The sequence below is a fragment of the Halovibrio salipaludis genome, from assembly GCF_002286965.1.
GTDB classification, from domain to species: Bacteria; Pseudomonadota; Gammaproteobacteria; order Pseudomonadales; family Oleiphilaceae; genus Halospina; species Halospina salipaludis.
Genome location: NZ_NSKD01000008.1, coordinates 1 through 114,120, shown reverse-complemented (window position 1 = coordinate 114,120; position 114,120 = coordinate 1). Strand labels below are relative to the sequence as shown.

Below are 114,120 nucleotides of genomic sequence, written 5' to 3'. Positions count from 1 at the left end.
CATTGCTGTTCCGCTGAAAGCCAGCTGGTGGTGGCGTCGGCGCCGAAAAGCCAGGATTTTCGGGCCGGGAACGCGCCAGCTTCATCCTCGCCCATCATCTGGGTATAGATGCCAACGGTGGTCGGTCCAAGGTCGGTACCGTATCGGATATCAACAGCGCCCAGCTGGTCCCCGGGATCGTTTTCCTCCAGCTGGCCGTTATCCCGGCCAATGAAGGCGTTCCAGTAAGTGGAGCTGCTCTCTGAATAGCCCTCGCCACCGAGCATGATCAGTCGTGACAATCCGATATCAAGACCCTGAAGGGGGCGCATGGTCAGGCGCATGCCGAGTATCTTGGGCTCCGCAACCGCGCGCTTGCTTTCCAGTTCACCCAGAAAGGCGGTGAAATCCCAGGGACCGATCCACTCAAGCCATTCGGACTCGGGCGCGGCTGCGTTGCGGCGGTTGATCCAGACTGAGGGGATAGGGCGTGCGTTATTGGAAAGGATCAGGCTGGATTGCCAGCCGGGGCCCCACCAGCGCTCAATGCTGCCGACACCGAAGATCCAGTTGCCGGCAGAGAAGGCCAGGTAAGAGCCGTCCGCGCGCACCTGGTCGTCGTCATCCGGGGACTGGGTGAATGACGGGGACAGCCCCAGCGCCCAGTGATTGCCGATCCATTCCATGGTGAGCCCCGCCTGGCCACTGTCCTGGGGGCCTGCGTTGAATCCCTGGATCAGTGCTGCTTCACTGGCGCCGGATAGCGTGGCCTCGGCACGGAACCCGCGTGAGGACTGGCGGGCTCTTTCGAACTTGAGGTAGTCCAGGGTTGTGTCCGGCGTTGCGGAAGAGGCTGTGGCGCCTTCGTAGCCCTGTTCGAGGTTGCCCCACATCATTGGCCATGTGGAGGTGGTGCGCTCCATGGCGCCTCTGTCGGAGAGTTTCTGGGCAGAGTAACGGGCGCGTGGGTCGCCAGGGTCGAGCCAGGGAGCTGCTGTAGCGGGTAATACGATACTGGCAAGAAGGCCCAGGGAGACAAGCCTGACTGGTGTCCGTGCGAGTTTAACTGCACCATCCATACGTGGATTCAGTCCTTTTGGAGGCCGTCTGAGGGCGGTAAAAGTACCATAAGTGATGATAATCACCAAGGTATCCAAAAGAGAAGCTGATGAGGAATGAATGCCGCAGGGTGCTGTGCCAGAATGCGCCCACATTCGTAGGAGAACCACGCCGCCATGGGACGATGGCTTTATTCACTCTGCCTGTATCTGGCCTTGCCGGGCGTTCTGGCGTTTCTGGCGTATCGCGGCCTGCGTGAGCCGGGTTACCGCGCCAGTGTGCCCCAGCGCTTTGGTCATGTTGTGCCGGAAGGTGACAGCCCCATCTGGGTGCATGCGGTGTCGGTGGGTGAGGTGTTGGCGGCCGTCCCGCTGGTCCGGCGGTTGATGGCACGGTTCCCGCAACATCCTGTATTGATTACGACCATGACCCCCACCGGCGCGGACCGGGTGCGGGATGTGTTTGGTGATGAGGTGGCCCACCGGTATGTCCCCTACGATCTGCCGCACATGGTGAGCCGGTTCCTCTCACGCGTGGAGCCGGCGATTCTGGTGATCATGGAGACGGAGGTCTGGCCTAATCTCGTCCATGGCTGTTTCCGCAGGGGCATTCCGATCATTCTCGCCAATGCGCGTCTCTCACAGAAATCCGCAGCTGGCTATGCCCGCCTTGCGCCTCTGGCACTCCCGGCTTTTGAGAAACTGGACTGGATTGCGGCTCAGTCCGCCACGGATGCCGAACGGTTCCGGAGCCTGGGCGCCGATTCAGGGTGTGTGTCTGTTACCGGGTCGATCAAATACGACGTCCGGGTGGATGAGCATACCCGCGTGCTGGCGGAGCAGCTGCGGGAGCGAATGGGACCGCAAAGGCCGGTGTGGATCGCAGCCAGTACTCATGAGGGAGAGGACGAGCCACTTCTGGCGGCTCATGAGCAGTTGCTCGACCACCACCCTGACGCCCTGCTGGTGTTGGTGCCGCGCCATCCGGAGCGCTTTGAGACCGTGGCGCGGCTTATTGAGGGCAGGGGACTGGTGTTGGCGCGCCGCTCGGTTGGTGACGAGCCTGCCGGGGCTCAGGTGTATCTGGCGGATACCATGGGCGAGTTGCTGATGCTGTTCGGCGGCGCCGATGCGGCGTTTATGGGTGGTTCGCTGATCGCACGCGGTGGCCATAACCCATTGGAGGCGGCAGCCTGGGCGTTGCCGGTGCTGACCGGGCCACAAGTGTTCAACTTCACCAGTGTGTATGAACAGCTGGAGCGCGAGGGCGGCGTCACCTTTGTTTCTGATGGTCAATTGCTGGCCGACGAGCTTTGCCGACTGAGCGAGGACCCACAGAAGCGCGGGACCATGGGGGGCTGTAACCTGGGGGTTCTGGAGGCTAACCAGGGGGCTTTGGAGCGTCTCTATGAGGGGGTTTGTCGCTACCTGACAGATGCGACATAAGAAATCCGGGTTAGCGTGGCTGGCGGGCTTGAGTCGCAGTGGCGATGAAGCCAATGCAAACAGAGGCAATCCTTCCTATAATGCCAGATTAATGTCGCTGTATTGAAACATTTTTCTGGTAGGGGGTTGTCATTTCAAACGAAGCTGATGTTCGGCCTGATGATGAGATCGATCTGGTCGATCTGGCCCGGGCGCTGATCCGGCGCCGGTGGGTGATCATCGGGACCTTTCTGGTGTGCACCCTGGGTGCTGCCTTCTATGCCTTCTCCCAGGAGCGGGTCTATGCGTTCACCACCAGCATCGAGCTGGGTGAGTTCGGGCCCCAGGAGTATGTGGCCAGTGCCTCCGGCACGAAGAACACCATTGAGGCGCGCATTCTGCTCAGCGCCAAGCGGGCCTACCTGAAAGAGCGGAACCTCGAATCGATGCCCTTCGATGTCTCCGTTTCGAGCGCGCAGGAAAGCAGCTTCGTGAACCTGGTAACGGAGGCGCCGCTGGATCAACAGGAGACGGTGGCTGAATTCCATGACCGCGTTTACAAGCGGCTGCGCGATGAGCACCAGTCGCGTCTGACCATTCTTGAAGACGAGAGCGACGCCAAGCTCAAGAACCTGCGTGAGTCGCTGAAAGCCGAGCAGCGCCGTATGAAGGTGCTGGAAGGGTTGAGCGTGAACTCGACGGAGCAGGCCGGCAATGGCGAGACCGAGGCGCAGGCCCTGGCCGGAGAGGATGTGCGCGCGACCCTGAGCAGCTCGGACGCGGCGCTGACCCTGCTGCTGAGCCAGCTGCAGCTCAACGAGCGGATCTCCGAGCGCGAGGAGCGCATCAACGAGATCCAGAGTAATCTGCGCGAGGAGCAGACGCGGCGTTCCTGGATCAAGCCCACCCGTGCGGAGGATCTTGCCATTGCCTCTCTCAGCCCCGTGGGCACCAGCCGCGCCCTGATCCTGGTGCTGGGAGCACTGCTTGGCGGCATGCTGGGTGTGTTCATGGCGTTCTTCGTGGAGTTCGCCGCTCGCGTCCGCGAGGCGGGAACCGCCTCGTAGGCGCCAGCCCTGCCTGCGATGGATCCGGGGATCACTCCTGGTCAGCCTTCCATTTCTTTCAGGATCATCAGCGCCTCTTCCCGGCTGTTTCCGCACACGCTGTGTTCGGCTTGGAAAGCTGCACACACGGCGGGACGGCTGGGGTCACCGAAAAGTTTGCAGTGATGGTTCTCATCGAGTTGTACACAGGGCGTGCCGGCGGGCTTGCCGTTGGGCATGCCGGGGATTGGCGACGAGATGGAGGGCGCGATGCAGCAGGCGCCGCAGCCGGCGCGGCATTCGAAGGTGTTGGTATTCATCAGGGTATGATACCAGCCACCGCCCAGCGCCTGTAGGAGCAGCTATAGCTGCGATCAGTGAATCGCGGCCATGGCCGCTCCTACTAGGGGGGTGGTCAGAAGGACATGCCGAGCTCCACGGCGCCGCCGACTTCCTCGCTGCTGAACAGCGCGCCGGCCTCGATGCGCAGGGCCCAGGGGGACAGGGCGAAACCGGCGGTGTACTGGGTTTCTTCCTCGATGCCGTTGTCACCGGTATCGCTCGCTAGGTTCTGGCGGGCGCCGGCGCGGACGTTGATCCAGTCGTAGACGTTGAACTCACCACCCACGGCCAGCCACTGCTGGTCGGCGGCCGGGCCGATACCTTCGTTCTTGGTCAGGTCCAGGTCCGCAGTCAGGGTGTGCCAGCCGCTGGTGTGGGCCACGCCGACGGTGACCAGCGGGTCCAGTTTCATTTCTTCGCGATCGTATCGACCCTGGACAGTGCTGCCGTTGTCCTCAACCGCTTTCAGGGTCTGTGGGATCAGGTTGCGGACCGACGCCCCAACGCGCCACTGGTCGTTGCTGCCAAGATCGGTGCTGGCGCCGATGTCCACGTTGATGTGGGTGTCCTTGGTCTCGTATTCGGAGGCGTCGAATTCGTCCTCGTCAAAATCATCCACGCCCTGGGCGTAGTCGAAGGTGCGCATCTGGACGAGTTTGGGGGTGACGCCGAAATTGACCGCCTGGCCCTGGAGCTCGAAAGAGCGGGCCAGGGTAAGGCCAATCTCGCCGACTGCGCTTGCCAGAACGCGTCCGTCAGATTTGGGATTCAGCTCGCCTGAGCTCTGATCGTAGATGGGGTCGAGAGCGTCTCTGACCTCCTGTTCAGAGGCGTTATCGTCAAGGCTGGCCACGTTATCCAGTGCTGTAAGATCTTCCCCATCGATACGGCTTTCAACCGTTGCGCGAACCTGGGCGTTCACGTGAACGCCGACCGACAGTGTGGGCGATGGAATGGCGAACAGTGTACCGAGGCCGGCATCACCCCGGACGAATTCATTGTTGATGTCGCGCAGCTGGCCGCCCAGTTTGTCCGCGCCACTTTTCACTTCCTGCACACTCCCGGGTGTGGGGTTGTTGGTGGCTGCGGTGATGGCAACTTCCAGTTCCTCGATGGTGTCCTGAATCCGATCTACACCGTCGACCACATCTTCATTTTCCGCATACCGTGCGTTAACGGAGGGCAGCGTCGTTGAGAACCCGTCGTTCCAGCCGCTGTGATCCGCCGCCAGCAGCGAGGGGTTGAACAGCGCCGCACCGCTCGGGCGTGCTGCCGCGACGCCGGTGCCGCCCATGCCAAAGGCTCGGGCGTCGTTGAACTGGGGTGGGGCGGCCTGGGTGCTCGCCGCGGCCGTGGTGAGTGCAACCGCCATGGCAAGGCGGGTCCGGGCGCGGGAGGTGTGTGTGCTCATGGGGTGCTTCCCTCTTGATGACATGGATTTAATCCGGTGAATACTGGCAGCGTAGTCCAAACGCTGGAAAAGGTCATGCCTTATAACGTGCGGAAACGACTTTTTACAGGCGCTTGCACAGTGATCGGATACTGTACCGTCAGAGTGGAGGACTTCGTTCTGGTCTGGTATTTGCAGGCATCTGCTAACGGCAAACCAGAGGGGAGCTCCGGCAAAGCGTGAAAACTGTGCGACTGACCCTTGCCATGGTGGCGGCATTGCTGGCGGCAGGCTGTTCCAGTCTGCCCTGGACGGAGGCACCTTTCGGTGCACCGGAAGAGGCCTGGTTGCTGCTGGCCCGGGGGGAATTGGCCGAGCCCACGGCTGAGTTCGGTGAGGTTGAGGATTACTGGCGCCAGCGTCTGTGCGAGACCGAGCAGCAGGCGAAAAGCGGGCTGGAACACCGGGTGAGGGCGGAACTGGAAACGGCATGGGCCGAGGCAAGACTGGCCGGGGGAGGCAATGCCTTGCCGGCCCTGACCGAGGGGAAACGGGAGCACATGGTCAAGCAGGTGATGGCCGAGGCACGTCTGCTCGGTCGGGTCCGGCCTGAGTCGGGGCGTTTTGAATCGTTCTATGGGGTCCGGTTGAGCGGCCGACTGGCGCAGTGCCTGACCGAGAGTGGAGGGGCGAAGGAGTGCGCCCGTCCGCCGGTAATGGAGCCGGTATCGGCCTGCAGGGATCTGACCCCCGCGCCCGAGCCACTGTATTTCCTGGAGGGGGCATGAGAATCACATTGATGGGAGCGCTGCTCGTGGCGCTCATGGCCCTGCCGTTGGGCACCAATGGCGCCGAGCAACAGAGTGCTGGCGCGGATGGGCAGCCCGTACAGATTCACTTTCCACAGCGGCTGCGCCCTCAGCCCGCAATCTCAAGGCTGGGCGGGCCGGGCAATGGCGGGCAGGGTGAGGCAGCGAAAGAGGCTCGCCCGGTGGCGCTGGTACCCCGGGATACGGACAACCGTAAGCGCTCGACAGCCAACCTCCGGCGGCTGCAGCAGGCCCCCTCACTGCAGGAAGGGTCCTCCTGCCCGGGGCGTGATACCAGCCGGTTCCGCAAGAGTGTGGCCATTACCCGTTTCCCGCTGCTGGATTCCGATGGGGCGGTGCTGGGGCGGCTGGACAACGTTGTCCGGGCGCTGCCGCGGATGCTCAACGAGGAGCTGAGTTCCCGTGAAACCATCCTGATGCATCAGGCCTTTGATCGCCGGCTCTATGATCGGGCGATCAACGCCCCGACTGTCCAGGCCGTCGATCGGCATCTGACCCGTGCCTCGGAACTGACCCGGGCCATGGGCGTGCAGTTCGTGATTTCCGGGGTGGTGCGCGACATCGGGGTGGAGGATCCGGGCGCGTGGGGAACCTCAGCCGCCTCCTGGCTGGGTCGCGGACTGGGCGTCGCGAATCAGCAGCGCCGGCTGGCGGTGGATCTCTTTGTCTATGACGGGCTCAGCGGCGTGATGGTCATGAGCGACCGGCTGGAAGTGCGTGGCGAGTGGGATCACGCGCGGGAAGCTGAAGTGGGCTTCGGCACGCCGGCGTTCGCGGAGACCGAGTTCGGGAAACGGATTGGTGAAAGGGTTTCTGGGCTGGCGGATGAGGTGGCGGTGAATCTGGGCTGCCAGCCGTTCATCGCCTCCGTGGAGCGGGTGGCCAATGAGCGCGTCCGGATCAGCGCCGGTGCGGATTCCGGGCTGCGCCCCGGCCAGACCATGGAACTTCTGCGTGCCGAGCGTTATCTGGATCAGCCCCAGGAATACCCGGCCCTGAGACCCATCGGCCGGACCCTGGAAATCCAGCAGGTCCAACCGCGCTTCAGCAGTGGTCAGCTTCCGCTGGAAGGCGGGCGGATCAATGTCCAGCGCGGGGATCGTGTGGTGATCTGGTAGGTTGTGCGACCCGATGCTATCATTGCTGTCATTGAAAGCAGTTTAAGAGTGTCGTATGGCTACCATCAATATCCGTAATCTGGATGAATCGCTCAAGGCTCAACTGCGTGTACAGGCCGCGAAACACGGGCATTCCATGGAGGAAGAGGTGCGCCTTATTCTGCGGCGCTCACTGGGGGCAGAAAAGCCTGAGAAGGGGCTTGGCAGCCGGATTCGAGCGCGCTTTTCAGGGGAAGGGAAAGGCGAGGATCTGTCACTACCTGATCGGGATGAGCCGCCCAGGGCGCCGGATCTTCAGGCATGATCGTTCTGGATACCAACGTCATTTCGGAGCTCATGCGCCCCGCACCTGACGAGAGAGTGGTTCAATGGCTAGACCTGCAATCGCCTGAGAATGTCGCCGTAACGGCCATCACGGTTGCGGAAATCCTGTTCGGCATTGAGCGACTGCCTGAGGGAAAACGCCGCACCACCTTCGCTGAAGCGGCGGCCAGCCTTTTTGAAACGGAGTTCTCCGGCCGCATCCTGCCGTTCGATAGCCATTCCGCCGGTTTCTACGCGATGGAGGTGGCGACGGCCGAGAGTCAGGGAAAAACGGTTTCCATGGCGGATGCCCAGATTGCGGGCGTCTGCATGAGCAATGATGCGGCACTGGCAACCCGGAATATCCGCGATTTCGAAGCCTTCCCTTTGAATCTGATCAACCCCTGGATGGACGGCTGACCGTAGGAGCAACATAGCTGCGAACTGTTCCGGTTTCGCGGCCATGGCCGTTCCTACAGGGTACTTCGTGGGAGGTTACGTGTACTGCTGGGCGGTGGCGCGGATCTGTTCGACCATGGCGCGCAGGCCGTTGCCCCGAGTGGGCGAGATGTGGCGCATCAGATCCAGTTCCTCGAACAGGCCCTCGATGTCCACCGCCAGCAGATCCTCCGGTGTGCGGCCGTTCAGGGCGATCATGATGATGGCGGCGAGGCCGCGCACGATCATGGCGTCGCTGTCGATCAGCAGGTAGAGCCGGCCACTTTCCGGGTCCTTCCAGTGGATCAGCCAGACCTGGCTCTGGCAGCCGTGGACGTAGTTCTCCTCGCGCCTCTCGTCGTCCGGGAAGGCGGGAAGCTTCTTGCCCAGGTCCATGATGTAGCCGTAGCGTTCTTCCCAGTCGTCCAGCAGCTCAAAGCCGTCCCGCACATCCTCGGTGGTGATGTCGGTGCCGAGTTCGGTGTTGGTGAAGTTGGTATCCGTTGTCATGGGAACCTGTTCATCAGTAGGAGCAGCTATAGCTGCGATCTGTTTTGGGTTTCGCGGCCATGGCCGCTCCTACAGTGGGTGATCAGAGCAGGCCGAGTTCGAGTTTGGCCTCTTCAGTGAGCATCTCACTGCTCCAGGGCGGATTAAAGGTGAGTTCCACCTCGACATCCTCCACGTTCGGAACGGACTCTACCTTACGCTTTACATCATCGGCAATCACGGGGCCCATGCCGCAGCCCGGTGCGGTGAGGGTCATCAGGATGTAGGCGTGGTTGCCTTCACTGTCGCTCCAGACCTTGCAGTCGTAGATCAGGCCCAGATCGACGACGTTCACGGGAATTTCCGGGTCGTAGCAGGTCATCAGCGCTTCCCAGACCTGGTCCTCGTTGATGCTGCCGTCGCTGGGGGTCTCGAATTCGCTCTCGGCCACCTGTTTGCCGATGGCGTCGGCGTCCTTGCCGTCAAGGCGCGCCAGGTTGCCGTTGACGGCCACGGAGAAGCTGCCGCCCAGTGCCTGTGTGAGCGTGACAAAGGTGCCCTCGGGGATGGTGATGGCGGTGCCGGAGGGCACAAGCCGGGCTTCAACATCCCGTTGGGTTACGACAACTTCCCGATCCTGCATAGTCTGTTCCGGTTGCCTCAGTTCACCGCAAAGCTTTCGCCACAGCCGCACTCGGCGGTGGCGTTGGGATTGCGGAATTCGAACATGCTGTTGATGCCCTGGGTAACGAAGTCGATCTCAGTGCCGCCGACCATGGTCAGGTCCTTGGCGCTGACGTAGACCGTTACGTCCGCTGACATCTGAAACGCGGTGTCATCGTCGCCGGGATCGCGCACGAAATCCGTGGTGTACTTGAACCCGGAGCAGCCGGATTTCTTCGTTCCCAGGCGGATGCCGGCCATTTCCGGCCGCTTTTTCAGCTGTTCACGACAGTGTTCGATGGCTGCATCGGTCATGGTGACGCCGGTCTGGGGCGTTACGGTTTCCACTGTCATGTTGCCCTCCTTATTCCGATGGGCATTTTTTTCCGTGGGAATCGCTTGTTAGCAAGCGCCTACGGTAACTCTGTTTACAGGAGGTCGCAGCCATGGCTGCTCCTACAGTACTATTTGCCGGTGAACAGGCGCTGGATCCTCTGCAGGCCCTGGAAGAAAGTGTCCACCTCTTCCACCGTATTATAAAACGCGAACGAGGCCCTGGCAGTACCTGCGATGCCGAAGTGCTCCATCAGCGGCATGCAGCAGTGATGGCCGGTGCGGATGGCGATGCCCTGCTGGTCGAGCAGGGTGCCCAGGTCGCTGGGATGCAGGCCTTCGAGCCAGAACGAGAGGACCGGAACCTTGTTCTGCGCCTGGCCGTAGCGGGTCAGGCCAGGGAAATCGGCGACCCATTCGTCCACGCGCCGGCCCAGTGCGGCCTCGGCCTCGCGCAGGTTGTCGTGGCCCAGATCGTCCAGGTAGCGCATGGCGGTGGCCAGGCCGATGGCCTCGGCGATGGCCGGGGTGCCGGCTTCGAAACGGTAGGGCGCTTTCTGGAAGCTGGTGCCCTCGAAGCTCACCCGGTGGATCATCTCACCGCCGGTCTGGTAGACGGGCCACTCGTTGAGCAGATCCTCCCGCCCATAGAGCACACCGATGCCGGTGGGGCCGAACAGCTTGTGCCCGGAGAAGACGTAGAAGTCGCAGTCCAGCGCCTGTACGTCCGCGCCCAGGTGCGGTATGGCCTGGGCGCCATCAACCAGGGTGTAGGCCCCGACTGCCTTTGCGGTGGCGACCATTTCCTGCGTGGGGTTGATGGTGCCGAGGACGTTGGAGACGGCAGTGATGGCGAACACTTTTGTGCGTTCACTCAGCTGGTCGCGGAAGCTCTGCTGGTCCAGATCGCCATCGGCGGTGACCTCGATCACCTTCAGGGTTGCGCCGGTCGCCTCGGCCAGCATCTGCCAGGGCACGATGTTGGCGTGGTGCTCCATGCGCGAGACCAGGATCTCGTCGCCCTGCTTAAGGGAGCGATAGAACCCGTTGGCCACCAGGTTGATGCCTTCTGTGGTGCCGCGCGTCCAGATGATCTCGTTGGCGCTGGTGGCGTTGATCTGGCTGCGGACCGTCTCGCGGGCACCCTCGAACAGGGCCGTGGCACGATCGCCAAGGCTGTGCGCGCCGCGGTGCACGTTGGAGTGCGTCTCGCGGAAGTACTGGGTCATGGCGTCCATCACCGCCTGCGGCTTCTGCGCCGAGGCGGCGTTGTCCAGGTAAACCAGTGGCTTGCCGTTGACCTCCTGCTCGAGGATCGGGAAATCCGCGCGCACCTGCTCCAGGTTCATTCAGCGGCCCTCCGGAAGCTGGCCTCGATGAAGTCCGTCAGGCGGGTGTTGACCGCCTCGCGGATGTCTTCCAGCGGTACCTGGCCCACAAGCTCGTGCACGAAGGCCATGCTGAGCATGGTTGCCGCCGTATCGCGGTCGATGCCACGTGAGGTCAGGTAGAACAGCGAGCCTTCGTCCAGCTGGCCGACGGTGGCGCCGTGGGCGCAGGTGACGTCGTCCGCGTAGATCTCAAGCTCGGGCTTGGTGTCGATTTCGGCGTTGGTCGACAGCAGCAGGTTCTTGTTGTTCATATCCGCGTGGGACTGCTGGGCGTCCGGGTGGATATGAATGCGGCCGTTGAAGATCGCGTGGGAGCGGTCCGCGGCGAGGCAACGGTAGTTTTCATCGCTGTCGCAGTTCGGCACCACGTGGTCGATGGCCGTGTGGTTGTCGTAGTGCTGGCGATCCTGGGTCAGGGCGATGCCGTTCAGCCGTGCGTAGCCGCCCTGGCCTTCGAGCCTGACCTGGAGGTCGTGCCGGCGCAGGTCGCCGCCGAAGCCGATGCAGTGGCTGTCGAACCTGGCATTGGCGCCGACCTTCACGCCGGTGGCGCCGATGTGGCGCACGTTGGCCGGATCCATGCACAGCCGGATGTAGGTGATGTTGGCGCTGTCGTCGAGCAGCAGTTCGGAGACGCTGTCCACCAGTACCGGCTGGTCGCCGTTACTGATGTACTCTTCCACCAGCGTCATCTTGCTGCCCTGGCCGGCTTCGACCATGACGCGCGGGTAGTTGGAGCCACTGGCGCCGGCATCGGTGACGTACTGGATGTAGACCGGCTGGTCCACGCTGGTGTCCGCTGAGAGCCGGATCAGTACGCCGTCTTCGAGCCGCGCGGTGTTGAGCGCCGCCAGCTGGGTGGTGCCGTGGTCCAGGGTGGTGTCCAGCTTCCGGGCCACGCTCTGGGCGGTTACATCGTCCAGGTCCGCGAAGCGGCGGATATCGATGCCGTCGCCGGTGGGCAGTGCGCTGCTTTCCAGGTCCACCAGGCCATTACGGATGACCAGACGGTAAACGCCTTCAACGCTGCGGTAATCGGCATCACCCGTGGCCTGGGTCTGCGGCGCCAGCTCCGGATCCAGCTTGAGGTAGCGGCTGGAGTATTTCCAGTTCTCGGTCCGGCGATTGGGCAGTGCCATGCCGGTGATGGCCTTGCTGCGGATGTCGCGCAGGCTCTTCAGGGGCGCGGGCAGCTGCTTGCCACCTTCCGGTGTGAAGGCATCGTCCAGCGGTGTCAGGGGCGTCTTGTGCGCAAGTGTCATGGAACCTCCTTCAGCCGGCGGCTTCCGCTTCGTTGATGCCGAGCCAGCCGTAGCCGTGTTCTTCGAGTTCCATCGCCAGCTGCTTGTCGCCGGTCTTGATGATCTGACCGTTGGCGAGCACGTGCACGACGTCCGGCACGATGTGGTTGAGCAGGCGCTGGTAGTGGGTGACGACGAGGAAGGAGCGGTCGTCGGCCCGCAGGGTGTTCACGCCGTTGGCGATGGTTTTGAGCGCGTCGATGTCGAGGCCGGAGTCGGTCTCGTCGAGGATGCCCAGGCGCGGCTCCATCATAAGCATCTGCATGATCTCGTTGCGCTTTTTCTCGCCACCGGAGAAGCCTTCGTTGACGCCACGCTTGAGGAAGTCGGGGCTGAGGTCAACCTGCTTGGCTTTTTCCTTGGCCAGCTTCATGAAGCTGGGGGCGTCGAGTTCGTCCTGGCCGTGGTGCTTGCGCAGGGTGTTGAGGGCGGTGCGCAGGAACTGGAGGTTGCTGACGCCGGGGATTTCGACCGGATACTGGAATGCCAGGAAGAGGCCGGCGAGTGCGCGCTCTTCGACTTCGAGCTCGAGCAGGTTCTGGCCGTCGAACAGGATTTCGCCTTCGGTGACTTCGAAGGCTTCGTGGCCGACGAGGACCTGGGCGAGGGTGGACTTGCCGGAGCCGTTGGGGCCCATGACGGCGTGGACTTCGCCGGGTTTGATCTCGAGGTTGATGCCCTTGAGGATCGGGGTGCCCTCGACGCTGGCGTGGAGGTTTTTGATGGTCAGCATGTGGGTGCTCTCTATACCTGTTTACAGTTGTTCAAGACTGATGAATTCCTGCTCCGGGCGCTGGGGGACGTCGCTCCGGGAATCGCTATGAATCCATCCCTGGACGCTGCGCGGTCGCCATCCCTGGCGACCGAGCTTCCCGGATCGACGTCCCCCACCACCCGGTTTCTGACTCGTTGCGGGACGCCGGGTGGGGCGCTTTAGCCGACGGAGCCTTCCAGGCTCACTTCCAGCAGCTTGCCGGCTTCGACGGCGAACTCCATGGGCAGTTCCTTGAAGACTTCCTTGCAGAAGCCGTTGACGATCATGGACACGGCCTGTTCCGGGTCGATGCCGCGCTGGCGGCAGAACAGCATCTGCTCGTCGCTCACCTTGGAGGTGGTGGCTTCGTGTTCCACCGTGGCGGAGCTGTTCTTGTTCTCGATGTAGGGGAAGGTGTGCGCGCCGCACTTATCCCCGATCAGCAGCGAGTCGCACTGGGTGAAGTTGCGCGCGCCTTCGGCGGTGGGCTGGAACTTCACCAGGCCGCGGTAGCTCTGGTCGCTGTGGCCGGCTGAGATGCCCTTGGCAATGATGGTGCTGCGGGTGTTCTTGCCCAGGTGGATCATCTTGGTGCCGGTGTCGGCCTGCTGGTAGTTGTTGGTCAGCGCCACGGAGTAGAACTCGCCGACGCTGTTGTCGCCCTTGAGCACGCAGCTGGGGTACTTCCAGGTAACGGCGGAGCCGGTTTCGACCTGGGTCCAGGAGATCTTGGAGTTCCTGCCACGCGCCATGCCGCGCTTGGTGACGAAGTTGAAGATACCGCCGTTGCCGTTCTCGTCACCGGGGTACCAGTTCTGGACCGTGGAGTACTTGATCTCGGCGTCGTCCAGCGCCACCAGTTCGACCACGGCGGCGTGGAGCTGGTTTTCGTCGCGCTGGGGCGCGGTGCAGCCTTCGAGGTAGCTCACGGAGGCGCCTTCGTCGGCGATGATCAGCGTGCGCTCAAACTGGCCGGTGTTCTCGGCGTTGATGCGGAAGTAGGTGGACAGCTCCATGGGGCACTTGACGCCCTTGGGCACGTACACGAAGGAGCCATCACTGAACACTGCCGAGTTGAGTGAGGCGAAGTAGTTGTCGCCACGGGGCACGACGGAGCCCAGGTACTTCTTCACCAGTTCCGGATGCTCCTGCAGGGCTTCCGAGATGGAGCAGAAGATGACGCCGGCTTCGGCCAGCTTTTCCTTGAAGGTGGTGACCACGGAGACGGAGTCGAAGACCGCATCCACGGCGACGTTGCTGTAGGCGCCGCCGCCCTCGCTGCTGGCTTCAGCTTCGGCCGGGGTGCCGGCGCCGGCCACACCGGCGAGCGCTTTCTGTTCATGCAGCGGGATGCCGAGCTTTTCATAGGTGCGCAGCAGCTCGGGGTCGACCTCGTCCAGACTCTGCGGCTTATCCGTGTCTTTCTTGGGCGCGGAGTAGTAGGAGATGGACTGCAGGTCCACGGGGTCGAAGTTGACCTTCTGCCAGTTCGGTTCGGTCATTTCCTGGAACTGGCGATAGGCTTCCAGGCGCCATTCGAGCATCCATTCAGGCTCGCCCTTGATCTGGGACAGGCGCTTGATGACGTCCTCGTTCAGGCCGGGTTCGAAGGTGTCCGATTCGATGTCGGTGACAAAGCCGGCTTCGTATTCGTGCTTGACGAAGTCTTCGGGCTTATTGGATTCGGCCATGGCTGCAACTCCACTGGTTCTGGGCCTGGCGCGTTTGGCGCCGGCCTTTCATGAACGGATAAATTCGGGGAAGACTGTGCAGTGCAGTGTCTTGCCGGAATTCATCCAACCCCTTTGAAAAGCGTCTTCTGAAGCGGATTTCCGCGAGTGACGCGATTACTGGCTTCTACGTCCAGCCTTCTTTTGGAGATTGATTGTACAATACCTGAGTAGATATGTCAGGTATTCCACCTGAGTGGTACCCATTATACCGGAAGCGGCATGGGCGGAGTTAATCGTGCTGATAGGGACCGGCTCCGGGTATAATCCGTGGCTCCTGGATTGACTCTGGAGAGAGCTGTAATGGAGACCATTGAGTGGGGTGATTTCGAACGGGTTCAGATCCGGGCCGGCACCATTGTTGAGGTCGAGGACTTTCCGCAGGCCCGGCGCCCGGCTTACAAGTTGCGCGTGGATTTCGGGGCAGAACTCGGGGTTCTCAAATCCAGCGCCCAGATCACGGATCTCTACGCCCGCGAGGAGCTGGAGGGGCGCCAGGTGCTGGCGGTGGTGAACTTCCCGGCCAAGCAGATCGGCCCCATCCGCTCCGAGTGCCTGGTCACCGGCCTACATCGTGAGGACGGCGCGGTGGTACTGGCAGTACCGGACAAGCCGGTGCCGGATGGGGCGCGGCTGGCCTGAGCTCGGCTGGCTGGCGGTATCAGTTGGGCAGTTTCAGGCGCAGTGCCAGAGGTACCGTCAGTGCTGTGCACAGGGTGATGAATCCCACGGCGGCGAGTGCGGCCCCGGTGGTGTCCGCCAGAAGGCCGCCTCCCAGGGGTACGAGGAACGCCACGGTGTAGCCGATGGTGAAGGTTCCTGCTGAAAGCCGGCCGGCCTCGGCGCTTGGGACCAGCTGGGGTGGCAGTGAGACGATCAGGATGAGCAGGATGCCGGCAAAGAAGCTCATGGCCACGGCGAAGGCGACACCGGGCCACCCTTCGACCAGTATGAAGCCGAGCATGGCGGCCACGCTGAGACCGGCGCTGCACAGGATCGGGCCGCGCCGGCCGACCCAGTGCCGGGCCATCCACAGCATCACTGTCGAGGCGGCGACCTGGGCGAAGTTGAAGCTGAACAGCGTGGTGTCCAACCGGGTGAGCTCGCCGCGGTCCTCAAGGACACTGGCCATGTAGGCGTTGGTGCCGAAGAAAAGCGACGCGGTGCCGGCCAGCAGCAGGCCAAGCTTCCACATCAGCGGGTCGCGCAGGCTGGGCAACCACTGGGTGCTGTCGTCGCCACCATTGGAGGCGGTTTTCGGCAGCATCAGAAGGAGTGCGATCAGCAGGGCGGGCAGTGACCAGACTAGAAGCGTCAGCCGCCAGCTGTCGCCGGTCAGCGGCATGATGACCGGCAGGGTCAGGCCGGCGCCGATGAACTCGCCCATCAGCATGCCATTCATGTAGCAGGCTGAGCCCAGCGCGATGCGTGTGGGGGTGAGCCAGCGTGGGAGAAGCGCCGGCAGCGATGGCTGCATGACGGCAATCGCCAGACCCATGACGGCACTGGCGCCCAACAACAGGACGGGCCCCTGGGCGAGCCCCCGGGTTGCTGACATGACGCCGACCACGGCCAGGGCGGCTGCCAGTGCGTTACGCGGGCCCATGCGCATGATCAGAAGCGACCCCGCGAGCGCCCCCAGGGCGAGCATCAGAACGGGCAGGGTGGTTAGTGCCCCGATGTGGGTCTGGCTCAGGGCCAACTCGTCGCCGATGGCCGGCGCCAGTGCGGGAGCCACCAGTATGGGCAGCCGCATGTAAAGACCTGCCAGCCACAGCAGCGCGAACAGGCCAGCACTGTGGAGGCTGTTACGGTCCACAATCATTAAATCTCTCCCGGAACACTGCAGGAGCCTGCCTCGCAGGCGCTCTGTAGGGCATCGCGAGCGACGCTCGCTCCTACAGAGGACACGCTAGGCCCGGAGCCAGGTCCGGGCCATGGGGAGAAACCGAGATGCTGGGATCAGAAATGGTACTGGATGGACCCGCTGATCAGACTGAGATCATCTTCACCACTATAATCAACGTTTGGAATGTAGTCGTAATCCGCGCGTATGTAGATATGCTCGGTTAGGCCCAGCTGGGCCCCAAGACCGGTGCGGAAATCTGAGCCAGTCTCATCGCTTGACCCAACGCCTGCAAGGTCCGCTTCGCCTTCCCAGAAGAAACCACCAACCTTGGCAAAGACATCAAAACGACTATTCAAGGGCAGGTGAATCAAGCCCGTGACATCGAGACCTCTCAGACTGAGATCCAGGTCCGGGACTCCTGGGGCATTGATGAGCTCAAAATCCTGAGTCTGGGTATAACCTACTTCCACGCCGAAGTTCGACAGAAGCCGCGCACCACTGTAGACCCGGAAGAAGCTGGTTTCGTCATCACAGGTTGAGCCGGCGCCATCGCAAGTATCCGCCAGTGATGCCATGCCGCCCCCAATGCCGGAGTAGGGGTACTCATAGTCCCCGCTGGCGTTCGCCTGGAAGGGAACGGCGGTGGCGAGCAGTGCGACGGCGGGAAGAAGTCGATTCATTGGGTGCCTCTTTTTCTGGAATGCGCGGTAAGGGTTTGATTCATCTGAGCAGAGATATAGCCGCTGCGATGCACCCTGTCAACGTGGGGGTCTTGCCTCCGGTCCCGGTCGCAAAGGCAAATGCAATGCAGGGTGTTCTATGGTTTGCTGTTTCTGTGCTGCAGCCAACTCCTGCAGGGACCTGAATAAGGGGTGATTATGACAGACAACGATGCAGGCCCGATCCTTGATCGGCTTCTCGAGGCGCACGTGCAGCATGAAATGGCACGGATGGACTGTGATGCGCTGCGTGAGGACCTGGAAAGGGAATTGGGCCATGCCTTTGAGGCGGTCAACCGCATCCGGCTGAACGAGGTGATCAGTGCGGACACGGTCAATGGCATCATTTATCGCCATACCGTTGAGCGGGAGATGCCGCCCATTATTCCGGAGATGGCGGCGACCTTTACCCAGGATGTGGTCGGCTCGCAGTTCCACCGGGATGCCACACCGGGGGATCTGATGGACCGCCAGCGGCTGGAGGCCTTTGTGGACCAGGTGCTGCTTCTCAGGGAGCAGCGCCAGAAGCTGATTGACCGGATGCTGGAACAGCCCGTGTACAAGGAGCTGGTGGCCAACCTGATGTACGAGGCCATCGTGCGCTACGTGTACGAGGAGAACCTTCTGAGCCGGCGGGTGCCGGGGGTGAGCTCGGCCCTTAAGTTCAGCTCGAAGGTGCTCAACAGGGCCGTCTCCGGGCTGGACGATGTCTGGGAGAAGAGCATCAAGGGCTACATCTCGCGCAACGTTGAGAAACTCGCCCGCCACAGCGCGGACTTCCTCGCGGAGCAGCTTACGGATGAGGAGATCAAGGCCAGCGTGATGGACGCCTGGGATACGTTCAGCGATCGCCCTCTTTCCGAGCTGGAGCAGGGCCTTGGTGAGGTGGAGTGGAGCGAGTTTGTGGTGATGGGCTACGACTACTGGCTGGCCTTCCGCAAGAGCGATTACTACCGTAACGCCTACGAAACGGTGGTGAACCAGCTGTTCGAGCGTTATGGCGACCGCACCCTGGGTGACCTGCTGAACGAGTTCAACATTGACCAGTCAACCATCATGACGGAAGTGGACGCGGTCCTTCCCCAGGCTCTGGAAGCACTGAAGGCCAGTGGCCTGCTGGAGGGGATTGTCCGGCGTCGACTGGAAGGATTCTATCACAGCGAGGCGGCACGCGCGGCGCTGGATGGATGAAAAACGGGCGGCCGAAGCCGCCCGCGGTGTGGCATTGATGCGCCGGTCTGGGTGGTCTCAGAAGGCTACGTTGAGACGTACGTAACCGGGAATGCTGACTTCTGTGGAGGCATCGGTACGATAGCCTTCTGGGTTGGATGTGACCATGGCAATATCCAGCGTAACCCGCTCGTTATAAAGCCAGCGGGTGCCAATCATCAGTGACGGGTCGACGCTGTCGCCATAGTAGTTCTCCCGGGTGGTCAGGTTGAGCTCAATGCCTGGCTCAAAGCGCCCGAACTCTGTCTCCGGGAGTGAGTAGTGCGCGCCCGCGCCAAGGTTCATGAAAACGTCACTGGCGTCATTTTCGGCGCTGTCGTCATAGACGAGTTCCGGATTGAAATTGAGTATGAACCTGTCGACTTCCGCGGTGAAGGCCGCACCGGCACCCATGTTGGTGTAAGTCTCGTTGCCTTCATCGGGATCGTAATGGGAAACAGCGCCATAGCCGGCCCAATCAACCTGAACATCATCACCGACTTGAAGGGGGCGAAGGCCGACTTTGAACAGGGCTTCGTTCTGGTAGATGGGACTGGGGTCCGGTCCTTGGTTGGCAGGTGTGCCAGGGGTTTCATAGGGCGAAATCCGGCTGTGATTCAGAACCAGCTCAGAACCAGGCAGCCCCAGCCTTACTCCGGCGCCAAAGTCCTGATCGCCGCCACTGCTGAGATCTACGGTTGCTTTCTTGTTGGGCGCTGTGGTGCCGCGCTCGAGCATGAACCCACGTGTGGGTTCGTTATAGCTCTGGTTCTGGGCCAGAGCACCGGTGGAAACAGCGGCGGTTGTCAGCGCCAGAGTGGTAACACGGAAAATCCTGTTCATGGTGCTCTCCTTGGTATTGAGATGCATGATGTAGCGAGCTGAATTGCAAAAGCAATGTAAACGCGGGGCTGCGGTTGGTTCAATTAAACCTGTGACAGGAAACACATTTGCGGGGTAGTAGCCTGTTCCCGCCATGACAGAGCGTTATCCTCAAGGCTATGTATTCCGTGGCAGTAAGGGAGAGTGAAGACTATGTCATCCAGGTTTTTTGTGGCGTTGCTGGCCGTTCTGGCAATGCCTGTCTGGGCCCAGGGCCCGTCCTTTTCCTACGCGGAAGCCGGTCTGGCACTGTATCCGAACTTCGAGAGTGAGACTCTGCTGGGGGCCCGGGTGCGGGGCAGCCAGGCGCTGAACACGCAGTGGTTCATGTTTGGCGGGCTCAAGGCGCTGACGGGGGATATCGATGTCACGGCATTGCATGGGGGCGGTGGGTATCGCCATTCGGTGGATCACCGGACGGATGTCTGGGGCGGTCTGACGCTGGAGTATCAGGAGGTTGAGGTCGAGCAGTGTGTTACCAGGCAGCCCCAGGGAACGACGACCTGTTCCGGAGTCAGCTCGGATGACACCGCGCCGGGCCTGCGCGGCGGCATACGGCGCCAGCTGCACCGGGACCTGGAGATCGGCGCCTCGGCGCGCTACGTCACCGGCGATCTGGACTACCTCGGATTCACCGGTACTGCCCGCTACCGCTGGCAGCCCAATGTGCGCGTGCTGGCGGAAGCGGACTATTACGATGGTAACTTCGGGGTGATCGGCGGTCTGTCGTTGCGTTTCTGATGGTGTAAAGGGTCGCGGCCATGACCGCTCCTACGGGTGTTGTCTGTAGGAGCAGCTACAGCTGCGATCCTGATCAGGCGGCGTTGTTGTGGCTGCCGCCCTCGGGCGGCATGCGATAGCGCTCCTTGACCTCGCCGTTGTCCACACTCTCCAGAACCACATCGAAGCCCCAGAGCCGGTGCACATGCCTGAGCACCTCCTGGGTGTCGTCGTCCGCCATGGGGATGCCGTCCACCCGGGTGTGGCGCAGTAGCAGGGAGCGGTCGCCGCGGGTGTTCACGTTCCAGACCTGGATGTTCGGGTCCTTGTAGCTCAGGTTGTACTGGCGCGCGAGCTTCTCGCGCACGCGCCGGTAGCCGCGGTCGTCGTGAATGGCCTTGATCTCGTAGGCATCGTCGCCTTCCTCGTCAGCAATGGCGAACAGTTTGAGATCCCGGATCACCTTAGGGGACAGGTACTGGAGGATGAAGCTCTCGTCCTTGAAGTTGCGCATGGCGAAGTCGAGCGTCTGCTGCCAGTCACTGCCAGCGATGTCCGGGAACCACGCCTGATCCTCCTCGGTCGGGTTCTCGCACATGCGTTTGAGGTCCATGTAGATGTTGAATCCGAGCGTGTAGGGGTTGAGCCCGGAGTAGTAGGGGCTGTCGAATGGCGGTTGGTAGATCACGGCGGTGTGGTTCTGCAGGAATTCCAGCATGAAGCCGTCGTCCACCAGGCCTTCCTCGTACATCCGGTGCACGATGGTGTAGTGCCAGAAGCTGGCCCAGCCCTCATTCATGACCTGGGTCTGGCGCTGCGGGTAGAAGTACTGGGCGATCTTGCGCACGATGCGCACCAGCTCCCGCTGCCAGGTTTCGAGCAGTGGGGCGTTCTTCTCGATGAAGTAGAGCAGGTTCTCCTGGGGTTCGGCCGGAAAGCGCCGCTTCTGGGACTCGGGGTCGTCGTCGCCCCCCATATCGGGGATGGTGCGCCAGAGGTCGTTGACCTGCTCCTGGCGGTATTCCTCGCGTTCCTTCTGGCGGCGGCGCTCCTCTTCGGCGGAGATGGGGGCGGGGCGCTTGTAGCGGTCCACGCCCTGGTTCATCAGTGCGTGGCAGGAGTCGAGGATGGCTTCCACTTCCTCCACGCCGTAGCGCTCCTCGCATTCGGCCACGTAGTTCCGGGCGAACATCAGGTAGTCGATGATGGAGCTGGCGTCCGTCCAGCTGCGGAACAGGTAGTTGTTCTTGAAGAAGGAGTTGTGGCCATAGCTGGCGTGGGCGATCACCAGCGCCTGCATCATCATGGTGTTTTCTTCCATGAGGTAGGCGATGCAGGGGTTGGAGTTGATCACGATCTCGTAGGCCAGCCCCATCTGGCCGCGCCGGTAGCCCTTCTGGGTGGCCATGAACTGCTTGCCGAAGGACCAGTGGTGGTAGCCCACGGGCATGCCCACGGAGCTGTAGGCGTCCATCATCTGTTCGGCGCTGATCACCTCGATCTGGTTGGGGTAGGTGTCCAGGCCGAAGTCGGCGGCAATGCGGGCGATCTCGCGGTCGTATTCCTCGATCAGCTCGAAGGACCAGTCGGAGCCGCTGGATATGGGTTGTGTCATGGCCACCTCCGTCAGGCGGTTTTGGGCTCGAACAGCTTGCGGAACACGGGGTAGATCTCGCTGGCGTCCGACAGCTGCTGCATGGCGAAGCGGTCCGGGAAGTTCGCCTGTACCGTTTCGTACTCCTCCCAAAGGGCCTGGTGCTCGTGGGGGGTGATCTCCACGTACGAGTAGTACTGCACCATCGGCAGGATCTTCTCCTCGAGCAGTCTGCGACAGATGGGCGAGTCGTCGTTCCAGTTGTCGCCGTCCGAGGCCTGGGCCGCGTAGATGTTCCAGTCGTCGCTGGGGTAGCGTTCCTCAATGATCCGGTGCATCAGCTTGAGCGCGCTCGACACGATGGTGCCGCCGGTCTCGCGGGAGTAGAAGAACTCCTCCTCGTCCACCTCCTTGGCGGCCGTATGGTGGCGTATGAACACCACCTCGATGCGCTTGTAGTTCTTCTGAAGGAACAGGTACAGCAGGATGAAGAAGCGCTTGGCAATGTCCTTGTGCACCTGGGTCATGGAGCCGGAGACGTCCATCAGGCAGAACATGACGGCGCTGGTGGAGGGCTTGGGCTCCCTGCGGTGCTGGCGGTAGCGCAGGTCGATCTCGTCGATCCAGGGGATTCGCTTGACCTGACGCCGAAGTTCATCAAGTTCCGCCTGGAAGTCTTCGATCTGGCGCTCCTTGGAGAACGCCGGATCCTCGGAGTCCGGCTGTGCCTCCAGCGCGGCAATCCTGTCTTCCAGTTCGCGGATGCGGCGCTTGCGCTTGCCGGCCAGGCTGATGCGCCGGGCGTAGGCCTTGCGCAGGGAGCGCACCACGTTCAGCTTGGCAGGCGTGCCGTCAGTGGTGAAGCCGGCGTGGACGTACTGGTACGAGTCCGCGCTCTTGAGCTTCTTGCGCACCAGAAAGGGCAGTTCCAGGTCGTCGAACAGGAAGTCCAGGAACTCCTCCTGGGTGATCTGGAAGACGAACTCGTCCATGCCCTCACCCTGGTCGCTGGCCTGGCCTTCGCCGCTTCCGCCACCAGAGCCGCCGTCGGGCTTGGGCAGGCGGTCACCGGTGACGAACTCCTTATTGCCCGGGTGGACCATCTCGCGGTTGCCGCCGGCACCGTGGTGGAACACCGGCTCGTGGATGTCCTCGCTCGGGATACTGACCTGCTCGCCCTGCTCCATGTCCGTGATGGAGCGGTTGTGAACGGCTTCCGATACCGCCTTCTTGATGTGCTTGCGGTAGCGGCGCAGGAACCGGTTCCGGTTCACCGCGCTCTTGTTCTTGCCGTTGAGGCGACGGTCAACAACGTGACTCATGCCCATGCAGACACCTGCTTACCCTACTGGGATTTCCGGACGCGCAGATACCACTCCGCCAGCAGCTTGACCTGCTTCTCGGTGTAGCCGCGCTCGATCATCCGGTCCACGAACTGCTGGTGCTTGCGCTGATCCTCCTCGGAGGCCTTGGGGTTGAACGAGATCACCGGCAGCAGCTCCTCGGTGTTCGAGAACATCTTCTGTTCGATCACGCTGCGCAGCTTCTCGTAGCTGAGCCAGGACGGGTTCTGGCCGTTGTTGCTGGCCCTTGCCCGCAGCACGAAGTTGACCACCTCGTTGCGGAAGTCCTTGGGGTTGCTGATGCCCGCTGGCTTCTCGATCTTCTCCAGTTCCTCGTTGATGGCCGCGCGATCGAACATCTCACCGGTTTCCGGATCGCGGTAGTCCTGGTCCTGGATCCAGAAGTCGGCGTAGGTCACGTAGCGGTCGAACAGGTTCTGGCCGTACTCGGAGTAGGACTCGAGGTAGGCGGTCTGGATCTCCTTGCCGATGAACTCCACGTACTCCGGCGCCAGGAATTCCTTGATGAAGCGCAGGTAGCGTTCGTGGGTCTCCGGCGGGAACTGCTCCTGCTCGATCTGCTTCTCCAGAACGTAGAGCAGGTGCACCGGGTTGGCCGCCACCTCGGTGGTGTCGAAGTTGAACACCTTGGACAGGATCTTGAACGCGAAGCGCGTGGAGAGTCCGTCCATGCCCTCGTTCACCCCGGCTGCATCGCGGTACTCCTGGATGGACTTGGCCTTGGGGTCGGTGTCCTTGATGTTCTGGCCGTCGTAGACCTTCATCTTGGAGTAGATGCTGGAGTTCTCCGGCTCCACCAGCCGTGACAGAACCGTGAACTGGGCCAGCATACTCAGGGTATCCGGCGCGCACGGGGCACCGGCCAGCGAGCTTTCACGCAGCAGCTTCTCGTAGATCTGCTGTTCTTCGGTCACACGCAGGCAGTAGGGCACCTTGACGATGTTAACGCGGTCGAGGAAGGCCTCGTTGTTCTTGTTGTTGCGGAAGGTCTGCCACTCGGACTCGTTGGAGTGGGCGAGGATGATGCCGTCGAACGGGATCGAGGACATGCCTTCGGTGGTGTTGTAGTTGCCTTCCTGGGTGGCGGTCAGCAGCGGGTGCAGCACCTTGATGGGCGCCTTGAACATCTCCACGAATTCCATGATGCCCTGGTTGGCGCGGTTGAGGCCGCCGCTGAAGCTGTAGGCGTCCGGGTCGTCCTGGCTGAAGTCCTCCAGCATGCGGATGTTGACCTTGCCGACCAGTGCCGAGATGTCCTGGTTGTTGTCGTCGCCGGGCTCGGTCTTGGCCACGGCCACCTGGTCCAGGATCGAGGGGTATTTCTTGACCACCCGGAACTGGCTGATGTCGCCGCCGTATTCGTGCAGGCGCTTGACCGCCCAGGGCGACATGATGGGCTTGAGGTAGCGCTGGGGAATCCCGTACTCCTCCTCGAGGATGGGGCCGTCCTCTTCCGGGTCGAACAGCCCGAGGGGGGATTCGTTCACGGGCGAGCCCTTGATCGCGTAGAAGGGAACCTTCTGCATCAGGTGCTTGAGCTTCTCGGCCAGCGAGGACTTGCCGCCGCCGACAGGGCCGAGCAGGTACAGGATCTGCTTCTTCTCCTCCAGGCCCTGGGCGGCGTGGCGGAAGTACGAGACGATGTTCTCCACGGCTTCTTCCATGCCGTAGAACTCGGAGAATTCCGGGTAGCGCTTGATGACCTTGTTCTGGAAGATCCGGGAGAGGCGTGGGTCGCGGGAGGTATCGACAAGTTCCGGCTCGCCGATGGCGAGCAGCATGCGCTCGGCGGCGGTGGCGTAGGCGGAGGAATCCTCTTTGCAGATGCTGAGGTATTCCTCGAGGCTCATTTCCTCTTCCTTGGTTGCCTCGTAACGGTCCTGATAGCGCTGCAGTATGCTCATGCTTGCCCCCTTGCTGTGACCTGGGTAAGGGGTGGGTGCCTGCGCTGGCCGCACTCGCCCCTGATGGTGTCAGTTCATCATGCCTCTGTTCCGGTGGATTCTTTCTTCAATTATGGGTAAGCCAGCGCGGGTTGCGAGTCTGATTGACGTTTCTGTGACCCGTTCGCGGCCGGGGTGCTTTCTACTGAGATTAGTAGACGGTGGTGGTGTTGAACAGGGGCTCTGGCTAGTTGTCCAAAAAATGGTTAAACCTGATTTTTTGGAGGGTAACCCGATGATCAGACACAGCCATTCCCCGCTTTCAATCGGTGCGTTTGCCTCAGCGGTTGGCGTCTCGGTTGTGACTGTCCGGCGCTGGTGTCGTTACGGGAGGATTCGGGAGGCGTTCCGTACGCCCGGCGGTCATCGGCGATTCACTCCCAATCAGGTACGCAAAGTCCTGGGATTGGTTGAGTCACGCTCGCGTGTCGGCTATGTGCCCGGGGCTCATCGCATGACCAGAAGTCGGATCGGGTGTCGCAAGCCAGTCGGCTGGCCGGTGTCTGTGATGGTGTCATTGAAGACCTGGGCTCCGGGCTGAACTGTAAAAAGCCAGGACTGCGGCGGCTGCTGACGGCAATTTTGAATCACGAAGTATCAACACTGTACCTCACGCACAAAGACCGGCTGGTGCGCTTTGGGCACGAACTTATCTTCCAGATCTGTCGTTGGGCGGGGACCGATGTGGTGATTCTGGATGATGACCAGAACGTGAGTTTCGAGCAGGAACTGACTCAGGATGTGCTGACGCTGATGACCGTGTTCTCTGCGCGGCTTTATGGCAAACGTTCCCATAACAACCGAAAACGGGCGGCCTGATACTGGTTGCATATACAGCTCTGTGCGTTATGCTCTGGGTATGGACATTGCCTTCAAGACCCAGCTTCGCCCCAACAACCGGCAAAGAACCTACTTTGCCCGCGCCAGCGGTACCGCCCGGTTCTGCTGGAACTGGGGGCTGGCGGAGTGGAACCGCCAATATGAGTTGTTCAGGGATGGACAAGGCGATCGTCCATCGGGAATGGCGCTCAAGCGTCAATTCAATGCTCTTAAAAAGACCGACTACCCGTGGGTCTACGAGGTCACCAAGTACGCCTCCCAGCAACCGTTCATCGCCCTGCAGCGCGCCTTCTCCGACTGGATGAAGGACCTCAAATCCTCCAAGCCCGCGCACCTGAAAAAGCGCCGGCCGCGGTTCAAGAAAAAGGGCAAGGCCACCGACTCGTTCTATGTCGGCGGCGATCAGGTCAAGGTGGACGGTCACTGGCTCAAGGTTCCCAATCTGGGTTGGGTGCGCATGGCGGAGCCGCTGAAATACGGTGGCCACATCAACGGCATGACCATCTCGCGCCAGGCGGATAAGTGGTTTGTGGCGTTCTCACTCAATGTCGATCTCTGCCCGCTGCCAAGCGAAAGCCAAGCACGCTGCGGTGTGGATCTCGGCATCAAGACCCTGGCCACGATCTCCCGGGGCCCGGTAACCGAGTGGGAGTCGCCGAAACCCCTTCAGAACGCGCTCAGGAAACTGGCGCGTTACCAGCGCCGGCTGGCGAAGAAGGTCAAAGGCAGCAACGGCTACCGCAAGCTCAGGATGCGCATTGCGCGGCTGCACAAGCGCATTGCCGATATCCGGGCCAACACGCTGCACCAGTTGACCAGCTATCTGAGCACCCACTTCAGCGAAGTGGTCATCGAGGACCTCAATGTCAAAGGCATGATGGCCAATGGGCGTCTCGCCCGCCATATCGCTGATGTCGGCGCGTTCGAGTTCCGTCGCCAGATGACCTACAAGATGGACTGGCGTGGTGGCGTGCTGACGGTGGCTAATCGGTGGTATCCGTCGAGTAAGCTCTGCTCACATTGCGGCGCCCACAAAAGTGATCTGACGCTGGCGGATCGGGTTTATCACTGCGGCGAATGCGGCCACTGCCAGTGCCGTGATGCCAACGCCAGCATCAATCTGGAGCACTATACGGCTCGTTCAGCCGGAATACACGCTGCTGGAGATAACGGCTCTGCCCGGGCGGCGTAAGCCACCCGGGCAACCAGTATCGATGAATGCAGAAGTAAGCACTGGGCCTGGTGATCAGGTTTGGATAGGTCTTTCAGAACGGTGGTGTGGATTAAGGTTTGGTCTTTTCGGGGGCGAGGCTGGTGGTCCGCGGTGGTATTGCTGGCTTCTGAACTATGGGTGCGCCGAAGTGGGGTACGCCTTTCCGGGACCGCTATGAATCCATCCCTGGACGCTGGCATCCCTGTCATCGAGCCTCCCGGAAAGGCGTACCCCACTCCGGCGATTCTGGTATTTGTGTAGGCGATCCGCGCGATGTTTCTGCGGCAACGCCGTGGCAGTTAGTCCGGCATATCCGTTACCGCTCCTTCGGAAGCGGAGTTGACGGTCTTGGCGTACTTGGCCAGGGCGCCGCGGCGGTATTTGGGGGCTGGTTTCTGCCACTGGGCGCGGCGTTGCTCCAGTTCGGATTCGCTGATATCAACGTCGATCCGGTTGGTTTCGGCGTCGATCGTGATGGTATCGCCGTCCTGGAGCAGGGCGATGGGGCCACCATCAACGGCTTCCGGGGTGACGTGGCCGACTACGAAGCCGTGGCTGCCGCCGGAGAAGCGGCCGTCGGTGATCAGCGCGACCTCACTGCCCAGGCCGCGGCCCATGATGGCGGAGGTTGGCGTGAGCATCTCGCGCATGCCGGGGCCGCCCTTGGGCCCTTCGTAGCGGATGACGACTACGTCGCCGGCCTGCACGGTGCCGTCATTGATCCGCGCCTGCGCTTCCTCCTCCGACTGGTAACAGCGTGCGGTCCCGGTGAAGTGGGTGCCTTCCTTGCCGGTGATCTTGGCCACGGCGCCGGTGGGGGAGAGGTTGCCGTAGAGGATGCGCAGGTGGCTGTCCGGTTTGATGGGGTTGTCGAAGCTGTGGATGATGTCCTGGCTTTCCGGGTAGGGCTCAACGCCTTCCAGGTTCTGCGCGAGGGTCCTGCCGGTGACGGTGAGGCAGTTGCCGTGCAGCAGGCCCCGGTCCAGCAGCATCTTCATCAGCGGCTGGATGCCGCCGATCGCCACCAGCTCGGACATCATGTACTGCCCGCTTGGACGCAGGTCCGCCAGTACCGGAACGCGCTTACCGATCTCGGTGAAGTCATCCAGCGACAGCTCCACGCCAATGGTGTTGGCCATGGCCAGCAGGTGCAGCACCGCGTTGGTGGAGCCGCCCAGGGCAATAACTACGGTGATGGCGTTCTCGAACGCCTCGCGGGTCATGATGTCCGAGGGCTTGATGTCCTTCGCGATCAGGTCCAGCACCGCCGCGCCCGCCGCCCGGCAGTCCTCTTCCTTGGTCTTCGACACCGCGTTCTGCGCGGAACTGTCCGGCAGGCTCAGCCCCAGCGCCTCGATTGCTGAGGCCATGGTGTTCGCCGTGTACATACCACCACAGGAACCCGGCCCGGGAATCGCCGTCTCCTCGATCTGCTTCACGTCGATCAGCGACTTGTCGCCCTTGGTGTAGGCCCCGACAGCCTCGAACACCGAGACCAGGTCCGTATGGTTATCGCCCGGCTGGATGGTACCGCCGTACACAAACACCGAAGGCCGGTCCAGCCGTGCCATACCCATGACCAGCCCCGGCATGTTCTTGTCGCAACCGCCGAGCGTCACCAGCCCATCAAAGCCCTCACAGCCGGTCACCGCCTCCACCGAATCCGCGATGATCTCGCGCGACACCAGCGAATACTTCATTCCCTCGGTGCCGTTGGCGATGCCGTCCGAGATCGTGATGGTGTTGAAAATCACACTCTTGCCACCGGCCTCATCCGCCCCGGCGCCGGCGTGCTCCGCCAGCTTGTTGATGTGCATGTTGCAGGGCGTGACCATGCTCCAGGTGGACGCGATCCCGATTTGGTTCTTCTGGAAATCCTCATCCTGGAACCCCACCGCCCGGAGCATCGCCCGGCTGGCGGATTTGCCGACTCCGTCGACGACGTTGCTGGAATAGCGGCGGTTATTATCTTCGGCCATGGCGTGACTCTCTTTTATCCTGCTGATTGTTTTCAGGCTTTGGCGTTAACCGGGGCGTTTGAAGTAAGGGAGCGGGGAGTCCTGATCGGGAAGCTCTGGAGCCATGGATGGCGGAAGAGCAGCGTACAGGGATGTATTTACAGCGTTTCCCGAGCAGGACTCCCCGCTCCCTTACCGCAACAAACCGGAACGCTGGTATGGTAAAGCTTAAAGGCGTAATAGTACCGCGACTGAGAACTCAGGGTAAGGGAATCCATCAATGTGGCAGCAACGCATTCTCCAATTATCCCCGAAATCCAAGGGCTTCCACCTCATCACCCGTGAAGTCCTCGACCAGGTCCCCGAGATCGCCGACATCCAGACCGGCCTGCTGCACCTGTTCATCCAGCACACCTCCGCCTCCCTGAGTCTGAACGAAAACGCCGACCCCAGCGTACGCGGCGACATGGAACGCCACTTCCAGCACGCCGTGCCCGAAAATGCGCCATACTACGAACACACAATGGAAGGCCCCGACGACATGCCCGCCCATATCCGGTCCGTGATGCTGGGCGAATCCCTCAGCCTGCCAATCGGGCAGGGCCGGCTGCTTCTGGGCACCTGGCAGGGCATCTATCTGGGCGAACACCGCAATAACGGCGGCGCCCGCAGGGTCGTGGCCACCATCAACGGCGAATGAACGGGAGCAGCACGTGATACCCGAGCAACTGACCGCACGCCTCCAGGAATGGGAACACTGGCTGCTGGAAAAGCCGGACGCCGAGCACCCCCGCTCCGTGGCCTTCATCCGCCGCCAGCTGCGTGTGGGCTATGCCGTGGTCCGGGACCTGATGGCCGGCCAGCTCAACCTCCACGCCATGAGCCTGGTCTACACCACACTCCTCTCAATGGTGCCGCTGCTGGCCCTGAGCTTTTCCGTGCTCAAGGCCATGGGCGTGCACAACCAGCTCACGCCAGTGCTGTACCAGTTCTTCGAACCCCTGGGGCGGCAGGGGACCGAGATTGCCGAGCAGGTCATCACCTTCGTGGACAATATCAAGGTCGGTGTGCTCGGGTCGGTGGGTCTGCTTCTGCTGGTCTACACCGTGATCGCTCTGGTTCAGAAGATCGAGCGTTCCTTCAACATGGTATGGCGCGCCCCCATGGGCCGCTCACTCGGGCAGCGATTCTCCAACTATCTGAGCGTCATCACCATCGGCCCGCTCCTGATGGTGGCCGGCATTGGTCTTTCAGCCACGGTCTTCGGCTCCGACATCGTCCAGCAGCTCAGCGCCATCGAGCCCTTTGGCACCCTTATCGCCGTGGTCAGCCGCTCCACCCCCTTCCTGATCACGGTGATCGCGTTCACCTTTGTCTATGCCTTTGTGCCGAATACCCGGGTCCGCTTCCAGAGTGCCTTCGTGGGCGGGCTTGTCGCGGGTGTGGCCTGGCAGGCTGCGAGTCTCGCCTTCGCCTCCTTTGCGGTGAATGCCAGCCGCTACGAGGCGATCTACTCCAGCTTTGCCATCGGCATCCTCCTGCTGATCTGGCTCTACATCAACTGGATCATCCTGCTCTCCGGCGCCAGCATCAGCTACTACCACCAGCACGAGCAGGCCATCTCATCGCGGCGCGAAGTGCGCTCGTCACCGCAGGTGGAGGAGCGCCTGGCGCTGGCGCTGATGGAGCGCGTGGCGAAAGCCTTTGACCAGGGCGACAAGCCACCCCGCCAGGAGCTGCTGGCGCTGGATTTCGGCATTCCCGGGGACATCACCCAGCGTGTGAGCGACAAGCTGATCCGTGCCGGCATCCTCCATCCCGGCGGGGATGATGGTGAGGAGCTGATCCCTGCCCGGTCCCTGGACCGGATCTGCCTGGTGGACATCCTCAGCGCCGCCCGGGCGGATGAGGACGGGTTGCTCGCGCGTCTGCCGGCTGTGGATGCGCCGCAGATGGAAGAGCTTGCGGATGCCCGGCTTACGCGGACGCTGGCGGACTGGGTGCGATGAACCCGGGTCGTCCAGCGTCTAATGGCTGATCCTTCCCGCAAGCCTGTGCGTACTCCATATCCAAATGGCCCTATCAGAAGCTGACCCCTGCTGAAGTGCTTTTCCTTCGGGGCAGCCATGACGCCTCTTTCGCCCTGTGTTTGGACCGGATCCTGCTGGATCTGCTTTCCTTGACGGCAGGACAACCGGCTCCGGGAGTAGTAACCCATGACGACCCTGAACCAGCAGGCGCATGAACGCCTGCCCAATGACAGACTGATGCTTGGCCTGCTTCTGGCCCATGTGCCCGTGGTAGGGCTGATCATTCCCTGGGGGTATGAAACCACGGCGTTTGCGCTGACGGCTTCCGTGGTCCTGGGGTTGCTCGTGGCCCTCGCCTACGCCGTTCTGAAGGGGCAGCGAGGGTTCTCCATCGTTGTGGCCGCGGCGTTCATGGCGTTTTCGGCGATCATGATCCAGGCCCAGATGGGGCGCATTGAGATGCACTTCCACATCTTTGGTGCCCTCGCCTTTGTGATTCTCTACCGGGACTGGCTGCCGGTGGTCGCTGGTGCCCTCGTGATTGCTGTCCATCACCTGGTGATGACGGCACTGCAGCTGGAGGGCGTGTCCGTCGGTGGTATGCCACTGATGATTTTCAGCCATGACTGCAGCTGGGGGGTGGCTTTCCTGCACGCGGCCTTCGTGGTGTTTGAGGCTTCCGTGCTCGTGTTCCTGGCGCGGCTTCTCGGCGCGGAGAAAGAGCGAACCCACCGTATGCGTGAACTGGTGGAACGCGTTGCCGGGGATGGGGATCTGGGTGTTCGCCTGGATGCTGGCGGGCAGGATGCCAGTGCCACGGCCTTTGACCGGTTGATGGAGCAGTTTGAAGGGCTGGTCCGCGACGCTACCGGGCTCTCCCGGAGGCTCCAGTCCGTTTCCGGCAACGTGGATGAGCTCAGCCAGGGTACCCTTGCGGCGGCGGATAACCTTCAGGGCCAGACCACCCAGGCGGCATCGGCCATGGAGCAGATGAGCTCCTCGGTCAGGGGCGTCGCGGACAATGCGGCCCAGGGATCCGAGGCGGCCACCCGTGCAGCGGCCCGTGTGGGTGCCAGCCGCCAGGATGCCGATCAGGCCCACCAGGTGACCCGGGCCAGTAACGAGGCCATGGAGCAGGCGAGCAGTGTGATCCGCCGGCTGAGCGATCAGGTGGCGGAAATCCATGGGGCCGTGAGTGCGATCAATGAGATCTCCGACCAGACCAACCTGCTGGCTCTGAATGCGGCCATCGAGGCCGCCCGCGCCGGTGAGCACGGGCGGGGGTTCGCGGTGGTGGCCGATGAGGTGCGCAGCCTGTCCCAGCGTACCCAGTCTTTCACGCAGCAGGTGCAATCCATTGTGGCCCAGCTCAACGAGGGCAGTGAGCAGGCGCTGGCGGCGATCGACATGGGAACCACCCGTTCGGGCGAGGCGCTGCAGCAGATGGAGCGGGTCAGTGAGGGCGCCCAGGAACTGGAGACGCTGGTGAACGACCTCAGTGGCCTGAGCCAGCAGATTGCTGCTGCCGCGGAACAGCAGTCCTCCGCTGCGGATGAGATCAGTGGCAGTGTCCAGTCCGCGGCGGATGAGAACCGGACCGTGGCGGAGAAATCGGGGCAGACCCGCGAATCCGCGGCCGAGCTGCGCGCCGTGGCCACGGAAATGGATCAGCTTCTGAGCGGGTTCAGCATCAGGCGCGATTGAGCCCGGTCTACGGGCTCTTGATGTTGTAGGACTCTTTAGAAGGCTGCCGATCGTCCCGCTTGATGTCTCTCAGGTTCTGATCCCATTCATCAGCGAGGGCCTGAGCGTTTTCCAGCATCTTTGAGACGAAGAAATGGACATCCAGTTGAGCGATGACATCGCTCTCCAGGCCGGTGAGTCCATGCTGGGCAATGGTGGTGTCCGCTGGCGTCTGGTAGTTGAGCAGGTAGTCGGCACGTCCGAACTGGATCATCTGGAGCGCCGACTGGTGTGTTCGGGCCTCAGTGATGTGCATGGCATCGCTTTCAGCCTCAAAGAAACGCCCCAGTTCGCCATAGGAGTAGCCTTTCATCAGCACCACGTGATGGCCCTTCAGTTGCTCCACATCGCTGACGGGTTGGGTGTCCTTGAAGCGGTACACGGTCAGGTTGAGGGTGATGGCGGGTTCTTCGGCCTCGACCGCGGTGTTTTTCAGTCGGTGCAGGTCATCTGCTGCCAGTGTGAAAGCGGTCTCGCCGGAGTCAATCTGGCGATAGAGTCGGGTGGCCGGGTGCTGTACGAAGCGCACGGGCTGATCCATGGCACTGAATACCTGGCGTGCCAGCTCCACAAGGTATCCCTTCGACTGGCCCTCACTGTCCGTGTACCCGAAAGGCGGCAGGTGAATATAGCCGAATTCCAGTGGCTCGGGTTCCGTCTGCGCGGGTGCTTCCATGGAGAGGAGCAGGACACTGAACAGCAGGGATGTGAGCAGCGGGGTTCGGGAGCTGCGGCGCAGGGACATCGTTCACCTGTCAGAGGGGGGATAGGGGAAGGTGATTCTATCGGCTGCACTCACTTTATGCGTTGGTCAGGATGTAAACAATTTCAAAACATTGTCGCCCCGAAGATGAAGGTCAGCTGCGCCAGCCCCGCCAGGAAACCCAGGGCAGCGCCGGCGGCGATCAGCTTGATCTCGTCCTCCTGGAAACAGGGCCGCAGCAGCTCCTGGAATTCCGCCGGTGAGAGTTCCTCCATGCGCCGGCGCATGATGTCCTCCACGGCGGCGGCCCGGTCGTTGGCGAACATGGGGTCGTCGAAGGTTTCGCTCGCGATCTCGATGGACAGATCGCCCACGCGCTGCTTGAGGTTGGCGAAGGAGGTGGGGCCGAAAGCCATCTGGGTGAAGGCCTTGCCCATGCCGGCGGTCTCATCCACCAGCTTTTTCATGTGCTTGCGCACCAGGTTGCGGGCGCGGTCGGCTTTCGGGCCGTTGAGAATGGCATCCACCAGGTTGCCCACGGTCAGGATCTCGTGGGTGACGATGTGGCAGAAGGATTGGGCCACCTCGGGCTGACGGCGCAGGAACTGGCCCTGCAGTCGGAAGGGGCCGATCTTCACGGGATAGAGTGGCCGGAAGATGAAATTGAGCGCGATCCAGTTGGTGGCCCAGCCCACCAGAAGCCCGAAGAAGGGCAGGATCCAGCCGGCCTGGAAATAGTACCAGACGATCATCTGGATGATGCCGAAGGCGAAGCCGAAGTAGAGCCCGGAGTTGATGATGAAGCGGAACTCCTTCTCGCCGCACTCGAGGAAGATGCGGTTGAGCAGGGAGCGGTCCTCGCCCAGCTGGGTGACCACCATGTTCTGGATGTCGAGCAGATCCTCGGCGTTGTTGGAGAAGTCATCAACCAGGTTGTCCACCAGTTCGGGGGAACGGTCCCGGACTCGCTGATAGACCATCTCCCGTGCTTTCTGGGGCAGGTTTTCCCAGAAAGTGGGGTGTTCGGCGAGCATGATCTCGTCCACGTATTCGTCGGTGCGTGGCACGGTGTGGTCCACGATGTACTGGGTCAGAACCCGTGGGTCGATGTACTCGAAGATCTCCTGGACAGTGCCAATCTTGGCGATGGTGGAGTCCACGGCAATGCGGGCCATCTTCTCGGCCTTGGAGGGAATGATGCCCTGCCAGCCCAGAAAGGGGCGGATGCCGATGAATTCCTTGGGGTAGAAGGTGAGCTTGATCGCCATCCAGTTGGTGATCCAGCCGATGAGCGCCGCGATCACCGGGATGCTCAGGTATTTCCAGAATTCCGGGTTGGTGAACAGGTCCGTCATTCAGCAGTTTCCTTACCGGAGGATTGGAAGTCGCCCCACAGCCACTGGCACAGGCCAATGGCGGCTACCGGCGCGGTTTCAGTGCGCAGTACCCGCGGGCCCAGGGCCAGGGGCGCGAAGCCCGCCTCGGCGGCGGCATCGAACTCAGAGTCATCCAGCCCGCCTTCCGGGCCAATGAGCAGGGCAACCGAGGTCGGCGTGGTGTCCTGGCCGCGGACGGGCTGGCCTTCGTGGTGGAGGACGAGCCGGACAGCGTCGTCACAGTGCGTGAGCCAGTCCGCCAGTTTCATGGGGGAGTGGATGGTCGGTATCCGGGCGCGGCCACACTGCTCAGCGGCGCTGATCGCCACCTGCTGCCAGTTCTTCAGGCGCTTGCGCTCGCGTTCCGGGTTGAGCCGCACCTCGCAGCGGGCGCTGTCCAGCGGCTGGATGGCGGTCACACCCATCTCGGTGGCCTTCTGGATGGCGTAATCCATGCGATCACCCCGGGACATGACCTGACCCAGGGTGATGGCCAGCGGGGATTCGGTGCCGGGGTCATGGGGCGACTCAACGTGTACGGTGAGCCGCTTGCGGCCGGCCTCGAGGATTTCCGCCGGGTAGTCCAGTCCGTCACCGTTGAACAGCACCACCCGGTCGCCTGCATTCATGCGCAGGACGGTACCGGCGTGATGGGCGGCGTTACCGGCAAGGGTGTGCTCGCCCGGCGCCAGAGCCTCCGGGGTGTGGATCCGGGGTATCCGCATCAGTGCCTCAGTCGCTGGTGGCCTTGTCGATGCCTTCGGTGGCCACGGTGGCCAGGTGCCGGATCTGGTCCTCGCTGATCACGTAGGGCGGCATGAAGTAGGTCACGTTGCCGAGCGGCCGCAGCAGGGCCTCGCGGGTGATGGAGTGCTGGTAGACGCGCAGCCCGCGGCGTTCCTGCCAGGGGAAGGGCTCCATGGTGTTTTTATCCTTCACCAGTTCCATAGCGAGGATCATGCCGTGCTGGCGGATGTCGCCCACGTGCGGGTGCTCGCGCAGGTGTTCCACGCTCTCGCCCATGATTCGGGCTTTCTCCCGGTTGCTCTCGATGACGTTGTCATCCCGGAAGATGTCCAGGGTCGCCCGCGCCACGGCGCAGCCGATGGGGTTGCCGGTGTAGCTGTGCGAGTGCAGGAACGCTTTCATGGTTTCGAAATCGTCGTAGAAGGCCTCGAAGACGTCGTCCGTGGTCATGGTGATCGACAGCGGCAGGTAGCCGGCGGTCAGGCCCTTGGACAGGCACATGAAATCCGGTGAGATCCCGGCCTGTTCGCAGGCGAAGAGGGTGCCGGTGCGGCCGAAGCCCACGGCGATCTCGTCCGCAATCAGGTGGATGTTGTAGCGGTCGCAGGCCTCGCGCAGTTTTTTAAGGTAGATGGGATCGTACATGCGCATATGGCCGGCGCACTGGACCAGGGGTTCGACGATGACGGCGCAGACGTTGTCCGCGTTCTCGGCCATCAGCTTCTCCATGTGCTCGAACTGGCGCAGGGCGTAATCCTCCCAGCTCTCGCCCTTTTCCCGGTAGAAGGCATCCGGTGCCGGGGCGGTGAGCATCTCCATCAGCAGGGGTTCGTAGGTCTCGCGATAGAGGCCCACGTCACTCAGTGCCAGTGCACCCAGGGTCTCGCCATGGTAGCTGTTGGAGATGTTGATGAAGTTCTTTTTCTGCGGCTTACCCGTGTTGCGGAAATAGTGGTAGCTCATCTTGAGCGCCACTTCGATGGCGGAGGAGCCGTTGTCGGCATAGAAGCAGCGGTTGAGCCCCTTGGGTGTGGCCTCGATCAGGCGTTCCGACAGGTCGATGACCGGCTCATGGGTGAAGCCCGCGAGCATCGCGTGCTCAAGCTGCTGGGTCTGCTGGTTGATGGCCTCATTGATGCGCGGGTTGGCGTGGCCGAACAGGTTCACCCACCAGGAACTGACCGCGTCGATGTAGCGGTTGCCGTCGAAGTCGTAGAGCCAGACGCCCTCGCCGCGCTTGAACGGAATCAGCGGCAGGGTCTCGTGATCCTTCATCTGGGTGCAGGGATGCCAGACGGCCTTCAGGTCACGCTCGATCATCTCGCGGTTGGATGTCACGACTGCCTCCCGGTGGATCGTTTACAGAATCATCAGTGGGGGAGTGATGATACGGGCCGGGGGCCGGGCATGGAAGGGCTGTAATGACGGGGAGAGGATGTAGGAGCGGCTACAGCCGCGACCGGGTCGCAGCCATGGCTGCTCCTACATGGAAGGGCGGTGTTCAGAATGCGATCTTTTCCTGTACCTCGTTGTCGAGGCCGAGGTTTTTCCAGATGCGCATGCTGGGGTCCGCCTGGTTCAGCGTGTAGAAGTGCAGGCCTGGTGCGCCAGCGTCGAGCAGCTGCTCGCACATGCGCGTGACCACTTCTTCGCCGAACTGTTTGATGGAGTCGGTGTCGTCACCGTAGGCTTCCATCTGCTTGCGGATCCAGCGGGGCACGTCCGCGCCGCACATCTCGCTGAACTGGACCACCTTCTGGAAGTTCACGATCGGCATGATGCCGGGAACCACCGGAATGTCCACGCCCATCTTCTCCAGCCGGTCGATGAAGTGGAAGTAACTCTCGACGTTGAAGAAGTACTGGGTGATGGCACTGTTGGCGCCGGCCTCGACCTTGCGCTTGAAGTTCATCAGGTCCGCTTCGGCGCTCTGCGCCTGCGGGTGGAACTCCGGATAGGCCGCCACTTCCAGGGAGAAGTGGTCGCCGCTGTGCTCGCGGATGTATTCCACCAGCTCGTTGGCATAACGCATCTCGCCATAGCCGGTGTTGCCCATGCCGGAGGGGATATCACCGCGCAGGGCCACGATCCGTTCCACGCCGCCTTCTTTATAGGCGTCGAGAAGGTCGGAGATGATGGCCTTGTCCGAGCCGACGCACGACAGGTGCGGTGCGGTCGAGATGCCTTTCTGGTTGAGCTCGATCACCGTGTTCTTGGTGCCTTCGCGGGTGGAACCGCCAGCACCGAAGGTGACCGAGAAGAATTCAGGTTTGAGCGTCGCGAGCTTGTCGCGTGTCTGGTGCAGAGTCTCAGCGCCTTTGTCGCTCTTCGGAGGGAAGAACTCAAAGCTGAAACGTCGCTTGAACTGCTTCTGACTTTTCATGGATCTGTTCCTTTCGGGCGCCTGGCCCGGTCAACCACTGATTCAGAACCGGGAAAGCCGGGGCCCGAAGACCCCGGCTGTCGCCTTGATGAATCCGCGTGGGATCAGTACTTGTAGGCTTCCGCCTTGAACGGACCGGTGACCGGAACGCCGACGTACTCGGACTGTTCCTTGGTCATGCGGGTAATGGTGCCGCCAAAGCCTTCGACCATGTACTGGGCAACTTCTTCGTCCAGTTCCTTCGGCAGGACGCGGACGTAGAGGTTGTCCTTCTTCTTGTCTTCCGGCAGATCGGCGAACTTGCGCTCGAACAGGTACATCTGTGCTGCAACCTGGTTGGCGAAGGAGCCGTCCATGATCCGCGACGGATGGCCTGTGGCGTTACCCAGGTTAACCAGGCGGCCTTCAGCCAGCAGGAAGAGGTGATCGTCCTTGGACTTGTCACGGTAGATCTTGTGAACCTGCGGCTTGATCTCGTCCCATTCCCAGTTCTCGCGCATGAACGCAGTATCGATCTCGTTGTCGAAGTGACCGATGTTGCAGACGATGGCGCCGGACTTGACCGCGGCCAGCATGTGCTTGTCGCAGACATCAACGTTACCGGTAGTGGTTACCAGAACGTCAGTGTCCTGCAGCAGCTGCTTGTTGATGGAGTCGGCTGTGCCCTTGTTCTCGCCGTTGATGTAGGGAGAAACCACTTCGTAGCCGTCCATGCACGCCTGCATCGCACAGATCGGGTCGATCTCGGAGATGCGAACGATCATGCCTTCCTGACGCAGCGACTGAGCGGAGCCCTTGCCAACGTCGCCATAGCCGATAACCAGCGCTTTCTTGCCGGACATCAGGTGGTCGAGTGAACGCTTGAGGGCGTCGTTCAGGCTGTGACGGCAGCCGTACTTGTTGTCGTTCTTGGACTTGGTAACCGAGTCGTTCACGTTGATCGCCGGCACCTTGAGGCTGCCTTCTTCGATCATGTGCTCGAGACGGTGAACGCCCGTGGTGGTTTCCTCAGAGATGCCGTGGCAGTTCTTGAGGATTTCCGGATACTTCTCGTGCAGCATCTCGGTCAGGTCACCGCCGTCGTCCAGGATCATGTTCGGTTCCCAGCCGTCAACGTCAGCACCGATGGTGCGCTCGATGCACCACTCGTACTCTTCCTCGGTCTCACCCTTCCAGGCGAATACCGGAACGCCGGTAGCGGCGATGGCGGCAGCGGCCTGATCCTGGGTGGAGAAGATGTTGCAGGAAGACCAGCGGACGTTGGCGCCCAGCGCGGTCAGGGTCTCGATCAGGACGGCCGTCTGTACGGTCATGTGGATGCAGCCCATCACGTTCGCGCCTTTCAGCGGCTGCTGGTTGCGATACTTTTCGCGCAGCTTGATCAGAGCGGGCATTTCGCTCTCGGCGATGGCGATTTCCTTGCGGCCCCAGCCGGCAAGGTCGATGTCGGCGACTTTGTAGTCAGTAAAATTACTGTCCAAAGGCATTGTTAATACTCCTGATTCATATGGGTAATTCGGTTGTGCAACAGGGCCAGCCGGCGGCCGGCCCTGTATGGCAGAGGTTTACTTGGCTGCAGCCTTCAGTTCTTCCGCCTTGTCGGTCTTTTCCCAGGGGAAGGTAGTGAAGGTCTGGCCATTGACGGTCTTCTGTTCCGGCTTGCGGCCGAAGTGACCGTACGCGGCTGTGTCGCGGTACATCGGATGCAGCAGATCCAGTTGCTTGGTCAGTGCATAGGGACGCAGGTCAAAGGTCTTGCGAACCAGCTGCTCGATCTTGCGGTCATCCATCTTGCCGGTGCCGAAGGTGTTGATGGAGATCGAGGTCGGCTCGGCAACGCCGATGGCGTAGGAGATCTGGATCTCGCACTTGTCGGCCAGGCCAGCTGCAACGACGTTCTTCGCGACGTAACGGCCAGCGTAGGCAGCGGAGCGGTCGACCTTGGACGGATCCTTACCGGAGAAAGCGCCGCCACCGTGGCGAGCCATGCCACCGTAGGTGTCAACGATGATCTTACGACCTGTCAGGCCAGCATCGCCTACCGGGCCACCGATTTCGAAGTTGCCGGTCGGGTTGATGTGGAACTTGGTGTCATTGTGGATCAGCTCGGACGGGATCACGTCCTTGACGATCTCTTCCATGACCGCTTCACGCAGCTGCTCCAGGGAAACATCCGGGCTGTGCTGTGTGGAAAGGACAACGGCGTCGATGCCGGTTACCTTGCCGTCTTCATAACGGCAGCTCACCTGGCTCTTCGCGTCCGGACGCAGCCAGCCAAGCTTGTTGCTCTGCAGCAGCTCAGCCTGCTTCTCACACATACGGTGCGCGTAGCAGATCGGAGCCGGCATCAGCACGTCGGTCTCGTTGCAGGCGTAGCCGAACATCAGGCCCTGGTCGCCAGCGCCCTGATCTTCCGGCTTGGAGCGGTCAACGCCCTGGGCGATGTCGACGGACTGCTTGCCGACAACGTTGATGAAGGCACAGGTGTTACCGTCGAAGCCAACGTCGGAGTGGTTGTAGCCGATGTCGGTGATCGCTTTACGCGCCACTTCTTCGAACTCAACGTTGGTGTTGGTGGTGATTTCGCCAGCGATCAGGCACATGCCAGTCTTGACGACAGTCTCACAGGCGACACGCGCATAGGGGTCGTCCTGGAGAATGCGGTCAAGAATGGCATCGGATACGGCGTCGGACAGCTTGTCCGGGTGGCCGGCTGTTACCGACTCGGATGTAAAGAGACTGTAGTCACTCATGCTTGCTTTCCTCCTTTTGAAGGTGGTTAAAGGTCATAGTGGGAAGCCGGTTCGCTAGCCCGTGAATTCCCTGACCTGGATCTGAAAACCATTGCGCAGACCGATGAACAGGGTTTCGCCCTGTTTCAGGCCAGCGTCTTCTGCCCATCCCGTGAGCTCTTCCGGCTCAAAGCCCTGCCAGATATCGCCGCAGTTGTCTCTGACCCAGCTCTGTTCGTGCCGGCAGAGTTCACTGACAATCATTCGGCCGCCGGGTTTCAGCAGCTGGGCGCTGTCGCGGAAGATGTTCGCGGGGCTGGCGACGTGGTGCAGCACCATGTTGGCCACCACAAGATTGAACGTTTCCCCGCGTTCAATCACATCAGGACACTCCCCGTGCACCAGGCGCACATTGGTGAGTTCCTGCTGTTCGCAGAACTGCCCGGCGCGGTCGAGCATGGCCTGGACGTTGTCCACAGCCACCACCTCGCCGAAGCAGTTCGCAAGAACCGGCAGGAAGGGGCCTTCACCCGGCCCGATCTCCAGCGCGTTACCGCTGCCGTCGCAGGCGTAGCGCCGGTGGACGAGTTCCGCCACCGGCTGCGCATAGCGCTGGTGATTGGCGATCAGCTCCTGTTGTTCCCGGAAGTGACGGGCGTAGCGCGCGAAAAAGACCTGGGACTGTTCCGAGCGTTGACGCCGTATCGTGCGGATCCGGTCCAGCAGTTCCTCGGTGAGCTGGATCTGGTCCACGGCCTCGAAGACCGAGCGAACCGCGGTATAGCGGGGTTCGTCTCCGACCCGAAGCAGTGGACGCCGATAGAAGGTGGCGTTGCCTTCCCGCTGGGGTTCGAGCAGTCCGGCCTGGGTCAGCACCTTGAGGTGATGGCTCATGCCGGACTGGCGCATGTTAAAGAGCCGGCACAGTTCCATGACCCCGAAGGTGTCTCGCTGCAGGACCCGGAGGATATCGAGTCTCAGCGGGTCGCCGGCGGCCTTGTAGAGGCTCCCCAGCGTGTGCAGCGCTGTTTCGGTATCTGCGGATTTGACGTGTGCCGTTGAATTCATTGCCCCTACTTTACGGTCGGGTCTGAACCGGGGTCAACAGCTATATCAAAAAAAATTGATATAGCGCTGCGTCAAAGGTCGGCTGACATTTGCCCAACAGGGTGGCGATCGGTGAAAATACGCGCCTCTTGAAACGGCCCCGTTGTGGGGCTGTATCCAATCAGCCAGTGGGAGACAATTCCGATGCCGTCGCGTAAAGACCTTGCCAACGCGGTACGCGCGCTCAGTATGGACGCCGTGCAGAAGGCGCAGTCCGGCCATCCCGGCGCGCCCATGGGGCTTGCCGACGTTGCCGAAGTGCTGTGGAACGATTACTTCAAGCACAACCCGGCCAACCCCTCCTGGCCCGATCGCGATCGCTTCGTGCTCTCCAACGGCCATGGTTCCATGCTCCAGTACAGCCTGCTGCATCTCACCGGCTACGACCTGGGCATCGAGGATCTGAAGCAGTTCCGCCAGCTCCATTCCCGTACCCCGGGGCACCCGGAATACGGCTACACACCGGGGGTTGAGACCACCACCGGGCCACTCGGCCAGGGTCTGGCCAATGCCGTGGGCATGGCACTGGCGGAGAAAAACCTGGCGGCGCAGTTCAATCGCGACGGCCACGAGGTCATCGACCATTACACGTACTGCGTTGTTGGTGACGGCTGCCTGATGGAGGGCATTTCCCACGAGGCGTCATCGCTGGCGGGGACCCTCGGGCTGGGCAAGCTGGTTGTGTTCTATGACGACAACGGCATTTCCATTGATGGCGACGTTAGTGGCTGGTTCACCGATGACACCGCCAAGCGCTTCGAGGCCTACAACTGGCAGGTGATTGCGGGCGTTGACGGGCATGACCCCGAGGCGGTGAAAAACGCGATTGAGAAAGCGCGGGGCAACACCGAGCAGCCCACGCTCATCTGCTGCCGCACCGTGATCGGCTTTGGGTCACCCGGCAAGGCGGGCTCCGAAAGCAGTCACGGCGCGCCGCTGGGCGATGATGAGATTGAGGCGACCCGCCAGAATCTGGGCTGGAATCACGGGGCCTTTGAGGTGCCGGATGACCTGTATCAGGCCTGGGATGCCCGCGAGACCGGCGCGGCGGCCGAGAAGGACTGGAATGAACGCTTCGCCGCCTATGAGAAGGCGTATCCGGAGCTGGCCGCTGAGCTCAGGCGCCGTCTGGCCGGCGAGCTGCCGTCTGATTTCTCTCAGAAGGCCCAGGACTACATCCGCCAGTGCCAGGAGGGGGGCGAGAACATGGCCACCCGTAAGGCCTCCCAGAAGACGCTCAATGCGTACGGCCCGGTTCTGCCGGAGCTGGTGGGTGGCTCGGCGGACCTGGCCGGCTCCAACAATACGCTCTGGAGTGACTGTCAGGCGATTACTGCTGGCGATGCCAGTGGCAACTACGTGTACTACGGCGTGCGCGAGTTCGCCATGACGGCCATTGGCAGTGGCATGGCCCTGCACGGTGGCGTGGTTCCCTATGTGGCCACCTTCCTGATCTTCATGGAATACGCCCGCAATGCCACGCGCATGGCCGCGCTGATGAAACAGCGCAACGTGCTGGTCTATACCCATGACTCCATCGGCCTCGGCGAGGACGGCCCCACCCACCAGCCGGTCGAGCAGCTGGCGACTCTGCGCCAGACCCCGAACATGAGCCTGTGGCGCCCCTGTGACACGGTTGAAACGGCCGTGGCCTGGAAGGCTGCCATTGAGCGCAGCGATGGCCCCACGGCCCTGGTGTTCACCCGTCAGGCCCTGGCACACCAGGATCGGGATGAGCAGCAGCTGGCTGACATCGAGCGCGGCGGTTACATCCTGTCGGATTCCGACGGCTTCCCGGAGCTCATCCTGATCGCGACCGGTTCCGAGGTGGCCCTGGCCCAGGAGGCAGCGACCCAGCTGCGCGATCAGGGCCGCCAGGTGCGGGTGGTCTCCATGCCGAGCACGGACCGGTTCGAGGCCCAGCCCGCCGAGTACCGCCAGAAGGTGCTGCCGGCCGAGGTCACCTGCCGTGTGGCGGTGGAAGCCGGCATTACCGACTACTGGTACAAGTACGTGGGCATGGAAGGGCGCGTGCTTGGTATGACCACCTTTGGTGAGTCGGCGCCGGCCGGTCCGCTGTTCGAGGCGTTCGGCTTCACCGTCGATAACCTGCTCGCCATCAGCGAAACCCTGCTGGACGACATGGCGTGAACGGAGGACGACCGATGCCGGCTCGGGTAGCGATCAATGGTTACGGGCGCATCGGTCAGTGCCTTCTGCGCGCGCTCTATGAGAATGGCTACCGCGACCAGCTTCAGGTCGTCGCCATCAATGAGCTTTCCGACCCGGAGACCATCGCGCACCTGACCCGTTTTGATACCACCCATGGGCGTTTTGCCGGTCAGGTGGATGTCAGCGGGGAGGGGCTGGTGGTGGACGGCGATCCCGTTCGGATCGTGCGTGAGGCTGACGCGGAGAAGCTGCCGTGGTCTGAAATCGGCGTCGATCTGGTGCTCGACTGCACGGGGTTGGGCGCGACCCGGGCGCAGGGGCAGAAACATCTCGATGCGGGAGCCGGCCGGGTGCTGTTTTCCCAGCCGGGGGATCCGGACCTGGACGCCACCCTGGTCTACGGGGTGAACCATACGACCCTGGGTGCCAGTGATCGCATTGTTTCCAATGCGTCCTGCACCACCAACTGCATCGTTCCGGTGATCCAGGCACTGGATGCGGCTTACGGGATCGAGCAGGGGGCGACCACCACCATCCATTCGGCGATGAACGACCAGCCGGTGATTGATGCCTACCATCACCAGGATCTGCGCCGGACCCGCAGTGCGTTCCATAACATGGTGCCTGTCGATACGGGACTTGCCCGGGGTATCGAGCGGTTGTTGCCGTCCATGGCGGGGCGGTTCAGTTCGGTGGCGGTGCGGGTGCCGACGATTAATGTGTCGGCCATTGATATGACGGTGTCGGTTCGGTCAGAGGCGGATACGGATTCGGTGAATGCGGTTTTGAAGGAGACGGCGGCTTCGTCGCTTGATGGGATTATCGGGTATACGGAGGAGCTGCTGGCGAGTACGGATTTTAACCATGATGCGCGTTCCGGGGTTGTGGATGCGGGGCAGACCCGGGTCAGTGGGGGACGGATGGTTAAGGTGTTGTGCTGGTTTGATAATGAGTGGGGGTATGCGAATCGCATGCTGGATGTGGCTCGGTATTGGGCTTCTCTCTAGTTTGCAGCGACCAGTCTGGGATGTGGCTGCAGGTGCCGAAGTGGGGGTGCCCTTTCCGGGACCGCTGTGAACCCATCCCTGGGCGCTGGCGCGGCGGCTTCCTGCCGCCGAGCCTCCCGGAAAGGGCACCCCCACTCCGTCACTCCGGCTTTGTTGGTATCGCTGCGCCGGGGAGCGGTTGTTTTAGGTAGGCTTTTGAAAATTCATCGTTAATCGCGCTTTTGAGGAATCGCACCAATGAGCATTAAACGCATGACCGACATGGATCTGAAGGGCAAGCGGGTTCTGATCCGGGAGGATCTGAACGTGCCCATCAAGGAGGGTGAGGTGACAGGGGATGCCCGGTTGCGGGCGTCGCTGGAGACGATTCGTGCGGCCCGGGATGCCGGTGGGCGTGTGATGCTCATGTCGCACCTGGGGCGTCCGGAGGAGGGCGTCTATTCCGAGGAGGACTCGCTGAAGCCGGTGGCGAAGCGCTTGGGTGAGCTGCTGGGCCAGCAGGTGCGTGTTCTGGATGACTACCTGGATGGCGTTGAGGTTGCCGAGGGTGAGGTTGTCCTGTGCGAGAACGTGCGCTTCAACAAGGGCGAGAAGAAGGACGATGAGGCGCTGGCGAAGAAGTACGCCGCGTTGTGCGATGTGTTCGTGATGGACGCTTTTGGCACCGCGCATCGGGCGCAGGCGTCGACTCATGGTGTGGCGAAGTTTGCGCCTGAGGCGTGTGCCGGGCCGCTGCTGGCGGGGGAGTTGGATGCGCTGACGAAGGCGCTGGAGCATCCGCAGAAACCGGTGGTGGCGATTGTGGGTGGTTCGAAGGTGTCGACCAAGCTGACGGTGCTGGAGCAGCTGTCGAAGGTGGTGGATAAGCTGATCGTGGGCGGTGGCATTACCAATACCTTCCTGGCGGCCAGCGGTAAGCCGGTGGGCAAGTCGCTGTGCGAGCATGACATGCTGGATGAGGCCCGGGCGCTGATGGAGAAGGTCGAGATTGCCCAGCCAACGGACGTGGTCGTGGCCAGTGAGGTGTCCGAGAGTGCGCAGGCCACCACCAAGAAGGTGGAGGATGTGTCCGGCGATGACATGATCCTCGACATTGGCCCGGAAACCTCCGCGGCCCTGGCCGAGGAGCTCAAGGGGGCGAAGACCATCATCTGGAACGGGCCGGTGGGTGTGTTCGAGATTGAGGCGTTCTCCCATGGCACCCGCAAGCTGGGCGATGCCATTGCCAGCAGCGATGCGTTTTCTCTGGCAGGCGGGGGTGATACCGTATCCGCCATCGATGAATTCGGTCTCAGCGACCGGATTTCCTACATTTCGACCGGCGGTGGCGCCTTCCTGGAGTTCGTGGAGGGCAAGACGCTGCCGGCCGTTGCCGTACTCGAGGAGCGCGGCGCCTGAGCGCCGCTACCAGACCTGATATTAAGGAGAGGCCGACATGGCACTGATTTCCATGCGACAGCTGCTCGACCATGCCGCCGAGCACGGCTATGGCGTTCCAGCGTTCAATGTGAACAACCTTGAGCAGATGCGCGCCATCATGATGGCGGCGAACAAGACGGACAGCCCGGTGATCGTCCAGGCCTCCGCCGGCGCTCGCAAGTACGCGGGCGCGCCCTTCCTGCGCCGCCTGATGGAAGGCGCGGCCGAGGAGTGGCCGCACATTCCGATTGCGGTGCACCAGGACCACGGCACCAGCCCGGCCGTGTGCCAGCGTTCGATCCAGCTCGGCTTCACCTCCGTGATGATGGACGGCTCGCTGGGCGAGGACGGCAAGACGCCCATGGATTACGACTACAACATGGGCGTGACCCGCAAGACGGTTGAAATGGCCCATGCCTGCGGCGTGTCCGTGGAAGGTGAGCTGGGCTGCCTGGGGTCGCTGGAATCCGGTGAAGCCGGCGAGGAAGACGGCGTGGGCGCTTCCGGTAAGCTCAGCCATGACCAGATGCTGACGGACCCGGAAGAGGCGGCACAGTTCGTCAAGGATACCCACTGTGATGCCCTGGCTATCGCCATCGGGACCAGCCACGGGGCCTATAAGTTCACCCGTCCGCCGACGGGCGACATCCTGGCCATCGACCGGATCAAGGAGATCCACGCCCGCATTCCGGATACCCATCTGGTGATGCACGGTTCCTCCTCCGTTCCCCAGGAGTGGCTCGATATCATCAACGAGTACGGGGGCGAGATTCCGGAAACCTATGGTGTGCCGGTGGAGGAGATCGCCGAGGGCATCCGCCACGGTGTGCGCAAGGTGAACGTTGATACCGACCTGCGCCTGGCGGCCACCGGTTCCGTACGCCGCTTCCTGGCCGAGAACCCGGCTGAGTTCGATCCGCGCAAGTTCATGAAGGAAGCACTGGCCGGCATGTACGACGTCTGCGTGAAGCGCTATGAAGCCTTCGGCACGGCGGGCAACGCCAGCAAGATTACTCCGATCAAGCTTGAGGACATGGTCAGCCGTTACGACAGTGGTGAGCTTGACCCGAAGGTCAACTGATCGGTGACGTTAATGCCACAAAGCCGGGTGTGAATCGCGCCACAATCTGGTTTAGGCTTTATGCATGCTGACCGTGCATGGAATCCGTCTGACCAACATTGTGGCGCTGCTTGTCCTGGCGGTGTGCGTCCTCATGGCTGCTCCTGCCAGCGGGAGCGTGGATATCCGCGAGCATCACCGGCTGCCGCTCGAGAATGAACTCCAGTTCCTGGAGGATCCGGAGGGCGGTCAGGACCTGGAGGATGTGCGCGGGCGCGATGACTGGCGACAGCTCGACGGCCACACCTTCAATCGCGGCTATTCGGATTCCGCCTGGTGGCTGCGGGTCCGTCTTGCCAATGACGGCAAGACGGACCTGGAGCGGTTTCTCTCCATTGGCTACCCGGTTCTGGGCGATGTGAGGGTGTATGCGCTGGCCGATGGTCAATTGCGCAATTCCTGGCAGCTGGGGCACGATTACCCCTACAGCCAGCGTCCCGTGGATCACCGCTTTTTCGTAGTGCCCCTTGAGTGGGCGCCGCAGGAAACGCTGGATGTCTACGTTCGCGTTCGTACCGACAGTTCCGTTCAGGTGCCCGTGACGCTCTGGGACCGCGTAACCTTCCGCAGTCACGACATCACCGCCAATATTCTGCAGGGCATTTACTTCGGCGCTTTTCTGGTGATCGGCGTCTACAATTTGCTGCTGTTCTTTGCGCTGGGTGAGCGCAATTATCTGTACTACGTCGGTTTCGTGTTCAGCATTGCGTTGTTGATGGCATCACTAACCGGCTATGGGTTCCAGTATCTATGGCCGGGGGCAACGCAGTGGAATGATCAGGCGATCCTGATTTTCATCTGCGGGGTTCTCGGCTTTGCCGGCCTGTTCACGCGGCGTTTTCTGGAGCTGAATCGCCTGTCTAGCTGGCTGAATGGCTTCGCCCTGCTGGTTATCGCAGCCAGCAGTATCTGTGCGGTCCTATCGTTTTTTCTGAGCTATTTCTCGCTGATCTCAGTGTTGATCCCCCTGGTGGTGCTCGGTTGCATGGTGGCTTTCATAGGTGGCATCTACGCTTGGTATCAGGGCCAGGTCACCGCCAAATATTATGTGATGGCCTGGTCTTTCGTGCTGGCCGGAGGCGCTATCCTGGCGCTGTCCAAGGGCGGAGTACTGCCGTCGAACTTCTTCACCGATCATGCCGCCCAGCTGGGCTCCATCATCGAGGTGGTGCTGCTTTCGTTTGCGCTGGCCCAGCGGATCAACGTTGAGCGTCAGCTCCGCTATCAGGCCCAGTCCGAAACCCTGGAGACGGCGCGGCGACTCAACCGGGAATTGGAGGACCGGGTCCGGGAACGCACCCAGGAGCTGGAGGAACTCAACCAGAGGCTGAATGAGCTGAGTGTCACCGATGGGCTGACAGGGCTGCGCAACCGTCGTTTTCTGGATGCGCAGCTGCGCCAGGAGGTGGATCGGGCACGGCGCACCGGGCGGTCCATGGCCGTTGCCATGCTGGATATCGACCACTTCAAGCTGGTTAACGATACCTACGGCCACCAGACGGGGGATGAGTGCCTGAAGATGGTCGGCGAGATCATTCGCGCCAACCTGCGCTCACCCCAGGATACGGCGGCCCGGTATGGCGGCGAAGAGTTCGCCATGATTCTGCCCGAGACGGATGAGGAAGGCGCAATGCGGGTTCTGGAGCGGATCCGTCAGGAGGTGGCCGCAGCGTCGATTTCCTGTGAAGGGGTCACACTGCAGATGACGTTGAGCGGTGGCGTCACCATCCAGCGCGATGCCGAGGCCGTCACGCCTGAACAGCTTCTGGCCGAGGCGGACGGGGCGCTGTATCGCGCCAAGTCCGGAGGGCGGGATCAGGTGTGTGTCTACCGGCCCTCGGCCTCCTGATCCTCTGGGTGCTTGAAGTCGCGGATGAAGATGCCCCAGAAGGCGGTGAACAGGGCCGCGATCAGGGGGCCGATCACGAACCCGTTGATCCCGAAAAGGATCAACCCGCCGAGGGTTGAGAGCAGCACCATATAGTCCGGAAGCTTGGTGTCTCGCCCGACCAGCACGGGCCGCAGCAGGTTGTCGATGAGCCCGATGACCACGGTTCCGAACAGCACCAGCACAATGGACTGGATCCAGTTGCCGATGGCGAACAGGTAGATGGCCGCCGGCACCCAGATCAGGCCCGCCCCCACTGCCGGAATCAGCGACAGAACGCCCATGACGACGCCCCACAGCACCGCTGCCGGCAGTGACAGGGCCCAGAAGATGAAACCGCCGAGCAGGCCCTGGATGGCGGCGATGACCACGTTGCCCTTGATGGTGGCGCGGGTCACCTCCGCGAACTTGCCAAGCAGCAGCTGCTCGCGCTCCCGGCTCAGCGGCACCGCCTGGCCGATGAGCTCGCGCAGGTAACCACCATCGCGCAGCAGGAAAAACGCCAGATAGAGCATCACCCCGAAGTGGATGAAAAAGCGGGCGGTGTTCTGGCCGATGTTCAGTGCCGACTGGGCGAAGAACTGCCCGCCTTCCATGACGGCGTTAACCGCGCGCTCACGCAGAGATTCGATATCCACGCCGAAGGATTCAAGGGCCGTGCCCACAAAGGGGACCGTCTCGCCAATTCGGTCCATGAAGGCCCGCGGGTCGATCTCCCCGGCCTGGATCTGCTGGTACAGGTTGACCCCCTCGAACACAAAGGAAGCGGCTACAAAGAGCGTCGGCAGGATCACGATGGTCAGGCAGAACCCGAGCGTGCCCAGTGCCGTCAGATTCGGCCGCTCGCCCCACAGGCGTGTAAAATACCGCTGCGCCGGGAAGAAGATGATGGCAATGGCGCAGGCCCAGAAGATGGCGCCGAAGAACGGCTGCATCAGGTACAGGAAAAGCGCGGTGACAATGAGCAGCAGGAACAGGAAGCTGCGCTGTTCGAGGCGTGCCTGCATGATGTGGCCCCTTCCCTGATTGATGAAAGGCAGAGGATACTGCGGCCCATGACCGATGCACAAACCAGCGGTGTTACCTGGCCGGTTCCGGCCCGCGAAGCCGAGGCGGAAACGCAGGTCCGCAAGAGCCGCTTCATTGCCAGGGCGGCCCCGGCCGCCAGCCGGGAGGAGGCGCTGGCACTGGTTGAGCGGGCGCGCCTGGACCACCCCGAGGCCCGGCATCACTGCTGGGCCTATGTGATCGGCGCGCCCGGGAGGGCCACCAGTGCCGCCATGAATGACGATGGGGAGCCGTCGGGCACGGCGGGCCGGCCCATTCTCAATGTCATTGAGCACAAGGGGATCGGGGATGTGGCAGTGGTCGTTATCCGCTATTTCGGGGGCGTGAAGCTGGGCGCGGGCGGCCTGGTGCGTGCGTACGCAGGCGCGGCCGAGGCGGTGCTGTCGTCGCTGGAGCTCGAACATCGGGAGCCGCGGGTGAGCCTTCAGCTGGAGATCGGTTTTGCGGATGAGCAGCCTTTGCGGCTGGAACTGGAACGGCTGGGCGGCGAGCTGGCGGCCATTGAATATGGACAGGGCGTTTCGGTGCAGGTGTCGGTGCCGGCGACGGCCCGGGAGGCCATCGACTCATGGGCCGCCGGGCGTGGCCTCGGGGTAACGGAACTCTGACCCCCTAGAAGCGCAGGTGGGCGCCGATACCGTTGGCCGTCAGGTAGACATCTGTTTCCACTTCCACTGCAGCCTGCCCGATACCGATCACACTGGATTCACTCATGGTCCGGGGGAAGGTCCAGAGCTTGATTTCGTTGACCAGCATTCCGGTCAGGGCCACCTGCAGCGCGTCATCATGGCGGCCATCCTCCTCGGCAATGGCGTGATAGGCGCCGCCATTGACGATCAGTGACCCCAGGCGCCCGCGCCAGCCCGTGCGGCTCTGCTCGGCCTGGGCCAGTGCCCTCGCATTACGGCGGGCGTCAGCCAGTGCGCCGGAGGCGTCGCGATCAATGGCATGGTGCTCGCGGTAGGCCGCCAGGTGGGGCGGTGCCTTGATGATGGTATCCAGCAGACCGAGGGTTGAGGTGATCGCGCGGACACGTCCGTCGTACTCATCCGCGTCCGTGTCGGCGCCGGCACTGGAGAGGGCACTGAACACAGCGGAACCGGCAAAGAACAGGCTCCAGCGCTGGCGCCATGTCTGGGCGCTGTCCAGACCCTCCGCCATGACCCGGTCCAGGGCCTGCCAGTCCGGTTCTGGCTGGGCACTGACGGGCGGGGCTGTGGCTGCCGCTGTCAGTACAGTGACGGCCATCAGCAGGCGTTTGGATGTGACCATGGAACCTCCGGGGCAGCTCGGACTTCAGGTGAACGCCGCGCATTGTGGCGCAGTACATTCCACGATGATGTGATGGGCTGCACCGAACCGGCGTTTCTTGCTATCGATCAACGCGCTCCGGTATCCTCCTCCGCAATGTCCAGCCCTTGGAGCACCCCGCACTGATGCTGCTTGCCGTTCTTTCCGGATTCATACTGGCTCTGTTTGCCCCCCTGATCTGCAGGGTAGCCGGTGACCGGTGTGGCTGGGTGTTCGCACTGCTGCCGGCGACGCTTTTCGTGTGGTTTGCCGGGCTGCTTCCGGAGGTCATGGCCAATGGGGCTCAGGTGGTGCGCTATCCGTGGTTCCCGGCCATGGAGATCAACCTGGATTTCCTGATCGATGGCCTGTCGCTGATGTTCGCACTGCTGATCAGCGGCATCGGTACCTTCATCCTCATCTATGCCGGCGGTTACCTGAAAGGCCACCCCTATCTGGGCCGCTTCTACGTGGTCATGCTCAGTTTCATGGCCTCGATGCTCGGGCTGGTGCTTTCGGACAACCTGGTGACGCTTTTCGTGTTCTGGGAGCTGACCAGCATTACCTCCTACCTGCTCATCGGTTTTGAGCACGAGGACGTCAAGGCCAGGGCCAGCGCCCTCCAGGGTCTGTTCGTGACGGTGGCGGGGGGGCTGGCCCTGATGGCCGGTCTCATCATGCTGGGCACCGTGGCCGGGTCGTACTCACTGAGTGGCGTGCTCGCTTCGGATGCGGACCTGATCGGGCACGAATGGGCCGTGCCCATGCTGCTGTGCATCCTGGCAGGGGCGTTCACCAAGTCGGCCCAGGTGCCGTTCCATTTCTGGCTGCCCAACGCCATGGCCGCCCCCACGCCGGTCTCGGCCTTCCTGCATTCGGCCACCATGGTCAAGGCCGGGGTCTATCTGCTGGCACGATTGAACCCGGCGCTGGGCGAAGCGGAGCTGTGGACGCTGCTGCTCAGCCTGTTCGGTGGCCTGACCATGTTCACCGGTGCCTTCATGGCCATCACCCATACCGGGGCGAAGAAGGTACTGGCCTATTCCACCATCATGGCGCTGGGTACCCTGGTGATGCTGATCGGCATCGGGACCCATTACGCGTTGGTGGCGTTCGCGACCTTCCTGGTGGCGCATTCGCTGTACAAGGGCGCGCTTTTCATGATCGCCGGCATTCTCGATCACGAGACCGGAACCAAGGATGTGGCGGAGATGGGTGGCCTGGCGCCGCTGATGCCGGTGACCGCGGTGGCCGCGGCGGTGGCGGCGCTGTCGCTGGCGGGACTGCCGCCACTGCTTGGTTTCGTGGGCAAGGAACTGATGTTCGAGGCGGTGCTGGAGGCGCCGGCCTGGCGGATGCTGCTGCCGGTGCTGGCCTTCGGGGCCGGAATCGGTGTGATGGTGGCGGCAGGCATCATCGCCATCAAACCCTTCTACGGGAAGCGCCTGGAAACCCCGAAGCACCCCCATGAGGCGCCGGTTTCCATGCTGGCGGGGCCGGTAGTCCTGGCGGGACTGTCGCTGCTGTTCGGTGTGGCCCTGTTCATTCCGGAGCAGACCCTGGTGGCGCCGGTGGTTGCCTCCCTGGGCGGGACAGCGGAGAAAGTGCATCTGGCCCTCTGGCACGGTATCAACATGCCGCTGATCCTCTCCTTGGGCTGTCTGGTGGTGGCAGGGGTGATACTGCGCTTCTGGTCCCGTCTTCAGCCACAGCTGGATGTTCTGCGTGAGGGGCTGGGGCGCTTTGGCCCCGAGGCGGGCTACTTCCGGATCATGGAATGGCTGACCCGCATCGCCACCTGGCAGACGCGGGTGCTGCAGAACGGCACCATGGGCAACTACATGATCACGCTGGCGCTGACCACAGTCGGCATCACCGGCTTCACGCTCATCACCCAGTACGGGGTGCCGCTGCGGCTGCCGGTTCCGGATTCCGGCTTTGCCGCGGGCATCGCCCTGCTGATGATTGTGTCCGCCTTTTTTGCCACGGGGACGGTCTCGCGGCTCGGCTCCGTGGCCGCCATGAGCATCGTCGGTTTTGCGGTGGCGCTCATTTTCATCCTTTTCAGTGCGCCGGATCTGGGGATCACCCAGATCCTGGTTGAGACCCTGACGGTGATCCTGCTGGTTCTGGTGCTGTTCCGGCTGCCCGGTTTCACGCGCATGTCCTCACCCCTGGAGCGCTGGCGCGACATCATCGTGGCCGTGCTGGTGGGCTCGCTCATGACGGTACTGATCCTGGCGGCAACCGAGGTCCAGTTCTTTGAACCCATTTCGGCCGAGCATGTGGCCCGCAGTGTCCCGGATGGCCACGGCCGCAACATTGTCAATGTGATCCTGGTGGACTTCCGGGCACTGGATACCCTGGGCGAGATCTTTGTGCTGGCCCTCGCGGCCGTTGGCGTCTACTCCATGATCCGGCTCAAGGCGGAGGATCAGACAGCATGAGGGAAGCCAATACACTGATTCTTCGAACAGCGGCGCTGATTCTGGTCCCCATGCAGCTGCTGTTCTCGGTTTTTCTGCTTCTCCGGGGCCATGATGAGCCCGGTGGTGGCTTCATCGCCGGGCTGGTGGCTTCAGGGGCCGTGGTGCTGTTCCTCTTCTCATATGGCGTCAGCGCCACACGCGAGCTGCTGCGGGTGGATCCGCGTGATTTTCTGGGCGTCGGGCTGCTCATCGGCCTGGTCTCGATACTGCCCTCGCTGATGCTGGGCCAGCCGGCCATGACCGCGCAGTGGTGGGAGATTCCGCTGCCGGGGGGCGGCTACTACAAGTTCTCGACGCCGCTGATTTTCGATGTCGGCGTCTATCTGACCGTAATCGGTTCCATTCTCACCATGGTGGTGGGCCTTTCCGAGTCGGAGGAACCCGATGTCTGAGTGTGGAGTCTGCTGATGGAAACACTGATGGCCTACATCGTGGGCGCGATGTTCGCTGCCGCGGTGTACATGATGCTGCGCCGTTCCATCGTCAAGCTGGTGATTGGCCTTATGCTGCTGAGCAATGCGGCCAACCTGCTGATCTTTACCGTGGCGGGGATGCGCCAGGGGGCACCGCCGCTGGTGCCCGAGGGCGCGCAGATGCCGGCCTCGGCCGTTGCCGACCCGCTGCCACAGGCGCTGGTCCTGACGGCGATCGTTATCGCTTTCGGTGTACTGGCGTTCTCTGTAGTGCTCATCCACCGCGCCTATGAGGTGGTTGGTACGGATGACCTGGACCGGATGAAGGATACCGATACCTGATGTCCCTGGCTGTTGCTCCCATTCTGGTTCCACTTTTCTTCGGCGCCCTGTCGCTGGCGCTGTGGCGCTACCGTATCGCCCAGCGTGTGCTTGGACTGGTGGGGACCCTGGCACTGCTGGCGGTGGCCATACGCCTGTTCCAGGTGGTGCATGCCGAGGGCATGGTGGTGCTGCATATGGGCGGCTGGGCCGCGCCGCTGGGCATCACTCTTGCCGTGGATATGCTGGGGGCCATCATGGTGGTGCTCACCGGCATAACGGGCCTGGCGATCGCGCTGTTCTCCATGGGCGACACCCCCGAGCGCCACGAGCATTTCGGTTACTATCCGCTGATGCACCTGCTGCTGGCGGGGGTGGCGGGCTCCTTTGTCACCGGCGACATATTCAACCTCTACGTCTGGTTCGAGGTGATGCTGATCGCTTCTTTCGCGCTTCTGACCCTTGGGGGAGAGCGGGCGCAGATGGAAGGGGCGATCAAGTATGTGACCCTGAACCTGTTCTCCTCGGCCATCTTCCTCTCGGCAGTGGGCATCCTCTACGGGCTGCTCGGCACCCTGAACATGGCGGACATCGCCCAGAAGATCGATCAGGTGGAGAACACCGCCATGATCAATGTGGTGGCGGTGATGTTCATGGTGGCCTTCGGCATCAAGGCCTCAGCCTTCCCGCTGTTTTTCTGGCTGCCGGCGTCCTATCACACGCCCCTGGTGGGTGTGTCCGCGCTCTTCGCCGGGCTGCTGACCAAGGTCGGGGTCTATGCGCTGTTCCGGATGTTCACCATCGTCTTCGACCATGACGTGGCCTACACCCATGAGATCCTCGTCTGGGTGGCGGGGCTGACCATGCTGTCCGGCGTACTGGGCGCCGCGGCCCAGTACGAGTTCCGGCGGATCCTGTCGTTCCACATCGTCAGCCAGATCGGGTATATGATCCTGGGGCTGGCGCTGTACACGCCGCTGGCGATCATCGGCGGGGTCTTCTACATCATGCACCACATCATTGTTAAGACCACGCTTTTCCTGGTCAGTGGTGTGACCTATCGGATCGCGGGCACCCATGAGCTGAAGGACCTGGGCGGGTTCTTCCGCAGCCGGCCGATGCTGTCCGTGCTGTTCCTTATCCCGGCCTTCTCGCTGGCCGGTATGCCGCCGCTTTCCGGGTTCTTCGCCAAGTTCATCGTTATCCGCGCCGGCGTCGAGGCGGAGGCCTGGGGGGTGACCGCCGTGGCCCTTCTGGTGGGGCTGCTGACACTGTATTCGATGACCAAGATCTGGGCGGAGGTTTTCTGGAAGGCGGCTCCGGATACGGAATCCGGGGAGCCGGCCGGGCAGGGCAGTACCGTCGGACTGGGCTGGATGTATACCGCCATTGCCGGGCTGGCGGCCTGTACCGTGTTCATCGGCCTTAACGGTGAACCCATCTATGCGCTGGCGGAGACAGCGGCGGAGCAGCTTCTGAACCCGGATCGCTATATCCGGGCGGTACTGGAGGCGCGCCCATGATTGCCTTTTTCTGGAATGTGATCCTGGCACTGCTGTGGGTGGCTCTGACCGGCAGTTTTTCCGGGGGCAATCTGCTGGCGGGCTTTGTTTTCGGTTATCTCGCGCTTGCCGTCATGCAGCGCCACATACCGGTGCTCCATGGCTACTCCCAGAGGGTGCCGAGGTTCATGGCCTTTGCCTTGTTCTTCCTGAAGGAGCTGTTTGTGGCCAATGTGCGGGTGGCCTATGACGTCATCACCCCGGTGTGGTACATGAAACCGGGCGTGATCGCCATGCGGCTGGAGGCGGAGAGCGACATCGAAATCACACTTGTGGCGAATCTGATCTCGCTGACACCGGGCACGCTGAGCCTGGACGTCTCGGACGACCGTAAAGTGCTCTACATCCATGCCATGTTCATGGCCGACGAACAGGAACTGCGCGACAGCCTGCACGAGCTGGAGCGCCGGATCCTGCGTGTGCTGCGCTAACGTGATCGGCTGCGGGGACTCGATACGATGAACAGCTTTGTGCTGACACTGGTTTACTCAATGCTGGCGCTGGCCATGCTGATGGCCGCCATCCGGCTGGGCAAGGGGCCCTCCCTGCCGGACCGGGTGGTGGCGATCGAACTGATCAGCTCCATGGTCGTTGGCATCATTGGCGTGCACGCGCTGGATACCGGGGTGCTCAGTTTTCTGGATGTGGCGATCGTGGTGGCGCTGGTGGCTTTTCTGGCGTCCATCGGCTTTGCACGCTTTATTGAGCGGGGGGGACCACGCGAATGATGGACCTGATCATTGCCGTATTCCTGATCAGTGGCGCGGCCTTCATGCTGCTGGCGGCACTGGGTATCCTGCGCCTGCCGGACCTGCCCACGCGCATGCACTCCTCCACCAAGGCTGGTGCCATGGGGGCCATGCTGATCATGGTGGGCGTTGTGATCGGATTCGCCGAGTGGCTGGCGCTTGCGCGTGGGCTGGCGATTGTCCTGTTCATCATGGCGACGACGCCCATTGCCGCCCACGCCATCGGGCGTGCGGGCTATATCATTGGCGTGCCCCTCTGGGACGGCACCATCAAGGATGAGCTGCGCGAGAACTACGACACCCGCACCCATGGCCTGCGCAGTGATGCGGCGGACCAGGACGAGCCACGCCTCTGATCTCCTGCTGACTTCCCGGTACTGAGCCGGTAAGGTGGACTGCATGACGCGTTCAACCTCCTGGTCCCTGCCGTCACTGGGCGCTCTGCGGGAAGCCCTGCTGCGTCCGGGGGTGGATGATGAAAGGCTGACCGCTGCCCTGGCCCAGGCAAGGGAGCAGCAGCCCCCTCCCGTGGTCTGGCTGCTGGGTAAGGCGCAGTCCGGGAAGACCTCTGTCATCCGGGCGCTGACCGGCAGTCCGCGGGCCACCATCGGCAACGGCTTCCAGGCCTGTACCCGCACCGCTTCCTTCTACGATTTCCCGGAGCAGGCGCCTGTGGTGCGCTTTCTGGACACCCGTGGGCTGGGCGAGGTGACCTATGATGCGGGTGAGGATCTGGCCTTCTGCGAATCCCAGTCCCACCTGGTGATGGCGGTGATGAAAATCGCCGATCCGGATCAGGGGGCGGTTCTGGACGCCCTGGAGACCGTGCGCAGGCGCCACCCGGAGTGGCCTGTGGTGCTGGTGCACACGTCCCTCCACGAGCTGTACCCGCCTGGCTCGGACCATGTCATGCCGTGGCCCTTTGAGGCTGAGCCACTGCCGGAGACAGTGCCCTCGGATCTTCGGCGGGCGTTGGCCGAACGCCGGGAGCTGGCTAAAGCGCTTCCCGGGCATGCCCCGGTGGTGTCGGTGGCTGTCGATCTCACCCTGGAGGAAGATGGCTTCGCCATGGCGGATTACGGGCTGGAAGGCCTGTGGCGAGCCATCGAGGAGACCGCCACCTTTGAGCTCCGGGCCCGGTTGCAGCAGGATCCGGGGCTGCGGGATCTGTTCAGCCGTGCTGCCCACCCGCAGATCACCGGCTACAGTCTGGCGGCTGCCGGCGCCGGTGCCCTGCCGCTGATCGATGCGGCACTGCTGCCGGCGTTGCAGGTGCGGATGCTGCACGCCCTTGGCCGGATCTATCAGCAGCCCTGGGACATGCGGCGCAGCTCCGAGTTCTTCGGTCTGCTGGGGGTAGGAGTGCTCGCCGGCTATGGGTTGCGCTGGGCCGGGCGCAGCCTGGTCAAGATGGTGCCGGGCTGGGGCCAGACACTGGGGGCAGCCTGGGGCGCCTCCAGTGCCGCAGCGGTTACCTATGCGCTGGGCAAGGCGGCGGATTTCTATCTGGCCCGCACGGCGGATGGCATGCCGGTCGAGGCGGAGGCCATCCGGCGTCTCTACCGCGAGGCGTTTGAGCAGGGCCTTCATCTCGGCCATGACAGGGGCAGCGAATGAGGGCCCTGCTGCGTGAGTTCGGTTACCTGCGGCTGGTGGCCGTACTGATCGCCTTCCTGCCATTTTTTGTGCTGCCCGCCCTGGGCGTGGTCTGGCTGTGGCATTCCGGCCAGCTTCTGGTCTGGTTCCTGGTTATGGCGGGCTGTGGCCTTCTCGGGTATGGACTGCACTGGCTCTCGAGGCTGTACAGCCGCAGCCAGCTGCCGCCCGCCACGGGCCCTGAAGCCCATTGGCCTCCGGACTCCCATGAGGCCTGGCAGCACGTTGAGGCCCGCGCCAGCGAGGCCACACCGGAACAGTATCCGCTCAGCGACGCCACCGGACTCTTCCGCCTGGGCCGCGATACCGTGGAGGATGTGGCCCGCCATTACCATCCGCACCGCGAACGCCCCCTGCTGGAGCTGACCGTCCCGCACATGCTGCTGATCATTGAGCGGGCCAGCCGGGAGCTGCGGGCGGACATTGTCGATCACGTGCCGCTCAGCCATCGACTGACCCTGGGGAGCATGGCCCGGCTGCGGCGCTGGCGGGATACGGCGGTGCGCCTGGAGGGGCTGTATCGGCTGGGGCATGCGGCGGTGGACCCGACCAGTGTGGTGTTCCGCGAACTGCGCCGGGATCTGGGCAACCGGGTACTGGGTTACGGTTCGGAGCAGGTCCAGACCTGGCTGTTGCGTGAGTACATACGCAAGGTGGGCTATTACGCCATCGAGCTCTACAGCGGCCGTTTGCTGCTGGCGTCGGAAACACCCGTGGAATCGGTGACACGGGCCTCTCAGCTGCAGCAGCGGGAGAGTGAGGGCCGCTCGGAATCGTCGGAGCCGCTCAGGATCCTGCTGCTGGGTCGCGCCAACAGTGGCCGCTCCAGCCTGGTCAACGCGCTGGTGGGCGAACCGGTGGCGGCGGTGGACAGCGCTGCTGGAACCACCGGGGCCATTGAGGCCTACAGCTGGGGCAGCAGTGACGGCGATGAGGTGCTGCTGATTGACACCCCGGGAGTGGAAGGCGAGGCCCTTGATACCGCAACCCTGCGACGCGAGGTACTGGGGACGGATCTGGTGTTGTGGGTGACGCCGGCATTGCGCGCCGACCGCGAGGGTGAGCGGGCGGTACTGGAGCGCATGCGCGACTGGTTCCGTGAGGATCCCTCCCGGCGCCCACCGCCGCTGATCGGCGTGGTGACAGGGGTGGACGCGGTCCGTCCCGCCCGTGAATGGGCGCCGCCCTATACGCTGGCCGAACCGGCGACGCCCAAGGCCCGCAACATTGTCGCCGCCGTGGAAGTGGTAGGGGGCGAGCTTGAGTTCGACGCCCGGCACCGGGTGGGCGTCAGTCTCAGCGGTGACGCGCCGTTCAACGTGACCCCGGGGCTGGTGGAGCTCATGGAGGGCCAGCTGGACGAGGCCCGGCGCATCCGGCTTCTCAGATGCCTGCGCGAGCGCCGGCGCGATGAGACCTGGCGTTACCTATGGCGGCAGGTTCGTAATGCCGGGCAGACGGCGCTTGCAAAGGCCCGTAAACATCACTGAACGAGGCATCAGTGGCCTGCGAGGCATGCACATTGGCCGTGGTTTCGGTAATGTGGTGTGCAATGTTCCGGGAACTCCACGGCGTCCGTATCTTGGCTGAACACACTGCAGCACAACCCATGGGAAAGGGGCACCGATGTGGCCTGGCGGTGGCGTTGGCGGGGCTGCTCATCCCCGTGGCCAGTAGCGCCCAGGAGACCAGCATGGGGGGGCGCCCGTGGAGGTGACCGCCACAGGGCTGGTCCGGGACCGCGCGCAGGCCCCCATGGCGGTAACCGTGGTGGATGAAACAGCCCTTCAGGACGGGCGCGAACGGCTTGGCCTGGATGAAGGGCTCAAGCGTGTGCCCGGCATCTTCTTCCAGAACCGCTACAACTTCGCCCAGAACCTCCGGATCTCCATGCGTGGCTTTGGTGCCCGGGCGCCTTTCGGTATCCGTGGGATCCGGCTGCGCGTGGACGGTATTCCCGAGACGCTGCCGGACGGCCAGTCCCAGATTGACACCATCGACCTGGAAAGCGCCGAACGGGTGGAAGTGCTGCGTGGCCCGTCATCGGCGCTCTACGGCAATGCCGCCGGCGGCATGCTGGCGGTGACGACGCCGGACGGACGGGGCAAGGCGCCACCCCGGGCCTCGCTCACCGGTGGCAGCCATGGCCTGCGCCGGGTGGCGGCCAGCGGAGGTGGCACCTCCGGCGCCTGGAATGGGCATATCAGCGCCTGGCATCTGGATTACGACGGCTACCGCGACCAGAGCCGAACCGAGAAGATGATGGTCAACGGTAAAGCGGGTTACCAGCTGGGCCCGGGGCGGCGGCTGGAGACGGTCTTTACCGCCTATGATCAGCCCACCGGGGAGGATCCCGGAGCGTTGACGCGGGCCCAGGCCAGGGAAGACCGCCGTCAGGCTGATCCGGATGCCGAGACACTGGACGCCGGTCAGAGCGTGGACCAGCAGCGGCTCGGGCTGATCTACAGCGATGAACGCAGCCTGCCGGGCGTGCTGGAGCTGACCACCTTCTACACACGCCGGAACTTTGAGCAGCAGCTGCCGTTCGCGGGGCCCAGCCTGATTGGTTACGAGCGGGATTTCTACGACACATCCGCTGAATACCGCGACCAGGCCGGAGTGGCCGGCCTGCCCGTGGACTGGACGCTGGGGACCTCCTTCAGGAAACAGCGTGATGATCGCGAACGATTCAACGTAAACAGCAATGGCGAGCGGGGAACCAAAGCCCGGGATGCCCTGGAGCGGGCCACAAGTACCGCCCTTTACGGGCAGGCGGATCTGGCGGTGACGGATTCCGTCAGGATGATGTTTGGAGGCCGCTACGATCATGTCCGGTTCCAGGTCGAGGAGCGGGGAGGCGGCGATGGGGCATTTGATGACCGCAGCTATGATGAGTTCAGTGTCAGCCTGGGCCCCACCTGGTCCTTCCATCCCCGGCATCAGCTGTATGCGAACGTCGGGACGGCGTTTGAAACGCCAACGTTCACGGAACTCATTGACGCTACAGCCAACAACAATCAGACCGCCCCGGAGCTGACGCCTCAGAAGGCGGTCAACACGGAGGTTGGTTTCAAGGGGGTCGTGAACGAGCGGCTGCGTTATGAGCTGGCTGCCTATCGTGTCACCACCGAGGATGAGATCGTCGTCAACGAGAATGATGATGGCAGTACCACCTACCGCAATGCGGGCGAAACCCGCCGTGATGGTGTTGAACTGGGGGGTGAGGCCTTCGTCACGGAGAACCTGACCCTGACCGGGGCCTACACGTGGTCGGATTTCCGCTTCCGGGATCACCCGGATGGACTGGCCGGCAACCGGCTGCCGGGGCTGCCGGAACACAACCTGTTCCTGGAGGCCGCCTGGGATCAGGGTCCCTGGATGGTGGCGGTTGAGACAGAGGCGATCAGTGATGTCTACGTCAGTGATGCCAATGGGGTGTCCGCCAGTGGTTATGGCCTTGTGCATCTGCGTGGCCAGTACGAGCTGGCGCTGGGCGGATCACGCCTGACGCTGGGGTGGGGCGTCCAGAACCTGTTTGATCGGGACTATTTCAGCAATATCCGGGTCAATGCCAGCGACAACGAAAGCACTGGCGCTTTCTATGAACCCGCCCCCGGACGTACCATTCACGCCAGTGTCTCGCTTACCTTCCAGGGCCCCTGATGGACGCACAGACCCGCGCCCCGCGCCGTGAGATCTTTGGTTGGGCAATGTTCGATTTCGCCAACCAGGCCTATACGCTGCTGATCATCACGGTGGTGTTCGGGGATCTGTTCACCCGCGTGATCGTTGGCGATGGCCCCGACTACCGGTTGGGCAACTTCCTCTGGAGCCTGGCGCTGGCGGTCAGCTACGCCCTGGTGGTGGTCGCCAATCCGGTGTGCGGGGCCGTCATGGATTACACGCGCTCGCGCAAGCGCTTCCTGTTCGCCAGTTACCTTGTGACCGTGGTGGCGACCGGTCTGCTGTACTTTGTGGAGCCGGGCTGGATCGCCATCGCCATGGTGCTGATCATTGTCTCCAACTTTGCCTACGCCATCGGCGAGGGCTTCATCTCGAGTTTCCTGCCGGATCTGGGCCCGCGCGAGGCGTTGGGTTGGATCTCGGGGCTGGGCTGGAGCCTGGGCTACATCGGCGGGCTGGTGGCCACGGCCTTCACGCTGGCTTTCCTGGGGGAGGTGACGGCGGAAAACTACGACACCATCCGCTGGGTCGGGCCCTTTGCCGCGGTGTTCTTTCTGGTGGCCGCGATTCCCACCTTTGTCTGGGTCCGCGAGCGCGGCGACGCCCGTGTGGTACCGGAAGGCTGGTCGCTGACCCGGTTGGGCGTCAGCCGTCTTCTGGCCACGGGGCGGATGGTGAACGAGTTCCGGGACCTGCGCTGGCTGCTGGTCTCGATCTTCTTCTCCATGGCCGGGATCTACATCATCGTCAGCTTCTCGTTCATCTACGGCTCCCAGGTGATCGGCTGGGATGAGGCCACGCGTACGCTGATGTTCATCACCGTCCAGATCACCGCCGCCATTGGTGCGCTGCTGTTCGGCTGGCTCCAGGGCCACTGGGGCGCGCGCCGGACCTACCTCATCACGCTCTGGCTCTGGGTGGTGGCCATACTGGCCATCTGGCAGACGCCGAATATGACGCTGCTGCTTGAGCGGCTGGCCGGGCTGAGCTTCGAGGCCCAGGAGGTGTTCCTGGTGGCAGGGGTTCTGGCCGGGCTCAGCCTGGGGTCGGCCCAGTCCGCCGGCAGGGCGCTGGTGGGGGTGCTTACGCCCACGGGCAAGGCGGCGGAGTTCTTCGGCTTCTGGGGTACCGCCTCCAAGCTGGCGGCCATTGTCGGCATCCTGGGGCTGGGGCTGATCCAGTGGGCGCTGGGGCTGGCGGATGCCATTCTGTTCTGCCTGGTCCTGTTCGTGCTGGCCATGCTGACAGTGCTGCCGGTGAATGAAGGGCGGGGGCAGGATGTGGCCGAGAACTGGCGGGAGTCGGAATCCGGATGAGTGCTGAGCCTTACATGAGGCGGGGAGCGGGCGTTCCATGGAGATAGCGGCTCTGGTGGTGCTTGCCGTGGTTCTGGTGGTGGGGGCGTCCATCCTGTGGTCGACCCTGCGCACGGGCATGCCGCCGATGCCCAGCCTCGGCCGGGCGCCAAGGGCGATGCTGGAGCTGGTGGAAGCGCCGCCTGAAGGGGGCATCGCGGACATGGGCTCCGGCTGGGGGACCCTTGCCATCCGCTTTGCGCGGCGTTTCCCGCGGACGCAGGTGGTCGGTTACGAGGTATCGTTCTTTCCCTGGCTGGTATCCGTGTTACTGGCGCGGCTGATGCGACTGGAGAACCTGCGCTTCCACAGGCGGGACTTCCGGGAGGCGGACCTGGACGGGGTGGAGGTGTTGCTGTGCTATCTGATGCCAGAGGGGATGCAGGCGGTACAGCAGCGGCTGGAGCGCGATCCGGGGTCGGTGCGCTGGGTGATCAGCCACTGCTTTGCCCTGCGTGGGCGTGAGCCCGAGACGGTCAGCGAGCTCCCGGATCTCTACGCCACGCGGATCTACCGTTATCGTTACCAGTAGCGCCCGCCGGTTGCGATGACCACCACGATCAGGCCGATGACCAGGTTGATGGCCACGAACTTGCGGATCTGGCCGACCCGGCGCTTGCCTTCCTCGATGTCGCCACTGTCCACGGCCTGCTTGAGGCGCTTATAAGGGGCGAAGAAGATGTGCAGGAACAGCAGCATCATCAGCAGGCCGAGCCCGTGCATCATATGGATGTGCCAGTTGACGTTGCCCATGCCGCCATAGGCGTGGATGAGCCCGTAGCCGGTGACCAGCAGGAGGCCCACCGCGGCCCAGACCCAGCGGAAGAACAGCGACAGGGCGTGGCACCACAGCAGCGGACGCTGGGAGGGGTCGACCACCCGCACCACCGCGGGGCGCATGGCCATATAGGCGAAGAACATGCCGCCCACCCAGATCACGGCGGCGAGGGCATGCAGGGAAAGGGACAGTCCGATCATTGCGCGGTCTCCATTGAATCCTTGTGTGTGTTTTCGGCGGTCTGGGTCTCGCGGGCCTTCAGGGCCTGGACCTGTCGGTGCTCATAGCGTTTGGCGGCGCCGGCAACGGCGCCGCTGTTGCCCGTCCGGAGCCAGCGCCGCACACGCCCGGCATCGCCCAGTGGGGTGCGCTTCCCGAAGGAGTTGAGGAACACCATGCCCACCGGGCGGTCGTCCACCTGGGTCACCATCATCAGGCAGCGCCCGGCGTCGTTCAGGTAACCCGTCTTGGTCAGGCGTACCGGCCAGCCCCGCCGATGCACCAGAACGTTGGTGTTGCCATAGCGCAGCTGGTAGCGCGGGCTGCGGAAGTGCACCGTATGGTAACGCGTGGTTGAGAGCTCGCGCAGGGTCTCATTTTCCCAGGCCGCGCGCATCAGCCGTGTCAGGTCCGAGGCGGTCGACTGGTTCTTCGAGGACAGCCCGGCCGGATCCACGAACTGGGAATTGTTCATGCCGAGCAGGGTGGCTTTACGGTTCATCGCCTCGATGAAGGCCTCGTAGCCGCCGGGGTGATGGCGCGCCAGCTGATGGGCCGCCAGGTTCTCGGAGGCCATCAATGCAATGCGCACCAGATCCCGGCGCGTGGCCTCGGAATCGATGCGGATGCGGGAGTAGGCGTTGACCGGAGCCGGGCGGTCCCGCTCCAGGATGGTGAGGTACTCATCCAGTGGCTCGTCGGATTCCAGAACCACCAGGGCGGTCATTATCTTGGTGATCGAGGCGATGGGGACCGGGATCTGGGCGTGCTTGCCATGGATCTGGGAGCCGGTTTCAAGATCAACCACAGCTGAGTGAACGGAGGCAAGCTGCAGGTTCCGGGTATCCAGACCGTCTGTCAGTGGCGATGCACCTGTGCCTGCCGGAAGCAGGATGAGCAGGCAGAACAACCCAGTCAGCCAGAGTCTTGCCATCAGTGCCCCTCCTTATGAAAGACGCCATTGTTCCACACTGGAAGCCGGCGTGGAACCGCGTTCACTGGACCGTAACCACTTTGCTGGCCCGGCGGTAGCGGATCTTCCAGCCCTTCCAGCTGGGCAGTTCCCAGCGCTTGGGCGGTGTTCTGCGCGGGCCGTGGCGGTAGTCCAGGGTGATGCGCCGGGCGGCGGGTTCATAGGTTACATCCATGACCAGATCCCCCAGTGAAATCCGGCGGGGGTAACGCCGGTCGAAGGTTTCGCGTTCCCATTCCGGAATGCCCTCAAAGGCGAGATCCCCGGGCTCAAGCAGGCTTTCATCCCCGGGCTCCTCCACGCCCAGCGCCTGCAGGCGCTGGCAGAGCCACTGCTGGGCGGATTCCGGAACCGCACCTTCACCATGACCCAGCGCCACATACAGCGCCCACTGCTGGATGTCCGCCTGGACCCTGTCGCCAACAGGGGGGAGCAGCTGGCCCTGGAGGATCAGTTCGGCGAGAGCGTTGCGCAGCTCCGAGCCAGCGGGGATCGTATCCTCCGAGCTGACCACCCGGTTGGCGTAAAGGCGTTCGCGGCGAACCCGGGGTTCGCCGTCCTCGAGGCGCATCTCCCCGAAGCGGACCTCGCCCAGCTCCAGCTCGTCCAGAATGGCCAGTGGCACCGGGGCCAGACAGGTGGCGATGGTGATGGTCTGGCGGTGGCCGCGCTTGCCGGGGGTGCTGTGCTCGTCCAGCACCAGTGCGGCTTCGGCCTCTTCCGGCAGCCTGGAGGCCTCATCCGGGAGGACCTCGCGGGCGTCGTTGCCCATGGCCTGGCGGCGCTTCTCGCGGCGGACAAAAACCAGTTCCGGAGCCGCGCGGGCAATGGCCCGGCGCAGGTGGTCCGGGTTGCTGACCGGTTCATTGGGGATGCCCGGAAGGGCCAGGGCGTCCCGGATGCGCCCGGCAAGCTGGTGGGCTTCCTGGCGGGCCTGGTTGTTCACGCTCAACGGCGCCGGTGGGCGGTTCCGCAACAGGGCGATCAGTGTGGTGGCGTCGCAGGGGTCGGGCAGCCAGTCGCCCAGGGCGCGGCGCTGGTCTTCCTTGTCCGGGAAGCGGAAAAGGCGCGGGCGCGTGCTCAGTGCGGCCGTGAGGTCCGCCATGGCGCCCTGGGTGTCGGCATCCGGCATGGCCGAGATCAGGTGGGCAAAGAAGCTGTCGATGGGAAGCTGGAACAGGCGCTGCCCGTACCCGGTCGCGACACCGGCTTCATCCACGGCGCCCACGCGCTGGAGCTGCTCGAGGGCCGCATTGTGGGCTTTTTCCGGCAGCGGGTCGGGGAAACGGAGCGCGCTTGCGGGTGTGCCCGCGCAGCCGGCGGCCAGCACCAGCTCGGTCAGCTCCTCGCGCTGGATTTCCGGCGCGGTGGTGGCCTCCAGCGGTGCGCCGCGGCCCCAGAGCCGGATGGCCGTGCCCGCGTCGGTGCGCCCGGCACGGCCACTGCGCTGGTCCGCCGAGGCCTGGCTGATGGCGGCCAGGCTGAGCACGGTGCGGCCGTTGCGCTGGTGGGTGCGCCGCTCCAGGCCGGAGTCGACCACGGCGGTCACGCCGGGAATGGTCAGGGAGGTCTCGGCCACGTTGGTGGCCAGGATCACGCGCTGGCCGCCGTCCTCGGCCAGTGCCGCTTTCTGGGACTCGGCGTCCACGGTGGCGTGCAGGGTCAGTACCGGGACGCCAGGATCTCCCAGGGCCTGCTCCGTATCACGGATCTCGCCCCGGCCCGGGAGGAACGCCAGCACGGGTCCGTGGGTCTGGCTGAGCGCCCGCTTGATGGCCCGGGCCATGCGTTCCGCCAGATGGCGGCTTTCGGGCATCTGGCGCTCATCCTTTGCCTCATGCTGGAGGGTCACCGGGAACCGCCGCCCCTCCGCCTCGATCAATGGCGCCTGTAGATGGCGGGCCACGGCCTCCGCGGCGAAGGTCGCGGAGGTCACGACCAGGTGATGGTGGTCCTGGTGCTGGAGCAGGGCGAGGAGCAGATCCGTGTCCCAGCGCCGTTCATGGAATTCGTCCAGAATGACGGTCCGGAATCGCTGCAGCCCGCCTTCGCCCAGCCATCGCAGCGCCATGCCGGGGGTGGCGAAAACCAGTGGCGTGTCGCTGTTGCAGCGCATATCAAACCGGACGGCGTAACCAATGCCCTCACCGAGGGCCGTTCCCTGTTGCCGGGCGAGGAAGCCGGCCAGTGCCGTGCAGGCAACCCGGCGGGGCTCGATCACCAGGGTGGCTCCCTGTTCGCTGGCCCAGACGGGCAGACGGGTGGACTTGCCGGAGCCCGTGTCCGCGGTCACAACGGCGTGACCCTGCTGCAGGGCGTCCATGAAGCGTGTACGGTGGGGGTCAATGGGTAGTTGATGCATTCGGTTGCAGTCGAGCGCTGTTTGCAGGTTCAATGGGCTAGGTAGTAATGCGACTCCCATTCTAACAGTGGCTGGCCTAATTTGGCGGCAAGGGGGCGCCTGGAGTGCACGGAGCTGAACATGAACCCAAAACGCAGTATGACGGCGCCCCTGAGGCGCTCGTGACGACACTCGACGCGGCCATCAGCCGCCTTGCTGAAGTCAATTCAGTTGAAGGCGTCTCGCCGGTTTTCGAGGTGATTGAGGCAGCACAGCCCCTGATGTTCAGTCCCGAAGGCCTGGAGGCGCTCTACGAGCGCGTGCCCGCCATTGAGAGCGCCGGGTTTTTTGGCGGCAGTGATTGGGACTACCCCCAGACGCTGGTGCCCTCACTGGCCGTGCGCACGGTGCGTTACGGCGAACCCACCGCGACGCTGGTCGAAAGCCTGAGCCAGATCCGCCTGCTGGCAGTGGCCAAGGGCGATTACATCCATCCGTCGATTTCGGCGGAACACGCTCACCACTTTCTCGCCCAGGTCCTGGCCATGAATCTGGATCTGGTGGTCGGCGATCTGCAGGAAAGCGATCGGCTGCGGCCCAATGAGCTGGGTTACGCGGTTCAGAATCTCTATCACTACCTGCTCCGGCACCTGGGCTACGAGAATCTTCTGGAACATCTGGTGGCCGAAGTCTGGCGGATTCTGGAACAGCGCCCGGTCCAGGTGGAGGGCGTCAAACAGATGGTGACGCAGATCGCGGTCTGCCTGCAGAAACCGGACGCGCTGGGTGGCGAAGTCGGCGACGACGCGCTGCAACTGATCAACGCCGTATTCAGCCCCACCGAGGCGTGCCGTGAAGATCCCGGTTTCGAGGTCTACTCGGAACGACTGGCGGACATGGACGACGCCGCCCTGTTGCAGGAGGCCATCGCCTTTGCCCGGGCCATGCACAGCACTGGGCTGGTGTCGGCCTACATGCCTGTGTTCATACGCTACCTGCGGGGCCGCTGGAACGCCCTGATTCCGACAGCTTTGGGCCTGAGTTACACGGGTGCCGACGCGTTTCACTGCTACCCGGCGTTGATCCACACCCTGATTGATGAGGCTGTGTTTCCCGAGACCAGCCAGTGTGCCTATGGCCTGGCCATGATGCTTGAGCGGGGTATTCTCTATGCGCCTCCGGTGGCCCCCTCCCTGTGGCGCCAGATACGGCTGTCCCTCTGTGACGCGGCCGCCCGGAAAATGGTGGCGGTTTTTGGCAGCGCCCGCTCACCGGAGCGTTTCCTGCTTGCCGACGTGCTCAATGTGCTCGGGCGCCCGCTGGGCATAGGGCAGGGGAACTACCCCACCTGCCAGTCCACCCGCGCCCTGTCCATGTGGGCGTACAGCATGCCGGAGGAACTGCTCCGGATCCTGGCCTGGGCGGCACGCGACGACGAAGTGGTGATGCGCTTTGAAGGCAACAGTGTTTCATCGCGGGAGCTGGGCGCCGGACTGGCTACCGAGCCCCCGGTGGATGTGGACGCCGTCTCACTGCTGACCGTGCCACACCTGGATCGCATCTACTTCGAAATGGGCCGCCGCAGCGCCGGGCGTGGAGAGGACCCGCATAAATGGGTCAACGCCGAATTCCACGGTGATCGTGTGGGTCACGGATTCCGTATAGCCGTGGATGTGTTCACCGGCGGCCTGAAGGACTTTGAGGGGTTTATCCGTGACTTTTACGCGGCTTACCACCCCTTCTACAACGGCAATATTCCGGTCATCAATCCACAGCCTGCCGGTATTGCGGTCACCGACAGTGCCACGCGCTTTCTCGGCTGGCACGCGATCACCATCCAGCGGCTCGCGCTGGATACGGATAAGACCATGCGCGTCTATTTTTTCAACCCAAATAACGACAGCGGGCAGAACTGGGGCCAGGATATTGTGACCTCGACCCAGGGCCACGGCGAGCTCTATGGTGAAGCCTCGCTGCCGGTGGCCGAGTTCGCGTCACGACTGTACGTGTTTCACTACGACCCTCTTGAAAAGGGCGAACCGAGCGATATACCAACCGATGAAGTCAATCGGGCCATGCAATTGGCCCAGACGAGCTGGGCCCAAGGGCGTTAGCTGGCCCCAGAAGCCTGCTTGTCGAACGCTGGCGCTGCCAATCCTGGCGTCAGCTTCTTGCGAAAGGCAAAAGGAGAATAATGTATGCCAAGCGAATCACAGGTTCCAACAACAAGCCGAGACGTTTCCGGCTGGACTGATCCGACACTGGACTCGGTACGCGGAACGGAAACCCCCAAAGACCCGAATAAGGGCTACATCGCGCTGCTGGGCTGGAGCGTCAACGCCATTAAGGCCGCCCAGAAGTTCGATCGGCGCTACATCGTGGTCGCCCCCGAGTGGGCCGCTGATTTCTGCGAAGCCAACAAGATTCCATTCATTCCCTGGGATTTTGAGCGTCTGAACGATCGCTCGCTGGAAATTGCCGAGCGGCTGAAAGAGGAAGGGGTTGATGTCGCCATCCCCCTGTTTGAGGAAACCGTCGAGTGGTCGGGTGCGATCAACTCAGTGCTCATGGACAACCCGCGCATGTACGGGCAGTCCATCCTGTTCCGGGACAAGGCCCTGATGAAGCGCCGTGCCCAGCTGGGTGGTATCCGCGTGGGGATTTTCGAGGAAGCCCACGAAAAGGACGACATCGTCCGCTTCATGAAGCGCGTAAACCAGACGCTGCTCAAGCTTGACGGCGACCCGGATGACCCGATTCACGTCAAGGCTTTCGACAAGGCCGGCTGCCTCGGGCACCGCATGATCCGCACGCTTGAAGAGATTGAGCACATACCGGACGAAGAGTATCCGCTGCTCATGGAAAGCCACCTGGATGGCTGGGAGTTCGCGGTCGAGGCCTGGATCCACGACGGTAAGATCCAGTTCCTCAACATCTCCGAGTACGTGACGCTGGGCTATTCGGTCTTTGTGCCCGCCACCAGGGAGCTGGAGAGCTGGCGCGATCTGATCACCAAGCAGATCGAAAAACTGATCAAGACCTTCGACATCCAGTTCGGTCTGATCCACCCGGAGTATTTCGTGACCGCCGATGGCGAAATGTACTTTGGCGAGATCGCCTATCGCCCACCCGGGTTCAAGGCGTTCGAACTGATTGAGCGGGCTTACGGGTTCAGTGCCTACCAGGCGTCCATGCTGGTGTTTGATCCCAAGAGCACCAAGGAAGAGGTGGAAAACTTCTTCCCGAAAGAAGTGGAAGGTGCCAGGGGCTACGCCGGGTGCTTCGGTGTTTACCCGCGCCATCGTGTCGTCAGCAGGCTGGAGATGCCGAAAGAAACCACGGAGCATCCGTACTTCGAGTCCCACGAGCTGGTCGAACCGAGAGAGGAAACGGTGCCGGACCGCTCAGCCTTCGGCACACACTGGGGGCTGGTCTTCTTCTTCGGGGATGACCCCATCAAGATGCGGGATCTGCTCAAGGCGCAGGAAGACCTGCACTTTTACGTCTAGAACAGCCCCATCTGCTCACCGCCTGGGCGCCGGAACAATCCGGTGTCCAGCGGTTCCTCCTCTTGTACATTCAATCCCACCGCACGGCACTGACGCTCGAACCGCTGCCGATACAGTCCTGCCAGAACGCCCGTCCCCGTCATCCGTTGTCCCCACTCACTGCTGTTGGTATTGCCGCCCCTGAGATCGCGGACACGGTTCATAACGTGCGCTGCCCGGTCGGGGTAGTGGTGCTGTAGCCAATCCTCAAACAGCGGCGCGACCTCATGGGGCAGGCGCAGCAGCACCCAGCTGGCCCGCTGTGCGCCGTTTTCCGCGGCTGCACTGAGCATGGCCTCCATTTCATAGTCATTGATGAATGGGATGATAGGGGCGGTCAGAACTCCTGTCGGCACACCTGCCTCTGAAAGCTCCCTCAATACCCGCAGACGTGTGCTCGCCGCGGTGGCCCTGGGCTCCAGCTGGCCCTTGAGGCGGTTGTCGAGGGTCGTCAGCGAGACCCGCACGGAGCACAGCCCCATTGCCGCCATCTCCGACAGCAGGTCTGCGTCCCGCAGGATCAGTCGGCTCTTGGTAATGATGGACACCGGGTGACGGTATTCGAGCAGTATCTCCAGCAGTTTGCGGGTGATCCGATGATCCTTCTCCGCTGGCTGGTAGGCATCCGTGTTGACGCCCAGAGCAATCGGCGTGGGCTTATAGCGGGGGTGGTCCAGAGCCGCTTTAAGCTTCTCAGGCGCGTTGGTTTTGACCTGGATCCGGGTCTCAAAGTCCAGCCCCGGTGACAGGTCCTGGTAAGCGTGGGAAGGCCTGGCAAAGCAGTAAATACACCCGTGCTCGCAGCCCTGGTAAGGGTTCACGGACTGGCTGAAGGGTATATCCGGCGATTCATTCCGGCTGATGATGGAGCGCGCTGCCACCGGTTGGGTGGTAGTAGGGGGCGCTCCCTCTGCTTCGGGAGACGATTCCTCATCGGCCCATGGCTCGCTGACGCGGGCCTCGAACCGATGCGGGATATTGGTCTGGCTGGCTCGTCCCTTCATCGCCAAAACTGTATAAATAAACAGTTGTCAGGTCAAGAAAAAGGTGTGGCTGGGGCTTCCGAGCGATTTAGAAAACCTAATAGTTCTATCGTTAGACTCATATAGTATATGAAGGTGTTTCCCCCCTATGATTTGCGTACTGGAGACAGCGATAGCCGGCGTCGACTCTCCAGAAACGATCAGCAATCACAGTGCACAGGGGAAACACCATGACACTTCGACTTGGCGATACAGCGCCGGATTTCACGGCAGAGAGTACAAAGGGAACCATCCACTTCCATGACTGGATTGGCGACTCCTGGGCCTTCCTCTTCAGCCACCCTGCGGATTTCACGCCGGTATGCACCACCGAAATGGGGCGTACCGCCCAGCTGGCCGATCAGTTCGAGCGCCGGTGTGTGAAGCCCATTGGCCTTTCCACCGAAACGCCTGAATCGCATCTGAAGTGGATCGAGGACGTGAACGATACACAGAACTGCGCGCTCGATTTCCCCATCCTGGCGGACGCGGATTTCAACATCGCCAAACTCTACGACATGATCCATCCCGGTGAGAGCGAGACGGCAGCGGTGCGCAGCGTGTTCATCATCGACCCGGACAAGCGCATCCGTCTCACCATGACCTACCCGATGACCGTGGGTCGGAACTTCGACGAGATCCTGCGGGCCATCGATGCGCTGCAGACCAGCGACAATCGCACCTGCGCGCTTCCTGCCGACTGGAAGGAGGGCGATGAGGTGATCATCCCGCCGTCGATCCCGAACGAGCGTGCCAGTGAGCTCTTCCCCAACGGCTGGGAGGAACTGCGCCCCTATCTTCGTATGGCGAAACTCTGAGCCGGGGCAGGGCCATCTCCGCGGCTGCGATAGAGCCCGGGGATGGTCCTGATAAACGAGCCCCATTGCTTTATATGTTTTTTAGTATTAACGTTATAACCATATAAGCATTTTCTCATTGATGCCCATCAACTTCTGTGGAGGCGATATGAAGACGTTCGAACGTTCCAATAGCACAGGCGCCGGCAAGCCGGATGTGGCTGGTTTCTTCGATCCGCGGACCTTCAGTATCCAGTACGTCGTGTCGGATCCCGCCACCAACCAGTGCGCCATTATTGATCCAGTACTGGACTACGACGAGAAATCCGGCGCGACAGCGACCCACCACGCAGACGAGATTCTGGAGTACGTGGAGCGCCAGGACCTGACTGTGGAGTGGATCCTGGATACCCACCCTCATGCTGACCACTTCTCAGCCGCACAATACCTGAAGGGCAAAACCGGCGCGCCGACCGCGATTGGAAGTGAAGTGACGGCGGTTCAGGCATTGTGGAAAGACATCTATAACTTCCCGGATCTGGCGACCGACGGCAGCCAGTGGGATCGTCTGTTCAGCGATGGCGACCGGTTCACGGTCGGTGAGCTTGAGGCGAAAGTGATGTTCTCGCCAGGGCACACACTGGCATCAATTACCTATGTGATCGGTGATGCGGCCTTTGTTCACGACACCCTGTTCCAACCCGATTTTGGTACCGCCAGGGCCGACTTCCCCGGCGGCAGCGCCGAGCAGCTCTGGGAGTCCATCCAGGCCATTCTGGAACTGCCGGAGGAAACGAGGGTCTTCACGGGCCACGATTACATGCCTGACGGGCGCGAGCCCCAGTGGGAAAGCACCGTGGGTGAGCAGCGCCGCACCAACAAGCACCTGGTGGACCAGAACCGGGAGGCGTATGTGGCCATGCGCAATAAGCGCGACAGCCAGCTGCCCATGCCGAAGCTGATTCTGCACGCGCTGCAGGTCAATACCCGTGGTGGGCGGCTACCCGAGCCCGAGGACAATGGTCGGCGCTACATCAGGATTCCCCTGGACACCCTTTCCGGCGCGGCCTGGGGTGATTGAACGGAGGTTCTGGTAATGACGATCCATCAGCTTGAGGACGGTGTCGGCCTGACAGGCGCGATGAAACCTGAGGATCTGCAGAGCGCGCACCAGCAGGGGTACCAGTCGCTGATCTGTAACCGGCAACCCGGGGAGGACTCGCCGGAACATGATGAGCCGGCGCTCGGGGACAGAGCGCGGGCTCTGGGGCTTTCCTGGACCTGTATTCCGGTGGCGACCGGAGAGTACTCGGACGCCGATGTGGCGGCCTTTCATGAGGCGCTTGAAACCCTGCCGCGGCCGCTGTTGATCTTCTGTCGCAGTGGTCGGCGCTCCATCCATCTGTGGGCACTGGCCCGGGTCCGCCATGACGGTGAGCAGCCGGAGACAGTGCTGGAACGCATGCGGGCTCTAGGACATGACCCTGAGACCCTGCGCCCATTGCTGGGGTCGGCCGGGGATGGATAGCCCCGAGCTGGACTGACGCGAACCAACTGGAGATATCCCATGAGTGATCAACTCGCAACGCCGGCGCCCACAACAACTCATCAGATCGTGATCATCGGTGGTGGAGCAGCTGGTATATCCGTTGCTGCGAGCCTGCTCAAGCGCCAGCGCAGCCTCGATATTGCCATTGTTGAGCCCTCGGAGGTGCACAGCTACCAGCCCGGATGGACGATGGTTGGGGGAGGGGTGTTCTCCCCCGAATCGACACGCAGACCGATGGCCAGTGTGATGCCGGACAGGGTGAGCTGGTACCGTACCAGCGCCCACCGTGTTGACCCGGAAAACCGCCAGGTAGCTCTCGGTGACGGCCGGGTTCTGGGCTGGCGACGGCTCATTGTGGCGCCAGGGCTGGATCTGGACTGGGATGCAGTTGAGGGGCTGAGTAACACACTCGGCTGTAATGGCGTTACATCCAACTACCGCTATGATCTGGCCCCCTACACCTGGTCGCTGGTGCAGTCGCTGACAAAGGGGACGGCCCTGTTCTCGCAGCCGCCGATGCCGATCAAGTGTGCCGGGGCCCCTCAGAAAGCCATGTATCTGTCCTGCCACTACTGGCAGCGCCAGCACCGGCTGGGTGATATCGATGTGCACTTCTGCAACGCCGGTGGTGTCATGTTCGGTGTGCCCGAGTACGTGCCCGCACTGGAGCGTTACGTTCAGCAGTACGGCATCCACACCCAGTTCCAGAACCGGCTGGTGGCAGTTGATGGGCCCTCCCGGACGGCTCAGTTTGCCGTAACCGGGGATGACGGTGAGGAGCATCTGCTGGAGCGGCGCTTTGATATGCTGCATGCCGTGCCGCCGCAGAAGGCCCCCGGGTTCATCGCGGAATCAGGGCTTGGAAACGACGGAGGCTGGCTGGATCTTGATCCGGAGACACTGCAGCACCGCAACCACCCCGCGATCTTCGGGCTTGGGGATGCCAGCGGCACGCCCAACGCCAAGACCGCCGCCGCAGTACGCAAACAGGCGCCGGTGGTGGCCGAGAACCTTCTGGCTACCTTCAGCGGTGAGCCCATGACGGCCGCCTATCTGGGTTACGGTTCCTGCCCGCTGACCGTTGAGCGCGGACGCATTGTGCTGGCGGAGTTCGGCTACGGCGGTGAGCTTCAGCCCACTTTCCCGAAGTGGATCAATGATGGAACCAGGCCCACCCGCCTGGCCTGGTGGCTGAAGGCCGGTCAGCTGCCCTGGATCTACTGGCAGCTGTCGCTGAGAGGCCACGAGTGGCTGGCGCGCCCGGCGCGTCGTAACACGACCCAGACCTCAATGGGAGAGGGCAGGGCATGAACCTGGAACGCTGGCTGCCACTGGCGGGTTGGCTGCGTGGTTACGGGCGCGATACCTTCCTGCGCGATGCGATAGCGGCGGTAATCGTGACACTGATGCTGGTGCCGCAGGCGCTGGCGTACGCGATGCTGGCCGGTCTGCCCCCCGAGGTTGGGCTTTACGCCAGCATGCTGCCGCTGGTGCTGTATGCGCTTTTCGGTACCTCCGCGACCCTGGCGGTCGGGCCGGTGGCGGTGGCGTCGCTGATGACCGCTGCTGCGCTTGGCAGTATCGCGGAGGCCGGCACGCCAGAGTACGTGGCCGGTGCTCTGGTACTGGCCGCGCTGTCCGGCCTGATCCTGGTGGGCATGGGGCTTCTCCGGCTGGGATTCCTGGCCAACTTCCTCAGCCATCCGGTGATCTCAGGGTTTGTAACGGCCTCGGGGATCCTGATTGCAGCCAGTCAGCTGCGTCACATCCTTGGTGTTGAGGCCTCGGGGCATAACCTGGCGCAGCTGGTGCCCGCCCTGTGGCAGGGTCTGGACAACGTCAGTGGTCTGACCCTGTTGATCGGTGGCGGAGCCTGGGCCTACCTGGTGCTCTGCCGGCGTCATCTGCGCAGTGGCCTGCGCTGGTTGGGGCTGTCAGGGCAGGCGCCGGATCTGATGGCCAAGGCCGCACCGGTGTCGGCGGTGATCGTGACCACGCTCCTGGCCTGGGCCTTCAATCTCCAGGCCCAGGGCGTGGCGCTGGTGGGCAAGGTTCCCAGCGGCCTACCGTCTCTGGCCATGCCCAGTCTGGATGCTGAGCTCTGGTCCACGCTGCTGCCGGCTGCGGTGCTGATCAGCCTGGTCGGGTTCGTGGAGTCGGTCTCCGTGGCCCAGACCCTGGCGGCCAAACGCCGTCAGCGGATTGATCCCAACCAGGAGCTGATCGCTCTGGGGCTGGCCAATGTCGGCGCCGGTGTCAGTGGCGGTTCACCGGTGTCCGGTGGCTTCTCGCGTTCGGTGGTGAACTTTGATGCCGGGGCGGTCACGCCGCTGGCCGGCGCACTGACTGCGGTCGGCATTGCTCTGTCGACGCTGATGCTGACCACGCCACTGGCGTTCCTGCCCAAGGCGACCCTGGCGGCGACCATCATCGTGGCAGTGGGCACTCTGATTGACCTGCCAGCTATCCGCCGCACCTGGGCCTACTCGCGAGTGGATGGTGTAGCCATGGTGGCGACGCTGGCACTGACGCTGTTTCACGGCGTTGAGAGCGGTATTCTCACCGGGGTCGCGCTGTCGCTGGGACTGCACCTGTACCGCACCAGCCAGCCCCACAGTGCCGTGGTTGGGCGTGTGCCCGGCACCGAGCATTTCCGCAATGTGGAACGCCACAGTGTTGAGACGAACCGCCATCTGGCGCTACTGCGCATTGATGAGAGCCTGTATTTCGCCAATGCGCGCTACCTGGAAGACACGGTCATGGAGCTGGTTGCCCGGCGCCCGGAGCTGCGCGATGTGGTACTGACCTGCCAGGCGGTCAACATTATTGATGCCTCCGCGCTGGAGAGTCTGGAGGCGATCAACAGCCGGCTCAGCGATGCCGGGGTGCGGCTGCACCTGGCGGAAGTGAAGGGGCCGGTGATGGATCAGCTCCAGAACTCTGAGTTCCCCCATGAGCTCAGTGGCCGCATCTTCCTGAGCACCTTTGAGGCCTGGCAGGCCCTGGGTGGCGATGGCGCATCGGACAACGGCAGTTGACCTTTTTTCCAGTCTGCGCGATCGCCACAATTGAAACTGATAACCACTGTGATTCCTTCCGTCCGGAGGCTCTATGGATCTTGATCCTGTTCTTCTGTCGCGCATACAGTTCGCCTTCGTGGTGTCCTTCCATGCCATTTTCCCGGTGTTCACCATCGGGCTGGCGTCGTTCATCGCCTTTCTGGAAACCTGCGCCTACCGTACCGGTAATCCGCTCTACACCCGGCTGTCGAAGTTCTGGATCAAGGTTTTTGCGGTTGTCTTCGGCATGGGTGTGGTCTCCGGGATCGTGATGTCGTTCCAGTTCGGAACCAACTGGAGCAACTTCGCCCAGGCGACGGCCAACTTCCTCGGGCCGGTGCTCAGCTACGAGGTAGTGACCGCCTTCTTCCTGGAAGCGGCGTTTCTGGGGATTCTGCTGTTCGGCCGTGGCCGCGTGCCCGGCGGCATCTATCTGCTGGCGGCATTCATGGTGGCGATTGGCACCTTCATCTCGTCCTTCTGGATACTGGCGGCTAACAGCTGGATGCACACGCCGGCCGGCACCGTCATGGAAAACGGCATGCATCAGGTAACCGCCTGGGGCGAGGCCATCTTCAATCCCTCGTTCTGGTATCGCTTTGCCCACATGGGGCTGGCCTCGTTCCTGACCGGGGCCTTCGTGGTCGCCTCGCTCAGTGCCTGGTTCCTGCTCAAGGGGCGTGAGGTGGAGGCGAACCGCCGGGCGCTGTCGCTGTGCCTGTGGCTGCTGTTGGTGATCGCGCCGGCGCAGCTCTGGGTGGGGGATCTGCATGGCCTCAACACACTGGAGCATCAGCCCACGAAAGTGGCCGCCATGGAGGGCAACTGGGAGACGTCCTCCAATGTGCCGCTGCTGCTGTTCGCCTGGCCGGACCAGCAGGCCCAGACCAATCACTGGGAGCTGGGCATCCCGGGTCTGGCAAGCCTGATCCTCAAGCACGATACCGAAGGCGTTGTCCCGGGGATTTCCGCGGTTCCGAAGGACGAACAGCCGCCGGTGGGGATTGTGTTCTGGTCTTTCCGTGTCATGGTCGGGCTGGGGATGCTGATGATTGCCTTCGCCGTGGCCGGTCTGCTGCTGCGCCCCGGGGGGCGCTACTGGCGTAGCCGCTGGTTCCTGAAGGGGCTGGTGCCAATGGGCGTGGCGCCGTTCATCGCAGTACTGGCGGGCTGGTTCGTCACCGAGATGGGGCGCGCTCCCTGGCTGGTGTATGGCCAGATGACCCACGCTGAGGGCGTTACCCCCTCGCTGACCGGTGGCATGGCGCTGTTCTCACTGATCGGTTACATCGTGGTGTACGCGCTGGTGTTCACAGCCGGGCTCTACTATCTCAGCCGCGTGTTCCAGGCCGGGCTGGAAGAGGCCTCCGGCGACGGTGAGCATGCCGAGGCCGAGCATGCGAAACGCCCCTTCTCCGCCGCCCATGTACCACTTGAACAGCAGGGAGGGCACGCCTGATGGAACCGTTTGACCTGACATTGATCTGGGCGGGCATTGTCGCCTTCGGGGTGATCATGTACGTGCTCATGGACGGATTTGATCTGGGCGTGGGCATCCTGTTCCCTCTCGCTCCGGATGAAGAATCCCGGGACCTGATGATGAACTCGGTGGCCCCGGTCTGGGATGGTAACGAGACCTGGCTGGTGCTCGGTGGTACGGGGTTACTGGCCGCCTTCCCCATGGTTTATACGATCATGCTGCCGGCGCTCTACATCGGCGTCTTCCTGATGCTGGCAGGGCTCATTTTCCGGGGCATCGCCTTTGAGTTCCGCTTCAAGGCCAACCGCTCGCGCTGGCTGTGGAACCTTGCCTTTGCTGGCGGCTCCACGCTCGCCGCCTTTGCCCAGGGCATGGTCGTGGGCAAGTATATCGAGGGCATCAACACCGCCGATGGGGTCTTTGTGGGCGGCCCACTGGATTTCATTACGCCCTTCACGCTGCTCACCGGGGTGGGGCTTGTGGCCGGCTATGCGTTGCTGGGCAGCACCTGGACGCTGATGAAGACCGAGGGCGTCACACGCCAGTGGGCCCAACGCATGGCCCGGCCACTGCTGCTGATGGTGCTGGCGGTGTTCGGGCTGATCAGCTTCTGGACGCCCATCGTGGACCAGGCGGTGTACGAGCGCTGGTTCTCGACGCTGCATGTGATCTGGGTTCTGCCGGCGCTGGCACTGTTCTGTGCCTGGAAGATCTGGCAGGGCATCGGCCACAACCGTGAGGGGACGCCGTTCGTGTTCACCATGGGGCTGTTTGTCTTCACATACCTGGGGCTGCTGGTGAGCAAATGGCCCTATGTGGTACCGCCGGAGATCACCCTGTACGACGCCGCCTCGGCGTGGGAATCACAGCTGTTCCTGCTTCTTGGGCTGCTGTTCGTGATTCCGATTGTGCTCACCTACACGGCCTGGACCTACTGGGTCTTCCGCGGCAAGGTCCGCGCCGGTGACGGCTACCACTGAGCCACGCCTGGCCCGGCAGTGGCTCACCCGGTGGGCTGCGCCGGTGCGTGCCGCGCTGGTGCTGGCGGTGGTGGCCGGTGTGGTGCAGGCCCTGGCGCTGATCGCACAGCTCGGGGTCATGGCCTGGTTCGTGGACCGGCTGATCCTCAGTGGGGCATCCCCGGCGTTCGGGCTGACTGCTGCGGCGCTGATGCTTGCGGTGGCGGTGCGCGCGGGTGCCCAGTGGCTCCAGGACCGCGCCGGGTTGGTGGCCGGCGACCGGGTGCGCAGCCGGGTCCGGCAGGCGCTTCTGGGGGCCTGGGAAGCTGCCGGCCCCGTGGGGCTTGCCGGCAGCGATTCGGCGCGCCTGGCCAGCGAGTGGACCGAGCAGGTCGATGCCCTGGAGGGGTATTACGCACGCTTCCTGCCGCAGATGGTGCTGGCGGTGGTGGTGCCGGCGCTGATTCTGCTGGTGGTGGCCTGGCTGGACTGGCTGGCGGCACTCTTTCTGCTGGCGGCGGCGCCGCTGATTCCGCTTTTCATGGCGCTGGTGGGCATGGGCGCTGAGCGCGTCAACCGCCAGCACTATGAGTCGCTGGCACGTCTGTCCGGCCATTTCCTCGACCGCCTCCGGGGGCTGACCACCCTTCAGCTGTTCGGCCAGACCCGGGCGGCGGTGGCGGATGTGGCGCGTGCCACCGACGATTATCGACAGCTCAACATGGCCACACTCCGGGTGGCCTTCCTGTCCTCGGCGGTACTGGAGTTCTTCGCCTCGGTGGCGATTGCCGCCGTGGCGATGTATGTGGGCTTCGGGCTTCTGGAGATGATCACCTTCGGGCCGGCCTCGCAGATGACCCTGTTCTCCGGTCTCTTTGCACTGCTTCTGGCGCCGGAGTTCTTCCAGCCTCTGAGGCTTCTTTCGCAGTATTACCACGACCGGGCCGCCGCCCTGGGTGCCGCCGCCCATCTGGGGGCACGGCTGAGCGTGCCCGTTGCCGGCTCGGGGGCGGCGGACATCACAACCCCCTGCGACAGGGACGGGATCCGGGTTGCGGACCTGGCGGTTGCCTGGCCGGGGCGGGCACCGGTGTTCCGTGGTCTTCAGCTGCAGGTTCCCGCCGGGCAGACGCTGGTGGTCACCGGGCCCTCGGGCAGTGGCAAATCGACGCTGATGGCGGTTCTGGCCGGTTTCCTGGTTCCCCAGGAAGGGGCGGTCCGGGTGGCGGGCCAGCCCGCCGGGTGCGTTCAGGTTGGCTGGATGGGTCAGCGCCCCTGGCTGGTGCACGGAAGCTGGCGCGACAACCTCCAGGCCATGGCCCCGGAGGCCGATGACGAGGCCATGCACCGGGTTCTGGAAGAGGTTGGACTGGGCACCGTTCTGTCGGCGAGGCCCGAGGGGCTGGATGCACCACTGGGCGAGGAGGGGCTTGGCCTCTCCGGTGGGCAGGCGCGACGACTGGCATTTGCAAGGCTGTTGCTGATGCCGGCACCGGTTCTGCTGCTGGATGAGCCCACTGCCGGACTGGATGCGGCCACGGAAGCAGAAGTGATCGCGGCACTGCGACGGGTGCTGGCGGCGGGCCGGACCTGTGTCATCGCAACCCACCAGCCGGCGATCATGGCGCTGGCGGATCAGGTGTTCACGCTTGGCGGGGGGAACGGGGATGAGTGAGATCCGGCCCTGGTTGTGCCTTGTCGCCCGTCACCGGGTCCGCATGGGGGCTGGCCTGGTTCTGGCGCTCGCCACGCTGCTGTCCGGGCTCGGGCTGCTGGCGCTGTCCGGGTGGTTCATCACCGCCACCGCCGTGACGGCCGCCGCCTGGGCCGCCGGGGCCAGTGCCAGCCTCAATCTCTACGTACCCGGCGGCGGTATCCGGTTCTTTGCCCTGTCGCGAACGCTCAGCCGTTACCTGGAGCGGCTCGTGCAGCACGATACGGTGCTGCGGGTGCTTGCCGACATCCGGGTGGGGTTGTTCCAGAGGCTTGCCACCACCGGCGACAGGCTCAGGCGCGGGGTCGGTTCGGCGGCTTTTCTCAGCCGGCTCATTGCGGATGTTCAGACCCTGGATAATCTCTATCTGCGCCTGCTGGCACCACCGCTGGTGGCCCTGGCAGCCACGCTTGCCACGGTGGCGCTGGTGGCGTTGTTTTCCGTGTCGATCGCGGGGGTGATGCTGGCGGTTCTGCTGCCACTGCTTCTGGTGCTGACCCTGGGTACCGCGTTGCGCGTGCGTCACGCGGGCGCGGCCGAAGCGGATGTCGCCGAGGGCCTCCGGGAGGGGGTGCTGGAGGAGCTTGAGGGTATGGCGGAACTGACCGCGGCCGGGCAGCTCGATGTGCACCGCCAGCGGCTGCTGCAGAAGGAGTGCCGACTGCGAGGCCTCCAGTATCAGCGCACCAGCGCGGTGGTCGATGCCCAGGCGCTCACCACCCTGATCCTGCAGGGACTGGTTGTGGCCGTGTTGCTGCTTGGGGCCGAAGGCTGGCGCAGTGGGCAGCTTTCCGGGCCGGTCATGGCGATGATGCCCCTGGTCGTGATGGCACTTGTCGAAGGGTTCATGGCGCTGCCCGGCGGTTTCTCGAGCTGGGGCGCCACCCACGCCGCCGCTGCCCGGCTCAATGGACACCGCGCCACCCAACAGGCGGTGACGACCCGTCCACAGGCCGGGCTGGCGTCGCACCCGACACTGACCTGGTCCCACATTGCCGTGGACCAGGGGGCGCCGCCGGTGTTCCGGGATTTCAGTCTGTCGCTGGCCCCGGGGGAGCGGATCGCGGTGACCGGTGCCTCCGGCGCCGGTAAATCCACGCTGGCGGCCCTGGCGGCCCGGACACTGGAGCCGGTCAGCGGCGCTGTTCTGGCGGATGGCCAGCCGGTACAGAGCTGGCCGGTGGAACACTGGCGAACGCGTCTGAGTGTTCTCACCCAGTCGGCGCACCTATTCGATGCTTCCGTGGCGGAGAATCTGCGACTGGCTCTGCCGGACGCTACGGAGAGCCAGCTGTGGCAGGTTCTGGAGGCGGTGGCGCTGGCGCCGACGGTGGCGGCCATGCCCCTGGGACTGACGACCCCGGTTGGCGAACGGGCCGGCCGGCTGTCCGGTGGCGAGGCGCGGCGTCTGGCGCTGGCGCGCACGCTGCTGCGGCCCGCACCCATCCTGATTCTGGATGAACCCTTCACCGGGCTGGACAGCGCCACACTGGCGCGGGTCTGGGAGGGCATCCAGCCGTGGCTTGAAGGGCGCTCGCTGCTGCTTCTCATCCATGAACTGACCGACCCTGTCACCGTGGACCGGCGATTGGCGTTGGTATCGGATCAGCCGCTGAACGGCAGTTCCGCCATGACTTCCGAGGCGTAGGCGCGGACGGCGGCGGCCTCGCGCCGGCAGAAGTCGGCCACTGCCGGCCTCAGCTGCTCATCCGCGACCCAGTGGAAGGATTCGAACAGCTCCGGCTGAAAGCCGCGCTTGAGCTTGTGCTCGCCCTGGGCGCCGGCATCGAAGCGGCTCAGCCCCCGCTCAATGCACAGGTCGATGCCCTGGTAGTAGCAGGTCTCGAAGTGGAGCTGGTCGTATTCCTCCAGACAGCCCCAGTAACGCCCGTAAAGGCGCTCGCTATCGTGCAGGAACAGGGCCGCGGCTACGTAGTGACCCTGGTGGACGGCCATGACCAGAGTGAGCTGTTCCGGCATGCGATCCGCCAGGTACTGGAAGAATTCGCGGTTGAGGTAAGGGCGCTGGCCGCGCTTGAGGTACGTGGCCTGGTAGAACACATGGAAGGCTTCCAGGGCACTCTCCGGAATGCCATCACTGCCGGCGTAGTGACGGAAATCTATGCCCTGGTCCGCCACCAGACGCCGTTCCCGGCGGATCTGTTTGCGCTTGCGCGATTTCAGGGTGGCCAGGAACCCTTCGAAGTCCGGGTAGCCCGGGTTGTGCCAGTGGAATTCGCAGCTCAGGCGGCGCAGCCACTGGTCGCGGTCCAGGTGGTGCTGTGATTCCGCATCCGGGAACAGCAGGTGCCAGCTGGAGTACGAGCCGCCTTCCAGTTCCGCCAGAACAGCTTGCGTACTGCGGAATCCGGTACTGGCACCGTCCGCGTCAGGATGCAGCAGCAGGCGGGGGCCCTCGCAGGGAGTGAAGGGCACGGCGCTGAGCAGCTTGGGGTAGTAATCGCGCCCGTAATGGGCCCAGGCCTCTGCCCAGGCCCAGTCGAAGACGTACTCACCGAAGGAGTGATGCTTGCGATAGCAGGGCAGCGCGGCCATCAGCTGGCCCTCACTGTTGCGTTCAATCCAGTGGTGGGGCGTCCAACCCGTAGCAGTGGTGGTACAGCCGGTTGCCTCGAGCCCGAACAGGAACTCGTGACGCAGAAAGGGGGAATGGGTTCCCCGCAGGCGATTCCATTCCTCTGGCTCAATGCTGCCGAGGCTTTCGATGAACGCCATGGTGGGCTTCCTATTGGGCCGGTATGGACAGCAGCGCGGAGGCGAGCCCGAAATAGACCAGGATACCGGCGACGTCGGCGATGAACGAAACCACCGGGGCGCTGGCGGTGGCCGGGTCCATGTTCAGCTTGTTGAGCACGAACGGCAGTGACATGCCGATGAGGCTGCCGCTGAGCACCACGATCACCATGGTCAGCGATACCACGTGGGCCAGCTCGGCGCCGCCCCGGTAGAGCCCGATGGCTGCGACGGCGGCCGCCATGGTCAGCCCCAGCATCAGCCCGAGGCCGATCTCGCGCAGCAGCATGCGGAACCAGTCCCCGCTGATCACATCACCGGTGGCAATGGCGCGCACCATGAGGGTGGCGGACTGGGAGCCGGCGTTACCGGCACTGGCGATCAGCAGCGGCAGGAAGAACACCAGCCCCACGTGGGCCTGGATGGTGTCCTCGTAGAGCGAGATGCTCGCGCCTGAAAAAACGTTGGCGAACACCAGAAGCACCAGCCACATGATGCGCTTCTGGTAGAGCGTTGTGAGCGCGGTTTCCTTGAGGCTGCCGGGCAGGTCGCCGACGCTGGCGCCCTTGTGGATGTCCTCGGTGGCCTCCGCCTCCTGAACGTCCATGGCATCGTCGTGGGTGACGATGCCGACCATGCGGTCCTCGTCGTCGACCACCGGCACCGCCAGCAGGTCGTAGTCGGCGATCAGTCGCGCCGCCTCGGCGCTGGGTGCGTCCGTGTGAACGTTGACCACCTCGGTCTGCATCAGGTCCTCGACCGACTCTCCGGGGGAGGCCACCACCAGCCCACTCAGGGTCACGATCCCCAGCAGGTGGCGCTCGGTATCGAGCACGTAGGCGACGTAGATGGTTTCCTTGTTCAGCGCCTGAAGGCGCAGGCGCTCGATGGCCTGGCGGGCGCTGATATGCGCCGGGACCGTGGCATACTCGCTGGTCATCACCGAGCCGACGGTGCCCTCGGGGTAGCTGGTCAGCCGCAGCAGATCCTCGCGTTCGGCCTTGGCCAGGGCGGGCATCAACGCTTCCTGAACGTCCTCGGGCAGCTCCTGGTAGAGGTCGGCCCGTTCGTCGGCGTTCATGTCCGTCAGCAGCCGGGCCTGGGCGTGGCGGCCCAGGTGCTGGACCATGCTCAGCTGATGGGACGGCTGCATGTAGGGCAGGATGCGCGCCTGGGTACGGCGGTCGAGCTGGTCGAACAGGGCGTAGGCGGTTTCACCGTCGAGCTCGTCAATAACCCCACCGACTTCCGCGGGGTGGCGGTTATTGAGGAACTCAATGGCGGCATCAAGGTCGCCCTGTTCGAGCAGCGTCCGGACTTCGGATTCGATTTCGGCGGTTTCGGTCATAGCCGTCTCCGGTCAGTCGGTGTTCAGCGCTGCCAGATCCTCCTCGGAGAGCATCTGTTCAAGAGCCGGGGATACCCGGGTCTGGAAGCGGTCGTCCCGGTGCTCGATAACGAGCACGGCAACGTCATGGGTGCGGGCATAGTCCAGGGTGTCGTCCACGCCCATCACCATGAAGGCGGTGGCCAGTGCGTCCGCCCTCCGGTTGCTCGGGTGGAAGACACTGACCGAGGCCAGCGAGTGCGTGACCGGACGCCCGTCGCGTGGGTCAATGGTATGGGAATAACGCTGCCCGTCCGCCTCAAAGTAGTTGCGGTAATCGCCGGAAGTGGCCAGCGACATATCCTCCAGTGGCAGTATATGGCGCGGGCTCTGTGGCCCGTTCCGGGGAACTTCGATGCCGATGCGCCATGGTGTGTTCTCCGCCTTGCGCCCGCTGGCCCGCAGGTCGCCCCCGATGTTCACCAGGTGGTTGTCATGGCCGCGTTCCTCCAGCAGGGCCGAGACCCGGTCCACCGCCTCGCCCTTGGCAATGGCCGACAGATCCACGAACAGGTCCGTCATGCGCCGGGCCCGGTTGGCGGCCGGGTCGATCTCAAGGTTCCCGTGACCGACCTGTTCCAGGCGCGCCTCAATGGTGGCGTCCGGCGGTACCTCTGTGGGCCGGGCCTCGGGGCCAAAGCTCCACAGGTTAACCAGACCGCCGATGGTGGTATCGAAGGCGCCGCCGGTGCGTTCCGAGAGGCCATCGGCCGCCTGCAGCACATCGATCACCCCTTCCGGCAGATTGACCCAGTCGCCCGGTGTGCTGCTGTTCAGCCGCATGAGATCGGAATCATCACGGTAGGTGGACATGCCCTGGTCCACGTTGGCGAGGACCTTGCGAACGGCTTCATGCAGGGATTCACGACGCTCTTCGGGAAGTTCGCCGGCAACGCTGACCTGGTAGAAAGTACCGAAGATCCGCCCTTCAACCCGGGTGACGGGAGACTCCCGGTTTTCCGGATCACCGGAATCACTGCAGCCGCCCAGGAGCATCAGTGGGATCAGAAGACAGAGGATCAGGGCGGGCGGAAGCGCGGTACAGCGTGGCATGACGGCTCCGGGCAGGTCAGTGACTGGTGGCATTATACCCTCTCCGGGCCGGCTTAACATCCGTGGCACGGACACAAAAAAGCCCGGCCGGAGCCGGGCTTGTGTGCGTGAGGAGGGCTGCGATCAGCTGTCGCTGTCCGCCATTTCCTCTTCTGCTGTCTTGACTTTCTCCAGAATGGTGTCGAGCACTTCCTGGCCTTTCTCGCCGGCCTGCTCCAGGTAGATCTGGCGAACGTCTTTGCTGGCTTCCCGGAAGACTTCGCGCTCTTCCTCGGTCAGCTCAACCCATTCGGTGCCGCCTTCGTCGAGAATGGTCTGCAGCCGGTCCTCGTTGTACTCGCGCTGCTTCTCGTCGATCCAGGAGACCATGTTGTCACGTACGTCCTCGATCAACTCCTGGCGCTCCTCGGAGAGGTTGTTGAACCAGTTATTGCCGGTCGCCAGGGTGGCGATGAACTGGGCGTGACGTGCGGATGTGAGCACGTCCTGCTCCTCGTAGAAGCTCATCTCTTCGATGGCGAAGATCGGGTTCACCTGACCGTCGATCTGACCCAGCTGCAGGCCGCTATAGACCTCGGAGTAGGGCGTCGGAGTCGGGTTGGCGCCATAGGCCTTATAGGATTCGACCAGGATCGGGGAGGTCATGGTACGGATCTTGAAGCCTTCGAAATCTTTCGGGCTGCGCAGGGCTTTGTCGCCACTCCAGACCATCCAGCCTTCCGGGATGATATCGAGCAGTCGAAGATCCTGATCGTTGTACATCGGCTGGAAGAGGCCGTAGACCTCGGGATCGGACAGAACCGCGCGGTTCACGTCGGGGTCCTCGGACAGCACGAAATGCAGCGTAAAGATGCCCACTTCCGGAATGGCGTCAGCCAGGTGGCCCGGGGAAGCGAAGGCGATCTCAATGGCGCCGTTCTGGAGCAGTTCGGTCAGCTGGGAGGAGGTGCCGAGCGTCCCGTAGGGATAGACCTCAACCGTGACCTCACCGTCAGTGCGCTCCTCAATGCGGCTCTTGAATTCCTGGGCGTAGGCGTCCTGGACGCTGCCCTCGACTTCTTCCAGCGCAAAGCGCCACGTGTCGGATTCGCGCTGTTTCGCCAGCTCTTCATCGCGATCCATCTCTTCCTGCGAGGACTGCCCGCTGCTGGAGCTGTCGCTCTCGCTGGAAGTGTCACCGCCATCAGAGCAGCCATAGAGAAATGCCATGGCAAGCAGCATGATCAGGCCCGTAAGCCATTGGCGAGGTTGGTTCATACCCTGTCTCCCTCTGTTGGATTTTCTTGTTGATCCGCATTAAACATAACACATCTTTACAGAAGCAAAAGCCGTAAACGTGAATTTCCGGCAAAGCGTAAAGGATTGTTGCCGAACCCCGGATCGTCAGACTATTGTTACATGTGAGCGGCCTGCGGAGAGTCCCATGACGGACCAACCTCAAACCGGCCACAGTGGTGGCTGGCAAAACGCCCTTAAGGCGCCCTTTGACTGGATTGACTCAGGTCTCGACTGGTTTGAGCGCAGTGCACTGATTCTCTGTGTGGCCGGTATGGCAACGGTGACGGTGGCCAATGTCATCGCCCGCAACCTTCTTGGTTTCAGTCTGCAGTTCGCCAATGATGTGGCCCAGATGCTGCTGGTCATGATCACCTTCCTGGGGATCGGCATCGGGGCGCGCCATGCCCGTCACATCCGGGTTTCGGCTCTGCATGACCTGCTCCCCCATCTGGGACAGAAAATCCTGCTGGTTGTTGTGAGCTTCACGACCGCCTGGCTGATGTTCTCGCTGGCGGATTTTGCCTGGAACTATGCCGGCGCGGTGCAGCGCACCTGCCGGGTTCTGCCGGACGCGCTCGATCTGGGGCTGTTCACGCTGCCCGTTGGTGGCATGCCGTTGGTGGCGGGGATTCTCGTCACACTGGTTGGCATCGCGCTGGCAGGACATCTGATTCGCCTGATCAGCGAGGGAGGCGCCCGGTTGCTGGCCCGTTTCGAGGGGTATCAGCGCCAGCTGATGGTGTTGGCGGGTCTGGTGGTTCTGGCTCTGCTGGCGTGGGGAGTGTTTGCTGTATTCATCGGTCTGGTGGAGGCGCGCAGTGGCCAGTGCCGGGTGACCTCGTCCACCGGCTTTCCGGTCTATCTCAATTATATGGTCGTGCCACTGGGCTTTCTGTTCGGAGGTATCCAGTTTTTCCTGGCCGGGGTGCGCAACCTGCTCAGCCCGGATAATTACCTGTCCTGGTACCAGAAAGATGAGTATGAGGAAGAGGGCGTGGATCCGGGTATGACTGGTGGTGTCGACCCCGATGAGGACGCGGCTGAGGAGCGGGACCGTGGCTGAACTGATTGAATGGCTCAACCTGGCGTCCATGAGCACACCGGATGCGGCGCTGCTCGTCGGGGTCGTGATGATCGTGCTGCTGCTGATGGGCTACCCCATGATGGTGCCCCTGACAGCGGGTGCGCTGCTGCTGATGGCGGCGAAGTTCTCCGGGCTCAACGAATCCACCCTGATCCAGCAGATGATCGGCGGTGTGGAGCAGACGGTGCTGGTGGCGGTCCCCATGTTCATCCTTGCCGCCGATGTCATGATCAAGGGGCACACGGCCAATCGACTCCTGGATCTGGTCAGCAAGTTCGTTGGCCACATCCGCGGCGGACTGCCGGTCACCACGGCGGTGTCCTGCACACTTTTCGGGGCCGTTTCCGGCTCCACTCAGGCCACGGTAGTGGCTATGGGTCGGCCATTGCGGCCGAAGCTGATCGAGGCCGGCTATACCGACCGCTTCGCCATAGCGCTGATCATCAACGCCAGTGATATCGCCCTGCTGATTCCGCCGTCCATCGGCATGATCATCTATGGCGTTGTTTCCGGGACCTCGGTCGGGGCCCTCTTCATTGCCGGCATCGGGCCGGGGCTCATGATCCTGGTCCTCTTTGCGATCTACTGCTATGGGATCTCGGTGTGGAAGGGCATTCCAGTACTGCCCAAGGCCAGCTGGCCGGAGCGCCTGGTGGCCCTGAAGCGGGCCAGTCTGGCGACCGGCTTTCCGGTGATCATCATTGGCGGTATCTACACCGGTACCTTCAGCCCCACCGAGGCGGCCTCGATGTCGGTGGCCTACGCTCTGTTCCTGGAGATGGTTCTGTACCGGCAGGTGCGGCCGTCCCAGCTGCCCGAAATCGCGCTCTCCACCGGCATGATCACCGCCGTGGTGTTCATTCTGGTGGCGGCCGGCATGGCGTTCTCCTGGATGATCTCCTTTGCCCAGATCCCGAGTCTGTTGCTGGGAGACATGCTGGCCGAAGCCTCCCAGCATCCCTATCAGCTGCTGATCCTGATTGCGGTGGCGTACTTCGTGGGCTGTATGTTCGTGGACCCGATCGTGGTGATCCTGGTGCTGACCCCGATCTTCTCACCGGCGATTGCGTCCGCCGGACTGGATCCCGTGCATGTGGGGACACTGGTGGTGCTGCAGGCGGCCATTGGTTCAGCAACACCACCATTCGGGTGTGACATCTTCACGGCCGTCGCGATCTTCCGGCGTCCCTATCTGGAGGTCATCCGTGGGACGCCACCGTTCGTGCTGATTCTCCTGTTCTCGACGGCACTGCTGATCATGTTCCCGCAGATCGCGCTCTTCCTGCCCGATCTGATGCGGTGACACCAATCTCGACGGGAGGGTGCTGATGAGTCTCGAACCCACCGAGGTCCGGTTCCATGTTGAGGGCGAGGCGCTGGCCGGCTGGTGGTTTCAGCCGGCAACGCCCGCGCGCAGCCCTTGCCCCTGTATTGTGATGGCCCATGGTCTCGGGGGGACCCGGGATGCGGGGCTTGTCCCCTATGCCCGGGCCTTTGCGGAGGCCGGATTTGCGGTACTGCTTTTTGATTACCGGCATTTCGGGGCGAGCGCGGGCGAGCCACGCCAGCTGGTGTCCGTGCGGCGTCAGCTGGCGGACTGGCAGGGCGCCATTGATTTCGCACGCCAGCAGCAGGGCATTGACCCAGAGCGCATCGCGCTTTGGGGATCATCCTTTTCGGGCGGGCATGTGCTGGTGGCAGCGGCCCGTGACGGCGGTGTTGCGGCGGTTTCCGCCCAGGGCCCGATGATGGACGGCCTGGCTGCTGTTCTGAATGTGGTCGGCTATGCCGGCATCGGTGGCATCCTGCGCCTGAGTACTCTGGCACTGAGGGACCAGCTTCGCGCCCTGCTGGGCGGCACTCCCCTGTACGCACCCATCGTTGGCCGTCCGGGTGAAACGGCGGCGATGGCCACCGAGGATGCCTATGACGGGTACCGGGCTATCGCGCCTGCGGACTGGCGCAATGAGCTGGCGGCGAGACTGGCACTGCAGCTGCCGCTTTACCGTCCGCTGCGCCATGCACGTCGGCTGCCATGCCCGGTACTGATCCAGGTCTGTGGCCGTGATTCCGTAGCGCCGCCGGAGGCTGCGGAGAAGGCTGCGAGCAGAGCCGGAGGCCGGGCGGAACTGAGGCGCTACGAGGACCTGGGGCATTTCGACATCTACGTGGGGGAAGGGTTTGAACGCTCCTCCACGGACCAGATTGATTTCTTTCAGCGCCATCTCCTGTCATGAAAGAGGCCCCGATCCCGGATAACGAGCCGGAACGCCAGGCGGCTCTGGATGAGTACGAGCTGCTCAGCGGGAGCCCGGAGGAGTGGTTCGACGACATCGTTGCCGTCGCAGCCGAGGTCTGCAGCAGTGAAATGGCCATGGTCAATCTGCTCGACCGGGATCAGCAGCTGTTCAAGGCCGCGGTGGGTGTGAACCGGGAGCATTTCATTCCGGAGCGTTCCTCCTCGTTCTGTGGCCATGCCATTGTCCAGTCCGACGTGTTCGAGATCCCGGATGCCCGTGAGGATGAGCGGTTCCATGACAACCCCTGGACGCTGGAGCATGGTGTCCGGTTCTATGCCGGTGTGCCCCTGGTCAACGCGGATGGCTATGCACTCGGGACCATCTGTGTGCTGGATCGCCATCCACGCCACCTGGATGAGCGTCAGAAGGAATCGCTGAAGTCGCTGGCGCGGGTGGTCATGAAACACATTGAGACCCGCCGCGCCGAGACCTTCGGCTGGCGTGTGAGTGAGCTGATCCAGCAGAGCGATGATTTTGTGGCCATGGTGGATGCCACAACGTTCACGGTGCTCTACGTCAATGACGGTCTGGCGGAGCTTGTGGGGACAGAAACCGACCGGCAGTCGCTCAAGCAGCTGGCCATCAGCGGCATTTTCCCCTCGCTGACACCGGAGCGGCTGAGCGAATGGGCGGCTCTCACCCCGGATCAGGGATCCGTGGATCTTTTCTCGGAGACCCTCATGGGTGCCGACCGGGAACGTGTGGTGAGCCTCAGGATCACGCCCTCCCGGGTCCGGGATCGGCCGGTGCTCCTGCTGGTGGCCGAGGACATGGAGGCACTTCTCAGCAGTCGCAGACGCGAGGAGCAGGCGGCCAGTGAGGTGCGGCGTCTGGCCCTGGTGGCCCGTAAGACCGATAACCCGGTCATCATCACCGATGCTGAAGATCATATCGAGTGGGTGAATCCGAGTTTTGAGTCACTGACCGGCTATCCGCTGGATGAGGTGCGTGGACTGCGGCCGGGGGACTTCCTGCAGGGGCCGGATACGGATGAGCAGGCCCGGCGACGGATCGCCATCGCCATTGCCAACGGTGAGCCGGTACGCCAGGAGATTCTCAATTACAGTCGCCAGGGCCATACCTACTGGCTCGATCTGGATATCCAGCCCGTGCATGATGACGGGGGGCGGCTGGTGAATTTCGTGGCCGTCCAGACCGATATCACAAGGCGCAAGGAGCTGGAACACCAGCTGCGCCAGGCCAAGGAGGACGCGGACCGCTCCAACCAGGCCAAATCCCAGTTCCTGGCCAACATCAGCCACGAGCTGCGGACACCGCTGAACGGCATTATCGGAATCAGCGAGCTGCTCCAGCGGGACCGGAAGCGGCCGGACGCCGACGAGCAGCTGGCAACCCTCAAGGATTCGGCCAACGGCCTTCTGGAGATCATCAACGACCTTCTGGATCTTTCCAAGATCGAGGCCCGCAGTCTTGAGCTGGAGCTGCGGCCATTTGATCTCGGCCGTCTGCTGCACAATCTTGAGAATCTTTTCCGCCCCCAGGCGGACGGCAAGGGCGTCACGCTCCGTTTCGAGTTGCAGGATGAGGTGCCCCGGCATCTGCATGGGGACGAACAGCGCCTGCGCCAGGTGCTGATGAACCTGCTGGGCAACGCGCTCAAGTTCACCCAGCAGGGCACGGTAACCGTTGCCATCGACCCCCGCGCGTCCTTCGGTGATACCTGTAACCTGGCGTTCCGGGTTACGGATTCCGGCCCGGGAATTGAACCCTCCGCACGGGACAGGATCTTTGAGCCCTTTGGCCAGGCGGATGCCTCCCTGGCAAGACGCTATGGGGGAACCGGGCTGGGGCTGACCATCTGCCAGCGGCTGGTGGAACTGATGGGGGGCAGCATCCAGGTGGAGAGCGAGGAGGGCCAGGGGGCTACCTTCTCATTCGTGCTGCCGCTGCTCGCTGCGTCCGAAACCGAGGTCCGCCGACTTGAGGATGACCAGGAGGACGTGCGCGTGGAGTCCTTCGCCGGCGAACCGAGTGTGTTGCTGGTGGATGACAACCCGGTCAATCGTCATGTCGGGGAAGCCATGCTGGGGGAGCTGGGCATGCGGGTAACCAGCCGCGAAGATGGCGCCGGGGCGCTGGAGGCGTTTTCAGGCGGGGTCTTTGACCTGGTTCTTCTGGATATCCAGATGCCGGACATGAACGGCTATGATGTGGCGATCCGGATGCGGGATCTGGATGCCAGCCACCAGCGCCACACCCCGCTGGTGGCGGTAACGGCACACAGCGCGCCGGATCTCGACAGCCGGCAGGCCGGTTTCATGGATGGCTACCTGACCAAACCCCTGACGTTCCAGGGGCTCTATCGCATGCTGAGCCGGTGGCTGGCACAGGGTGAGCATCCGACCACGGGGGCTGCGGTGGAGGAAGGGGGTGCCGGCGACAAACCGGCCCAGGGAACCACGCTGGCGCAGGAGCCCATGGTGGACCGGGATCTGGTCCTGCGTAACCTCGGCGGCAACCCGCGCCTGATGGGCACGCTCAAGGATCTGTTTGAGCAGCAGCATGAGCAGTACCTGGAGGCGATTGCCCAAGCCCACGCCGACGATGACCCGGCGGCCCTGGCCGAGGCGGCGCATGGGTTGAAGGGGGCCGTGGGGTACTTCACCGCCGGGCGGCTCTGGCAGGCTGTCTCAGACATGGAGAAAACGGCCCGCGGGGGCAGCCTTCCGGAAAAAGCCGCACTCTCCGAGCTCGATCAGGCAGTGCGTGAGATGGCACGGGAGATCCGCAACCTCAGTCCGGATCAATCGTGAACTCAACCTCCACGCTGGCGCCGTTGTCCAGGAAGCGGATGCGGTCGGCCAGGCTCGCGACCACACGGATGCCGCGCCCGTAGGCATGGGTTGCCACCTCATCCGCGGAGTCCATTGACGAGAAGCCGGTGGTGTCGAATCCCGAACCACTGTCCATGACCATCAGCCTCAGGGCATTGCGATTATGGTACTGGCTGCGGGTGGCCAGGATCTTGATGAAGCCCTCATTCAGGGCCGCCAGGCGCTCCTGGCGCTCCTGCACATAGTGGTCAAAACCCTGGTCCGCCTTGCTGCTGGACTCCATGCCGAGAAGGCCATGGTCCACCGCATTGTTGAGCAGTTCCGTCAGGACCACGAACGCTTTCTGGCGCAGACGCCTGTCCAGGCGGAGGTTTTCCAGAACCTGGTTGACGGTTGGTACGATCTCCGTGCGGCTGATATCGGAGCCTCGGAGCTCGAGCCGGAAGTCCCAACCCGCCATGCTGTTGTCATCGCCGCTGCTTTCCGGCGGCTGGTCGATGCCGTCTTCATTGCTGAAAGGCACCTCCATCGGGGCGTCCACGGCCAGCGCCAGCATGGACTGGTCATCGTCCGGTAGCCTGGTGCCCCGGAACCCGGAGAGCGCGTCAGTGACCGTTTCCACCAGACTGTGACCCGCCCGGCAGCCGGTCAGCACGGTTTCAAGGCGGGCGCTTCCGAACATCTCGTTATCCGCGTTACGCGCCTCCACCAGCCCGTCTGTGCAGGCAAAGAAACGGTCATCGACGTTGACGGTGCACAGCTGGGCGGTGTCGTCAAAATCCCGGTCATCCAGCACGCCCAGTGGCGGGTGGGCCGAGGGGATGCGATGGCGGATGGCACCTTCCGGGCACAGCACATAGGCCTGTGGGCATGCCCCATTCCAGGCGACCAGGGCGTGGCGCTGGGGGTTGATCAGCACTACAGTGGCTGCGAGGAAGTGATTCGGCGGCAGGCGTGCCCGCAGGCGCTGGTTGATCTGGCGAACGATGGAGGCCACGCCATAGCCGCGCCGACTCATCTGGTAGAAGATCTCCATGGCCGGCATCAGCGTAATGGCGGCGGGTAGACCGTGGCCGGTGGCGTCGGCCATGAGGGCATAGGTGTTGCCGGAATGCGAGTTGACGGTTGATATGACATCGCCGCTGAACTGTTCCAGGGAACGCACGGATTGATGGATCCGGGTATCCGACGTGGTGTAGTTCTGAATGATCCGGTCAATCATCTGCTGCGCCAGGTCATTCTCGGCGCGGCTGTGGCGGTAATAGCTTGAGAGTTCGGTATTGCGGCGCTCAAGCTCGCGCTGGAGGTTGGCGATGCGCTGGGAGCCGCGCACTTTCGCGGCCAGGATCGGGAAACTGATGGGCTTGGTCAGGTAGTAGTCGGCGCCCGTGTTCAGGCCCGCCGCCTGGTCCTGCTCCTCGCTGTTGGAGGAGATCATCATGACGGGCACCCAGCGTTGTTCCATCATCCCCTTGATATGACGGCAGGCCTCCAGGCCATCCATGACCGGCATCTTGACGTCCAGAATGACCAGATCCGGGGGTTCCCTGGAGAAGTTTTCGACCGCCTCACGTCCGTTTTCCACGACCAGTACCCGGTGACCTTCCTCTTCGAGGTAGGACTGGAGGAGCTGGCGGCTGAGAAGGTCGTCTTCCGCAACCAGTATGGTCAGTTCCGACGGTTCTTCCATGGCTCAGTCGATGAAGCGGAACATGCGCTGGAAATGCGCGATCTCCAGGATCTCCTGTACAACGCCTGTGGCACCCCGGATCACAATCTCAATGCCGCGGTCCTGGGCCTTTTCGCGCAGCAGCAGAAGGGTTCCGAGAGCGGCGCTGTCCAGATAATCCAGTCTGCTGAGGTCGAGCACAATGAATTTCGCTCCGGGGGTGTCCAGCGCTTCCGTCTGTTTGGGCTTGAACTCGCTGTAGGCGTTGAAATCGAACTGGCCGGAGAGGTTGAGGGTGACAGTGCCTTCCCCGTCGTCGTGTTTTTCAATGCTGAACATGGGTCAGTTTCCTTCGTTGGGTCAGAACAGGTCCACGCTGCCCTCGGACATGGAGTCCTGGGTCAGAGTGTTGTCTCGGATGCGCGTCTGCTCATCGCGTGCGCGCTCCACTTCATCTGCCAGCTCGCGCAGCCAGGTTTCCGGCTCCAGATCCGTCTGCCCCCGGATGCGGATGACCGAATCGTCCACCAGCGCCAGCCTGTCGTTCACGCGTTGCAGGATCTGGTCGACCATGTCCTGGAACTGCATCTTGCGGACGCCGGTGTTCACATCCTCACTGACCGTCTCGGCGATGCCCGCCAGCTCGTTGGCCGCTTCGTTGCGTGAGGCGTCCAGCGTCCGGATCTCCTCCATCAGTGACTCAACGGACTTCTTCGACTGCAGGGCAAAGTTCATGTCCTGGGAAGCCACCTCGTTGATGGACTGCTCAACGTGCGTTACCAGGCCCTGTACCGTGGAGACGTTGCGTCGGATGTCCTCACTGAACTGCTGGGAACGGCTGGACAGGTTCTGGACTTCCTGGGCCACCACCGCGAAGCCGCGGCCCGCCTCGCCGGCCCGGGCGGCCTCGATGGCGGCATTGATGGCCAGCAGGTTGGTCTGGCCGGCGATGCTGTCCATTTCGCCCAGATTGCCGTCGATCTTCTGCACTTCGCCCGTGATCTGGCCCATGGTATCCACCAGTTCCACGGATATCCGGCTGGTCTCGACGATGGTGTTGACGAAGTTCTCCAGAACGGCGGTGACATCCTGGACCATGCGCTCGAAGCTGACATCGCCCTCATCGTCGTTGCCGGTCACGGATTCGCTTGCGGAGAGCATGCGCCGGATCACGTCATCCTGGGTTTCCAGATGGGACTGCAGCTGGAAAAACAGGTTCATCATGTCCGGAACCGAATCGTCCAGAAGCCCCTTGAGCTGGCCGGTATCGGTACGCACGCGGTCAAGGTTGTCCTGATAGGTGGCGAGGATGTCGTTGAGCCGCTCCCGGAAGCCGCTGAACTGGTCGTTCACGGCCGCATGGGTCTGTTCCGCCTGGCTTTCACGCCCCTGGTTCAGCGTCCAGATGCCGAGTACGCCCACACCCGCCACGCCCAGCGCGCTGAGACTGATGGCCGCGGTGGTGGGCACATCCAGGAAGAGCCAGTGCAGCCAGGGCACAATGACGGCCAGGCCCACGGACAGCAGGATCGGAGGTGAGGTAATGTTGGCTGGAGTACTACGCATTTCGAGCATTACGCCACCATTCCGTGCATTGGATCAGTCTGGATGTCATGATTGACAGGCTTTTTCACAGTTGTCTGAGACAAGCTTATGCGGTCCTGTCGCTGGGTCAAACGGAAATCCCGTGAATGACACCTGACGGGGGACTGCGACATTGTTCACTCTTCGTTCAGGATCAGTCTGGATGCCGCAGCACGACAGTGCCACCCGTCCCGGTTGGGACCGCGACGCGGTTGTTGCCTCGCTTCCACCTTTCAGTTTCTCGCAGACCCCGGAGCCGGATACCACGGTCGCCGCCTACCAGGCCTTCTACCGTCTTGAGCCCGGTCCGGAGTTCCCTTCGGTGCGTCACCACCTGGGCTGGATACGGGCAGCGGGATACCGTATCGCCACGCATTACTACGAACAGCCCGGCGCCCACGGGACCGTATTTCTTTTCCATGGCTACTTTGACCATGCCGGCCTCTATACCCGTATGATCCGTTACTGCCTCGGTCTGGGGTTGAATGTGCTGATCTATGACCTGCCGGGGCATGGTCTGTCGAGCGGGCGGCCGACCGCCATCGGGAGTTTCCGTGAGTACCAGCGGGTTCTCCTGACAGTGCTGGGCCTGTCCCGTGACCATGTGCCCGAGCCCTGGATCGGGGTCGGGCAGAGCACCGGCGGCGCCGTTGTGATTGACTACCTGCTTTCCTGCCGGGAGGCCCCGGATGCCATTGCCTTCAGCGGTGTGGTGCTGCTGGCGCCACTGGTTCGGCCGGCGGGCTTCAGCAGTGGCAAATGGCTGCACATGCTGATGAACCCATTCCGGGAGACCTGGAAGAGGGTGTTTACCGCCAATAGTAATGACAGTGAGTTCGTGCGCTTTCTCAAGGAGCACGACCCACTCCAGGCGCGGTTCATGGCCATGAACTGGGTGACTGCCCTGAAGCGGTGGATTCCGCGTATCGAGGCAGCGTTGCCGGTGGACTATGATCTCGCTGTTGTCCAGGGCGAGCAGGACATGACCGTGGACTGGCGGCACAACCTGCGGGTGCTTCGGCGTAAGTTCCGGCGACTGCGGCTTTACCAGATCCCGGAGGGCAGGCATCATCTGGTGAACGAGGCGGATCCCATCCTGGGCCAGGTCCAGGATGCGGTTGGCGCTGAGATTGAGCGGGTGCTGGCGGAAGCCGTCATGCCCGGTGTCCACAGAAAGGGGAATGAGGAATGAAAAAAACGCTGATGGCTGTTGCCCTGAGCACCACCATGATCAGTGGCTGTGCCACCCAGGATGCCTATACCGGTGAACAGCAGACCTCGAAGACCGTGATCGGCAGTGTGATCGGTGCTGTTGCCGGTGCGGCCACTGGTGCCGCGACCTCAAGCAAGGGGGACCGGGAGAAGGGCATCATGATCGGCGCCGCCTCGGGTGGGCTGCTCGGCGCCGGTATCGGCCAGTACATGGACCGCCAGGAAGCGCAGCTGCGCCAGCGGCTCGAGGGTACCGGCGTCCGGGTCAAGCGTGATGGCAACAAGATTGAGCTGATCATGCCTGGCAATATCACCTTTGACGTGGATCGCTCGAACATCCGTACGTCCTTCCACGACGTGCTGGATTCCGTGGTACTGGTGGTGAAGGAGTTTGATCAGACCGCCATCGCTGTGGGTGGCCACACCGACAATACTGGTAGTTTTGAGTACAACCAGCAGCTCAGTGAGAAGCGTGCCCAGTCCGTGGCCCAGTATCTGCTCAACCAGGGCGTGGCTCAGGGGCGTGTCCATACCAGTGGCTATGGCCCGCGCTTCCCCATCGCCAGCAATGATACCGAGCAGGGACGCCAGCAGAACCGCCGTGTCGAGATCGACCTGATGCCCATGGAGTGAGGCCTCAGCCCGCCCCGCCGGGATAGACGGTGCTGACGGTCAGTACCGTCATGATCCCGCACAGAATGTTCAGGGGCAGGCCGGCGCGCATGAAATCGATGAACCGGAACCCGCCAGGGCCGAAGACCATCAGGTTGGTCTGGTAGCCCAGTGGCGTGGTGAAGCTCGCGGAGGCTGCCATCATCAGCGTGAGCACAAAGGGTTCCGCGGGCATGCCGGTGCTCTGGGTGATCGCCAGTACAATCGGAAGCGTCAGCAGGGCCGCCGCGTTGTTGGTGATCATTTCTGTCATGACGTTCACCAGTGCATAGGTGGCCACCAGCATCAGCAGGTAGTCCCCCGCTGTCAGGCTGAGCACACCGTGAGCCAGCCAGGCGGCCGCCCCCGTCTTGTCCATGGCATTACCGAGCGCGAATGAGCACGCGATGGTCAGCAACACATGGCCATCCAGGCTGCGTCGGGCCAGGTTCAGGTTCAGGCACTTGGTGGCCATCATCGCCAGTGCGCCGACCATGGCGGCATGCAGCATCGACAGGGTATTGGTGGCGGCCAGCAGTACCACCGCCAGCAGAATGGTCCAGGCCCGCCAGGACTTGCGGTGGTCCGGGCTTTCCTCTTCCGTGTCGTTGACCAGCAGGAAGTCCCGCGAGTAGCGCTGCCGGGTCACGAACACGGGCCGGGCCTCCAGCAACAGCGTGTCTGCCGATTCCAGTCGGATATTGCCGAGATTGCCTTCGATGCGCTGGCCATTGCGGGCGATGGCCAGCACCACCGCACCGTATTTCTCCCGGAAACGACTCTCCCGGATGGTGCTGCCCACAGCCAGGCACTCGGGAGATACCACGGCCTCGACAATGCGCCGCTCCGGTGCTTCCTTGGCAAGCAGGGGCTGTTCCTCGGTGGAGGGCACCAGGCCCCGGATCTGGCGCAGTTCAATGATCGACTGGACGTCACCGGCGAATACCAGGCGGTCGCCGCTGCGCAGCCGTTCTTCGGACGGCACGGCGGTAACCACACCGCCCTCGCGTTCGATTTCCACCAGGTACAGGCCCTGAAGGTGGCGCAGCCCGGCTTCTTCCACGGTCTGGCCGACCAGCGGGCCGTCATTGGCCACGGCCATCTCCACCGTGTATTCACGGAAATCGCCAAACATCTGCCTGCCATTATTCCGGCGGCCACGGAGCACGAACGGCAACCAGAGTACGATGAAGGCAAGGCCAACCAGTACCACCGGCACACTGATCCGGGTGATATCGAAGAGGTGGAACCCTTCGGTATCCGCCAGATCCATATAGAGGCCATTGACGATGAGGTTGGTGCTGGTGCCGATCAGGGTCAGTGTGCCGCCCAGGATGGCGGCGTAGCTCAGGGTCATGAGCAGCGGCGCCACGGGAATGCCGTGGTGGCGGGCCCAGCGTGCAATGGCCGGGATGAAGGTGGCGACCACCGGGGTATTGTTCAGGAAGCCACTGAGCCCGGCGACCGGGGCGATGACCCTGGCCTGGGCGTACCGTACCGTCTGCGGGTGCCCGAGCAGGTGCTTGATGATCCAGTCCAGACCACCGGTGTTATGGATGCCGGCCGCGATCACGTACATGAAGGCAACGGTGATCAGGCCGCTGTTGCTGAAGCCGGCCAGTGCCTCCTGGTGGGTCAGGATGCCGGAGATGGTCAGGAAGATCAGGGCGGTGAGCATGACCAGGTCGGTCCCAAGGCGTGTGGTCATCAGGGTGATGAGCACACCGGCCACGGTCATAAGGCTTATCCAGCCGTTCCAGCCCATTACGCCTCTCGGGTCATCTGTGAAATACCGGGAGAGGCTACCACTGGCCCATATTACCAGAAAGCCTTATTGTTCATTTTGATATTCGTTTTCGGAATTAATGAAGGAGGAGAGAAAAAGACGGACACCCGGCTGGGCGGGTGTCCCGGGGGTAGGCTCAGGAGCGACGGTTCAGGAAGTCCTCAACCTTGCTCTTGAGCTCACTGAGGCGTGACTCGCCACTGGCGCGAAGTTCCTCAAGCCGGGTGCGGGCCGTATCGATATCCTCCTTGAGATCGGCAATCCGCTTGGCGGTCTTTTCCTTGAGTTCTTCCGTGGCCTGGTGGTTCTCCGCCTTGGCCTTATACTCATTGAACTGCGCCCGAAGAGTCTCGAGCCGGCTTTCCCAGCTCTCAACCTGCGTTTCCAGTTTCTGGATCAGCGTATCCTTCAGTGACATGTCACACCTCCTCGAGTGTGTCAGAACAGTACCCGTGCCTTGATGGTGCCCTTCACTTCACGGAGTTTCTTCAGGGCCACATCGCTGTACGCCTTGTCGACGTCCACCACGACATAACCAATCTGATCATTGGTGCGCAGGTACTGTCCACACACATTCACGTCATTTTCGGAGAAGATCTGGTTGATCTCGGACATGACGCCGGGGATGTTCTCGTGGATGTGCAGCAGCCGGTGCTGGTTCGGGTGCTCCGGCAGGGCCACTTCCGGGAAGTTCACCGAGCCCACGGAGGTACCGTTGTCGCTGTAGGTGGCCAGCTTCTCGGCCACTTCGGAGCCGATGTTCTCCTGCGCTTCCACGGTGGAGCCGCCCACGTGGGGGGTCAGGATGACGTTGTCGAACTCACGCAGCGGGGAGACGAACTCCTCGTTGTTGGACTTCGGCTCGGTCGGGAAGACATCCACGGCCGCGCCAAGCAGCTTGCCGGAGCGCAGGGCGTCGGCGAGGGCATCAATGTCCAGCACGGTACCGCGCGAGGCATTGATCAGGATGCTGCCCTGCTTCATCTGGGCCAGCTCGTCGGCGCCGAACATGTCGCGTGTGGATTCGGTCTCCGGGACGTGCAGGGTAACCACGTCGGACATCGCCAGCAGCTCCTTCATGGAGCTCACCTGGGTCGCGTTGCCCAGTGACAGCTTGGCGATGACGTCGTAGAAGTAGACATGCATGCCCAGGGATTCGGCCAGCACGCTCAGCTGTGAGCCGATGTTGCCGTAACCGATGATGCCCAGATTCTTGCCCCGGGTTTCGTAGCTGTTGCTGGCGGACTTGGTCCAGACACCGCGGTGAGCGGCGGCGTTTTTCTCCGGTGTGCCGCGCAGCAGCAGGATGGTCTGTGCGATCACCAGCTCCGCCACGCTGCGCGTGTTGGAGTGCGGCGCGTTGAATACGGCGATGCCACGCTTCTTGGCCGCTTCCAGGTCGACCTGGTTGGTGCCGATGCAGAAGCAACCCACGGCGACAAGCTTGTTGGCGTGCTGGAAGACCTTCTCGGTGAGCTGGGTGCGTGACCGGATGCCGACGAAATGGGCATCCTTGATCTTCTCCAGCAGCTCCTCCTCCGGCAGGGAGTGACTGATGTGTTCAATGTTGGTGTAGCCGGCCGCGTTGAGCGTCTCCACGGCTGATTGATGGACGCCTTCAAGCAGCAGAAAGCGGATCTTACTCTTGTCGAGTGATGTCTTAGCCATGACAGAAAATTCCCGTCTGAGTCTGAGTTTCCGAAAAATGAAATGAAATCAGAAAGTTGCGGTCTCCGCCGCATTGTTGGAGAAGCTATGGTAGCATAGCTTACGATCTTTTCCCGACTTTTGGTCGGATTTTGAACAGCTCCTGGAGGAATCCTGACGCTATGAGTACAACGGCAACGGCGTTCGATCCGCAGACACTCGAAGGACTTCTTACCGACGGTGGTAAGGTCCTGACCGCCCCTGATGATCTGGCCGCCTATGGCTGCGACTGGACCCGCATCTACGATCCGGCGCCACTGGCTGTAGTGCTGCCAAAGTCGACGGAGGAGGTTCAGGCCATCGTCCGCTACGCCAATGAGCAGCATATGGCGCTGGTGCCTTCAGGTGGGCGCACCGGCCTGAGCGCGGGCGCTGTCGCCGCCAACGGTGAAATGGTGGTGGCCATGGATCGCATGAACCGGATCCTGGATTTCAACGCCAATGACCGCCTGGTGCAGTGCGAGGCGGGTGTGGTGACCGAGCAGCTGCAGCAGTATGCGGACGAGCAGGGCCTGTACTATCCGGTGGATTTCGCCTCTGCCGGCTCCAGTGAGCTGGGGGGCAACATTGCCACCAACGCCGGTGGCATCAAGGTGATCCGCTACGGCATGACCCGTGACTGGGTGCTGGGCCTGAAGGTGGTCACCGGTGCCGGCGAGATCCTGGAGCTCAACAACGGGCTGGAGAAGAACAACACTGGCTATGACCTGCGCCAGCTGTTCATCGGCGGCGAGGGCACCCTGGGCTTCATTACCGAGGCGACCATGAAGCTGGCGCGCCAGCCCTCCAACCTGACGGTGATGGTTCTGGGGCTGAATGACCTGAGCAACACCATGGATGTGCTCCAGAGTTTCCGCTCCAAGCTGGACCTGACCGCTTACGAGTTCTTCTCCAACGAGGCGATCGCGCACGTCCAGGCGCACGCCGAGGTGCCGCGGCCGTTCGAGACCGAGTGCCCCTACTACGCGCTGTTGGAGTTCGAGGCGACCTCCGAGGGTGTGATGGAGGAGGCCATGGCGCTGTTCGAGCACTGTGTGGAGCAGGAATGGGTGGTTGATGGCGTGATCAGCCAGAGCGAGGGTCAGGCGGAGAAGCTGTGGCAGCTGCGCGAGCGGATCTCTGAGTCCATTGCGCCGCATACGCCCTACAAGAATGATCTATCGGTTCGGATTTCGCGGGTGCCGGAGTTCCTGAACGAGATCCATTCGGTGGTGAGCAAGGAGTACCCGGATTTCGAGATCATCTGGTACGGCCACATTGGTGACGGTAACCTGCACCTGAACATCCTCAAGCCGGCGGATATGGAGAAGCAGGAGTTTTTCAAGCGCTGTGAGACGGTGAATGATCTGGTGTTTGAGATTGTTCAGCGGTATGAGGGCAGTGTTTCGGCTGAGCATGGTGTTGGGATGGTGAAGAAGAAGTACCTTGGCTTCACCAAGAGCGCTGAAGAGATTGCCGTGATGAAAGGCATCAAGAAAGTGTTCGACCCCAACGGCATCATGAACCCTGGCAAGCTGATCGATTCGGACTGAGTCCGTCTGGCTTTAGGGCGCTGAGAGTGGTCCCTGGTTCGTCGCGTGCGACTGGTCGGGGACTGCTTGCAGCGGCCAACCTCTCCTCTGATCTCCAAACCCGATTGATCTCCTGCATTAAAACTACCCAATTACCCCTATTGATGAGTATAGACGACCGGTCTAGTATGCGCGGCGTGCACGATCACCGATCACGCGACTGAATCATTCGATCCTGTGGCGCGGCGGGTTTCCGGCGACACTGGCCTTGCTACCGTGTTTGCCGACCGGGTGCGTTGGGACAGACCCGCGTCTGAGAGCTTTTTATGATCCTGGGCAGTTCGAAAACGACGTTTCTGGCGATCGCACTGGTCTTCGCCGTCATCATGATGGGCACGACGCTGCCAACCCCACTGTATCCGTTGTACCAACAGAAGCTGGGTTTTTCACAACTCATGATTACGGTCATTTTTGCGACCTACGCGGTTGGCGTGATCGTCGCGCTTTTGTCGGTCGGCACCTGGTCTGATCAACTGGGCCGCAGGCCGCTCCTTGGAGTGGGCCTGGCGTTGTCCGCGGCCAGCGCTGTTCTGTTTCTGGTCGGCGGTAGCGTCGGCCCGTTACTGCTTGGGCGTCTGCTTTCCGGTCTATCAGCAGGCATCTTCACGGGGACGGCAACGGTGACCGTTGTGGAGCTCGCGCCACGGGCCTGGTTGAGTAAAGCCACCTTCGTTGCCACAGCTGCGAACATGGGGGGACTCGGTCTCGGTCCATTGGTTGCGGGGGGACTGTCGCAATACCTTCCCGCGCCCCTGCACCTGTGCTTTATCCTTGATCTTGTGCTCTTGGCACTGGGGGGTGCGGTCGTCTGGTGCGCCCCGGAGACGGTGACGCAACCGGCCGGGCAGCGGTTGCGCGTGCAGGTGCCACGGGTGCCTGCCGAAGTCCGGGGCGTGTTCCTGCCGGCTGCGATTGCCGGCTTCGCCGGCTTTGCGGTTCTGGGCTTGTTTACCGCTGTGGCCCCCGCGGTTATGGGCAATATCCTGGAGATCACCAATAGGGCGACCGCCGGTGCCGTCGTTTTCGTGGTCTTCATCGCCTCCACCGCCGGACAGGGTGGCCAGCAACGCCTTCCGGAAACGTGGCGGCTGCCGGTGGGGTGCCTCTTACTGGTCGTCGGCGTTGCCCTGATTGGGGCGGCTATTGGTCTTGCTTCACTGACGGCGTTGCTGGCCGGCGCCGTGATAGCGGGCCTGGGTCAGGGCGTTACGCTTCGCGCCGGCCTGGGCGCGGTTGCAGCAGCCAGCCCCTCCCATCGCCGTGGTGAGGTTCTTTCAACGTTTTTCGTGGTCCTCTACCTGGCCCTTTCGGTGCCTGTGATCGGCATCGGTATTGCTGCCGACACACTCGGCTTACGCACAGCCGGCCTGATTTTCACGGTGGCCGTGGCCACGCTGGGGCTGACGGCACTGGGTAGCTTGCTGATCCAGCGCCGCAGCAAGGACTCAGCGACTGAATCTACTGTTGTTTCTGATTGAACGGTCGATCCCGAACCAATCTTTGCAGCGTTATCGGAGTTTGAACGCGATCGACGACGCGTTTGAGCCCTACATCATCCCAAGGAGTTACTTATGCAGAGCCAGTTTTTCAGCCTGAACAGTCATCCGCAGGGCCTCCCGGATCAGAGCCTGTTCGACCTCAAGACCGCTGAACTCCCCGAACTGAGCGATGGCGAAGTGCGGGTTAGCAATACCTGGCTATCAGTGGATCCGTACATGCGTGGCCGCATGGACGGTGTGACGACCTACATTGAGCCCTTTGAGCTGGGCAAGCCCATGGACGGTGCGGCTGTGGGTGAAGTCATCGCCTCCAGAGATTCGCGTTTTAGCGAAGGTGACCGGGTGCGCCATGCGGGCGGCTGGCGTGATGTCGCTCAGCTCCCTGCTGATCAGATTGAGCCGCTGCCCGATTTTGAAGTCCCTGAACAGGCCTATCTCGGCGTCCTCGGCATGCCGGGCATGACTGCCTGGACAGGACTGAACACCATCGCCGAAATGCAGGAGGGCGACAATGTACTCGTCAGCGCCGCCAGCGGCGCGGTGGGTTCGCTGGCCGTGCAGCTGGCCAAGGCCAAAGGCGGCACGGTGGTGGGTATTGCCGGCAGCCAGGAAAAACTGGACTGGCTGGAGTCGCTGGGCGTGAAGGCCGTCAGCTACCGGAACAAGGACGCCACGCAGCTGAGCAAGGATCTCAAAGCGGCTTGCCCGGATGGTTTTGACGTTTACTTCGAGAACGTCGGTGGCGACTGCCTGGAGGCGGCATTGAACAACCTGCGCGTGGGCGCACGCATCGCGGTCTGCGGCATGATCTCGCGCTATAACGATCAGAGCGCGTCAGCCGGCCCCGGTAACCTTGCGATGATTCTGATCCGGCGTGCCCGCATGCAGGGCTTCATTGTCTTCGACCACTGGGACCAGTACCCGTCGTTCCTTAACGAAGTAGGTCCTTTGGTGGCGCGGGGCGAGATCGATTACAGAGAAACCGTCGAAGACGGGCTGGAGAAAACTCCGGAGGCGTTCCTGAAACTGTTCGAAGGCGCCAACCAGGGCAAAATGCTGGTCAGGCTCTAGAGTCAGAAAACGCGGCCATCCGCATCCAAGGGGTGGCCGCTTTGTTCAGTGCGCTGAGCCCTGTCCTTCATCTCCCGCCAGATATTCCTCCAGCAACGGCCGGAAGTCGGTCTTCACGCCCAGGCGCTTCATCATCCAATAGTGGCCGGCGATCATGCGGTCGATGAGGATGCTTTCGACCGGCGGCTTGAAGGCGTTCAGGTGTTTGAAAACCGTATGGGTATGAGCGGCCACTTGCTGGTGAAGGTTGGACTGGCCGAAGTCGTAGGGCTGGTTTTCCGGCGCGAAGGGCTGGTAAAGGATGTTCCGCCACATGGCGTAGTATTCAGGGTCCACTGATGGGTGGTCTTCCACGCGGGCGCCGAGGTGGATCAGGTGCTGGTCCAGGGCCGCATAGTCCTCGTTCAGCGCGTCGATGATGCAGTTGCGGTAGGCCGCTACGGTGGAGGGCCGCAGGGTTTTGACGCAGCCGAAATCGTAGAGGACGACGGTGCCGTCCGGCCGGTAGGCGAAGTTGCCCGCATGGGGATCGCCGTGGATGCAGCGGTGGCGGAACAGGCCGTCGGCCATGGTGCGGAAGATGCGGTGGCCGATAGCGTTGATGGTGTCCTGGTCGTAGCGTTCGCGGGTGACCTCGCTGATGTGATCGCCTTCGACCTTTTCCATCGTGAGTACGCGGCGTGAGCTGCGTTCGGGGATGGCTTCCGGAATCAGGATGCCGTCGTCGCCCCCGTGCTGTTGGGCAAACTGGTGGATGTTTCGGGCTTCGTTCTCGTAGTCGAGTTCTTCGTGCAGCCGGTCGCGGACCTCGTTGAACAGGTCGTCGACGCTTTCCTTGGGCATTTTCAGCAACCCGCCCAGACGCAGGGCGGTACGCAGCTGGCGCAGGTCGGAGTCGCAGGAGCGGTCAACGCCGGGATACTGGATCTTGATGACCACCTGGCGACCATCAAGAAGCTGGCCGGCATGGACCTGGCCGATGGAGGCGGCGGCGTAGGGGGTTTCGTCCACGCTGGCGAACAGGTTTTCGAGGCTGTCCCCGAGCTCGCTCTCGATCTGCTGTCGGATGACGGCGAACTCCATCGCCGGCGCTTCCTTCTGCAGGCGCTGGAGGGCATCCGTGAGTTCCCGGGGCAGGAAGTCCTGGGTCTGGGAGGCGATCTGGCCGACCTTCATCACGGCACCCTTGAGCTCGCCCAGCGTATCGACGATCTCCTCGGCCATGCGGCTGTAGTACTCGTGGCGGCTTTCCTCGCTCTCCTCGCTGAAAAGCCCGCGGGCCTTGCGCGCGGCGTAGCTGGAGGCGACTGAGCCGGTCATGCCGGCCAGCCTGAAGAAACGCCCGGTACGGGTTGTTACCGGTTTACGGCTCATGAAGTGGCGTAACTCCGCTCAGGATACAGTGGTCTCAATGCTCAGCCGGTCTTCCAGGGTGAGGGACAGCCTGTCGCCAGGGGCGAGTTGCCCCACGCCAGCCGGTGTTCCCGTCAGCACAACATCCCCGGGTTCCAGCGTAAAGTGCTTACTCATATACGACACCAGTGCGGGAATGGGTTTGAGCATATCGGCCATATTGCCATGTTGGCGGGCCTCACCGTTGATATGCAGGCTGAAATGCAAGCGCCAGGTGGCTGGGAACTGCTCCCTGGGCACAAACTCTGAGAGTGGACAGGCGCCGTCAAAGGCCTTGGCGATTTCCCACGGGTGGCCGTTCTTTTTGAGCTGGCTCTGTGTCTCGCGCAGGGTCAGATCCAGGGCCAGGCCGAGACCGATAATGGCTTCATCCGCCTCGCTGTCACTGGCGTGGGTCAGTGGCGAGCCGATCAGCAGGGCCAGTTCAGTCTCGTAGTGCACGGGCTCTGCCGTGGCAGGCATTGTGATGTGGTTTTCCAGAACCGTAACCGCTGACGGCGGTTTGATGAACAGCAGTGGCTGTGTGGGGACCGGGTTATCCAGCTCCGCTGCATGCTCGGCGTAGTTGCGGCCAACGCACACGACCTTGCTGATGGGGGCCGTGTAAGTCTCGCCATACTGGAATCGCGCCCTTGGCAGTGGCATTGGCAATCTCCGTCGATCAGGGTGACCCAAGCATAGCCGACTCGGACAAATGATTGCACGGACGTGCGGGGCAGGGGGTGAGTTGAGTGGCATCTTTTTACATACATGCTAGCATGTATGTAAATCATTAATTGATTGCACATGCCCTGCCGCACACTGGCAGCCGATGACAGCGTTTCAAGGAGGCTGGGTTGGCTCGGAAAACGAAAGCTGAAGCGGAAAAAACGCGTCAGTCGATCATGGCCTCAGCTCTGGAGCTCATCGCGCAGAGAGGGTTGAGCGGCACCAGCCTGGAGCATATTGCGAACCATGCCGGAGTAACGCGGGGAGCTGCTTATTGGCACTTTCGCAATAAGAACGATCTTTTCAGGGCGATGCTCGAAGACTGGCTGGCTCCCACCCAGCATCTGATCGCCGATTACCTGCTGGACCAACCACCAAGCCTGGAACACCTCAAGGGGTACATGGAGGCATGGCTGGCTCACCTGGAAACGGATGATCGGACCCGAAAGCTGTTCACCATCGTCTTTTTCAAGGTGGAGCAGGTCGGTGAGGCCGGAGCCCTGATTGAAGAGCTCAACCTGAAGGCGACTCAGGACCTGCAAGCGTTACAGCTGTATCTCAATGAGTTGCGTCAGGCCGGTGAAATTGATGGAGAGACTGACCTGAAACTGTTGGCAGCCAGCATCAGCGCATTCCTGATGGGACATGCCCAGACGTGGCTTGCGCGCCCCGAACACTATTCCCTGAAAGACCACGCGCAGACGTTGGTCACGCAGTTCTTTTCCGGCTATCTACCCCGAAGCACCCCTGACCATTAAGGAGATCCCATGGTTGCGCTCAAGAAGGCTGTATTGCTTATGTCACTGAATTTAATGATCTCTATTGGGGCCGGCTGCGCTTCCCCGGCACCTGAAAGCGAAGCCGCGTCAGGGGCAGATGCCGACCCGCCTGAAGCCGAGGAGCGTATCAGCGTTGAGACCGCGCCAGCGACGACTTACTTCTATCGGGAGTATCAGATGGCTGGTCCCGCGATCAGAGACCGGATCCAGCCGCTGGCTGAGGAGGTTGCGCTGGCAGCGGTAAAGCGGGCCCGTTTGACGATAACCGGCCCACTCACGCTGTTGCTTCCCGATTTCAGGCGTTATGAGGATGGCGAACTGCCTGTAGCGTTTGCCTATCCGGTTCGCGGTCACGGTGCTCGCCTTCCGAATTATGAGACCGAACGCAAAGAGCGTTTCCGGTGTCTGACGGCAGTGTTCAGCGAGCAGCAACAGGACGCCTCTGAACTCTGGCGTGAACTGTATCGGGAAGCAGCCAACCGGGGGTATGAGCCCAGTGACGACAACCGTGTTGTGATCAGGGAACAGGGCGACGGGTATCGCACCGTCTTCCAGCTCGGTCTGAAGTAGGCCCGGTTTTCAGGCACTGTAGGTGATCCGGGCGAATCTTGGGCAACGGTGTCTTACTCCATAAGGGTTGTTGATGTTTGTGGATGACCGAGATTTATTTGATCGATGTCATCGAGGGGATTAGGTTGATTGCCAGCTGGTTGCATGGGTGGGAGCGTCACGTGGCTTCCAGGATCAAACAACTGAACCGATATATGGAGATCGCACAATGAGAGCCATTCTGTGCCACGAATACGGCCCCGCCGACAAACTCCAGATCGGCGAACTGGATTCGCCGGAGGTCAAGGGCAGTGGGGTCAAGGTCCGGGTGAAGGCGGCTGGCCTTAACTTCCCGGACACACTGATCATTGAGGGCAAGTATCAGCTCAAGCCCCAGATGCCGTTTGCGCCGGGCGGTGAGATGGCCGGCGAGGTTCTGGAAGTGGGCGAGAAGGTGAGCCGCTTCAAGCCCGGAGACCGGGTTATGGGCCTGACCGGCTACGGGGCTTTCGCCGAGGAAATCGTGGCGCCGGAAGGTCAGCTCATTCCCATCCCTGATGCCATGAGCGATGAAGAGGCTGCCTCCTTTTCCATGGTCTATGGCACTTCCTACCACGCCCTGAAGCAGCGCGCGAACATCCAGGAGGGTGAGAAGCTTCTGGTATTGGGCGCCAGTGGTGGTGTGGGCCTGGCCACGGTGGAGCTCGGCAAAGCCATGGGGGCGCATGTGATCGCGGCGGCTTCGAGCCAGGCTAAGCTGGATGTGGCGAAGGAAGCCGGTGCGGATGAGCTGATCAACTACACCGAGGAGAACCTCAAGGACGCAGTGAAAAGCCGGGCGCGGCAGGGCGTGGACGTGGTCTATGACCCTGTCGGCGGTGATTTCACCGAACAGGCTCTGCGCTGCATGAACTGGAATGGCCGCCACCTGATCGTAGGCTTCGCTGCCGGCGACATCCCGCAGATTCCGGCCAACCTGCCGCTGCTCAAGGGCTGCTCGGTCGTGGGCGTGTTCTGGGGCAACTTCACCATGAAGGAGCCGGAAACCAATATGCAGAACATTATGGAGCTGCTGAAGCTGTACGGTCAGGGCAAAATCCGGCCCCGCGTGAGCGAAGTGCACCCCTTCGAGGATTACGTGAAGGCTCTGAACGGCCTCAGTGAGCGGCGTGCGACCGGGAAGATCGTGCTTAAGGTTGCTGACTGAGGCGTTTGTTGGCGCCGTAGTACGGTTGCAGGGAGGAACTGGTGCTGAACGATTAGATAATCTCTAATCGTTCAGCATTTCAGTTATCAAGTTTTACTTGATGACTCGCGAAAGTCTGGTATTTCGAGAGAAAGGGCCCAGAGACTTAAAATCTTGGGGCCTTATGGCCGTGCCGGTTCAAGTCCGGCCACCCGCACCATTTATGATCAACTACTTACAAAATCATCTTTTTGGCGCGCTATCTGAGCGTTTACCCATGTAGACACAATGTAGACATAAAATGCTTGAGAAACATGGCGCTCTTTGGCTAGATATTTGGGAAGTCTGAGAGTGAAAAAGGGATCTGCTAACCCCTCACTTGGTGCCAACCCCCGAGATTAATGACTGCTCCCCGTGGATGCTACTGCATTGTAGCGATGTATCAGTAGATAATGCTCCACACGACCCAGAGCAGGAAAACCAACAACGGCAACCGCATAGGCGCGAATCCGAGGTCGCGCAGCCACCGATATTCCTCCCAACCATTAGGGACATTGTTGTGCTTCCAGCTGGTTCGGAACCGGGCATCTGGTTGGTGGGTGCGGTCGCGACCCGATTCGCCGAGGGAGTACAAGAAGAATCCGGCCAAGAACGCGACCAGCGATGCCTTCATTACAAAATCCGCCACAGCCAGTTCGTACACCGTGTATCGCTTTCCGTCACTGTTACGCCAAAGGTTTTCTGCCCAGCGCCCAACGTTTCACTAACTGGAGCGGGGTCCGAGCGTTCGGTTGACTGGGTTATTAGCGCTCTTAAATTTGATATTTATAGCTTTGGTTTGATCCCGAGTGCTCTCTTAACGGGCACGAAAAAGTATCTTTTGCCTTTGGTTTCATCCGAGTCTTCAGGAAAATCTAGATCTGGGTATTCCTCGCCTTCCGTCCTGATGATGCGCCAGGATCGTTGAGCTTCATTCCCATCTCGATCGAAAGCCGTTAAGCCGAGGAATTCGCCCGTTATCGGCATATCTTCAATTGCAGTATCTGGATGTCCTTTAATACTTCGAGTCCAGGCTTCCGCAATATGTATAACGCATTGTGGTTGTTGGATTTCAGCCTGATCTCCAATCATTCTCCAGAAGAAATACTTATCGGTTTGATCTGCAAAGGCAGTGGTTGCTTGGTATCGAGGAACCCAGTTCCTATCGAGAAAAAAGACCATGGGAACATGGTATCCCCACGTCTTGAATGTCATGTAAGCCATCTGGGAATAGAACTCAATTGCAGTCTCAAAATTTGTCGGCTTGCCAGTTGTCCTCGATATCTCCTTAATTTCCTTCCGAATCGATTCGGGAACGGAATTCCACGTGTCTGACTTTCGCGCCTCATTACGAATCGTGTAGGTCGAATTGTCGCGAACTTTAACAAGCTGTGCACGAACGGCACTCTCACCAAAAGACGCCACCTGAGCCGGGCTAGGGATCGAGTCGGGCAATTGTCGGCCTGAATTCAGATAATAACTGCAGCACTTTGGTTTAGCCGGGTAGAGGAAGGAGGGCCGCCGCCGGTACCCTCACCGCCTTTACCGACCAAAGTGAAGAGCAGATGGGATACCGACAACTGACCCAACGACAACGATACCAGATTGAGGCTGGTTTGCAGCACCGCTGCAGCCTTCGTGCGATCGCCCAGCTTGTGGGGTGCAGCAATAGCACCGTTTCGCGTGAGATCCGGCGCAACAGCAGTGCCCA

The 114,120-nt window shown here is 62.4% G+C and carries 101 protein-coding genes and 1 pseudogene (1 of these 102 only partly in view); 57 read left to right on the top strand and 45 right to left on the bottom strand.

Annotated features, from left to right (window positions below; genetic code table 11):
* Positions 1-902, bottom strand: the 5' portion of a protein-coding gene (locus tag CK501_RS14405) for a capsule assembly Wzi family protein (protein ID WP_198949543.1). 439 nt of this gene lie to the left of the window's left edge; 902 of the gene's 1,341 nt are visible here — the first part of the coding sequence; the start codon lies at positions 900-902; the stop codon falls past the left edge of the window.
* A 312-nt stretch (positions 903-1,214) separates the two neighbouring features.
* On the opposite strand from CK501_RS14405, the gene waaA reads away from it, so the two are divergent.
* Entirely contained in the window at positions 1,215-2,483 is a 1,269-nt protein-coding gene (gene waaA, locus CK501_RS14400) for a lipid IV(A) 3-deoxy-D-manno-octulosonic acid transferase (RefSeq protein ID WP_095618441.1), read from the top strand.
* 131 nt (positions 2,484-2,614) lie between these two features.
* Positions 2,615-3,529 carry a Wzz/FepE/Etk N-terminal domain-containing protein gene (locus CK501_RS14395; RefSeq protein ID WP_095618440.1) on the top strand — a complete coding sequence of 305 codons (915 nt, stop codon included), beginning with the start codon at positions 2,615-2,617 and terminating at the stop codon, positions 3,527-3,529.
* A gap of 41 nt (positions 3,530-3,570) precedes the next feature.
* Here the strand turns inward: CK501_RS14395 and CK501_RS14390 are convergent, their stop codons facing one another.
* Both CK501_RS14390 and CK501_RS14385 read right to left on the bottom strand, forming a co-directional pair.
* The gene (locus tag CK501_RS14390) at positions 3,571-3,828 is read right to left on the bottom strand and encodes a YkgJ family cysteine cluster protein (protein ID WP_095618439.1); all 258 of its coding nucleotides are present in this window, start codon (positions 3,826-3,828) and stop codon (positions 3,571-3,573) included.
* Between the two features lie 95 nt (positions 3,829-3,923).
* Positions 3,924-5,261 (bottom strand): conjugal transfer protein TraF, encoded by a 1,338-nt coding sequence (locus CK501_RS14385; RefSeq protein WP_158223129.1) that lies wholly within the window; start codon positions 5,259-5,261, stop codon positions 3,924-3,926.
* Positions 5,262-5,479: 218 nt separating this feature from the next.
* Here CK501_RS14385 and CK501_RS16835 point away from each other — a divergent pair, with 218 nt between their 5' ends.
* From CK501_RS16835 to CK501_RS14365, 4 genes are read left to right on the top strand one after another with little or no spacing between them, the layout of a single operon-like run.
* Positions 5,480-6,028 carry a hypothetical protein gene (locus tag CK501_RS16835; RefSeq protein ID WP_158223128.1) on the top strand — a complete coding sequence of 183 codons (549 nt, stop codon included), beginning with the start codon at positions 5,480-5,482 and terminating at the stop codon, positions 6,026-6,028.
* Positions 6,025-7,188: a flagella assembly protein FlgT middle domain-containing protein gene (locus CK501_RS14375; protein ID WP_095618436.1), complete on the top strand. Its 1,164-nt coding sequence runs from the start codon at positions 6,025-6,027 to the stop codon at positions 7,186-7,188. The genes CK501_RS16835 and CK501_RS14375 overlap by 4 nt, the downstream gene beginning before the upstream one ends.
* Positions 7,189-7,243: 55 nt before the next feature.
* The gene (locus CK501_RS14370) at positions 7,244-7,492 is read left to right on the top strand and encodes a FitA-like ribbon-helix-helix domain-containing protein (protein ID WP_095618435.1); all 249 of its coding nucleotides are present in this window, start codon (positions 7,244-7,246) and stop codon (positions 7,490-7,492) included.
* Positions 7,489-7,911 (top strand): type II toxin-antitoxin system VapC family toxin, encoded by a 423-nt coding sequence (locus tag CK501_RS14365; RefSeq protein ID WP_095618434.1) that lies wholly within the window; start codon positions 7,489-7,491, stop codon positions 7,909-7,911. The genes CK501_RS14370 and CK501_RS14365 overlap by 4 nt, the downstream gene beginning before the upstream one ends.
* 75 nt (positions 7,912-7,986) lie before the next feature.
* Here CK501_RS14365 and CK501_RS14360 read toward each other — a convergent pair whose 3' ends face one another.
* The 7 genes from CK501_RS14360 to sufB all read right to left on the bottom strand — a co-directional run bounded on the left by CK501_RS14360 (position 7,987) and on the right by sufB (position 14,551).
* Positions 7,987-8,439 (bottom strand): SufE family protein, encoded by a 453-nt coding sequence (locus tag CK501_RS14360; RefSeq protein WP_095618433.1) that lies wholly within the window; start codon positions 8,437-8,439, stop codon positions 7,987-7,989.
* Between the two features lie 82 nt (positions 8,440-8,521).
* Positions 8,522-9,061: a putative Fe-S cluster assembly protein SufT gene (gene sufT / locus CK501_RS14355; protein ID WP_095618432.1), complete on the bottom strand. Its 540-nt coding sequence runs from the start codon at positions 9,059-9,061 to the stop codon at positions 8,522-8,524.
* A gap of 17 nt (positions 9,062-9,078) precedes the next feature.
* Positions 9,079-9,435: a HesB/IscA family protein gene (locus CK501_RS14350; RefSeq protein WP_095618431.1), complete on the bottom strand. Its 357-nt coding sequence runs from the start codon at positions 9,433-9,435 to the stop codon at positions 9,079-9,081.
* A 110-nt stretch (positions 9,436-9,545) separates the two neighbouring features.
* Positions 9,546-10,763, bottom strand: a complete 1,218-nt coding sequence (locus tag CK501_RS14345) for an aminotransferase class V-fold PLP-dependent enzyme (RefSeq protein ID WP_095618430.1) — start codon at positions 10,761-10,763, stop codon at positions 9,546-9,548.
* Positions 10,760-12,067 carry a Fe-S cluster assembly protein SufD gene (sufD, locus tag CK501_RS14340; protein WP_095618429.1) on the bottom strand — a complete coding sequence of 436 codons (1,308 nt, stop codon included), beginning with the start codon at positions 12,065-12,067 and terminating at the stop codon, positions 10,760-10,762. The genes CK501_RS14345 and sufD overlap by 4 nt, the downstream gene beginning before the upstream one ends.
* A gap of 10 nt (positions 12,068-12,077) precedes the next feature.
* The gene (gene sufC, locus CK501_RS14335; protein ID WP_095618428.1) at positions 12,078-12,839 is read right to left on the bottom strand and encodes a Fe-S cluster assembly ATPase SufC; all 762 of its coding nucleotides are present in this window, start codon (positions 12,837-12,839) and stop codon (positions 12,078-12,080) included.
* Positions 12,840-13,039: 200 nt separating this feature from the next.
* Positions 13,040-14,551, bottom strand: a complete 1,512-nt coding sequence (gene sufB, locus CK501_RS14330) for a Fe-S cluster assembly protein SufB (protein ID WP_095618427.1) — start codon at positions 14,549-14,551, stop codon at positions 13,040-13,042.
* 342 nt (positions 14,552-14,893) lie between these two features.
* Between sufB and CK501_RS14325 the strand changes: the two genes are divergently transcribed.
* Entirely contained in the window at positions 14,894-15,232 is a 339-nt protein-coding gene (locus CK501_RS14325) for a tRNA-binding protein (RefSeq protein WP_095618426.1), read from the top strand.
* Between the two features lie 19 nt (positions 15,233-15,251).
* Here the strand turns inward: CK501_RS14325 and CK501_RS14320 are convergent, their stop codons facing one another.
* On the bottom strand, positions 15,252-16,415 hold the full coding sequence (locus CK501_RS14320) for an MFS transporter (protein WP_095618425.1): 1,164 nt from the start codon (positions 16,413-16,415) through the stop codon (positions 15,252-15,254).
* Between the two features lie 137 nt (positions 16,416-16,552).
* Complete coding sequence (locus CK501_RS14315) at positions 16,553-17,119, bottom strand: porin family protein (RefSeq protein WP_095618424.1); 567 nt, start codon at positions 17,117-17,119, stop codon at positions 16,553-16,555.
* A 198-nt stretch (positions 17,120-17,317) separates the two neighbouring features.
* Between CK501_RS14315 and CK501_RS14310 the strand changes: the two genes are divergently transcribed.
* Positions 17,318-18,349, top strand: coding sequence for a hypothetical protein (locus CK501_RS14310; RefSeq protein WP_095618423.1), 1,032 nt, complete (start codon positions 17,318-17,320; stop codon positions 18,347-18,349).
* Between the two features lie 57 nt (positions 18,350-18,406).
* On the opposite strand, the gene CK501_RS14305 is transcribed toward CK501_RS14310, so the two are convergent.
* The gene (locus CK501_RS14305) at positions 18,407-19,210 is read right to left on the bottom strand and encodes a hypothetical protein (protein ID WP_095618422.1); all 804 of its coding nucleotides are present in this window, start codon (positions 19,208-19,210) and stop codon (positions 18,407-18,409) included.
* Positions 19,211-19,402: 192 nt separating this feature from the next.
* Between CK501_RS14305 and CK501_RS14300 the strand changes: the two genes are divergently transcribed.
* Positions 19,403-19,990 carry a hypothetical protein gene (locus CK501_RS14300; RefSeq protein WP_095618421.1) on the top strand — a complete coding sequence of 196 codons (588 nt, stop codon included), beginning with the start codon at positions 19,403-19,405 and terminating at the stop codon, positions 19,988-19,990.
* 73 nt (positions 19,991-20,063) lie between these two features.
* On the opposite strand, the gene CK501_RS14295 is transcribed toward CK501_RS14300, so the two are convergent.
* From CK501_RS14295 to CK501_RS14285, 3 genes are read right to left on the bottom strand one after another with little or no spacing between them, the layout of a single operon-like run.
* Positions 20,064-21,584 (bottom strand): SpoVR family protein, encoded by a 1,521-nt coding sequence (locus CK501_RS14295; protein WP_095618420.1) that lies wholly within the window; start codon positions 21,582-21,584, stop codon positions 20,064-20,066.
* A gap of 11 nt (positions 21,585-21,595) precedes the next feature.
* Positions 21,596-22,885 (bottom strand): YeaH/YhbH family protein, encoded by a 1,290-nt coding sequence (locus CK501_RS14290; protein WP_198949542.1) that lies wholly within the window; start codon positions 22,883-22,885, stop codon positions 21,596-21,598.
* Between the two features lie 23 nt (positions 22,886-22,908).
* The gene (locus CK501_RS14285) at positions 22,909-24,831 is read right to left on the bottom strand and encodes a PrkA family serine protein kinase (RefSeq protein WP_095618418.1); all 1,923 of its coding nucleotides are present in this window, start codon (positions 24,829-24,831) and stop codon (positions 22,909-22,911) included.
* Between the two features lie 79 nt (positions 24,832-24,910).
* On the opposite strand from CK501_RS14285, the gene CK501_RS17275 reads away from it, so the two are divergent.
* The 3 genes and pseudogenes from CK501_RS17275 to CK501_RS14275 all read left to right on the top strand — a co-directional run bounded on the left by CK501_RS17275 (position 24,911) and on the right by CK501_RS14275 (position 26,902).
* On the top strand, positions 24,911-25,411 hold the full coding sequence (locus CK501_RS17275; RefSeq protein ID WP_408607576.1) for a MerR family DNA-binding transcriptional regulator: 501 nt from the start codon (positions 24,911-24,913) through the stop codon (positions 25,409-25,411).
* Positions 25,315-25,689 (top strand): annotated as a pseudogene (locus CK501_RS16890) (IS607 family transposase); the annotation flags it as partial. The gene CK501_RS17275 and the pseudogene CK501_RS16890, both read left to right, overlap by 97 nt.
* A 40-nt stretch (positions 25,690-25,729) precedes the next feature.
* On the top strand, positions 25,730-26,902 hold the full coding sequence (locus tag CK501_RS14275) for an RNA-guided endonuclease InsQ/TnpB family protein (RefSeq protein WP_158223127.1): 1,173 nt from the start codon (positions 25,730-25,732) through the stop codon (positions 26,900-26,902).
* A 320-nt stretch (positions 26,903-27,222) separates the two neighbouring features.
* Here CK501_RS14275 and ilvD read toward each other — a convergent pair whose 3' ends face one another.
* A complete protein-coding gene (gene ilvD / locus CK501_RS14270; RefSeq protein ID WP_095618416.1) occupies positions 27,223-28,902 on the bottom strand; it encodes a dihydroxy-acid dehydratase in 1,680 nt (559 codons plus the stop codon).
* Positions 28,903-29,161: 259 nt separating this feature from the next.
* On the opposite strand from ilvD, the gene CK501_RS14265 reads away from it, so the two are divergent.
* The 3 genes from CK501_RS14265 (at position 29,162) to CK501_RS14255 (ending at position 32,615) form a co-directional block, all read left to right on the top strand.
* A complete protein-coding gene (locus CK501_RS14265; RefSeq protein ID WP_095618415.1) occupies positions 29,162-29,581 on the top strand; it encodes a secondary thiamine-phosphate synthase enzyme YjbQ in 420 nt (139 codons plus the stop codon).
* 13 nt (positions 29,582-29,594) lie between these two features.
* Positions 29,595-30,890, top strand: coding sequence for a YihY/virulence factor BrkB family protein (locus CK501_RS14260; RefSeq protein ID WP_198949539.1), 1,296 nt, complete (start codon positions 29,595-29,597; stop codon positions 30,888-30,890).
* Positions 30,891-31,097: 207 nt separating this feature from the next.
* Positions 31,098-32,615: a methyl-accepting chemotaxis protein gene (locus CK501_RS14255; RefSeq protein ID WP_095618414.1), complete on the top strand. Its 1,518-nt coding sequence runs from the start codon at positions 31,098-31,100 to the stop codon at positions 32,613-32,615.
* A 7-nt stretch (positions 32,616-32,622) separates the two neighbouring features.
* Here the strand turns inward: CK501_RS14255 and CK501_RS14250 are convergent, their stop codons facing one another.
* From CK501_RS14250 to CK501_RS14215, 8 genes are all read right to left on the bottom strand, one after another.
* The gene (locus CK501_RS14250; RefSeq protein ID WP_095618413.1) at positions 32,623-33,399 is read right to left on the bottom strand and encodes a substrate-binding periplasmic protein; all 777 of its coding nucleotides are present in this window, start codon (positions 33,397-33,399) and stop codon (positions 32,623-32,625) included.
* Positions 33,400-33,482: 83 nt separating this feature from the next.
* Positions 33,483-34,712: a DUF445 domain-containing protein gene (locus CK501_RS14245; RefSeq protein WP_095618412.1), complete on the bottom strand. Its 1,230-nt coding sequence runs from the start codon at positions 34,710-34,712 to the stop codon at positions 33,483-33,485.
* Complete coding sequence (locus tag CK501_RS14240) at positions 34,709-35,458, bottom strand: 16S rRNA (uracil(1498)-N(3))-methyltransferase (RefSeq protein WP_095618411.1); 750 nt, start codon at positions 35,456-35,458, stop codon at positions 34,709-34,711. Before CK501_RS14240 ends, CK501_RS14245 begins: the two co-directional genes overlap by 4 nt.
* Positions 35,459-35,465: 7 nt before the next feature.
* Positions 35,466-36,818 carry an adenosylmethionine--8-amino-7-oxononanoate transaminase gene (locus CK501_RS14235; protein ID WP_198949538.1) on the bottom strand — a complete coding sequence of 451 codons (1,353 nt, stop codon included), beginning with the start codon at positions 36,816-36,818 and terminating at the stop codon, positions 35,466-35,468.
* Positions 36,819-36,981: 163 nt separating this feature from the next.
* Positions 36,982-37,863 carry a methylenetetrahydrofolate reductase [NAD(P)H] gene (gene metF, locus CK501_RS14230; RefSeq protein ID WP_095618410.1) on the bottom strand — a complete coding sequence of 294 codons (882 nt, stop codon included), beginning with the start codon at positions 37,861-37,863 and terminating at the stop codon, positions 36,982-36,984.
* A 104-nt stretch (positions 37,864-37,967) separates the two neighbouring features.
* Entirely contained in the window at positions 37,968-39,350 is a 1,383-nt protein-coding gene (gene ahcY, locus CK501_RS14225) for an adenosylhomocysteinase (RefSeq protein ID WP_095618409.1), read from the bottom strand.
* A 78-nt stretch (positions 39,351-39,428) separates the two neighbouring features.
* On the bottom strand, positions 39,429-40,616 hold the full coding sequence (metK, locus tag CK501_RS14220) for a methionine adenosyltransferase (RefSeq protein ID WP_095618408.1): 1,188 nt from the start codon (positions 40,614-40,616) through the stop codon (positions 39,429-39,431).
* Between the two features lie 54 nt (positions 40,617-40,670).
* Positions 40,671-41,663, bottom strand: a complete 993-nt coding sequence (locus CK501_RS14215) for a metalloregulator ArsR/SmtB family transcription factor (protein WP_095618407.1) — start codon at positions 41,661-41,663, stop codon at positions 40,671-40,673.
* A 183-nt stretch (positions 41,664-41,846) separates the two neighbouring features.
* Here CK501_RS14215 and tkt point away from each other — a divergent pair, with 183 nt between their 5' ends.
* From tkt to CK501_RS14190, 5 genes are all read left to right on the top strand, one after another.
* A complete protein-coding gene (gene tkt / locus CK501_RS14210) occupies positions 41,847-43,853 on the top strand; it encodes a transketolase (RefSeq protein WP_095618406.1) in 2,007 nt (668 codons plus the stop codon).
* Positions 43,854-43,867: 14 nt separating this feature from the next.
* Positions 43,868-44,881: a type I glyceraldehyde-3-phosphate dehydrogenase gene (locus tag CK501_RS14205; protein WP_095618405.1), complete on the top strand. Its 1,014-nt coding sequence runs from the start codon at positions 43,868-43,870 to the stop codon at positions 44,879-44,881.
* A 237-nt stretch (positions 44,882-45,118) separates the two neighbouring features.
* Positions 45,119-46,279: a phosphoglycerate kinase gene (locus CK501_RS14200; protein ID WP_095618404.1), complete on the top strand. Its 1,161-nt coding sequence runs from the start codon at positions 45,119-45,121 to the stop codon at positions 46,277-46,279.
* Positions 46,280-46,316: 37 nt separating this feature from the next.
* Positions 46,317-47,381, top strand: coding sequence for a class II fructose-bisphosphate aldolase (gene fba / locus CK501_RS14195; RefSeq protein ID WP_095618403.1), 1,065 nt, complete (start codon positions 46,317-46,319; stop codon positions 47,379-47,381).
* Between the two features lie 64 nt (positions 47,382-47,445).
* A complete protein-coding gene (locus CK501_RS14190) occupies positions 47,446-49,269 on the top strand; it encodes a sensor domain-containing diguanylate cyclase (protein WP_095618402.1) in 1,824 nt (607 codons plus the stop codon).
* Here CK501_RS14190 and CK501_RS14185 read toward each other — a convergent pair.
* Positions 49,248-50,315: an AI-2E family transporter gene (locus CK501_RS14185; RefSeq protein WP_095618401.1), complete on the bottom strand. Its 1,068-nt coding sequence runs from the start codon at positions 50,313-50,315 to the stop codon at positions 49,248-49,250. The genes CK501_RS14190 and CK501_RS14185 overlap by 22 nt on opposite strands.
* 48 nt (positions 50,316-50,363) lie before the next feature.
* Between CK501_RS14185 and CK501_RS14180 the strand changes: the two genes are divergently transcribed.
* Positions 50,364-50,984: a YigZ family protein gene (locus CK501_RS14180; protein ID WP_095618400.1), complete on the top strand. Its 621-nt coding sequence runs from the start codon at positions 50,364-50,366 to the stop codon at positions 50,982-50,984.
* A gap of 4 nt (positions 50,985-50,988) precedes the next feature.
* Here the strand turns inward: CK501_RS14180 and CK501_RS14175 are convergent, their stop codons facing one another.
* Positions 50,989-51,648 (bottom strand): hypothetical protein, encoded by a 660-nt coding sequence (locus CK501_RS14175; protein ID WP_095618399.1) that lies wholly within the window; start codon positions 51,646-51,648, stop codon positions 50,989-50,991.
* 164 nt (positions 51,649-51,812) lie between these two features.
* Between CK501_RS14175 and CK501_RS14170 the strand changes: the two genes are divergently transcribed.
* From CK501_RS14170 to CK501_RS14115, 12 genes are all read left to right on the top strand, one after another.
* Entirely contained in the window at positions 51,813-54,113 is a 2,301-nt protein-coding gene (locus CK501_RS14170) for a putative monovalent cation/H+ antiporter subunit A (RefSeq protein ID WP_198949537.1), read from the top strand.
* Positions 54,110-54,547 (top strand): Na+/H+ antiporter subunit B, encoded by a 438-nt coding sequence (locus CK501_RS14165; RefSeq protein WP_095618398.1) that lies wholly within the window; start codon positions 54,110-54,112, stop codon positions 54,545-54,547. Before CK501_RS14170 ends, CK501_RS14165 begins: the two co-directional genes overlap by 4 nt.
* Before the next feature lie 15 nt (positions 54,548-54,562).
* Positions 54,563-54,910: a Na+/H+ antiporter subunit C gene (locus tag CK501_RS14160; protein WP_095618397.1), complete on the top strand. Its 348-nt coding sequence runs from the start codon at positions 54,563-54,565 to the stop codon at positions 54,908-54,910.
* Positions 54,910-56,412 (top strand): Na+/H+ antiporter subunit D, encoded by a 1,503-nt coding sequence (locus tag CK501_RS14155; RefSeq protein WP_095618396.1) that lies wholly within the window; start codon positions 54,910-54,912, stop codon positions 56,410-56,412. The genes CK501_RS14160 and CK501_RS14155 overlap by 1 nt, the downstream gene beginning before the upstream one ends.
* Entirely contained in the window at positions 56,409-56,882 is a 474-nt protein-coding gene (locus CK501_RS14150) for a Na+/H+ antiporter subunit E (RefSeq protein WP_095618395.1), read from the top strand. Before CK501_RS14155 ends, CK501_RS14150 begins: the two co-directional genes overlap by 4 nt.
* Positions 56,883-56,942: 60 nt before the next feature.
* A complete protein-coding gene (locus CK501_RS14145) occupies positions 56,943-57,179 on the top strand; it encodes a monovalent cation/H+ antiporter complex subunit F (protein WP_408607577.1) in 237 nt (78 codons plus the stop codon).
* Positions 57,176-57,556, top strand: coding sequence for a monovalent cation/H(+) antiporter subunit G (gene mnhG / locus CK501_RS14140; RefSeq protein ID WP_095618393.1), 381 nt, complete (start codon positions 57,176-57,178; stop codon positions 57,554-57,556). The genes CK501_RS14145 and mnhG overlap by 4 nt, the downstream gene beginning before the upstream one ends.
* 43 nt (positions 57,557-57,599) lie before the next feature.
* Positions 57,600-58,817, top strand: a complete 1,218-nt coding sequence (locus CK501_RS14135) for a GTPase family protein (protein WP_095618392.1) — start codon at positions 57,600-57,602, stop codon at positions 58,815-58,817.
* Positions 58,814-60,346 (top strand): GTPase family protein, encoded by a 1,533-nt coding sequence (locus CK501_RS14130; protein ID WP_095618391.1) that lies wholly within the window; start codon positions 58,814-58,816, stop codon positions 60,344-60,346. Before CK501_RS14135 ends, CK501_RS14130 begins: the two co-directional genes overlap by 4 nt.
* A gap of 217 nt (positions 60,347-60,563) precedes the next feature.
* Positions 60,564-62,519, top strand: a complete 1,956-nt coding sequence (locus CK501_RS14125; protein ID WP_095618390.1) for a TonB-dependent receptor family protein — start codon at positions 60,564-60,566, stop codon at positions 62,517-62,519.
* Positions 62,519-63,856 (top strand): MFS transporter, encoded by a 1,338-nt coding sequence (locus CK501_RS14120; RefSeq protein ID WP_095618389.1) that lies wholly within the window; start codon positions 62,519-62,521, stop codon positions 63,854-63,856. Before CK501_RS14125 ends, CK501_RS14120 begins: the two co-directional genes overlap by 1 nt.
* 37 nt (positions 63,857-63,893) lie before the next feature.
* Positions 63,894-64,427, top strand: coding sequence for a methyltransferase (locus tag CK501_RS14115; RefSeq protein WP_095618388.1), 534 nt, complete (start codon positions 63,894-63,896; stop codon positions 64,425-64,427).
* Here the strand turns inward: CK501_RS14115 and CK501_RS14110 are convergent.
* The 3 genes from CK501_RS14110 to CK501_RS14100 all read right to left on the bottom strand — a co-directional run bounded on the left by CK501_RS14110 (position 64,418) and on the right by CK501_RS14100 (position 68,227).
* On the bottom strand, positions 64,418-64,873 hold the full coding sequence (locus CK501_RS14110; RefSeq protein ID WP_198949536.1) for a CopD family protein: 456 nt from the start codon (positions 64,871-64,873) through the stop codon (positions 64,418-64,420). The genes CK501_RS14115 and CK501_RS14110 overlap by 10 nt on opposite strands.
* The gene (pbpG, locus tag CK501_RS14105) at positions 64,870-65,826 is read right to left on the bottom strand and encodes a D-alanyl-D-alanine endopeptidase (protein ID WP_095618387.1); all 957 of its coding nucleotides are present in this window, start codon (positions 65,824-65,826) and stop codon (positions 64,870-64,872) included. Before pbpG ends, CK501_RS14110 begins: the two co-directional genes overlap by 4 nt.
* 61 nt (positions 65,827-65,887) lie before the next feature.
* A complete protein-coding gene (locus tag CK501_RS14100) occupies positions 65,888-68,227 on the bottom strand; it encodes a helicase-related protein (RefSeq protein ID WP_198949535.1) in 2,340 nt (779 codons plus the stop codon).
* 161 nt (positions 68,228-68,388) lie between these two features.
* On the opposite strand from CK501_RS14100, the gene CK501_RS14095 reads away from it, so the two are divergent.
* Together CK501_RS14095 and CK501_RS14090 are read left to right on the top strand one after the other, a co-directional pair.
* Positions 68,389-70,320, top strand: a complete 1,932-nt coding sequence (locus tag CK501_RS14095; RefSeq protein ID WP_198949534.1) for a hypothetical protein — start codon at positions 68,389-68,391, stop codon at positions 70,318-70,320.
* A gap of 84 nt (positions 70,321-70,404) precedes the next feature.
* Positions 70,405-71,715 carry an ATP-grasp domain-containing protein gene (locus tag CK501_RS14090; RefSeq protein ID WP_095618385.1) on the top strand — a complete coding sequence of 437 codons (1,311 nt, stop codon included), beginning with the start codon at positions 70,405-70,407 and terminating at the stop codon, positions 71,713-71,715.
* Here the strand turns inward: CK501_RS14090 and CK501_RS14085 are convergent.
* Positions 71,712-72,758 (bottom strand): PA0069 family radical SAM protein, encoded by a 1,047-nt coding sequence (locus CK501_RS14085; RefSeq protein ID WP_095618384.1) that lies wholly within the window; start codon positions 72,756-72,758, stop codon positions 71,712-71,714. The two genes, CK501_RS14090 and CK501_RS14085, sit on opposite strands and share 4 nt — an antisense overlap.
* 209 nt (positions 72,759-72,967) lie before the next feature.
* Here CK501_RS14085 and CK501_RS14080 point away from each other — a divergent pair, with 209 nt between their 5' ends.
* From CK501_RS14080 to cydC, 9 genes are all read left to right on the top strand, one after another.
* Positions 72,968-73,594, top strand: coding sequence for a peroxiredoxin (locus tag CK501_RS14080; RefSeq protein WP_095618383.1), 627 nt, complete (start codon positions 72,968-72,970; stop codon positions 73,592-73,594).
* A 148-nt stretch (positions 73,595-73,742) separates the two neighbouring features.
* Positions 73,743-74,654 carry an MBL fold metallo-hydrolase gene (locus CK501_RS14075; protein ID WP_095618382.1) on the top strand — a complete coding sequence of 304 codons (912 nt, stop codon included), beginning with the start codon at positions 73,743-73,745 and terminating at the stop codon, positions 74,652-74,654.
* 15 nt (positions 74,655-74,669) lie between these two features.
* Positions 74,670-75,101, top strand: coding sequence for a beta-lactamase hydrolase domain-containing protein (locus CK501_RS17025; protein WP_233128918.1), 432 nt, complete (start codon positions 74,670-74,672; stop codon positions 75,099-75,101).
* 39 nt (positions 75,102-75,140) lie between these two features.
* Entirely contained in the window at positions 75,141-76,433 is a 1,293-nt protein-coding gene (locus CK501_RS14070; RefSeq protein WP_233128917.1) for an NAD(P)/FAD-dependent oxidoreductase, read from the top strand.
* Positions 76,430-78,160 (top strand): SulP family inorganic anion transporter, encoded by a 1,731-nt coding sequence (locus CK501_RS14065; protein WP_095618381.1) that lies wholly within the window; start codon positions 76,430-76,432, stop codon positions 78,158-78,160. The genes CK501_RS14070 and CK501_RS14065 overlap by 4 nt, the downstream gene beginning before the upstream one ends.
* Before the next feature lie 73 nt (positions 78,161-78,233).
* Positions 78,234-79,640: a cytochrome ubiquinol oxidase subunit I gene (locus CK501_RS14060; RefSeq protein ID WP_095618380.1), complete on the top strand. Its 1,407-nt coding sequence runs from the start codon at positions 78,234-78,236 to the stop codon at positions 79,638-79,640.
* The gene (cydB, locus tag CK501_RS14055; protein WP_095618379.1) at positions 79,640-80,641 is read left to right on the top strand and encodes a cytochrome d ubiquinol oxidase subunit II; all 1,002 of its coding nucleotides are present in this window, start codon (positions 79,640-79,642) and stop codon (positions 80,639-80,641) included. The genes CK501_RS14060 and cydB overlap by 1 nt, the downstream gene beginning before the upstream one ends.
* Positions 80,625-82,295, top strand: coding sequence for a thiol reductant ABC exporter subunit CydD (cydD, locus tag CK501_RS14050; protein WP_233128916.1), 1,671 nt, complete (start codon positions 80,625-80,627; stop codon positions 82,293-82,295). Before cydB ends, cydD begins: the two co-directional genes overlap by 17 nt.
* Positions 82,288-83,982, top strand: coding sequence for a thiol reductant ABC exporter subunit CydC (gene cydC, locus CK501_RS14045; RefSeq protein WP_095618378.1), 1,695 nt, complete (start codon positions 82,288-82,290; stop codon positions 83,980-83,982). The genes cydD and cydC overlap by 8 nt, the downstream gene beginning before the upstream one ends.
* On the opposite strand, the gene CK501_RS14040 is transcribed toward cydC, so the two are convergent.
* The 4 genes from CK501_RS14040 to CK501_RS14025 form a co-directional block, all read right to left on the bottom strand.
* Positions 83,940-85,070 carry a GNAT family N-acetyltransferase gene (locus tag CK501_RS14040; protein ID WP_095618377.1) on the bottom strand — a complete coding sequence of 377 codons (1,131 nt, stop codon included), beginning with the start codon at positions 85,068-85,070 and terminating at the stop codon, positions 83,940-83,942. The two genes, cydC and CK501_RS14040, sit on opposite strands and share 43 nt — an antisense overlap.
* Before the next feature lie 10 nt (positions 85,071-85,080).
* Positions 85,081-86,436 (bottom strand): magnesium transporter, encoded by a 1,356-nt coding sequence (gene mgtE / locus CK501_RS14035; protein ID WP_095618376.1) that lies wholly within the window; start codon positions 86,434-86,436, stop codon positions 85,081-85,083.
* Between the two features lie 12 nt (positions 86,437-86,448).
* Positions 86,449-87,561, bottom strand: coding sequence for an FAD:protein FMN transferase (locus CK501_RS14030; RefSeq protein ID WP_233128915.1), 1,113 nt, complete (start codon positions 87,559-87,561; stop codon positions 86,449-86,451).
* Between the two features lie 90 nt (positions 87,562-87,651).
* On the bottom strand, positions 87,652-88,785 hold the full coding sequence (locus CK501_RS14025; protein WP_095618374.1) for a TRAP transporter substrate-binding protein: 1,134 nt from the start codon (positions 88,783-88,785) through the stop codon (positions 87,652-87,654).
* Between the two features lie 166 nt (positions 88,786-88,951).
* Between CK501_RS14025 and CK501_RS14020 the strand changes: the two genes are divergently transcribed.
* From CK501_RS14020 to CK501_RS14005, 4 genes are read left to right on the top strand one after another with little or no spacing between them, the layout of a single operon-like run.
* On the top strand, positions 88,952-89,869 hold the full coding sequence (locus tag CK501_RS14020) for a TRAP transporter small permease (protein WP_095618373.1): 918 nt from the start codon (positions 88,952-88,954) through the stop codon (positions 89,867-89,869).
* A 28-nt stretch (positions 89,870-89,897) separates the two neighbouring features.
* Positions 89,898-91,193, top strand: a complete 1,296-nt coding sequence (locus CK501_RS14015; RefSeq protein ID WP_095618467.1) for a TRAP transporter large permease — start codon at positions 89,898-89,900, stop codon at positions 91,191-91,193.
* 25 nt (positions 91,194-91,218) lie between these two features.
* Complete coding sequence (locus CK501_RS14010; protein ID WP_095618372.1) at positions 91,219-92,127, top strand: alpha/beta hydrolase; 909 nt, start codon at positions 91,219-91,221, stop codon at positions 92,125-92,127.
* Positions 92,124-94,964, top strand: a complete 2,841-nt coding sequence (locus tag CK501_RS14005; protein ID WP_095618371.1) for an ATP-binding protein — start codon at positions 92,124-92,126, stop codon at positions 94,962-94,964. The genes CK501_RS14010 and CK501_RS14005 overlap by 4 nt, the downstream gene beginning before the upstream one ends.
* Here the strand turns inward: CK501_RS14005 and CK501_RS14000 are convergent.
* The 3 genes from CK501_RS14000 to CK501_RS13990 are packed head-to-tail and all read right to left on the bottom strand — an operon-like array spanning position 94,945 to position 98,229.
* Positions 94,945-96,675 carry a SpoIIE family protein phosphatase gene (locus tag CK501_RS14000; RefSeq protein WP_095618370.1) on the bottom strand — a complete coding sequence of 577 codons (1,731 nt, stop codon included), beginning with the start codon at positions 96,673-96,675 and terminating at the stop codon, positions 94,945-94,947. The two genes, CK501_RS14005 and CK501_RS14000, sit on opposite strands and share 20 nt — an antisense overlap.
* 3 nt (positions 96,676-96,678) lie before the next feature.
* Positions 96,679-96,993, bottom strand: a complete 315-nt coding sequence (locus CK501_RS13995; RefSeq protein WP_095618369.1) for an STAS domain-containing protein — start codon at positions 96,991-96,993, stop codon at positions 96,679-96,681.
* Between the two features lie 21 nt (positions 96,994-97,014).
* Positions 97,015-98,229 carry a methyl-accepting chemotaxis protein gene (locus CK501_RS13990; protein ID WP_095618368.1) on the bottom strand — a complete coding sequence of 405 codons (1,215 nt, stop codon included), beginning with the start codon at positions 98,227-98,229 and terminating at the stop codon, positions 97,015-97,017.
* Between the two features lie 172 nt (positions 98,230-98,401).
* On the opposite strand from CK501_RS13990, the gene CK501_RS13985 reads away from it, so the two are divergent.
* Together CK501_RS13985 and CK501_RS13980 are read left to right on the top strand one after the other, a co-directional pair.
* The gene (locus CK501_RS13985; RefSeq protein WP_095618367.1) at positions 98,402-99,430 is read left to right on the top strand and encodes an alpha/beta hydrolase; all 1,029 of its coding nucleotides are present in this window, start codon (positions 98,402-98,404) and stop codon (positions 99,428-99,430) included.
* Complete coding sequence (locus CK501_RS13980) at positions 99,427-100,083, top strand: OmpA family protein (protein WP_095618366.1); 657 nt, start codon at positions 99,427-99,429, stop codon at positions 100,081-100,083. The genes CK501_RS13985 and CK501_RS13980 overlap by 4 nt, the downstream gene beginning before the upstream one ends.
* Before the next feature lie 4 nt (positions 100,084-100,087).
* Here the strand turns inward: CK501_RS13980 and CK501_RS13975 are convergent, their stop codons facing one another.
* The 3 genes from CK501_RS13975 to serA form a co-directional block, all read right to left on the bottom strand.
* The gene (locus CK501_RS13975) at positions 100,088-101,866 is read right to left on the bottom strand and encodes an SLC13 family permease (protein WP_095618365.1); all 1,779 of its coding nucleotides are present in this window, start codon (positions 101,864-101,866) and stop codon (positions 100,088-100,090) included.
* Positions 101,867-102,023: 157 nt separating this feature from the next.
* Positions 102,024-102,305 carry a sll1863 family stress response protein gene (locus CK501_RS13970; RefSeq protein WP_095618364.1) on the bottom strand — a complete coding sequence of 94 codons (282 nt, stop codon included), beginning with the start codon at positions 102,303-102,305 and terminating at the stop codon, positions 102,024-102,026.
* Positions 102,306-102,325: 20 nt separating this feature from the next.
* Complete coding sequence (serA, locus tag CK501_RS13965) at positions 102,326-103,555, bottom strand: phosphoglycerate dehydrogenase (RefSeq protein ID WP_095618363.1); 1,230 nt, start codon at positions 103,553-103,555, stop codon at positions 102,326-102,328.
* Between the two features lie 161 nt (positions 103,556-103,716).
* Here serA and CK501_RS13960 point away from each other — a divergent pair, with 161 nt between their 5' ends.
* The 3 genes from CK501_RS13960 to CK501_RS13950 all read left to right on the top strand — a co-directional run bounded on the left by CK501_RS13960 (position 103,717) and on the right by CK501_RS13950 (position 107,735).
* Complete coding sequence (locus CK501_RS13960; protein WP_095618362.1) at positions 103,717-105,126, top strand: FAD-binding oxidoreductase; 1,410 nt, start codon at positions 103,717-103,719, stop codon at positions 105,124-105,126.
* 305 nt (positions 105,127-105,431) lie between these two features.
* Positions 105,432-106,643, top strand: a complete 1,212-nt coding sequence (locus CK501_RS13955; RefSeq protein WP_095618361.1) for an MFS transporter — start codon at positions 105,432-105,434, stop codon at positions 106,641-106,643.
* Between the two features lie 93 nt (positions 106,644-106,736).
* Entirely contained in the window at positions 106,737-107,735 is a 999-nt protein-coding gene (locus CK501_RS13950) for an NADP-dependent oxidoreductase (RefSeq protein WP_095618360.1), read from the top strand.
* A gap of 45 nt (positions 107,736-107,780) precedes the next feature.
* On the opposite strand, the gene CK501_RS13945 is transcribed toward CK501_RS13950, so the two are convergent.
* Positions 107,781-109,109, bottom strand: a complete 1,329-nt coding sequence (locus tag CK501_RS13945) for an ABC1 kinase family protein (protein WP_095618359.1) — start codon at positions 109,107-109,109, stop codon at positions 107,781-107,783.
* An 18-nt stretch (positions 109,110-109,127) separates the two neighbouring features.
* Complete coding sequence (locus CK501_RS13940; protein WP_095618358.1) at positions 109,128-109,793, bottom strand: fumarylacetoacetate hydrolase family protein; 666 nt, start codon at positions 109,791-109,793, stop codon at positions 109,128-109,130.
* Between the two features lie 191 nt (positions 109,794-109,984).
* Between CK501_RS13940 and CK501_RS13935 the strand changes: the two genes are divergently transcribed.
* From CK501_RS13935 to CK501_RS13925, 3 genes are all read left to right on the top strand, one after another.
* Positions 109,985-110,614: a TetR family transcriptional regulator gene (locus tag CK501_RS13935; RefSeq protein ID WP_095618357.1), complete on the top strand. Its 630-nt coding sequence runs from the start codon at positions 109,985-109,987 to the stop codon at positions 110,612-110,614.
* Between the two features lie 9 nt (positions 110,615-110,623).
* A complete protein-coding gene (locus tag CK501_RS13930) occupies positions 110,624-111,205 on the top strand; it encodes a hypothetical protein (protein WP_095618356.1) in 582 nt (193 codons plus the stop codon).
* 208 nt (positions 111,206-111,413) lie between these two features.
* Positions 111,414-112,391 (top strand): NADPH:quinone oxidoreductase family protein, encoded by a 978-nt coding sequence (locus CK501_RS13925; protein ID WP_095618355.1) that lies wholly within the window; start codon positions 111,414-111,416, stop codon positions 112,389-112,391.
* 421 nt (positions 112,392-112,812) lie between these two features.
* Here the strand turns inward: CK501_RS13925 and CK501_RS13920 are convergent, their stop codons facing one another.
* The gene (locus CK501_RS13920; RefSeq protein WP_143421446.1) at positions 112,813-113,043 is read right to left on the bottom strand and encodes a hypothetical protein; all 231 of its coding nucleotides are present in this window, start codon (positions 113,041-113,043) and stop codon (positions 112,813-112,815) included.
* A 152-nt stretch (positions 113,044-113,195) separates the two neighbouring features.
* Positions 113,196-113,864, bottom strand: coding sequence for a hypothetical protein (locus CK501_RS13915; RefSeq protein ID WP_143421445.1), 669 nt, complete (start codon positions 113,862-113,864; stop codon positions 113,196-113,198).
* A 110-nt stretch (positions 113,865-113,974) separates the two neighbouring features.
* Here CK501_RS13915 and CK501_RS13910 point away from each other — a divergent pair.
* Positions 113,975-114,120 (top strand): helix-turn-helix domain-containing protein (locus tag CK501_RS13910; protein WP_143421444.1); only part of this gene is annotated, 146 nt, incomplete at its 3' end.

Excerpts from the sequence above, each read along its gene's own strand:
- CK501_RS14205 (WP_095618405.1), top strand. The coding sequence starts at position 43,868 with ATGCCGGCTCGGGTAGCGATCAATGGTTACGGGCGCATCGGTCAGTGC.
- CK501_RS14100 (WP_198949535.1), bottom strand. The coding sequence starts at position 68,227 with ATGCATCAACTACCCATTGACCCCCACCGTACACGCTTCATGGACGCC.
- CK501_RS14200 (WP_095618404.1), top strand. The coding sequence starts at position 45,119 with ATGAGCATTAAACGCATGACCGACATGGATCTGAAGGGCAAGCGGGTT.
- CK501_RS14080 (WP_095618383.1), top strand. The coding sequence starts at position 72,968 with ATGACACTTCGACTTGGCGATACAGCGCCGGATTTCACGGCAGAGAGT.
- CK501_RS13970 (WP_095618364.1), bottom strand. The coding sequence starts at position 102,305 with ATGTCACTGAAGGATACGCTGATCCAGAAACTGGAAACGCAGGTTGAG.
- CK501_RS14165 (WP_095618398.1), top strand. The coding sequence starts at position 54,110 with ATGAGGGAAGCCAATACACTGATTCTTCGAACAGCGGCGCTGATTCTG.
- metK (WP_095618408.1), bottom strand. The coding sequence starts at position 40,616 with ATGAGTGACTACAGTCTCTTTACATCCGAGTCGGTAACAGCCGGCCAC.
- pbpG (WP_095618387.1), bottom strand. The coding sequence starts at position 65,826 with ATGGCAAGACTCTGGCTGACTGGGTTGTTCTGCCTGCTCATCCTGCTT.
- waaA (WP_095618441.1), top strand. The coding sequence starts at position 1,215 with ATGGGACGATGGCTTTATTCACTCTGCCTGTATCTGGCCTTGCCGGGC.
- CK501_RS13925 (WP_095618355.1), top strand. The coding sequence starts at position 111,414 with ATGAGAGCCATTCTGTGCCACGAATACGGCCCCGCCGACAAACTCCAG.
- mgtE (WP_095618376.1), bottom strand. The coding sequence starts at position 86,436 with ATGACCGAAACCGCCGAAATCGAATCCGAAGTCCGGACGCTGCTCGAA.
- tkt (WP_095618406.1), top strand. The coding sequence starts at position 41,847 with ATGCCGTCGCGTAAAGACCTTGCCAACGCGGTACGCGCGCTCAGTATG.
- CK501_RS14295 (WP_095618420.1), bottom strand. The coding sequence starts at position 21,584 with ATGACACAACCCATATCCAGCGGCTCCGACTGGTCCTTCGAGCTGATC.
- CK501_RS13985 (WP_095618367.1), top strand. The coding sequence starts at position 98,402 with ATGCCGCAGCACGACAGTGCCACCCGTCCCGGTTGGGACCGCGACGCG.
- cydC (WP_095618378.1), top strand. The coding sequence starts at position 82,288 with ATGAGTGAGATCCGGCCCTGGTTGTGCCTTGTCGCCCGTCACCGGGTC.
- CK501_RS14145 (WP_408607577.1), top strand. The coding sequence starts at position 56,943 with ATGCTGGCGCTGGCCATGCTGATGGCCGCCATCCGGCTGGGCAAGGGG.
- CK501_RS14250 (WP_095618413.1), bottom strand. The coding sequence starts at position 33,399 with ATGTCCCTGCGCCGCAGCTCCCGAACCCCGCTGCTCACATCCCTGCTG.
- CK501_RS14320 (WP_095618425.1), bottom strand. The coding sequence starts at position 16,415 with ATGATTGTGGACCGTAACAGCCTCCACAGTGCTGGCCTGTTCGCGCTG.
- CK501_RS14180 (WP_095618400.1), top strand. The coding sequence starts at position 50,364 with ATGACCGATGCACAAACCAGCGGTGTTACCTGGCCGGTTCCGGCCCGC.
- CK501_RS14030 (WP_233128915.1), bottom strand. The coding sequence starts at position 87,561 with ATGCCACCAGTCACTGACCTGCCCGGAGCCGTCATGCCACGCTGTACC.
- CK501_RS14265 (WP_095618415.1), top strand. The coding sequence starts at position 29,162 with ATGTGGCAGCAACGCATTCTCCAATTATCCCCGAAATCCAAGGGCTTC.
- CK501_RS14275 (WP_158223127.1), top strand. The coding sequence starts at position 25,730 with ATGGACATTGCCTTCAAGACCCAGCTTCGCCCCAACAACCGGCAAAGA.
- CK501_RS14170 (WP_198949537.1), top strand. The coding sequence starts at position 51,813 with ATGCTGCTTGCCGTTCTTTCCGGATTCATACTGGCTCTGTTTGCCCCC.
- CK501_RS14150 (WP_095618395.1), top strand. The coding sequence starts at position 56,409 with ATGATTGCCTTTTTCTGGAATGTGATCCTGGCACTGCTGTGGGTGGCT.
- CK501_RS14285 (WP_095618418.1), bottom strand. The coding sequence starts at position 24,831 with ATGAGCATACTGCAGCGCTATCAGGACCGTTACGAGGCAACCAAGGAA.
- CK501_RS14185 (WP_095618401.1), bottom strand. The coding sequence starts at position 50,315 with ATGCAGGCACGCCTCGAACAGCGCAGCTTCCTGTTCCTGCTGCTCATT.
- sufB (WP_095618427.1), bottom strand. The coding sequence starts at position 14,551 with ATGGCCGAATCCAATAAGCCCGAAGACTTCGTCAAGCACGAATACGAA.
- CK501_RS14360 (WP_095618433.1), bottom strand. The coding sequence starts at position 8,439 with ATGACAACGGATACCAACTTCACCAACACCGAACTCGGCACCGACATC.
- CK501_RS13975 (WP_095618365.1), bottom strand. The coding sequence starts at position 101,866 with ATGGGCTGGAACGGCTGGATAAGCCTTATGACCGTGGCCGGTGTGCTC.
- CK501_RS14015 (WP_095618467.1), top strand. The coding sequence starts at position 89,898 with ATGAGCACACCGGATGCGGCGCTGCTCGTCGGGGTCGTGATGATCGTG.
- CK501_RS14300 (WP_095618421.1), top strand. The coding sequence starts at position 19,403 with ATGTCATCCAGGTTTTTTGTGGCGTTGCTGGCCGTTCTGGCAATGCCT.
- CK501_RS14135 (WP_095618392.1), top strand. The coding sequence starts at position 57,600 with ATGACGCGTTCAACCTCCTGGTCCCTGCCGTCACTGGGCGCTCTGCGG.
- CK501_RS13950 (WP_095618360.1), top strand. The coding sequence starts at position 106,737 with ATGCAGAGCCAGTTTTTCAGCCTGAACAGTCATCCGCAGGGCCTCCCG.
- CK501_RS14090 (WP_095618385.1), top strand. The coding sequence starts at position 70,405 with ATGCCAAGCGAATCACAGGTTCCAACAACAAGCCGAGACGTTTCCGGC.
- CK501_RS14370 (WP_095618435.1), top strand. The coding sequence starts at position 7,244 with ATGGCTACCATCAATATCCGTAATCTGGATGAATCGCTCAAGGCTCAA.
- CK501_RS14120 (WP_095618389.1), top strand. The coding sequence starts at position 62,519 with ATGGACGCACAGACCCGCGCCCCGCGCCGTGAGATCTTTGGTTGGGCA.
- ahcY (WP_095618409.1), bottom strand. The coding sequence starts at position 39,350 with ATGCCTTTGGACAGTAATTTTACTGACTACAAAGTCGCCGACATCGAC.
- CK501_RS17275 (WP_408607576.1), top strand. The coding sequence starts at position 24,911 with ATGCCTCTGTTCCGGTGGATTCTTTCTTCAATTATGGGTAAGCCAGCG.
- CK501_RS13960 (WP_095618362.1), top strand. The coding sequence starts at position 103,717 with ATGAGTACAACGGCAACGGCGTTCGATCCGCAGACACTCGAAGGACTT.
- CK501_RS13990 (WP_095618368.1), bottom strand. The coding sequence starts at position 98,229 with ATGCTCGAAATGCGTAGTACTCCAGCCAACATTACCTCACCTCCGATC.
- CK501_RS13930 (WP_095618356.1), top strand. The coding sequence starts at position 110,624 with ATGGTTGCGCTCAAGAAGGCTGTATTGCTTATGTCACTGAATTTAATG.
- CK501_RS14290 (WP_198949542.1), bottom strand. The coding sequence starts at position 22,885 with ATGAGTCACGTTGTTGACCGTCGCCTCAACGGCAAGAACAAGAGCGCG.
- CK501_RS14190 (WP_095618402.1), top strand. The coding sequence starts at position 47,446 with ATGCTGACCGTGCATGGAATCCGTCTGACCAACATTGTGGCGCTGCTT.
- CK501_RS13980 (WP_095618366.1), top strand. The coding sequence starts at position 99,427 with ATGAAAAAAACGCTGATGGCTGTTGCCCTGAGCACCACCATGATCAGT.
- CK501_RS13995 (WP_095618369.1), bottom strand. The coding sequence starts at position 96,993 with ATGTTCAGCATTGAAAAACACGACGACGGGGAAGGCACTGTCACCCTC.
- CK501_RS14060 (WP_095618380.1), top strand. The coding sequence starts at position 78,234 with ATGGATCTTGATCCTGTTCTTCTGTCGCGCATACAGTTCGCCTTCGTG.
- CK501_RS14255 (WP_095618414.1), top strand. The coding sequence starts at position 31,098 with ATGACGACCCTGAACCAGCAGGCGCATGAACGCCTGCCCAATGACAGA.
- CK501_RS14085 (WP_095618384.1), bottom strand. The coding sequence starts at position 72,758 with ATGAAGGGACGAGCCAGCCAGACCAATATCCCGCATCGGTTCGAGGCC.
- CK501_RS13955 (WP_095618361.1), top strand. The coding sequence starts at position 105,432 with ATGATCCTGGGCAGTTCGAAAACGACGTTTCTGGCGATCGCACTGGTC.
- CK501_RS14345 (WP_095618430.1), bottom strand. The coding sequence starts at position 10,763 with ATGAACCTGGAGCAGGTGCGCGCGGATTTCCCGATCCTCGAGCAGGAG.
- CK501_RS14215 (WP_095618407.1), bottom strand. The coding sequence starts at position 41,663 with ATGAATTCAACGGCACACGTCAAATCCGCAGATACCGAAACAGCGCTG.
- CK501_RS14385 (WP_158223129.1), bottom strand. The coding sequence starts at position 5,261 with ATGAGCACACACACCTCCCGCGCCCGGACCCGCCTTGCCATGGCGGTT.
- CK501_RS14305 (WP_095618422.1), bottom strand. The coding sequence starts at position 19,210 with ATGAACAGGATTTTCCGTGTTACCACTCTGGCGCTGACAACCGCCGCT.
- CK501_RS14110 (WP_198949536.1), bottom strand. The coding sequence starts at position 64,873 with ATGATCGGACTGTCCCTTTCCCTGCATGCCCTCGCCGCCGTGATCTGG.
- CK501_RS14310 (WP_095618423.1), top strand. The coding sequence starts at position 17,318 with ATGACAGACAACGATGCAGGCCCGATCCTTGATCGGCTTCTCGAGGCG.
- serA (WP_095618363.1), bottom strand. The coding sequence starts at position 103,555 with ATGGCTAAGACATCACTCGACAAGAGTAAGATCCGCTTTCTGCTGCTT.
- mnhG (WP_095618393.1), top strand. The coding sequence starts at position 57,176 with ATGATGGACCTGATCATTGCCGTATTCCTGATCAGTGGCGCGGCCTTC.
- CK501_RS17025 (WP_233128918.1), top strand. The coding sequence starts at position 74,670 with ATGACGATCCATCAGCTTGAGGACGGTGTCGGCCTGACAGGCGCGATG.
- ilvD (WP_095618416.1), bottom strand. The coding sequence starts at position 28,902 with ATGGCCGAAGATAATAACCGCCGCTATTCCAGCAACGTCGTCGACGGA.
- sufT (WP_095618432.1), bottom strand. The coding sequence starts at position 9,061 with ATGCAGGATCGGGAAGTTGTCGTAACCCAACGGGATGTTGAAGCCCGG.
- CK501_RS14010 (WP_095618372.1), top strand. The coding sequence starts at position 91,219 with ATGAGTCTCGAACCCACCGAGGTCCGGTTCCATGTTGAGGGCGAGGCG.
- CK501_RS14020 (WP_095618373.1), top strand. The coding sequence starts at position 88,952 with ATGACGGACCAACCTCAAACCGGCCACAGTGGTGGCTGGCAAAACGCC.
- sufC (WP_095618428.1), bottom strand. The coding sequence starts at position 12,839 with ATGCTGACCATCAAAAACCTCCACGCCAGCGTCGAGGGCACCCCGATC.
- CK501_RS14005 (WP_095618371.1), top strand. The coding sequence starts at position 92,124 with ATGAAAGAGGCCCCGATCCCGGATAACGAGCCGGAACGCCAGGCGGCT.
- CK501_RS14115 (WP_095618388.1), top strand. The coding sequence starts at position 63,894 with ATGGAGATAGCGGCTCTGGTGGTGCTTGCCGTGGTTCTGGTGGTGGGG.
- sufD (WP_095618429.1), bottom strand. The coding sequence starts at position 12,067 with ATGACACTTGCGCACAAGACGCCCCTGACACCGCTGGACGATGCCTTC.
- CK501_RS14375 (WP_095618436.1), top strand. The coding sequence starts at position 6,025 with ATGAGAATCACATTGATGGGAGCGCTGCTCGTGGCGCTCATGGCCCTG.
- CK501_RS14325 (WP_095618426.1), top strand. The coding sequence starts at position 14,894 with ATGGAGACCATTGAGTGGGGTGATTTCGAACGGGTTCAGATCCGGGCC.
- CK501_RS14350 (WP_095618431.1), bottom strand. The coding sequence starts at position 9,435 with ATGACAGTGGAAACCGTAACGCCCCAGACCGGCGTCACCATGACCGAT.
- CK501_RS13945 (WP_095618359.1), bottom strand. The coding sequence starts at position 109,109 with ATGAGCCGTAAACCGGTAACAACCCGTACCGGGCGTTTCTTCAGGCTG.
- CK501_RS13940 (WP_095618358.1), bottom strand. The coding sequence starts at position 109,793 with ATGCCACTGCCAAGGGCGCGATTCCAGTATGGCGAGACTTACACGGCC.
- CK501_RS13920 (WP_143421446.1), bottom strand. The coding sequence starts at position 113,043 with ATGAAGGCATCGCTGGTCGCGTTCTTGGCCGGATTCTTCTTGTACTCC.
- CK501_RS14365 (WP_095618434.1), top strand. The coding sequence starts at position 7,489 with ATGATCGTTCTGGATACCAACGTCATTTCGGAGCTCATGCGCCCCGCA.
- CK501_RS14390 (WP_095618439.1), bottom strand. The coding sequence starts at position 3,828 with ATGAATACCAACACCTTCGAATGCCGCGCCGGCTGCGGCGCCTGCTGC.
- CK501_RS14245 (WP_095618412.1), bottom strand. The coding sequence starts at position 34,712 with ATGACGGACCTGTTCACCAACCCGGAATTCTGGAAATACCTGAGCATC.
- CK501_RS14130 (WP_095618391.1), top strand. The coding sequence starts at position 58,814 with ATGAGGGCCCTGCTGCGTGAGTTCGGTTACCTGCGGCTGGTGGCCGTA.
- CK501_RS14160 (WP_095618397.1), top strand. The coding sequence starts at position 54,563 with ATGGAAACACTGATGGCCTACATCGTGGGCGCGATGTTCGCTGCCGCG.
- CK501_RS14000 (WP_095618370.1), bottom strand. The coding sequence starts at position 96,675 with ATGGAAGAACCGTCGGAACTGACCATACTGGTTGCGGAAGACGACCTT.
- metF (WP_095618410.1), bottom strand. The coding sequence starts at position 37,863 with ATGAAAAGTCAGAAGCAGTTCAAGCGACGTTTCAGCTTTGAGTTCTTC.
- CK501_RS14075 (WP_095618382.1), top strand. The coding sequence starts at position 73,743 with ATGAAGACGTTCGAACGTTCCAATAGCACAGGCGCCGGCAAGCCGGAT.
- fba (WP_095618403.1), top strand. The coding sequence starts at position 46,317 with ATGGCACTGATTTCCATGCGACAGCTGCTCGACCATGCCGCCGAGCAC.
- CK501_RS14155 (WP_095618396.1), top strand. The coding sequence starts at position 54,910 with ATGTCCCTGGCTGTTGCTCCCATTCTGGTTCCACTTTTCTTCGGCGCC.
- CK501_RS14065 (WP_095618381.1), top strand. The coding sequence starts at position 76,430 with ATGAACCTGGAACGCTGGCTGCCACTGGCGGGTTGGCTGCGTGGTTAC.
- CK501_RS14175 (WP_095618399.1), bottom strand. The coding sequence starts at position 51,648 with ATGGTCACATCCAAACGCCTGCTGATGGCCGTCACTGTACTGACAGCG.
- CK501_RS14025 (WP_095618374.1), bottom strand. The coding sequence starts at position 88,785 with ATGAACCAACCTCGCCAATGGCTTACGGGCCTGATCATGCTGCTTGCC.
- CK501_RS14040 (WP_095618377.1), bottom strand. The coding sequence starts at position 85,070 with ATGGCGTTCATCGAAAGCCTCGGCAGCATTGAGCCAGAGGAATGGAAT.
- CK501_RS14070 (WP_233128917.1), top strand. The coding sequence starts at position 75,141 with ATGAGTGATCAACTCGCAACGCCGGCGCCCACAACAACTCATCAGATC.
- CK501_RS14240 (WP_095618411.1), bottom strand. The coding sequence starts at position 35,458 with ATGCGGATACCCCGGATCCACACCCCGGAGGCTCTGGCGCCGGGCGAG.
- CK501_RS14315 (WP_095618424.1), bottom strand. The coding sequence starts at position 17,119 with ATGAATCGACTTCTTCCCGCCGTCGCACTGCTCGCCACCGCCGTTCCC.
- cydB (WP_095618379.1), top strand. The coding sequence starts at position 79,640 with ATGGAACCGTTTGACCTGACATTGATCTGGGCGGGCATTGTCGCCTTC.